Origin of the sequence: Fundidesulfovibrio magnetotacticus (assembly GCF_013019105.1) — a bacterium.
GTDB lineage: Bacteria > Desulfobacterota > Desulfovibrionia > Desulfovibrionales > Desulfovibrionaceae > Fundidesulfovibrio > Fundidesulfovibrio magnetotacticus.
Map to the genome: position 1 here is coordinate 1 of NZ_BLTE01000014.1, position 112,691 is coordinate 112,691.

General features: G+C 68.0%; 96 protein-coding genes and 6 tRNA genes (1 of these 102 running past the window's edge). 52 read left to right on the top strand and 50 right to left on the bottom strand.

Annotation, left to right across the window (positions count from 1 at the left end; all coding sequences use genetic code 11):
* The 6 genes from NNJEOMEG_RS14465 to NNJEOMEG_RS14490 form a co-directional block, all read right to left on the bottom strand.
* Positions 1 to 730, bottom strand: a 730-nt coding sequence (locus tag NNJEOMEG_RS14465; protein WP_173085703.1) for a tetratricopeptide repeat protein, incomplete at its 3' end; no start/stop codon positions are given.
* A 193-nt stretch (positions 731 to 923) separates the two neighbouring features.
* Positions 924 to 1,000: transfer RNA gene (locus tag NNJEOMEG_RS14470), tRNA-Met, on the bottom strand.
* 68 nt (positions 1,001 to 1,068) lie between these two features.
* Positions 1,069 to 1,566: a YchJ family protein gene (locus tag NNJEOMEG_RS14475; protein WP_173085705.1), complete on the bottom strand. Its 498-nt coding sequence runs from the start codon at positions 1,564 to 1,566 to the stop codon at positions 1,069 to 1,071.
* A 4-nt stretch (positions 1,567 to 1,570) separates the two neighbouring features.
* A complete protein-coding gene (locus NNJEOMEG_RS14480) occupies positions 1,571 to 3,040 on the bottom strand; it encodes a fused MFS/spermidine synthase (RefSeq protein ID WP_173085707.1) in 1,470 nt (489 codons plus the stop codon).
* A 15-nt stretch (positions 3,041 to 3,055) separates the two neighbouring features.
* Positions 3,056 to 3,925 carry a peptide chain release factor N(5)-glutamine methyltransferase gene (prmC, locus tag NNJEOMEG_RS14485; protein WP_173085709.1) on the bottom strand — a complete coding sequence of 290 codons (870 nt, stop codon included), beginning with the start codon at positions 3,923 to 3,925 and terminating at the stop codon, positions 3,056 to 3,058.
* 41 nt (positions 3,926 to 3,966) lie between these two features.
* Positions 3,967 to 8,094: a two-component regulator propeller domain-containing protein gene (locus NNJEOMEG_RS14490; protein WP_173085711.1), complete on the bottom strand. Its 4,128-nt coding sequence runs from the start codon at positions 8,092 to 8,094 to the stop codon at positions 3,967 to 3,969.
* A 247-nt stretch (positions 8,095 to 8,341) separates the two neighbouring features.
* On the opposite strand from NNJEOMEG_RS14490, the gene NNJEOMEG_RS14495 reads away from it, so the two are divergent.
* From NNJEOMEG_RS14495 to ldhH, 8 genes are all read left to right on the top strand, one after another.
* Positions 8,342 to 9,421 carry a tetratricopeptide repeat protein gene (locus NNJEOMEG_RS14495; RefSeq protein WP_173085713.1) on the top strand — a complete coding sequence of 360 codons (1,080 nt, stop codon included), beginning with the start codon at positions 8,342 to 8,344 and terminating at the stop codon, positions 9,419 to 9,421.
* Entirely contained in the window at positions 9,421 to 10,200 is a 780-nt protein-coding gene (locus tag NNJEOMEG_RS14500) for a tetratricopeptide repeat protein (RefSeq protein WP_173085715.1), read from the top strand. The genes NNJEOMEG_RS14495 and NNJEOMEG_RS14500 overlap by 1 nt, the downstream gene beginning before the upstream one ends.
* A gap of 42 nt (positions 10,201 to 10,242) precedes the next feature.
* Positions 10,243 to 10,956: a tetratricopeptide repeat protein gene (locus NNJEOMEG_RS14505; protein ID WP_173085717.1), complete on the top strand. Its 714-nt coding sequence runs from the start codon at positions 10,243 to 10,245 to the stop codon at positions 10,954 to 10,956.
* Between the two features lie 110 nt (positions 10,957 to 11,066).
* Positions 11,067 to 13,214 carry a histidine kinase gene (locus NNJEOMEG_RS14510; RefSeq protein ID WP_173085719.1) on the top strand — a complete coding sequence of 716 codons (2,148 nt, stop codon included), beginning with the start codon at positions 11,067 to 11,069 and terminating at the stop codon, positions 13,212 to 13,214.
* A complete protein-coding gene (locus NNJEOMEG_RS14515) occupies positions 13,190 to 13,975 on the top strand; it encodes a LytR/AlgR family response regulator transcription factor (protein WP_217270569.1) in 786 nt (261 codons plus the stop codon). Before NNJEOMEG_RS14510 ends, NNJEOMEG_RS14515 begins: the two co-directional genes overlap by 25 nt.
* Before the next feature lie 24 nt (positions 13,976 to 13,999).
* Positions 14,000 to 14,926 carry a carcinine hydrolase/isopenicillin-N N-acyltransferase family protein gene (locus NNJEOMEG_RS14520; protein WP_173085721.1) on the top strand — a complete coding sequence of 309 codons (927 nt, stop codon included), beginning with the start codon at positions 14,000 to 14,002 and terminating at the stop codon, positions 14,924 to 14,926.
* 437 nt (positions 14,927 to 15,363) lie between these two features.
* Positions 15,364 to 15,915: a LutC/YkgG family protein gene (locus NNJEOMEG_RS14525; RefSeq protein ID WP_173085723.1), complete on the top strand. Its 552-nt coding sequence runs from the start codon at positions 15,364 to 15,366 to the stop codon at positions 15,913 to 15,915.
* On the top strand, positions 15,915 to 18,053 hold the full coding sequence (ldhH, locus tag NNJEOMEG_RS14530; protein ID WP_173085725.1) for an L-lactate dehydrogenase (quinone) large subunit LdhH: 2,139 nt from the start codon (positions 15,915 to 15,917) through the stop codon (positions 18,051 to 18,053). Before NNJEOMEG_RS14525 ends, ldhH begins: the two co-directional genes overlap by 1 nt.
* Positions 18,054 to 18,496: 443 nt before the next feature.
* On the opposite strand, the gene NNJEOMEG_RS14535 is transcribed toward ldhH, so the two are convergent.
* From NNJEOMEG_RS14535 to NNJEOMEG_RS14575, 9 genes are all read right to left on the bottom strand, one after another.
* Entirely contained in the window at positions 18,497 to 18,733 is a 237-nt protein-coding gene (locus NNJEOMEG_RS14535) for a hypothetical protein (protein WP_173085727.1), read from the bottom strand.
* A gap of 98 nt (positions 18,734 to 18,831) precedes the next feature.
* On the bottom strand, positions 18,832 to 20,283 hold the full coding sequence (locus NNJEOMEG_RS14540) for an efflux transporter outer membrane subunit (protein WP_173085729.1): 1,452 nt from the start codon (positions 20,281 to 20,283) through the stop codon (positions 18,832 to 18,834).
* Positions 20,280 to 21,242: an efflux RND transporter periplasmic adaptor subunit gene (locus tag NNJEOMEG_RS14545; protein WP_173085731.1), complete on the bottom strand. Its 963-nt coding sequence runs from the start codon at positions 21,240 to 21,242 to the stop codon at positions 20,280 to 20,282. Before NNJEOMEG_RS14545 ends, NNJEOMEG_RS14540 begins: the two co-directional genes overlap by 4 nt.
* Entirely contained in the window at positions 21,239 to 21,970 is a 732-nt protein-coding gene (locus NNJEOMEG_RS14550) for an ABC transporter ATP-binding protein (RefSeq protein WP_235956982.1), read from the bottom strand. The genes NNJEOMEG_RS14545 and NNJEOMEG_RS14550 overlap by 4 nt, the downstream gene beginning before the upstream one ends.
* Positions 21,967 to 23,124, bottom strand: coding sequence for an ABC transporter permease (locus NNJEOMEG_RS14555; protein WP_173085733.1), 1,158 nt, complete (start codon positions 23,122 to 23,124; stop codon positions 21,967 to 21,969). The genes NNJEOMEG_RS14550 and NNJEOMEG_RS14555 overlap by 4 nt, the downstream gene beginning before the upstream one ends.
* 494 nt (positions 23,125 to 23,618) lie before the next feature.
* On the bottom strand, positions 23,619 to 27,251 hold the full coding sequence (gene nifJ / locus NNJEOMEG_RS14560) for a pyruvate:ferredoxin (flavodoxin) oxidoreductase (RefSeq protein WP_173085735.1): 3,633 nt from the start codon (positions 27,249 to 27,251) through the stop codon (positions 23,619 to 23,621).
* 36 nt (positions 27,252 to 27,287) lie between these two features.
* Positions 27,288 to 28,355, bottom strand: a complete 1,068-nt coding sequence (locus NNJEOMEG_RS14565; RefSeq protein WP_173085737.1) for a DRTGG domain-containing protein — start codon at positions 28,353 to 28,355, stop codon at positions 27,288 to 27,290.
* Positions 28,356 to 28,373: 18 nt separating this feature from the next.
* Positions 28,374 to 30,470: an acetate--CoA ligase family protein gene (locus NNJEOMEG_RS14570; protein WP_235956983.1), complete on the bottom strand. Its 2,097-nt coding sequence runs from the start codon at positions 30,468 to 30,470 to the stop codon at positions 28,374 to 28,376.
* Between the two features lie 465 nt (positions 30,471 to 30,935).
* Positions 30,936 to 31,334, bottom strand: coding sequence for a restriction endonuclease (locus tag NNJEOMEG_RS14575; RefSeq protein WP_173085739.1), 399 nt, complete (start codon positions 31,332 to 31,334; stop codon positions 30,936 to 30,938).
* A gap of 194 nt (positions 31,335 to 31,528) precedes the next feature.
* On the opposite strand from NNJEOMEG_RS14575, the gene NNJEOMEG_RS14580 reads away from it, so the two are divergent.
* Positions 31,529 to 33,316, top strand: coding sequence for a diguanylate cyclase domain-containing protein (locus NNJEOMEG_RS14580; protein ID WP_173085741.1), 1,788 nt, complete (start codon positions 31,529 to 31,531; stop codon positions 33,314 to 33,316).
* Positions 33,317 to 33,345: 29 nt separating this feature from the next.
* On the opposite strand, the gene NNJEOMEG_RS14585 is transcribed toward NNJEOMEG_RS14580, so the two are convergent.
* From NNJEOMEG_RS14585 to NNJEOMEG_RS21015, 7 genes are all read right to left on the bottom strand, one after another.
* Complete coding sequence (locus tag NNJEOMEG_RS14585; protein WP_173085743.1) at positions 33,346 to 35,574, bottom strand: DUF6311 domain-containing protein; 2,229 nt, start codon at positions 35,572 to 35,574, stop codon at positions 33,346 to 33,348.
* A gap of 110 nt (positions 35,575 to 35,684) precedes the next feature.
* The gene (locus NNJEOMEG_RS14590; RefSeq protein ID WP_173085955.1) at positions 35,685 to 36,785 is read right to left on the bottom strand and encodes an ABC transporter permease; all 1,101 of its coding nucleotides are present in this window, start codon (positions 36,783 to 36,785) and stop codon (positions 35,685 to 35,687) included.
* A 29-nt stretch (positions 36,786 to 36,814) separates the two neighbouring features.
* Positions 36,815 to 37,723, bottom strand: a complete 909-nt coding sequence (locus NNJEOMEG_RS14595) for an ABC transporter ATP-binding protein (RefSeq protein WP_173085957.1) — start codon at positions 37,721 to 37,723, stop codon at positions 36,815 to 36,817.
* A gap of 122 nt (positions 37,724 to 37,845) precedes the next feature.
* On the bottom strand, positions 37,846 to 38,892 hold the full coding sequence (locus tag NNJEOMEG_RS14600; RefSeq protein WP_173085745.1) for an HlyD family secretion protein: 1,047 nt from the start codon (positions 38,890 to 38,892) through the stop codon (positions 37,846 to 37,848).
* The gene (locus tag NNJEOMEG_RS14605; RefSeq protein WP_173085747.1) at positions 38,889 to 39,500 is read right to left on the bottom strand and encodes a TetR/AcrR family transcriptional regulator; all 612 of its coding nucleotides are present in this window, start codon (positions 39,498 to 39,500) and stop codon (positions 38,889 to 38,891) included. Before NNJEOMEG_RS14605 ends, NNJEOMEG_RS14600 begins: the two co-directional genes overlap by 4 nt.
* Positions 39,501 to 39,772: 272 nt before the next feature.
* Positions 39,773 to 40,162 carry a tautomerase family protein gene (locus NNJEOMEG_RS14610; RefSeq protein ID WP_173085749.1) on the bottom strand — a complete coding sequence of 130 codons (390 nt, stop codon included), beginning with the start codon at positions 40,160 to 40,162 and terminating at the stop codon, positions 39,773 to 39,775.
* 16 nt (positions 40,163 to 40,178) lie between these two features.
* Positions 40,179 to 40,700 (bottom strand): hypothetical protein, encoded by a 522-nt coding sequence (locus NNJEOMEG_RS21015; RefSeq protein ID WP_173085751.1) that lies wholly within the window; start codon positions 40,698 to 40,700, stop codon positions 40,179 to 40,181.
* 81 nt (positions 40,701 to 40,781) lie between these two features.
* On the opposite strand from NNJEOMEG_RS21015, the gene NNJEOMEG_RS14620 reads away from it, so the two are divergent.
* From NNJEOMEG_RS14620 to NNJEOMEG_RS14640, 5 genes are all read left to right on the top strand, one after another.
* Entirely contained in the window at positions 40,782 to 41,990 is a 1,209-nt protein-coding gene (locus NNJEOMEG_RS14620; RefSeq protein WP_173085753.1) for a class I SAM-dependent rRNA methyltransferase, read from the top strand.
* Between the two features lie 9 nt (positions 41,991 to 41,999).
* Positions 42,000 to 42,809, top strand: a complete 810-nt coding sequence (locus NNJEOMEG_RS14625) for an MlaE family ABC transporter permease (protein ID WP_173085755.1) — start codon at positions 42,000 to 42,002, stop codon at positions 42,807 to 42,809.
* Positions 42,810 to 42,854: 45 nt separating this feature from the next.
* Positions 42,855 to 43,310, top strand: coding sequence for an outer membrane lipid asymmetry maintenance protein MlaD (gene mlaD, locus NNJEOMEG_RS14630; RefSeq protein WP_173085757.1), 456 nt, complete (start codon positions 42,855 to 42,857; stop codon positions 43,308 to 43,310).
* The gene (locus NNJEOMEG_RS14635; RefSeq protein ID WP_173085759.1) at positions 43,310 to 43,888 is read left to right on the top strand and encodes a Tgt2/MlaC family protein; all 579 of its coding nucleotides are present in this window, start codon (positions 43,310 to 43,312) and stop codon (positions 43,886 to 43,888) included. Before mlaD ends, NNJEOMEG_RS14635 begins: the two co-directional genes overlap by 1 nt.
* 113 nt (positions 43,889 to 44,001) lie before the next feature.
* Positions 44,002 to 44,766, top strand: coding sequence for an MlaA family lipoprotein (locus tag NNJEOMEG_RS14640; protein ID WP_173085761.1), 765 nt, complete (start codon positions 44,002 to 44,004; stop codon positions 44,764 to 44,766).
* Positions 44,767 to 44,846: 80 nt separating this feature from the next.
* Here the strand turns inward: NNJEOMEG_RS14640 and NNJEOMEG_RS14645 are convergent, their stop codons facing one another.
* The gene (locus NNJEOMEG_RS14645) at positions 44,847 to 45,779 is read right to left on the bottom strand and encodes a DMT family transporter (RefSeq protein ID WP_268885692.1); all 933 of its coding nucleotides are present in this window, start codon (positions 45,777 to 45,779) and stop codon (positions 44,847 to 44,849) included.
* A gap of 377 nt (positions 45,780 to 46,156) precedes the next feature.
* Between NNJEOMEG_RS14645 and NNJEOMEG_RS14650 the strand changes: the two genes are divergently transcribed.
* Positions 46,157 to 46,645 (top strand): cyclic nucleotide-binding domain-containing protein, encoded by a 489-nt coding sequence (locus tag NNJEOMEG_RS14650; protein ID WP_173085765.1) that lies wholly within the window; start codon positions 46,157 to 46,159, stop codon positions 46,643 to 46,645.
* A gap of 129 nt (positions 46,646 to 46,774) precedes the next feature.
* On the opposite strand, the gene NNJEOMEG_RS14655 is transcribed toward NNJEOMEG_RS14650, so the two are convergent.
* Positions 46,775 to 47,800: a response regulator gene (locus NNJEOMEG_RS14655; RefSeq protein WP_173085767.1), complete on the bottom strand. Its 1,026-nt coding sequence runs from the start codon at positions 47,798 to 47,800 to the stop codon at positions 46,775 to 46,777.
* Between the two features lie 71 nt (positions 47,801 to 47,871).
* On the opposite strand from NNJEOMEG_RS14655, the gene NNJEOMEG_RS14660 reads away from it, so the two are divergent.
* Positions 47,872 to 48,579, top strand: a complete 708-nt coding sequence (locus NNJEOMEG_RS14660; RefSeq protein ID WP_173085769.1) for a TVP38/TMEM64 family protein — start codon at positions 47,872 to 47,874, stop codon at positions 48,577 to 48,579.
* Positions 48,580 to 48,658: 79 nt separating this feature from the next.
* Here NNJEOMEG_RS14660 and NNJEOMEG_RS14665 read toward each other — a convergent pair whose 3' ends face one another.
* The 4 genes from NNJEOMEG_RS14665 to NNJEOMEG_RS14680 form a co-directional block, all read right to left on the bottom strand.
* Positions 48,659 to 48,925 carry a DUF3467 domain-containing protein gene (locus NNJEOMEG_RS14665; RefSeq protein ID WP_173085771.1) on the bottom strand — a complete coding sequence of 89 codons (267 nt, stop codon included), beginning with the start codon at positions 48,923 to 48,925 and terminating at the stop codon, positions 48,659 to 48,661.
* 55 nt (positions 48,926 to 48,980) lie between these two features.
* The gene (locus NNJEOMEG_RS14670; RefSeq protein ID WP_173085773.1) at positions 48,981 to 50,936 is read right to left on the bottom strand and encodes a PAS domain-containing hybrid sensor histidine kinase/response regulator; all 1,956 of its coding nucleotides are present in this window, start codon (positions 50,934 to 50,936) and stop codon (positions 48,981 to 48,983) included.
* 128 nt (positions 50,937 to 51,064) lie between these two features.
* Positions 51,065 to 51,427, bottom strand: a complete 363-nt coding sequence (locus tag NNJEOMEG_RS14675; RefSeq protein ID WP_173085775.1) for a translation initiation factor Sui1 — start codon at positions 51,425 to 51,427, stop codon at positions 51,065 to 51,067.
* Between the two features lie 217 nt (positions 51,428 to 51,644).
* Positions 51,645 to 51,851 carry a hypothetical protein gene (locus NNJEOMEG_RS14680; protein WP_173085777.1) on the bottom strand — a complete coding sequence of 69 codons (207 nt, stop codon included), beginning with the start codon at positions 51,849 to 51,851 and terminating at the stop codon, positions 51,645 to 51,647.
* Between the two features lie 182 nt (positions 51,852 to 52,033).
* On the opposite strand from NNJEOMEG_RS14680, the gene NNJEOMEG_RS14685 reads away from it, so the two are divergent.
* The 5 genes from NNJEOMEG_RS14685 (at position 52,034) to NNJEOMEG_RS14705 (ending at position 54,167) form a co-directional block, all read left to right on the top strand.
* A complete protein-coding gene (locus tag NNJEOMEG_RS14685) occupies positions 52,034 to 52,819 on the top strand; it encodes a YkgJ family cysteine cluster protein (RefSeq protein WP_173085779.1) in 786 nt (261 codons plus the stop codon).
* Between the two features lie 204 nt (positions 52,820 to 53,023).
* A complete protein-coding gene (locus tag NNJEOMEG_RS14690; protein ID WP_235956984.1) occupies positions 53,024 to 53,404 on the top strand; it encodes a site-specific integrase in 381 nt (126 codons plus the stop codon).
* Entirely contained in the window at positions 53,362 to 53,628 is a 267-nt protein-coding gene (locus tag NNJEOMEG_RS14695; protein WP_173085781.1) for a DUF4160 domain-containing protein, read from the top strand. Before NNJEOMEG_RS14690 ends, NNJEOMEG_RS14695 begins: the two co-directional genes overlap by 43 nt.
* Positions 53,629 to 53,638: 10 nt before the next feature.
* A complete protein-coding gene (locus tag NNJEOMEG_RS14700) occupies positions 53,639 to 53,902 on the top strand; it encodes a DUF2442 domain-containing protein (protein ID WP_173085783.1) in 264 nt (87 codons plus the stop codon).
* Positions 53,903 to 53,921: 19 nt separating this feature from the next.
* Positions 53,922 to 54,167, top strand: coding sequence for a helix-turn-helix domain-containing transcriptional regulator (locus NNJEOMEG_RS14705; RefSeq protein WP_173085785.1), 246 nt, complete (start codon positions 53,922 to 53,924; stop codon positions 54,165 to 54,167).
* 163 nt (positions 54,168 to 54,330) lie between these two features.
* Here the strand turns inward: NNJEOMEG_RS14705 and NNJEOMEG_RS14710 are convergent.
* Both NNJEOMEG_RS14710 and NNJEOMEG_RS14715 read right to left on the bottom strand, forming a co-directional pair.
* Positions 54,331 to 54,406 (bottom strand) — tRNA-Ala (locus tag NNJEOMEG_RS14710).
* A 37-nt stretch (positions 54,407 to 54,443) separates the two neighbouring features.
* Positions 54,444 to 55,916 (bottom strand): glycosyltransferase family protein, encoded by a 1,473-nt coding sequence (locus NNJEOMEG_RS14715; RefSeq protein WP_173085787.1) that lies wholly within the window; start codon positions 55,914 to 55,916, stop codon positions 54,444 to 54,446.
* A gap of 39 nt (positions 55,917 to 55,955) precedes the next feature.
* Between NNJEOMEG_RS14715 and NNJEOMEG_RS14720 the strand changes: the two genes are divergently transcribed.
* The 10 genes from NNJEOMEG_RS14720 to NNJEOMEG_RS14765 all read left to right on the top strand — a co-directional run bounded on the left by NNJEOMEG_RS14720 (position 55,956) and on the right by NNJEOMEG_RS14765 (position 63,580).
* A complete protein-coding gene (locus NNJEOMEG_RS14720) occupies positions 55,956 to 56,567 on the top strand; it encodes an RlmE family RNA methyltransferase (RefSeq protein ID WP_173085789.1) in 612 nt (203 codons plus the stop codon).
* Complete coding sequence (locus tag NNJEOMEG_RS14725; RefSeq protein ID WP_173085791.1) at positions 56,568 to 57,314, top strand: YebC/PmpR family DNA-binding transcriptional regulator; 747 nt, start codon at positions 56,568 to 56,570, stop codon at positions 57,312 to 57,314.
* A gap of 7 nt (positions 57,315 to 57,321) precedes the next feature.
* Positions 57,322 to 59,253 carry a glycosyltransferase family 39 protein gene (locus tag NNJEOMEG_RS14730; protein WP_173085793.1) on the top strand — a complete coding sequence of 644 codons (1,932 nt, stop codon included), beginning with the start codon at positions 57,322 to 57,324 and terminating at the stop codon, positions 59,251 to 59,253.
* A 2-nt stretch (positions 59,254 to 59,255) separates the two neighbouring features.
* Positions 59,256 to 59,723 (top strand): hypothetical protein, encoded by a 468-nt coding sequence (locus NNJEOMEG_RS14735; protein WP_173085795.1) that lies wholly within the window; start codon positions 59,256 to 59,258, stop codon positions 59,721 to 59,723.
* A gap of 30 nt (positions 59,724 to 59,753) precedes the next feature.
* Entirely contained in the window at positions 59,754 to 60,257 is a 504-nt protein-coding gene (gene ruvC, locus NNJEOMEG_RS14740; protein WP_173085797.1) for a crossover junction endodeoxyribonuclease RuvC, read from the top strand.
* Positions 60,254 to 60,859: a Holliday junction branch migration protein RuvA gene (gene ruvA, locus NNJEOMEG_RS14745; protein ID WP_173085799.1), complete on the top strand. Its 606-nt coding sequence runs from the start codon at positions 60,254 to 60,256 to the stop codon at positions 60,857 to 60,859. The genes ruvC and ruvA overlap by 4 nt, the downstream gene beginning before the upstream one ends.
* Positions 60,856 to 61,818: a Holliday junction branch migration DNA helicase RuvB gene (gene ruvB, locus NNJEOMEG_RS14750; protein ID WP_173085800.1), complete on the top strand. Its 963-nt coding sequence runs from the start codon at positions 60,856 to 60,858 to the stop codon at positions 61,816 to 61,818. Before ruvA ends, ruvB begins: the two co-directional genes overlap by 4 nt.
* 3 nt (positions 61,819 to 61,821) lie before the next feature.
* Positions 61,822 to 62,550 carry an FAD-dependent thymidylate synthase gene (thyX, locus tag NNJEOMEG_RS14755; protein WP_173085802.1) on the top strand — a complete coding sequence of 243 codons (729 nt, stop codon included), beginning with the start codon at positions 61,822 to 61,824 and terminating at the stop codon, positions 62,548 to 62,550.
* A gap of 250 nt (positions 62,551 to 62,800) precedes the next feature.
* Positions 62,801 to 63,226 carry a nucleotidyltransferase substrate binding protein gene (locus NNJEOMEG_RS14760; protein ID WP_173085804.1) on the top strand — a complete coding sequence of 142 codons (426 nt, stop codon included), beginning with the start codon at positions 62,801 to 62,803 and terminating at the stop codon, positions 63,224 to 63,226.
* Positions 63,227 to 63,580 carry a nucleotidyltransferase domain-containing protein gene (locus NNJEOMEG_RS14765; RefSeq protein ID WP_173085806.1) on the top strand — a complete coding sequence of 118 codons (354 nt, stop codon included), beginning with the start codon at positions 63,227 to 63,229 and terminating at the stop codon, positions 63,578 to 63,580.
* Between the two features lie 228 nt (positions 63,581 to 63,808).
* Here NNJEOMEG_RS14765 and NNJEOMEG_RS14770 read toward each other — a convergent pair whose 3' ends face one another.
* Positions 63,809 to 65,443 carry a bacteriohemerythrin gene (locus tag NNJEOMEG_RS14770; protein WP_235956986.1) on the bottom strand — a complete coding sequence of 545 codons (1,635 nt, stop codon included), beginning with the start codon at positions 65,441 to 65,443 and terminating at the stop codon, positions 63,809 to 63,811.
* Between the two features lie 285 nt (positions 65,444 to 65,728).
* Between NNJEOMEG_RS14770 and NNJEOMEG_RS14775 the strand changes: the two genes are divergently transcribed.
* The 3 genes from NNJEOMEG_RS14775 (at position 65,729) to NNJEOMEG_RS14785 (ending at position 69,327) form a co-directional block, all read left to right on the top strand.
* Positions 65,729 to 66,388, top strand: coding sequence for a ferredoxin-like domain-containing protein (locus NNJEOMEG_RS14775; RefSeq protein WP_173085810.1), 660 nt, complete (start codon positions 65,729 to 65,731; stop codon positions 66,386 to 66,388).
* A gap of 50 nt (positions 66,389 to 66,438) precedes the next feature.
* Complete coding sequence (locus tag NNJEOMEG_RS14780) at positions 66,439 to 67,461, top strand: glycosyltransferase family 2 protein (protein ID WP_173085812.1); 1,023 nt, start codon at positions 66,439 to 66,441, stop codon at positions 67,459 to 67,461.
* A 522-nt stretch (positions 67,462 to 67,983) separates the two neighbouring features.
* Positions 67,984 to 69,327, top strand: a complete 1,344-nt coding sequence (locus NNJEOMEG_RS14785; protein WP_173085814.1) for a DnaA ATPase domain-containing protein — start codon at positions 67,984 to 67,986, stop codon at positions 69,325 to 69,327.
* A 213-nt stretch (positions 69,328 to 69,540) separates the two neighbouring features.
* Here the strand turns inward: NNJEOMEG_RS14785 and NNJEOMEG_RS14790 are convergent, their stop codons facing one another.
* Positions 69,541 to 70,281: a UPF0280 family protein gene (locus NNJEOMEG_RS14790; RefSeq protein WP_173085816.1), complete on the bottom strand. Its 741-nt coding sequence runs from the start codon at positions 70,279 to 70,281 to the stop codon at positions 69,541 to 69,543.
* Between the two features lie 205 nt (positions 70,282 to 70,486).
* On the opposite strand from NNJEOMEG_RS14790, the gene NNJEOMEG_RS14795 reads away from it, so the two are divergent.
* On the top strand, positions 70,487 to 73,201 hold the full coding sequence (locus NNJEOMEG_RS14795) for a tetratricopeptide repeat protein (protein WP_173085818.1): 2,715 nt from the start codon (positions 70,487 to 70,489) through the stop codon (positions 73,199 to 73,201).
* An 84-nt stretch (positions 73,202 to 73,285) separates the two neighbouring features.
* Here the strand turns inward: NNJEOMEG_RS14795 and NNJEOMEG_RS14800 are convergent, their stop codons facing one another.
* From NNJEOMEG_RS14800 to NNJEOMEG_RS14830, 7 genes are all read right to left on the bottom strand, one after another.
* On the bottom strand, positions 73,286 to 73,585 hold the full coding sequence (locus tag NNJEOMEG_RS14800) for a type II toxin-antitoxin system death-on-curing family toxin (protein WP_173085820.1): 300 nt from the start codon (positions 73,583 to 73,585) through the stop codon (positions 73,286 to 73,288).
* A 78-nt stretch (positions 73,586 to 73,663) separates the two neighbouring features.
* On the bottom strand, positions 73,664 to 73,981 hold the full coding sequence (locus tag NNJEOMEG_RS14805) for a TusE/DsrC/DsvC family sulfur relay protein (RefSeq protein WP_173085822.1): 318 nt from the start codon (positions 73,979 to 73,981) through the stop codon (positions 73,664 to 73,666).
* A 231-nt stretch (positions 73,982 to 74,212) separates the two neighbouring features.
* Positions 74,213 to 75,949, bottom strand: coding sequence for a YcaO-like family protein (locus NNJEOMEG_RS14810; RefSeq protein ID WP_173085824.1), 1,737 nt, complete (start codon positions 75,947 to 75,949; stop codon positions 74,213 to 74,215).
* Positions 75,942 to 76,679 (bottom strand): class I SAM-dependent methyltransferase, encoded by a 738-nt coding sequence (locus NNJEOMEG_RS14815; RefSeq protein WP_173085826.1) that lies wholly within the window; start codon positions 76,677 to 76,679, stop codon positions 75,942 to 75,944. Before NNJEOMEG_RS14815 ends, NNJEOMEG_RS14810 begins: the two co-directional genes overlap by 8 nt.
* A gap of 121 nt (positions 76,680 to 76,800) precedes the next feature.
* A tRNA-Gly gene (locus tag NNJEOMEG_RS14820) sits at positions 76,801 to 76,875 on the bottom strand.
* A 4-nt stretch (positions 76,876 to 76,879) separates the two neighbouring features.
* Positions 76,880 to 76,954: transfer RNA gene (locus NNJEOMEG_RS14825), tRNA-Cys, on the bottom strand.
* A gap of 86 nt (positions 76,955 to 77,040) precedes the next feature.
* Positions 77,041 to 77,115, bottom strand: a tRNA-Gly gene (locus NNJEOMEG_RS14830).
* 242 nt (positions 77,116 to 77,357) lie between these two features.
* Between NNJEOMEG_RS14830 and dksA the strand changes: the two genes are divergently transcribed.
* From dksA to ybeY, 6 genes are all read left to right on the top strand, one after another.
* Positions 77,358 to 77,720, top strand: a complete 363-nt coding sequence (gene dksA, locus NNJEOMEG_RS14835) for an RNA polymerase-binding protein DksA (RefSeq protein WP_173085828.1) — start codon at positions 77,358 to 77,360, stop codon at positions 77,718 to 77,720.
* Between the two features lie 10 nt (positions 77,721 to 77,730).
* Entirely contained in the window at positions 77,731 to 79,197 is a 1,467-nt protein-coding gene (locus NNJEOMEG_RS14840; RefSeq protein WP_173085829.1) for an NFACT RNA binding domain-containing protein, read from the top strand.
* Positions 79,198 to 79,263: 66 nt separating this feature from the next.
* The gene (locus NNJEOMEG_RS14845) at positions 79,264 to 80,994 is read left to right on the top strand and encodes a methyl-accepting chemotaxis protein (RefSeq protein ID WP_173085831.1); all 1,731 of its coding nucleotides are present in this window, start codon (positions 79,264 to 79,266) and stop codon (positions 80,992 to 80,994) included.
* Between the two features lie 10 nt (positions 80,995 to 81,004).
* A complete protein-coding gene (locus tag NNJEOMEG_RS14850; protein ID WP_173085833.1) occupies positions 81,005 to 81,988 on the top strand; it encodes a PhoH family protein in 984 nt (327 codons plus the stop codon).
* A complete protein-coding gene (locus NNJEOMEG_RS14855; RefSeq protein WP_173085835.1) occupies positions 81,954 to 84,248 on the top strand; it encodes an HD family phosphohydrolase in 2,295 nt (764 codons plus the stop codon). Before NNJEOMEG_RS14850 ends, NNJEOMEG_RS14855 begins: the two co-directional genes overlap by 35 nt.
* 307 nt (positions 84,249 to 84,555) lie before the next feature.
* Positions 84,556 to 84,975 (top strand): rRNA maturation RNase YbeY, encoded by a 420-nt coding sequence (ybeY, locus tag NNJEOMEG_RS14860; protein ID WP_173085837.1) that lies wholly within the window; start codon positions 84,556 to 84,558, stop codon positions 84,973 to 84,975.
* On the opposite strand, the gene NNJEOMEG_RS14865 is transcribed toward ybeY, so the two are convergent.
* Positions 84,972 to 86,033 (bottom strand): DUF6765 family protein, encoded by a 1,062-nt coding sequence (locus NNJEOMEG_RS14865; RefSeq protein ID WP_173085839.1) that lies wholly within the window; start codon positions 86,031 to 86,033, stop codon positions 84,972 to 84,974. The genes ybeY and NNJEOMEG_RS14865 overlap by 4 nt on opposite strands.
* A gap of 220 nt (positions 86,034 to 86,253) precedes the next feature.
* Here NNJEOMEG_RS14865 and argF point away from each other — a divergent pair, with 220 nt between their 5' ends.
* The 4 genes from argF (at position 86,254) to argH (ending at position 90,385) form a co-directional block, all read left to right on the top strand.
* Positions 86,254 to 87,192 carry an ornithine carbamoyltransferase gene (gene argF, locus NNJEOMEG_RS14870; protein ID WP_173085841.1) on the top strand — a complete coding sequence of 313 codons (939 nt, stop codon included), beginning with the start codon at positions 86,254 to 86,256 and terminating at the stop codon, positions 87,190 to 87,192.
* Positions 87,193 to 88,386 carry an argininosuccinate synthase gene (locus tag NNJEOMEG_RS14875; protein ID WP_173085843.1) on the top strand — a complete coding sequence of 398 codons (1,194 nt, stop codon included), beginning with the start codon at positions 87,193 to 87,195 and terminating at the stop codon, positions 88,384 to 88,386.
* 114 nt (positions 88,387 to 88,500) lie between these two features.
* Positions 88,501 to 88,878, top strand: coding sequence for an OsmC family protein (locus tag NNJEOMEG_RS14880; RefSeq protein WP_173085845.1), 378 nt, complete (start codon positions 88,501 to 88,503; stop codon positions 88,876 to 88,878).
* 106 nt (positions 88,879 to 88,984) lie between these two features.
* The gene (gene argH, locus NNJEOMEG_RS14885; protein WP_173085847.1) at positions 88,985 to 90,385 is read left to right on the top strand and encodes an argininosuccinate lyase; all 1,401 of its coding nucleotides are present in this window, start codon (positions 88,985 to 88,987) and stop codon (positions 90,383 to 90,385) included.
* A gap of 13 nt (positions 90,386 to 90,398) precedes the next feature.
* Here the strand turns inward: argH and NNJEOMEG_RS14890 are convergent.
* Positions 90,399 to 90,491: transfer RNA gene (locus NNJEOMEG_RS14890), tRNA-Sec, on the bottom strand.
* Positions 90,492 to 90,608: 117 nt separating this feature from the next.
* Between NNJEOMEG_RS14890 and ftsH the strand changes: the two genes are divergently transcribed.
* From ftsH to priA, 7 genes are all read left to right on the top strand, one after another.
* Positions 90,609 to 92,543 (top strand): ATP-dependent zinc metalloprotease FtsH, encoded by a 1,935-nt coding sequence (gene ftsH, locus NNJEOMEG_RS14895; RefSeq protein ID WP_173085849.1) that lies wholly within the window; start codon positions 90,609 to 90,611, stop codon positions 92,541 to 92,543.
* Between the two features lie 53 nt (positions 92,544 to 92,596).
* Entirely contained in the window at positions 92,597 to 93,478 is an 882-nt protein-coding gene (gene folP, locus NNJEOMEG_RS14900) for a dihydropteroate synthase (RefSeq protein ID WP_173085850.1), read from the top strand.
* Complete coding sequence (locus tag NNJEOMEG_RS14905; protein ID WP_235956988.1) at positions 93,475 to 94,254, top strand: diadenylate cyclase; 780 nt, start codon at positions 93,475 to 93,477, stop codon at positions 94,252 to 94,254. The genes folP and NNJEOMEG_RS14905 overlap by 4 nt, the downstream gene beginning before the upstream one ends.
* The gene (locus NNJEOMEG_RS14910) at positions 94,251 to 95,150 is read left to right on the top strand and encodes a CdaR family protein (protein WP_173085851.1); all 900 of its coding nucleotides are present in this window, start codon (positions 94,251 to 94,253) and stop codon (positions 95,148 to 95,150) included. Before NNJEOMEG_RS14905 ends, NNJEOMEG_RS14910 begins: the two co-directional genes overlap by 4 nt.
* 13 nt (positions 95,151 to 95,163) lie before the next feature.
* Positions 95,164 to 96,516: a phosphoglucosamine mutase gene (glmM, locus tag NNJEOMEG_RS14915; protein ID WP_173085852.1), complete on the top strand. Its 1,353-nt coding sequence runs from the start codon at positions 95,164 to 95,166 to the stop codon at positions 96,514 to 96,516.
* Positions 96,517 to 96,637: 121 nt separating this feature from the next.
* Positions 96,638 to 97,504, top strand: a complete 867-nt coding sequence (gene galU, locus NNJEOMEG_RS14920; RefSeq protein ID WP_173085853.1) for a UTP--glucose-1-phosphate uridylyltransferase GalU — start codon at positions 96,638 to 96,640, stop codon at positions 97,502 to 97,504.
* A gap of 122 nt (positions 97,505 to 97,626) precedes the next feature.
* On the top strand, positions 97,627 to 99,996 hold the full coding sequence (gene priA / locus NNJEOMEG_RS14925) for a replication restart helicase PriA (RefSeq protein ID WP_173085854.1): 2,370 nt from the start codon (positions 97,627 to 97,629) through the stop codon (positions 99,994 to 99,996).
* A gap of 161 nt (positions 99,997 to 100,157) precedes the next feature.
* On the opposite strand, the gene NNJEOMEG_RS14930 is transcribed toward priA, so the two are convergent.
* From NNJEOMEG_RS14930 to NNJEOMEG_RS14970, 9 genes are all read right to left on the bottom strand, one after another.
* Positions 100,158 to 100,313 (bottom strand): SGNH/GDSL hydrolase family protein, encoded by a 156-nt coding sequence (locus tag NNJEOMEG_RS14930; RefSeq protein WP_173085855.1) that lies wholly within the window; start codon positions 100,311 to 100,313, stop codon positions 100,158 to 100,160.
* A 32-nt stretch (positions 100,314 to 100,345) separates the two neighbouring features.
* On the bottom strand, positions 100,346 to 100,765 hold the full coding sequence (locus tag NNJEOMEG_RS14935; protein WP_173085856.1) for an SGNH/GDSL hydrolase family protein: 420 nt from the start codon (positions 100,763 to 100,765) through the stop codon (positions 100,346 to 100,348).
* Between the two features lie 125 nt (positions 100,766 to 100,890).
* Complete coding sequence (gene pelG, locus NNJEOMEG_RS14940; protein ID WP_173085857.1) at positions 100,891 to 102,261, bottom strand: exopolysaccharide Pel transporter PelG; 1,371 nt, start codon at positions 102,259 to 102,261, stop codon at positions 100,891 to 100,893.
* On the bottom strand, positions 102,249 to 103,790 hold the full coding sequence (gene pelF, locus NNJEOMEG_RS14945; RefSeq protein WP_173085858.1) for a GT4 family glycosyltransferase PelF: 1,542 nt from the start codon (positions 103,788 to 103,790) through the stop codon (positions 102,249 to 102,251). The genes pelG and pelF overlap by 13 nt, the downstream gene beginning before the upstream one ends.
* Entirely contained in the window at positions 103,787 to 104,866 is a 1,080-nt protein-coding gene (locus NNJEOMEG_RS14950; protein ID WP_173085859.1) for a HEAT repeat domain-containing protein, read from the bottom strand. The genes pelF and NNJEOMEG_RS14950 overlap by 4 nt, the downstream gene beginning before the upstream one ends.
* Complete coding sequence (locus NNJEOMEG_RS14955; protein WP_173085860.1) at positions 104,853 to 106,259, bottom strand: sensor domain-containing diguanylate cyclase; 1,407 nt, start codon at positions 106,257 to 106,259, stop codon at positions 104,853 to 104,855. The genes NNJEOMEG_RS14950 and NNJEOMEG_RS14955 overlap by 14 nt, the downstream gene beginning before the upstream one ends.
* An 8-nt stretch (positions 106,260 to 106,267) precedes the next feature.
* The gene (locus NNJEOMEG_RS14960) at positions 106,268 to 108,001 is read right to left on the bottom strand and encodes a tetratricopeptide repeat protein (RefSeq protein WP_173085861.1); all 1,734 of its coding nucleotides are present in this window, start codon (positions 107,999 to 108,001) and stop codon (positions 106,268 to 106,270) included.
* 1 nt (position 108,002) lies between these two features.
* Positions 108,003 to 111,005 (bottom strand): tetratricopeptide repeat protein, encoded by a 3,003-nt coding sequence (locus NNJEOMEG_RS14965; RefSeq protein ID WP_173085862.1) that lies wholly within the window; start codon positions 111,003 to 111,005, stop codon positions 108,003 to 108,005.
* Positions 111,002 to 112,691, bottom strand: the 3' portion of a protein-coding gene (locus NNJEOMEG_RS14970; protein ID WP_173085864.1) for a polysaccharide deacetylase family protein. Its footprint extends 467 nt past the window's final position; only the last 1,690 of its 2,157 coding nucleotides appear in the window; its start codon lies beyond the right edge, outside the window; it ends in the stop codon at positions 111,002 to 111,004. The genes NNJEOMEG_RS14965 and NNJEOMEG_RS14970 overlap by 4 nt, the downstream gene beginning before the upstream one ends.

Sequence of the window (112,691 nt, forward strand, 5' to 3'; positions counted from 1 at the left end):
CCGGAAAGTCTTCCGGGAACAGGGCCTTTGCCTTGCCCGCCACGCCCTCGGCTTCATCCAGCTTGTCTTGCGACAGCAGGACGTTCGTCAGGCCAATCCAGCCATTTGTCTTGTCGGGATATCTATCGATGATGATCCTGAAGATTCTTTCGGCGTAGCAGTGCATTCCTTTGCGGTGCAGCGTGTGCGCGAATCTTTCCAATACAGAATACTCGCCTGGAAACAGTATGATTGCCTCGCCCGCAACCATCTCCGCGTCGCTGATCTTGTCTTGCGACAAAAGAACGTTCGTCAGGCCAACCCAAGCTTGCGCCTTGTCTGGAAACCTGTCGATGATGCTTTCGTAAGACTTTTGGGCTTCACGGTGCATGCCCTTGCGAAACTGCACGTCAGCCACTCTTTCAAGGATGGAGAACTCCTTGTGGAACAAGGTCATAGCATCATTAGCGACGCTCTCGGCGTCCATGATTTTGCCTTGCAACAGCAAAGTATTTATCAGGCCGATCCAGGCATGAATCCTGTCGCGAAATTTTGAGATGATTGCTTTGTAATTTTGTTCGGCATCAAAGTATTTTTCTCTGCGCAATTGTACATGTGCGAGTCTTTCGGCTATCGAGTAATTTTGAGGAAATATCCTGGTTGCTTCCGTTGCAAGCGTCTCTGCTTCGTAAAGCTTGCAATGTAGCAGGAGGTTGTTGATCTGGTCGTAAATTTGCTTCGCATCGTTCATGGCGATCAGTTCTCCAGATGATACACTTCTTAACTGCGTCCATGTTGTGGGGAAAGTCAAGTCGGCATGCCCTGTGGTTTAGCGCCCAGGCCGCCACGGCAGAATGTGACATGGCCAGGGCTTCGGTCCGGGATGTAATGTGGGCGGGTAAAGGAAAAGGGCCGACGGATCACTCCGTCGGCCCTTGGCTCCTTGGTTGCGGGGGTGGGATTTGAACCCACGATCTTCGGGTTATGAGCCCGATGAGCTACCGGTCTGCTCCACCCCGCGTCGGGAAGACAGTATTTATGCTCGTTGCGGCGTGCTGTCAACGATTAATTGAAAGAACGCGAAAAAACTCAGCCGCAGCACTTCTTGTGCTTCTTGCCGCTGCCGCAGGGGCAGGGGTCGTTGCGGCCCACTTTGGGCCCGGCGGCCTTCACGGGCTCCCGGTTGGACTTCACTTTGCCGTCCACGTAGCCCCAGCGGCCCTCGCGGCGGCGGAAGCGCGCGCGCTCGCGCAGTTCCTGCTCCTCGCCGTCCATCAGGAAGCGGGCCACGAACTCCACCTCGCCTTCCTCGTCGCCCTCCTGGCCGCCCTTGGTGGAAAGCACCGTCAGGCCCTGCCAGTCGGCCTTTTCGGACCACTCGCGCGTGCCCTGTTCGTCGAAGGTGGCGTGCCATTTGGGGTCCAGGGAGCGCTTCAGGTGCGCCAGGTCGCCCAGAGCGTAGGCCGTGTAGCGCGAGCGCATGAGCGCCTCGGCCGTGGGCGCGGCCATCTCGCCCGATACGATGGGGCCGCAGCACTCGGCCAGGTCGCGGCCGGAGCCGCAGGGACAGGACTTCTCGTCGGTCATGGGTTCACCATCCGGTCAAATAACGTTCTACGGGTGCGTATTCATCGGTAAGGACCAGCGCGCCGGAGAGGTCCGGCGGCGGGATCCGGCGGTCCAGGCGTCCGGCCATCGCGGGATCGGCGCTGGTCCAATCCCTGGGGGCGTCGGTCTTGAAGCAGACCAGCAGGAGGTTCTGCGGGGCATCCTCCGCGCCGCCGCTCCAGGTTCGGACCGCGTGGACCTGCGGGAAGGCCTGGGAGTATGTGGCCGCGAAGGATTTGTAAAGCCTTGCGCGCGGCCCCTGGAGCGCGCCGATGGTGTTCACGATGAGCACCCCGTCGTCCGCCAGGGCCAGGGCCAGGCGGCGCACGGTCTCCACCGTGGCCAGGTGGAAGGGGATGGAGGCCGCGGAGTTGAACACGTCCACCACGATCACGTCGTAGCGTTGCGTGTTGGCGTTGAGGAAGGTCCGGGCGTCCTCGTGGCGGATGGTCAGGCGCGGGTCATCTGGCAGGAAGAAGTGCGCGCGGGCCAGGGCCGTGATGCCGGGGTCGAGCTCCACCACGTCCACGTCGGCGGCCGGGTGGCTGCGCAGCACGTACTTGGGGAAGGCGTAGGCCCCGCCGCCCAGCACCAGCACGCGGCGCATGCCCGGGGCGAAGTGCGAGGCCAATGGCAGGAACCGCGTGTAGTTGAGGGCCAGGGCCTCGGGCTCGTCGGGGTAGACGCCCCCCTGCACGCCCTCGGGGCCGGTGCTCAGGGCCACGATGGTCCGGCCGGTGGTGTAGTCGCGCGAGGGGTAGACCATGGCGCGCTGGTAGGGGGTGTCCACGTCCACCACGCCCTTTGCGGTCAGGGCGGCGGTCTGGGAGGCGCTGAAGAGGTAGAGCCCCACGCAGGCCAGGGCGGCCAGGGCCTTCAGGGGCCAGCGCCCGGCGTGGCACAGGGCCGAGGCCCCGGCCAGCACGGCGGCCGTCAGGAAGAGGATGGCCGAGCTGCCGAAGTAGGCGATGAGGAAGAAGCCCCCCGCGAAGACCCCCACGATGGAACCCGCCGTGGAGAGGGCGTAAAGCCGTCCCACGGTGCGCCCGGCCGTGGCCGTGTCCGTGAGCCGGATGCGCGCGGCGAAGGGGGCGATCATGCCCAGCAGCGTGGACGCCGGGCCGAAGAGGCAGGCCACCGCCAGGAGCGACGAGGCGTGCAGCCCCGTGCCCGAGGCGCGGATCATCTCCACCACGAAGGTGTTGGAGAAGCCGATGGCCGCCGTGCAGGCGGCGGCGGCCAGGATCACGCCCGAGAGGGCCTTGCGCGAGGGGTTGCGGTCGGCCAGGCGCCCGCCCCACCAGTAGCCCAGGGACAGGGCCGCCAGGATGACCCCGATGACGCTGGTCCAGACCACCGTGGACGTGCCCAGGTAAGGAGCCAGGATGCGCGTGGCGGCCAACTCGATGACCATGACCACCGCGCCGCAGAGGAAGACGACGATCTCCAGCATGGGGGCTCCTTGCGCTCAGCCGGGCTTGCGGCCCAGGACCGCGCGGTCCAGTCCGGCGAGGTCCTTGAGGACGCGCACCTGGGTGAAGCCGTGTTCCGGGGCCTCGAAGAGGTCCTTGACGGCCTGGCCCTGCTTCCAGCCGATCTCGGCCAGCAGCGCGCCCCCGGCGGCCAGGCGGTCCCTGGCGGCGGCGAGCACCGCAGGGTAGGCCTCCAACCCGGTGGGGCCGGGGGTGAGGGCCTGGCGGGGCTCGAAGCGGGCCACCTCGGGCGAGAGCTCCGCGTATTCCTCCCGGCTTACGTAGGGCGGGTTGGAGACCACCAGCTGATACCCGCCGGGCGCTTCCGGGAGCCCGGAGAAGTCGGCCTCCACGAATTCCGTGCGGTCTTCCACGCCGTGGCGCAGGGCGTTGGCGCGGGCCACGGCGAGGGCCTCGGGGCTCGAATCCAGGGCGGTGACGCGCGCCAGGGGCAGATGGAAGGCCAGGCACACGGCCAGGCAGCCCGAGCCGCAGCCCAGGTCCGCCGCATGCAGGGGGGCGTCTTTGGGAAAGAGTCCCAGGGCCGTCTCCACGATCAGCTCGGTCTCGGGCCGGGGCACCAGCACTCCGGGGCCCACCTGGAAGGTCAGGCTGTAGAATTCGCGCTCGCCCAGGATATAGGCCGTGGGCTCTCCCCGGCCGCGCCGGGCCACCAGGGGGCGCAGGGCGTCCAGTTCGGGATGGGACAGGGGCCGGTCCAGGTCGAGGATGAGGGCCATGCGGTCGATGCCCAGGCCCTTGGCCAGCACGAGCTGGGCCGAGAGGCGGGGCGAGTCCACGGCCTTTTCGGAAAAGTAGGCCTCGGTCTTCTGGAGGATTTCCCGGATGGTGGGCTGTCGGGACATGGGACGATGATGCTACCTGCGCCGGGCGGCGATGCCAAGCGCTATTCGCGCGTCCGCGCCGCGCCGGGCTGGCCGACGCGGCCCAGGCAGCGGACAAGGGTGGCGTAGAGGGTCTCGGGAAGCACCGGCTTGGTGAGGTAGCCGTCCATGCCCGCCTCCAGGCAGCGTTCGCGGTCGCCGGCCATGGCGTGGGCGGTGAGGGCCACGAGCACCGGGCGCGTGCCGTCCTGGCGTTGCCGGATGGCCCGGGCCAGCTCGTAGCCGTCCATGACGGGCATCTGCACGTCCAGGAGCACGGCGGCAAAGGATTCGTTTTCCAGCCGTTCCAGGGCCTGGCTGCCGTTCTCCGCGACGGACGGGACCATGCCCGCCATGCGCAGGAGTTCGGAGGTGAGTTCGCGGTTGAGGGCGTTGTCGTCCACCACGAGGATCTTCACGCCGCGCAGGGTGGAGTGGTCGCCGCGCGGCAGGGCGTCGTGCAGGGCGCTGTCGCGGTCCACGCCCAGGGTGGCCCGGAAAGTGAAAGTGCTGCCCCGGTCGGGTTCGGTGTCCACGGCAACGTCACCCCCCATCATGTCGGCCAGGCGGCGCACGATGGAGAGGCCCAGCCCCGTGCCGCCGAAGCGGCGCGAGGTGGAGCTGTCGGCCTGCTCGAAGGGGTTGAAGATGCGCGCGGCCTGCTCGAGGGTCATGCCGATGCCGGTGTCGCGCACGGTGAACACGGCCTCCACGGCGTCGGGGGTGACGCGCCCGGCGCTGACGCTCAAGGACACCTCCCCGTGCTCGGTGAACTTGAGGGCGTTGCCCACCAGATTGATGAGCACCTGCTCCAGGCGCAGGCTGTCTCCCACCAGGGCGCCCGGCATGTCGGGGGCTTTCTGGATGGTGAAGTGCAGACGCTTTTCCTCGGCCTTGTCCGTGAAGATGTCGCGCACGGAGTCCAGCACGGAGGAGAGCCGGAAGGGGGCCGGCACCAGTTCCAGCTTGCCGGCCTCGATCTTGGAGAGGTCGAGCAGGTCGTTGATCAGGCCCTGGAGCATGCGCCCGGCGGTGGTGACCTTTTCGAGGTTGACGCGCAGCTCGGGCGGCGGGTTCTGGTGCAGGGAGATGTCCGTGAGGCCCAGGATGGCGTTGAGGGGCGAGCGGATCTCGTGGCTGACGTTGGCCAGGAAGTCGCTCTTGGCCTGGTTGGAGGCCTCGGCGCGCTCCCTGGCCTCGATGAGTTCGGTTTCCAGGCGCTTGCGTTCGGAGATGTCTGCGAAGATCCACAGAACGCTGGGCTCGTTGAACACCTCGATGAGCGCCGCGGAGCACAGGGCGGGCAGGGGGGCGCCGGGCCCCTGGCGGTGGTGCAGGGCGATTTCGCGGTTGAGCACCACCCGCCGGGCATTCAGATCATCCAGGATGGCCTTGCGATCGGCCAGGTTCGCCCACAGGCCCAGCTCCAGGCCCGGGACGCCCATGACCTCCTGGGCGTCGTGCCCGGTGAGGGCGCAGAAGGCCCGGTTCACCTGGATGACGCGCCCGCCGCGCAGGGAGGAGATGGCCACGGCCACGGGGCTGTACTGGAAGATGGCCTGGAAGCTTTGCTGGCTGTCGCGCAGGTCTTTTTCGGCGCGCACGCGTTCCTCGATCTCGTGGCGCAGCGAGGCCACCTGGCGCGAGACGGTCTCTTCGAGCTCCGCGCGCCGGGCCTTGAGCGCGGCCAGCCGCCACGTGTAGAGGCCCCAGAGCGCGGCTGCGGCCGCCGCCAGGCAGAGGGTCTTGAACCAGACCGTGCGCCACACAGGCGGCGTGACAACAAGCGAAACCGAAAGGACGGGCCCCCAGAGCCCTTCGTCGTTGGCCGAGCGGGCCTGGAAGGTGTAACGGCCGGGATCGAGGTTGGTGTAGGTGGCGTGGTTGGCCGTCTGGCCTTCCACCCAGTCTGTGTCGAAGCCTTCGAGGCGGTAGGCGAAGTGATTTTTCTGGGGGTTGGCGAAGTCCAGCGAGGCAAATTCGAAGGAGACGCTCAGGTCGCCGGGAGAGAGGGTCACCACGGGCTCGGCCGCCGGGACATCCAGCGGGCGGGGGTGGTTGTTCACCTTGAGCCCCGAGAGGGCCGTCCGGGGAGCGTGGGTGTTGGGTTCCACAAGGGAGGGATCGAATTCGTTGACGCCCGAGAAGCCGCCGAAAACCATGTTCGCCCCGGCGCCTTTGTGGAAGGCGTTCATATAGTATTCGAGCCCCGCCAGGCCGTCGCCCCTGGCGTAGTTCCGGATGGCCCCGGTCTCGGGGTCGAGCCGGGAGATGCCCTTGAAGGTGCTCATCCAGACGCGGCCCTGGGCGTCCAGCGCCAGGCCCTGGATGCCGTCGTCGGTGAGTCCGTCGCGCTCAGACCAGCGCCTGCACTCGCCGGTGGCGGGATCGAAGAGGTTGAGCCCGCCGTCGGTGCCCACCCAGAGCTTGCCAGTGGGGGCTTCCACGATGGGGGTGACGCGGTCGTTGGAGAGACTTTTGGGGTCGCGCGGGTCGTTGCGCCAGTGGCGGAAGACGCCTGTGTGCGGGTCGAAGCGGTTGATGCCGCCGTTGGTGCCGATCCAGAGCGCGCCGTCGCGCGTCTGGATGATGTGGCGCACGCGGTCGTGGCTGATGGAGTCGGGGTTGGCGGGGTCGTTCTGGTAGCGGGTCACCTTGCCCGTGTCGGGGTCGATGCGGTTGAGCCCGCCCTTGCTGGTGCCGGCCCAGACGATGCCCGAGTGGTCCTCGAAGAGCCACCAGATCTTGTCCTGCGAGAGGGTGTTCGGGTCGTCGCGGTCGCTTCGCAGGTGGGTGAAGGTGTTGGTGGAGCGGTCGAGGATGCTGATGCCCTTTTCCACCGTGCCCACCCAGATGCGCCCCCGGGAGTCTTCCATGATGCAGTTGATCATGTCGTCTCCAAGGCTGGTGGGGTCGGCCGGGTTGTTGCGCCAGGCCTTGTCCAGACGCCGCGAGGCGTCCAGGCGGACCATGCCCTCGTAGCGCAGGCCGATCCAGAGGCCGCCTTCGCGGTCGAGGCGCACCGCGCCCACCTCCTTGCCGGGGAGGCCTCCGGGCTCGCCCGGGGTCTGGCGGTAGACCGCGAACCAGCGCGACCCGGGGATGAGCTTGCTCACGCCCGCCGAGTAGGTGCCGAACCAGAGGATGCCCGACTCGTCTTCCAGGATGGAGATCACGTCGCTCTGGCTGACGGAGTCCGGCACGTAGGGGTTGTGGGGGAAGAATTCGAAGGACCTGGCCCCGTCCTGCTCCACGAGCCTGCCCACGCCCGCGCTGGTGGCGGCCCAGAGCATGCCGCGGCGGTCGCGCAGGATGCGGAAGACCCCCACGGAGGGGATGTAACGTTCCAGGGTGCGCTCGGCAGTGTCCAGGCGCAGGATGCCCACGCCGTCGGTGGCTATCCAGAGCACGGAACCGCCGTCGGGGTGGAGCGCGTTGATCTGGGCCTCGGAGAGCAGCCTTGTCAGCTCCGGCCATTCGGGAGCCTCCAAAACGCCGCGCTTGCCGTCAAGGAGCAGGAGCGCCTTGCGCGAAGCGGCCCAGACCTGTCCCGAGGCGTCCTGGGCGATGGCCACGATGTCGGCGTCTTTGGACGCCGCCGCCTCGGCCTGCCCGATGCGCCGGAAGCGGCCCGTGGTCCGGTCCATTTCGGCCAGGCCGCCCCCCGTGCCGACGCGCAGGATGCCGGAGGCGTCTTCGTGGATGGCGTGCACCTCGTTGCTGGGGATGCTCGCCGGGTTGTCCGGGTTGTGGGAATGGACTTCGAAACGCCCCGTGGTCCTGTCGCGGTGCAGCAGGCCCGCGCTGCGTGTGCCGGCCCAGAGGTCGCCTTTGGCGTCCACGGCCAGGGAGCGGATGTTGGCGTCGGGCAGAATGTCGGAGGAGAAGATGGTGAAGGAACGGCCGTCGAAGCGGTTCAGGCCGGAGTAGGTGCCGATCCAGAGGAAGCCCTCGCGGTCCTGCGCCATGCACACGGCGGAGGATTGGGAAAGGCCCTCGTCCACGCCGAAGCTCTGGAAGCGCGGCTGGAAACGGGGGGCCGCCAGGGCGGAGCAGGGCGCTTGCGCCGCCATGAAGAACAGGACGAACAACGTCGCCAGGGTCTGTGGGAGGCCCGGTCGGAGCGAGGGCCGTCCGTCGGGGCGGATCATGCTGGACTGCGACAAGAAAATCCCCGTGGTGTTCAGTAAGGAACTGAATCAGAAACATAATCAGGAATTATGCCAGGAGTAAAGGACCTTCCGGGGTGTTCCGGGGGGCGTTTCGTGGGGCGTTCTGTCCAAATCTCGGGACTTCCGACGGTACGACGTGCAATCTGCGGGTCCCCGTTGACATCGGGGCGTGCATGGATCAATTCAGATAATCCAGGCGTTCATCAAGCATTCAAGGCGGCCTTTCATGCGATTTGACCCCAGCAGCCTCTCGGTGGCCATCCTTTCGGGCGACGTGCGCCACGCCGCCCTGGACAAGAACACCCTGCTGCGCATGAGGTTTCAGGATGTCCGGGCCTTCCAGTCGCTCCAGCAGTCGCAGGGCCACCTGGAGTCGGGCAACGCAAGCATCGCGCTCATCGACTCCGCCCTGGCCGACATGGACGGCATCGCCTGCCTGCGCCAACTGGCCAAGGGCAGGCGTACCTCCGTGAAGGCCCTGGTGATGGTCACCAGCGAGAGCCAGCAGGAATACGTGATGGACGCCGTCTCCGCCGGATGCTCGGGCTATGTGATCCGTCCGTATTCCCTGGAGACCATGGAGAAACACATCCGCGCCGCCTGGAACTCGCTCTCGCCCGGAGAGATCGAGGAGGAGATGCTTCAGAGCGCCCAGGACGCGCTGCGTCGCCAGGACTTCGACGCCGCCATCAGCGAATTCGAGGAAATGGTCTCCGAGGAGAACGAGGCCCTCAAGTATTTCAACCTGGGCATGGACTACCTCCGGGAGAAGAAATACGGCAAGGCCATCCTCTCCTTCAACAAGGCCGTGGCCCTCAACGAACTCTACGCCGAGGCCCATCGGGGGCTGGCCTACGCCCACAAGGGCAAAGGCGACGATTCGGCCTACCAGGAGCATCTGCGCCGCGCCGCCGACCTCTTCGCGCTGCAGGACAAGCTCGCGGAACTCAAGGAAGTGTTCGTGGAGATTCTGCGCGACGACCCGGAAGCCGTGAACCCCTACAACACCCTGGGGGTGAAGCTCAGGCGCTCCGGGGACTACCTGGGCGCGCTCCATGCCTACAATCAGGCCCTCTCCGTCACTCCGGAGGACGAAAACCTCCACTACAACATCGCCAAAGCCCACATCTACGCGGGAGACACCGACCGCGCCCTGGATCACCTGCGCCAGGCCCTGGTCCTGAAGCCGGACTTCTCGGAAGCGGGCCAGCTGGCTCGCCGACTCGAACACGGCGAGTCCGCCGGGGCAGACCCCAAAGACGCGACTCCGGCCAGGGCAAGCGCCGGAGGGCTCCTCCTCGACTGATGGAGCACGCCGCCGCCAAACTCCACGGCATCTTCTCCCAGGAGACCGCCGTGACCCTCGGCACGGGCGCCACCCGGCGCAAAACCGTCACCAGGACCTACTGGTTCGCCCGGGAAGTCCAGAACGGCAAGGTGGAGATGCGCAGCCTCGACGTGGATTTCCAGCTCCAGGGCACGCTCCTCCTGCTGGACCGCGAAGATGTGCTCACCGGCTACATGCCCGAGGCCCAAACCACCTACCAGTACCTGAGCCGCCCCCTGATGCAGGGCGACGCCTACCGCGAGGTCGGCAATCACCCCGGGGCCGTGCGCGAATACGAGAAGGTGCGCCGCATCGACGAAGCCAACGTCCGCGCGGCCTTCGGCCTGGGCATCTCGCTGCTGGCCCTGGGGCTCACGGACAAGGCCGTGCACGTCTTCGACAACCTCCTGGAACTCGACGAGGCCTTCGAAGACGAACACAAGCACCTCTTCAACGAACTGGGCATCGCGCTGCGCAAGCGCGGCCTTCTGGACCAGACCCTGCGCTACTACTTCCGCGCCCAGGAGATGACCTTCCTGGACGAAAACCTCCAATTCAACATCGCCAGGGCCTACCTCGAAAAAAACGATCTGGACAACGCCCTGAAACATCTGCTCAATGCCCTGGACATCAACAGCTTCTTCGGAGAGGGGCTTCAGTTCGCCCGGTACATCCTGGACAGAGGGCTCCTGAACGAGGACGACAAGCGCCGCCGCCAGCTTCACCAGACGCTGCGCGCGGCAGGATATCTGGAGTGAGCGCCCCGGAATTACGCATGCCGGAGGGCGCGGGGAGGGTGTATGCCCCTGCAGGATGACGCGCCCAGGGCGCTTGGCGTCTACGCACGCAGCGTGGAGAGCGAGATCGGCACCGGCGCCACCGCCGGAACCCGCGAAACCGTCACCTGGTGGTACGCGCGTCTGGCGTCGCCCGGCCGGGTGGAACTGCAGCCCCTCACCAGCGCGGGGCTGCCCTCGGGCATCGTCTCGCGCATGGCCCTGGCCGAATTCCTGAAAGTCCACCGCCCGGAGCCCTTCTACTACCGGGAGAACCCCTCCCAGGCCCTGGACGCCCTCTGCCAGGCGCTCCTCGATCCGCGGGGCGGCGGGCTCCCCGCCCTGGGCGCGCGGGAGCGCAAGACGCTCGCGGCCTTCGTGGGGGCCGAGCCCCCTGCCGGGGAGGACCCGGAATACATGGCCCAGGCCCGCCAGACCCTGGAGACTCTGCGCTGCACCGCCCCGGACGCCCTGGAGGAACACCGCGCGAGCCTCAACCATTTCGCCGTGAGTCTGCGCAAGGAAGGCCATTTCAACGAGTCCATCGGCTTCTACGAGAAGGCCGTGGAGCTTGAAGGCAACGACGAGAACGTCTTCTTCAACCTGGCCCGGGTGCACTACGACAAGGGCGACCGGGACGCCTGCCGCGAGGCCCTGGAGCGCGCCCTGTCCATCAATCCGGGCTTCATGGAGGCCATCCGCTTCCTGCGCTTCCTCTCCGGGAAGAAGCTCGCCTAGTCCGGGGCCGGGAGCGCCGGGGCGCGCGCCATTCCCTTGCGCCCGCGAACGTGCTAGGAAATCGTCGCCGCCGCGCCCCGCGCGGGCCATCCCGGCGGCCAAGGCCAGACATGATCCAGCTGCTCCCACGCGTCTTCGCCCTCGCGGCGCTCATCACGTGCCTGGCCGTCCAGGCGGCGTGGGCCGCTCCCAGGCAGCGCGTGCTCCTGCTGCACTCCTACCACCAGGGACTCAACTGGACCGACGGCGTGGACGCGGGCATCCGCTCCGTGCTGGCGGGGCTGCCCGGGGTGGAACTCTACACCGAATACCTGGACGCCAAGCGCCTGCACGCCCCCGAGGACGCTCCGGCCCTGGCCGGTCGCCTCCAGGCCAAGTACGCCCGCGTGCCCATGGACGTGGTGGTGGCCTCCGACGACGACGCCTTTCAGTTCCTGCTGGGCTGGCGCGCCAAGGTGTTCCCCGGGGCGCGGGTGGTGTTCTGCGGGGTGAACTTCTTCGACGAGGCCATGCTGGGGGCCGAAAAGGACCACGTGACCGGCGTAGTGGAAGACTTCGACGTGCGCGGCACCCTGCGCGCGGCCCTTTCCATGCTGCCCTCCACCTACCGCGTGGTGGTGGTGAACGACCGCTCCAGCACGGGCCTGGCCAACGCCAAGGCCCTGGCCGAGGTGATGCCCGAGTTCGAGAAGAAGGTGGCCGTGGCCACTCTGGACGACCTGACCATGGACGAACTCCTGGATCGCGTGGAGGCCCTGTCCCAGGGCGACCTGATCCTGCTCATGACCTTCAACCGCGACCGCGCCGGGCGCACCTTCGATTACGACGAATCCATCGCCCTCATCGCCTCCCGGGCCAAGGCCCCCATGTTCGGCGTGTGGGATTTCTACCTGGGCCACGGCATCGTGGGCGGGCTGCTCACCAGCGGGTTCAACCAGGGCGAGGTGGCGGGGCGCATGGCCCAGCGCCTGCTCGCGGGCGAGAGCGTGGCCGACGTGCCCGTGCGCAAGCAAAGCCCCCACCGCTACATGTTCGACTACGCCCAGCTGCGCCGCTTCGCCATTCCCCTCTCGGCCCTGCCCGAGGGCAGCGAGGTGGTCAACCGCCCGGCCTCCTTCTACGACGAGCACCAGGGCAAGGTGCTTTCCGTGGCCGCCGCCTTCCTGGTGCTCCTGGGCATGGTCATGGCCCTGTGGGTGAACATCCAGGGCCGCAAGAAGACCGAAGCCAGCCTGCGGGAATCCGAGGAGAAGTTCGAGCGCATCTTCCGCCACAGCCCGGACTGGATCGCCATCCTGCGCCTGAACGGCGGCATCTACCTGGACGTGAACGAGGCCTTCGAGAAGGTCACGGGCTTTTCCCGGGCGGAAGTGCTGGGGCGCACCTCCATGGACATCGGCATCTACGCCAACCCAGACCAGCGCTACGAGCTCGACGACGAATTCCTGCGCACCGGCAGCACCCAGAACCAGGAGCTGCAATACCGCACCAAGTCCGGCGAGGTGATCACCGTCGAGCGCTCCGGCGAGCTGGTGGAGATCGGCGGGGAGCGCTGCATCGTCTCCATCGTGCGCGACATCACCCAGAAACGACAGGCGGAACAAGCCCTCCTGGAGTCCGAGAGGCAGAAGAAGCTGCGTACCGAGGCCGAGATCAAGATGCTCCAGGCCCAGATCAATCCGCATTTCCTCTTCAATGCCATCACGTCCATCATGCACTACATCCGCACCGACCCGGACACCGCATCCGACCTGCTGGTGAAGCTGGGCGACTTCTTCCGCAAGAACATCAAGCCCGGAGGCTCCAGCATCCCCCTGGCCAAGGAGCTGGAGCACTGCGAAGACTACCTCTCCATCGAGCGCGCCCGCTTCGAGGAGCGCCTGCGCGTCTCCTACGCCGTGGACCCCGCCGTGCTGGAGTGCCCCGTGCCGCCCCTTATCCTCCAGCCCCTGGTGGAGAACGCCCTGCGCCACGGGCTCATGCCCAAGGAGGAGGGCGGGGAGATCCGCATCGAGGCCGCCGCCGTGGAGGGCGGCGTGCGCATCTGCGTGCGCGACGACGGCGTGGGCATGGACCAGGCCGATGCCGAGCCGCTCCTGGCGGGCGACGTGTCCCGCGCCCGGCCCAAGGGCTCGGGCCTGGCCCTGGGCAACGTGCAGGCCCGGCTCGTGGGCATCCATGGCGTGGGCCACGGCCTGTGCATCGAAACGGCCCCGGGCAGGGGCTTCACCGTGTGCTTCACCATCCCGCGCCCATGAGCCTCACCGCGTTCATCATCGACGACGAGGGCCCCGTGCGCCGCGAGCTGCGCCACCAGCTGGGCCGCATCGAGGACGTGGCCGTGGTGGGCGACGCCGCCAGCGCCTCCGCCGCCATGCCCCAACTGCGCGCCCTCCAGCCCGACTTGGTGTTCCTGGACATCCAGATGCCCGGCGTCTCGGGCCTGGAGCTCACCTACCTTTTCGGCTCCATGCCCAAGAAGCCGCTCCTGGCCTTCGTCACGGCCTACGAGGAGCACGCCGTGGCGGCCTTCGAGCTGGAGGCCCTGGACTACATCCTCAAGCCCTTCACCCTGGACCGCCTGAAAAAGACCGTGGACCGCGCCCGGCGCGCCCTGCGCCTGGACGAGCCCCAAGGCGGCGCGTCCGCGCAGGCCCAGGCCCAGCCGCAGGACCCCCAGGCCCCCGAACGGCGCATCCCCCTCTACGACGGCGAGCGCATCGTGCCCACGCTGCCCAGGCATGTCTTCTCCGTCTCCAGCGAGGACGGGCGCATCACCGTGCACACCGTGCACGGCCGCTACACCGCCAAGGCCACCCTCTCCGAACTGGAGGAGCGCCTGGCCCCCCACGGCTTCTTCCGCGCCCACCGCAGCCATCTGGTGAACCTGGCCCACGTGGCCGAGATCATCCCCTGGACCGGCGGCAGCTACAAGCTCGTCCTGAGCGACCGCGAACGCTCCGAGATCGTGGTGAGCCGCTACAACGTCAAGGACCTCAAGGCCCACTTCGACATCTGAAGCGCCCCCGCGAACGACGCCCCCATGCCCTCACGCCTCCTCGCCGTCCTGCTGCCCGCGCTGCTGCTCTGGGCCGGAAACGCCCCGGCCTGCACCCTCTGGGCGCTCCAGGGGGCGGACGTGGCCGGGGGCGGGAGCATCCTGGTGAAAAACCGCGACTTCGCCCCGGACCACCCCACGCGCTTCGCGCTCCTCGCGCCGCGCGGGGGCTACCGCGTGGCGGCCATGCTCTCCGTAACGCCCGAGGGCCGCACCATGGTGGTGGGCGGGGTCAACGAGAAGGGGCTGGCCGTGGTCACGGCCACGGCGGGCACCATCCCCCGCTCCCTGCGGCTGGAGCGCATCCGCGAGGGAGGCCTCGTCGGCGCGGCCCGGACCCTCCTGTCGCGCTGCGCCTCCGTGGACGAGGTCTTCGCGGACAAGGAGACCCTGGCCCGCCTGGCCCCGGCCTTCGCGCTGGTGGCCGACGCGCGCCGTGTGGCCGTGCTGGAGTGCTCGGGCACGGGATATGCCCTGGAGCCCGTGCCTGCCGGGGCGTTCGCCGCGCACACGAACCACCCCGAGCTACCAGGCGGCCCGGAGGACCTGCGCCAACGCCCCGACGCTCCGGGCAGCGTTGCGCGCCTGGAGCGCATCCGCTCGCTGCTGGCCCAGGCCAGTCGGCCTCTGGTTCTGGATTCCGCCGCGTCCTTCTCCCGCGACTCGGTCGCCGGGCCGGACCAGTCCATCTTCCGCACGGGCTCCAAACCCTCCAGCCCGCGCACCCTGGGCATGCTGGCCGTCTGGCTGCCGCCGGGCGGCGCGGCCCCCGTGCTGCTGGCGCGCACCAGCAACCCCGGTGAGCCGGAGGAAGAACGCCGTCTGGTGCTGGACGAAGCCTTCTGGCGTTCCGCACCGGCCCCGGGCGGCTCGCAGCCGTTCCCGGGCTTCGGCGCGGTTCCGGCACACTGAGCGCGACCGCGCCGCCTTGCGCTCCCGGGGATCTCCCGCGCCGGTTGTTCACTTTGCCCGCACGCGCATCTCCCGACCGTCGGCCGTCTGGCCGCTGATGATCAGGCTGCCCGTCCGCCGTCCTCGCCATGCGCCTCTTTCAGGCAGCCATTGAGCCCCCGCGGCGCGCCATTGGGCGGCGTCCGTCCTGCATTCGCGGCGGAGAGCGTCTGGCAACATGCCGAAATAACGGGAACTTGTCTGTCGGCATTGTCCGCAGGCTCCTGCCGTCTCCATTGAGCCCCCGAAAACAGCCATTCAGCCCCGCCAGAGTGTTTTTCAACTTTCTGCTCCCGATTTCTCCTCATCAGGTCTACATGGTCCGCACACGGCCGTGCCAGCGCGGCCAGGGAAACGGGCGGACTGACCGGCCGCCCCCAATCAGGAGGACCTCCCACATGTTCGACCTCTTCAAAGCCAAAGCCGAGGCCGTGAGCGCCGAGGTGCATCGCTTCCCGGCAAAAGGCCCCGCCCTGGACTTCATCAAGGAGACCTTCCGCAAGGAAGGCGTGGCCGACGCCCCCCAGGCCTACGCCGTGTGGGTGGACTGCCCCTTCCTGGAAGGCGTGGACAAGGACGCCCTGGCCGGCGAGTTCCCCGGCCTCACCTTCAACGTCACCCGCGACAAGGCCGAGCAGTCCCGGATTGGCGTCACCCAGATGCACTGGGGCATCGCCAACACCGGCACCGTGGCCCAGAACTCCACCGACCCCAAGGAGCGCCTGGCCTCCATGCTGCCCTGGCTGCACATCGCCATCGTGGGCACGGACGCCATCCTCCCGGACCTTCCGGCCCTGCTGGAAACCGTGCACCCCAAGGACTGCGCCTACCTGGCGCTGATCTCCGGCCCCAGCCGCACCGCCGACATCGAGCGCGTGCTGACCATCGGCGTCCACGGGCCCGAGCGCCTCATCATTGTCTGCATCGACGACCTGGGAGGGCAGAACTAATGGCCACCACCGAATTCAAGGAATCCATCGACAAGGCCCTCCACGACGCCAACCTGAGCGGCGCGCTGGGCCGCTTCTCCGAGGCCTACGCCGTGGCCCGGGCCAAGGCCTACGAGGGCATCGACTTCGAAGCCCTGCGCGGACGCATCGCCGCCATCAAGGGCTACGCCGCCGAGCACATGGACGAGCTGGCCGCCCAGTTCACCAAGTCCGCCGAGGCGCGCGGGGCCAAAGTGTTTCGCGCCAACTCCCCCCAGCAGGTGAAGGAGTACATCGCCAACCTCTGCCGCGAGAAGGGCGTCAAGCGCATCGTCAAATCCAAGTCCATGGCCACCGAGGAAATCCACCTCAACAAGCACCTCCAGGCCCAGGGCGTGCAGGTCAACGAGACCGACCTTGGCGAGTGGATCATCCAGCTGGCCGGACAGACCCCCTCCCACATGGTCATGCCCGCCATCCACATGACCCGCGACGAGGTGGCCGACCTCTTCAGCAAGGAAGTCAACGAGCGCCTCACCAACGACATCCCCAAGCTCGTCAAGGTGGCCCGCAAGGAGCTGCGCGAAAAGTTCCTCCAGGCCGACATGGGCATCTCCGGCGGCAACATGGCCATCGCCGAAACCGGCACCATCGCCCTGGTGACCAACGAGGGCAACGCCCGCCTGACCACCAGCCTGCCCAGGATCCACGTGGCCGTGGTTGGCCTGGAAAAGCTCATCCCCACCTGGGCCGACGCCGCGCCCATCCTGGTGGCCCTGCCCAAGAGCGCCACCAGCCAGCAGCTCACCAGCTACGTGAGCCTGATCACCGGCCCCACCCAGAACGACGACGGCTCCATGAAGGAGATGCACATCATCCTCATGGACAACCGCCGCACCGAGATGGCCCGCGACCCCATCTTCAAGCAGGCTCTCCAGTGCATCCGCTGCGCCTCCTGCCTCAACGTGTGCCCGGTCTACCGCCTGGTGGGCGGCCACGTGTTCGGCAAGGTGTACACCGGCGGCATCGGCACCATCCTCACGGCCTGGTTCGACGAACTCAAGAAGAGCGAGGACATCCAGGGCCTGTGCATCCAGTGCGGCAACTGCAAGCAGGTCTGCCCCGGCCAGATCGACATCCCGGCGCTCATCCTGGAGATTCGCCGCAGGCTGGCCAAGGAGCAGGGCCAGGGTCCGGTGCAGAAGGCCATCTTCACCGTGGTGAACAACCGCAAGCTGTTCCACGCCATGCTGCGCACGGCCTCCAAGACCCAGGGCCTCGTGGGCGCCAAGGACGGCTTCATCCGCCACCTGCCGCTCTTCCTCTCCGGCCTGGCGGACTTCCGCAGCCTCCCGGCCATCGCGGACAAGCCCTTCCGCGACGTGTTCGACACCATCCGCCAGCCCGCCCTGCAGAAGAAGGTGGCCTTCTACTCCGGCTGCCTCATCGACTTCGCCTATCCCGAGATGGGCGAAAAGCTCGTGCGCCTGTTCAACAAGGCCGGCTACAACGTCACCTTCCCCAAGGAGCAGACCTGCTGCGGCGCGCCCGCGCGCTACAACGGTGCCTACGAGGTGGCCGCCGGAAACGCCACGGACAACATCAAGGCCCTGCTCTCCGACGACGTGGAATACGTGATCAGCGCCTGCCCCACCTGCACCGGCGCGCTCAAGCACGAGTTCATCGAAACCTACGAGAGCCTGGGACAGCGCGACATGCTCCCCAAGGCCCGCCGCCTGGCCACCAAGACCGTGGACTTCTCCACCTTCGTCAAGCAGCTGGTGGACGAGGGCAAGCTCTCCTTCAAGGAAGGCCAGACCCTGGGAAGCATCACCTACCACGACTCCTGCCACCTCAAGCGCACGCTCCACGCCGAAAAGGAGCCCCGCGAACTCTTGACCAAGGCCGGTTATGAGATCAAGGAGATGTTCGAGTGCGACATGTGCTGCGGCATGGGCGGCTCGTATTCGCTCAAGTTCCCCGAGATCTCCAAGCCCATGCTCACCCGCAAGCTCGCCAACATCAAGGCCACCGGGACCTCCACCGTGGCCATGGACTGCCCCGGCTGCGTCATGCAGATCAAGGGCGGCTTCGACAAGGACGGAACCCGCGTGACCGTGAAGCACACCGTGGAGCTTCTGGCCGACCAGTTGAAGTAGACAAGATCATGCCCGGACGTCGCGAGCTGGTCGCGGCGTCCCGGGCTGGGAGAGACTTCGGGCGTCGCGCGGGCGTTTCCGCGCGGCGCCTGCCCTCTCCCGGTCGAGGCGGCCCCGGCGGGACATCGGTCACCCCGCCGGGGCCGTCGTTCGTCCGGCCTCCCGGCCTTGGTTCGAGGCGTGCGGTGCGGTGGACCAGGGCGCGGCGCGCGGACGTTCGGCCCGGGGCGCGGGGAGTGCCGCATGGGCGTTCGGCCCAGGGCGCGCGCCGTGAAGCGGGTGATGCGCGCCGTGGGCTGTGGGTCGCCGGGCGCTCGGGATCGTTGCGATCGCCCGTCCCCGTCAAAAAGGAAACCCCGGAAGCGGATGCATCCACTTCCGGGGCTCGATTCCTTCGCGGAGGCATCCGGAGCGCCCCCGCGAATCCGATGGAAAAAACAGGACTACTTCTTGCCTTTCTTGGCCTTGGGGGCGTCCTTGGCGGGTCCGGGGTAGTTCATGACCAGGCCGCCCTTCTTGAGGCATTCGTCGATGGAGGCGGTCATCACTTTGGTGTCGCCCATGGAGCATTCCCACTTCTTGGGGGCTTCTTTTTTGGGGGCTTTAGCCTTGGCGGCGAAAGCGGCGCCAGCGGAAAGGGACATGGCGAAAACCAGGCCGACAACGAGCAGCTTTTTCATGGCAGACGGCTCCTTTAGGAACAATTTTCCGGCATGTTAGCCAAGCGACTGCACTCGGGCAAGTGGTTTCATGAATTAATTTCCATGTTACAAATCGGTCATGGATTCCCACTGTTTCCAGGCATGCCCTCGGCGTCCCAGCCGCCCCCCAGGGCCTTGTAGAGGGCGATAAGGCCCGCAATCTCCGCCGCGCGGCATTTGACGAGGCTCTCGCTGGCCTCCAGTAGGGCCTTCTCCCCCGTGAGCACGTCCAGGAAGCTGGTGAGTCCCTTGCGGTAGCGCTCCCGCGCCAGCTCCAGGGCGTCTGCGGCGGCCGTCCGGGCGCGGAGCAGGTCCGCCTTACGCCTGTTCTCGGCATGCACGGTCGTGAGGGCGTTCTCCACCTCCTCCAGGGCCGTGTGGTAGGCCTGCCGGTAGGCCGCCAGGGACTCCTCCCAGGCCGCGCGCCGGGCGCGCACCTGGGCGCGGGCCTTGCCCCCGTCCAGCACGGGGGCGGCCAGGGCCGGGAGCACGCTCCAATACCAGTTGGCCAGCCCCAGAAAGCGCGAGAGCACGTTGCCCTGCACGCCAAGGCCCATGGTCAGGTCGATGGAAGGGTATTGGGCGGCGGCCGCCACGCCGATGCGCGCGCTGGCGGCCGCCACGCGGCGTTCGGCCCGGCGCAGGTCCGGGCGGCGCTCCAGGAGCTGCGAGGGCAGGCCCGGGGCGTAGGATCCGCCCGGGTCTGGGAGCGGGGCGGCAGGGGACAGGCGCTCCAGCAGCGCCCCCGGCGCCTGGCCGCAAAGCACGGACAGACGGTGCACGCTCTGGCGGGCCTGGGCCTCCAGGGAGGGGATTTCGGCGTCGGCCGAGGCCTGTTGGGTTTCGGCCTGGGACACGTCCAGGTGGCTGGAGAGGCCCACCCGGAAACGCTCCCGGGTGATGTCGGCGTTGTCGCGGCGCGAGCGGGCGGCCTGGCGGGCCACCTCGAGGCGGGCCTGGGCCGAGCGCAGGGAGACGTATCCCGTGGCCACGTCGGCCAGGAGCGCCAGCGTCACGGCGCGGGCGTCCTCCTCGGAGGCCTGGGCGTCCGCCCGGGCGGCTTCCTCGGCGCGGCGCAGGCCGCCGAAGAGGTCCAGCTCCCAGGAGGCCGTGAACCCGGCCGTGTAGACCGTGGAGGCGGCCAGGTCCGGCGTGCCCTGGACGGCCTGGGCGTCGGTGGCGGCCGGGTCCGAGAAGCTGGACGCGGAGGACGTGCCCAGGGAGAGCCCCGGGAGCCTCGCGGCCCGCGCCTGGTCCGTGACGGCCCGGGCCTGGGCCACGCGGGCCTTGGCCTGGGCCGTGTCCGGGCTTTGGGCCAAGGCCTCGGCCATGAGCTGGTCCAGGAGCGGGTCGTTGAAGCGCTTCCACCAGGCGGCCTGCTCCAGCCCGTCCAGGGGGGCGTCCGGCGTCTGGCGCGGCGCGCTGAAACGCTCCGGGGAGTCCAGGCGGGGCCGCACGTGGTCTGGCCCGGCGCTCACGCAGCCCTGCAGGAGCGACGCCGCGAGGAGCAGGGCGAGGGCGCGCCTCACGAGCCATCCCCCCCTGCCTGGGCCGCCGCGCGGTCCTCGATGAACACGTCCACCTGCTGGCCCACGTAGCAGGGCAGCTGGGCCGGGTCCACGCTGTAGACCGCCTGGAGCACGCGGGTGTCAACGCGTTCGGTGCTGCTTCCGGTGAGCGAGGTCTTGGCCGTGAGGCAGGGCTCCAGATACTCGAAGCGCAGCTCGGCCCGGCGGTCGCGGTTGCCGCGCAGGGCGGCCACGCCGCGCGCTCCGGCGGCGAAGCGCCAGGCGTCGTTTTCGTCGAGGTCCACGCGCACGTGCAGGCGCGAGAGGTCGCCCAGGAGCATGAGCGGCGTGGAGAGGCTCCCCGTGGCCGCGAACTCTCCGGGGCGAACGTTCACCTGGAGCACCTCCCCGGTGATGGGGGCGCGCACGGTCAGGCGTTCCAGGGCGGTGGCCGCCGCCGCTACCGCCGCATCGGCGGCCGCGACCGCCGCCTGGGCGCTCTCCAGCCTGGCCTTGGCCAGGGCCAGGGCGTTGCGGCGTTTCTCCACCTCGTCGGAGCTCACGGCCCGGCGGTCGCGCACGCCGGAGACCATGGAGAACTGCGCGCGGTAGTCGTCCAGGGATGCCTTGGCCTCACCCAGGGCGGCCCGGGCCTTTTCCAGGTCGGCCCGCTTCACGGCCAGCTCGGCCCGGGCCTCGCGGGGGTCGATCTCGAAGAGCGTCCGGCCCGCCTCCACTTTGTCGCCCACGCGCACGGCCACCCGGGAGACCACCCCCGGCACGTGCGCGCCCACGGCGATGTTCCGGGATGCGGCCTCCACCAGCCCGGCCCCGCCGATGTAGGCCTCGAAGGGCGCGCGGGGGGGGAGGGCGGCGGGGCGCGCCTCCTGGCGGGGGGCCTGGCCGCGCAGGGCCGTGGTAACGGCCAGCAGCAGGCCCGCCAGGGCCAGGGCCGGGAGCAGCAGGGCGCGGGGTTTCATGGGGTGACTCCTTGTGCGGACGCGGGAACCTCCACGCGCAGGATGCGCCCGTCGTCCATGTGGGCCATGCGGTCGGCGTAGCCGAACACGCGCGGGTCGTGGGTTACGATGACGAGCGAACAACCGCCGCCCGTGGCGAGGTTCTTGAGCAGCTCCATCACGGACTGGCCCGCGGCGTGGTCCAAGGCGCTGGTGGGCTCGTCGCAGACCACCAGCCCGGGGGAGTGGACCAGGGCGCGGGCTATGGCCACGCGCTGCTGCTGCCCGCCCGAGAGGTCTCGGGGGCTTCGGGCGTCGAGCCCGGCCAGGCCCACGGACTCCAGCATGCGGCAGGCCTCCTGCAGGGCACGCACGCGGGGGACACCGGCGATGAGCAGGGGCAGGCCGACGTTCTCGGCCACGCTCAAGGCCGGAAGCAGGTTGAAGGCCTGGAACACGAAGCCGATGTTGCGCCCCCGGAAGGCGGTGCGCTCGCGGGGCGAGAGGGCGGCAAGGTCCTGCCCCAGCAGCTGGCAGGCCCCTTCGTCCTGGTTGAGGATGCCGGCCATCACGGAAATGAGGGTGGTTTTGCCGCATCCGGAAGGCCCCACCAGCATGAAAAGCTCGCCCCGGCGCACGTCCAGGTCCACGCCGCGCAGGGCCTGTGCGCGGGCCGCGCCCTCGCCGTAGGATTTGACCAGCCCCCGGCAGCGCACGGCGGCCTGGGCGTCCGTCATCGCGCCGCTCACGGCTTGAAAACCGCGCCCGGCTCAAGCCTGCGCACCTTGCGGATGCTGACCAGGGCCGCCAGGCACACGATCAGCAGCACCGCCGCGCCGCTGCCCGCCAGGATGTGCCAGGTGATCTTGGGCTGCGGCCCCATGCCCCCGGCGGCCGCCGCCACCTGGAGCACGCTTGCCCCCGCGCCCAGGCCGAAGCCCACGAAGCCCGCCAAGAGCGCCTGGACCAGGATCATGCCCGTCAGTGCCGCATCCGAAGCGCCCATGGCCTTGAGCACGCCGAAGTGGCGCAGGTTGTCCAGGGTGAAGTTGTAGAACACCTGCCCCGTGACGGCCGCGCCTACCGCGAAGCCGATGAGCACCACGAAGCCCAGGTTCATGAGCATGTTGGTGTGCTTGAGGATGTGCTCCAGGGAGACCTCCTTGAATTCCTCGGAGGAATAGGCCTTGAGCCCGGTTTCTCGCTCGATGCGCCGGGCCACGGCCTCGGGCGCTTCGCCCAGGCGGGCCTTGGCCAGCACGAAGGAGAGGAGCTTGCGTTCGCTCACGGCGTAGGTCTTGGCGCGGGTGTAGGTGGTGAAGAGCACGGGCTGGGACATGAAACTCGGCGTGGAGCGGGCCACACCCACCACCACGGCCCGGCGCTCGTTGAGCTCCAGCACGTCGCCCACGCCCAGGGGTCGCGTCCCGCCTTGCGGCAGGCGCACGGCGAGGCGGCCCTTGGCCCCGGCCTCGTCCACCACCACGGCGTCTGGGATGCGCAGGTCTTCCAGGCGGCCCTGGACCATTCCCGGAGGCCCGCCGATGAGCGTGGCGTCGTCGAGTCCTTTGAGCTGCGCCTGGGTGGTCTCGCCGTCTTCCAGGCGCACCTTCTGGCCGCCCCGGAAAAAGGGAACGGCCCAGTCCACGCCGCGCACGCCGCGCACCCGGTGGAGCTGGGTGTCCCGCAGGGCGCGGTTCTCCTCGGCGGAGCGCACGGAGGGGTCCATGACCCAGATGTCGGGCAGGCCGATGTCCGTGATGGCCCCGGTGGTCTGGGCCAGCATGTCGGCCAGCATGGCGGGCTGCTGGATCATGATCACCGAGGACAGGGCGATGGCGGTGACAATGCCCAGGTATTTGGCCTTGTCTCCGAGAAGCATGGTGAGGGCGATGCGCAGCATGGGGAGGTCCGGGTGAGCCTGGTCGGGCGGATGTCCGGCGACGGACGCGGGGGAACGTCCGGTGCGGCACACAGGGTAGAGGCCCCGGGAGGGTGGCGGGTTACGCGGCGCGGAGAAAAAGTTAGGGGACGAAGGATATGGCGGCGAAGCAAAAGGCCGTGAAGGGCAAGGCCAGCCGGGAGAACGGCTGAAGATGGGAACTCCGGCACAAACCGGCAGTGGCGGAGACGGATGCGGATGCGTGGCGCTTCAACCGGAAGCGGGGGGAGATTTCTCTCCCCCCGCACGGTTGGGCCAGCCGGCAGGGTTGGGCAGCGTGGTGAGGCTCGCGGCTCTAGGGCGGGGTGTGGTGGGGCGATGCCGCGAGGGGTGGCTGCCAGCCGGCCCGAGGGCCGTCATTTGGGATGTCTCCCTTATAACAATTATGGGAAACGTTTGTCAATTTGTAAAGCCCCCGGGCGCGAATTTCTTCGGCCCGGGGGCGCGTTTACGGGTTACTTGCCGGCGCGGCCGTCGTCGCAGGGCTCGGCGCTGCCGCCGTTGTGCTCGGCGGTGGCGGTCAGGGTGCAGCCGTCAACGGCGGCTTCGGCCTTGGGCGCGGCCTTCTTGGCATCGCCTTCGGGGGAGACGCCCGCCAGCAGGCAGAGCTGCTTCCAGCGGTCGTTGACTTCCTTCTCGAGTTCGGTGCGCAGGATCTTGGCCACGTCGGGGATCATCTTGTCCAGGGCGGCGTAGCGGTTCTCGCTCATCATGAACTCGACCACGGTGCCGTCGGGGGCCTTGGAGTCCATCACCAGGGGGATCTTGCCCTGGTCGGCCAGGAGCGGGTTGTAGCGGAACAGGGGCCAGTAGCCGGAAGCGGTGGCCAGCTTGGCCTGCTCCTGGGTCTTGCCCATGCCGCGCTTGAGGCCCTGGTTGATGCAGGGCGCGTAGGCGATCACGATGGAGGGGCCGGGGTAGGCCTCGGCCTCGGCGAAGGCCTTCATCAGCTGTTGCTTGTTGTAGCCCATGGACACGGCGGCCACGTAGACGTTGCCGTAGGTCATGGCGATGCGGGCCAGGTCCTTCTTGCGGGTGCGCTTGCCGGCGGCGGCGAACTTGGCGATGGCGCCGGTGGGCGTGGCCTTGGAGGACTGGCCGCCGGTGTTGGAGTACACTTCGGTGTCCATGACCAGGATGTTCACGTCTTCGCCGGAGGCGATCACGTGGTCCAGGCCGCCGAAGCCGATGTCGTAGGCCCAGCCGTCACCGCCGAAGCACCAGATGGACTTCTTGGTGAAGAGGTCGGCGTCGGCCTCCACGGCCTTGAGGGCGTCGGACTTGGCGGACATGCCGGCCAGCAGGGCCTTCATCTTGTCGCCGGCGGCGGCGGACTTGGCGGCGTCCAGGAAGCCTTCGAGCCAGGCGGCCATGGCGTCCTTGAGTTCGCCGGTGGCCTCGGCCATGGCGGCCTCGACCTTGGCCTTGAGCGTCTCGCGGCGCTGGGCCACGGCGAAGCCCATGCCGAAGCCGAACTCGGCGCAGTCTTCAAACAGGGAGTTGCCCCAGGCAGGGCCGTGTCCCTTGGAGTTCACGCAGTAGGGCGTGGTGGGCGCCGAGGCGCCCCAGATGGAGGAGCAGCCGGTGGCGTTGGCGATGATCATGCGCTCGCCGAACATCTGGGTGAGCACGCGCACGTAGGGGGTTTCGCCGCAGCCGGAGCAGGCGCCGGAGAACTCCATCATGGGCTTGTAGAACTGGGAGCCCTTCACGGAGTCGCGCTTGAGCAGGCCTTCCTTCCAGGCCACGGTGTCGGCGAACTGGAAGTTGGCGACCTGGGGATCAAGCTGGGTCTCGATGGGCTTCATGGCCAGGGCCTTGGTCTTGGCGGGGCAGATGTCGGCGCAGTTGCCGCAGCCGAGGCAGTCCTGGGTGTTGATCTGGATGCGGAAGTGCATGCCCTTGAGTTCCTTGCCCTGGGCGGGAAGGGTCTCGAAGGAGGCAGGGGCCTTGGCCTTCTCGGCGTCGTCGGCCAGCACGGCCACGATGGCGGAGTGGGGGCAGACGAAGGCGCACTGGTTGCACTGGATGCAGTTTTCCTTGATCCACTCGGGCACGTTGATGGCCACGGCGCGCTTCTCGTACTGCGAGGTGGAAAGCGGCATGAGGCCCGAGGGGTCGAACAGGGAGACGGGCAGGGCGTCGCCCTTCTGGGCCAGCACCGGCTTGGCGATCTTGGCCACGTAGTCGGGCAGCTTGGAGCAGCAGCCGGCGACCTGGCCGGAGGCGGTGGCCCAGGAGGCGGGGTACTGCACCTCGACCAGGGCGGCGGCGGCCTGGTCCACGGCGGCGATGTTCATGTTGACGATCTTCTCGCCCTTGCGGCCGTAAGCCTTGTGGATGGACTTCTTGAGCAGCTCCACGGCCTTCTCGAAGGGCAGCACGCCCGCCAGCTTGAAGAAGGCGGTCTGCATGATCATGTTGATGCGCCCGCCGAGGCCCACGCTCTGGGCGATCTTCACGGCGTCGATGTTGTAGAACTTGAGCTTCTTGTTGGCGATGGCGGCCTTCATGTCGCCGGGCAGCTCCTTCTCCATCTCCTCCAGGGTCCAGGGGGAGTTGAGCACGAAGGCGCCGCCGTCCTTGATGCCTTCCAGCACGTCGTAGAGCTGGACGTAGTTGGCTTTGTGGCAGGCCACGTAGTCGGCGGCGTTCACCAGGTAGGTGGAGCGGATGGGCTCGTTGCCGAAGCGCAGGTGCGACACGGTGATGCCGCCCGACTTCTTGGAGTCGTAGGCGAAGTAGCCCTGGGCGTACATGTCGGTGTTGTCGCCGATGATCTTGATGGCTTCCTTGTTCGCGCCCACGGTGCCGTCGGCGCCCAGGCCCCAGAACTTGCACTGCACGGTGCCCTTGGGGGTGGTGTCGGCGAAGGCGGGCACTTCGAGGGAGGCGCCGGTCACGTCGTCGTTGATGCCCACGGTGAAGTGGTTCTTCTTGGCGGTGTTCATGTTGTCGAACACGGCCTTGACCATGGCGGGGGTGAACTCCTTGGAGCCCAGGCCGTAGCGGCCGCCCAGGAGCTGGGCGTCGATCTTGGCGTCGCGCAGGGTGGTGGCCACGTCAAGGTAGAGGGGCTCGTAGAGGGAGCCGGCTTCCTTGGTGCGGTCGAGCACGGTGATCTTCTTGGCGGTCTTGGGCAGTGCGGCCAGGAAGGCTTCGGCGAACCAGGGGCGGTAGAGGCGCACGGTGACGAGGCCGACCTTCTCGCCCTTCATGTGGTCGATGACTTCCTTGATGGCCTCGCAGGAGGAGCCCATGGCCACGATCACGCGGGTGGCGTTGGGGGAGCCGTAGTAGTCGAAGAGGTTGTAGGGGCGGCCGGTGGCGGCGGAGACCTTGGCCATCACGTTCTTCACGATGCCGGGCACGGCGTCGTAGTACTTGTTGGCGGCTTCGCGGCCCTGGAAGTAGATGTCGGGGTTCTGGGCGGTGCCGCGGATCTGGGGATGCTCGGGGTTCATGGAGCGGGCGCGGAACTCGGCCACCTTCTCCTGGTTCACCATGCCGGCGATCTCGGAGAAGTCGAGCACTTCGATCTTCTGGACCTCGTGGGAGGTGCGGAAGCCGTCGAAGAAGTGCAGGAAGGGCACGCTGGACTCGATGGCCGAGAGGTGGGCCACCAGGGCCATGTCGTGGGCTTCCTGGACGGAGCAGCCGGCCAGCATGGCGAAGCCGGTCTGGCGGCAGGCCATCACGTCCTGGTGGTCGCCGAAGATGGAGAGGGCGTGGGCGGCCACGGCGCGCGCCGACACGTGGAAGACGCCGGGCAGCAGTTCGCCGGCGATCTTGTACATGTTGGGGATCATGAGCAGCAGGCCCTGGGAGGCGGTGTAGGTGCTCGTGAGGGCGCCGGCGGCCAGGCAGCCGTGCACCGCGCCGGCCGCGCCGGCCTCGCTCTGGAGCTCGCGGACCTTCACGGTCTGGCCGTAGATGTTCTTCATGCCCTGGGAGGCCCACTCGTCAACCATCTCGCCCATGTTGGAGGAGGGCGTGATGGGGTAGATGGCGGCGCATTCGGAGAGGGCGTAGGCCACCCAGGAGGTGGCGGTGTTGCCGTCGACGGTCTTGATCAGTTTCTTTGCCATTGCCTTGGTTCCTTTCATTGGTCCGTATGGGGTTGGTTAGAGCCCGAGACCCTTCTTGACGGCGGCCACGTCCACGTGGGCCGCCACCAGCTGGGATGCCTGTTGGTATTTGCCGGGGTCGCGCAGCTTGTGTCTGGCGATGAGCGACTCCATGCGTTTCGCCACGGAATAGGTGTCGTCCCGAACGACCATGATGGGCACTTCCGCATGTTCGGCGCGCGCCAGGATGATGTCGTTGGGGTAGAGGTTGCCGGTGAGGATCAGGCAGGCGGGGCGTCCCTCGATGGCCACCAGTTGGAGGTCCGAGCGGTCGCCGCCCAGGATCACCGCCGCCTTGGGGTGCTTGCGGAAGTGGGTGAGGAAGTTCTCCACCTGCATGGCTCCGATGATGAAGCTCTCCGCCGAGTCCTGGGCCTTGGCCGCGCCGGAGATGATGGTGGCCCCCAGGCGCTGGGCCAGGGACTCCACCGTGACGGAGTTGAGCAGCCTGTCGTGGGGGATGACGCCCAGCACCTTCACGCCGCGCCTGGCCAAAAACGGGGCCAGCACGGAGCTCACCTCCTCCATGTAATGCCCGGGCACGTCGGAGAGCACGCAGCCGATCATCCTGTCGCCCAGGCGCTCCTTGATGGAGAGCAGGATGTCGTAGTTGAGCTCGAAGGCGCAGCGGTCCACGATGAGCACGGGCAGGTCCAGGGCCTGGGCCACGGTGGGGCCGTCCAGGCAGGCGTAGAGCCCAGAGGTGAGGAAGCCGCCGGAGCCGCCCACCAGGGTGACGTCCTTGCCGGAGGAGACCTTCTTGTAGGCTGCGGCGATGGTTTTGGTCCTGTCCTGGCAGGGGGCCTGGGAGAAGGCCTTGTGCATGAAGTCCTGGGTGACGAGCACGGGCGTGGCCAGCTCGGGGGCGGTGTCCAGGCCCAGGGCCTGGCAGACGGCCCTGGCGTCCAGGTCGCCCCAGGCGTCGCCGATCTTGGCGGCCTGCGCCCCCACGGGCTTGAAGTAGCCCACGGAGTGGCCCTCCCTGCGCAGGGTGAGCCCCAGGCCCAGGCAGAGGGTGTTCTTGCCCGAGTAGGGGGCGGTGGAGCCGATGTAGAGTCCTGGCATGGCGGTCGCTCTCCTTGTCTAGCGCGGCAGCAGCATGAGGCGTGCGTCCGCGATGACGGCGCGCTCGTTGTTCACGAGGACGGGGCTTAGATCGGCCTCGTAGATTTCGGGGAAGTCCAGGGCCAGCTGGGAGAGGCGGATGGCCAGGTCCTCCAGGGCCTCGATGTTGGCGGGGGGCTCGCCGCGCACGCCCGTGAGGAGCATGTAGGCGTCGATCTCGCGCACCAGCTGGCGGGCGTCGCCCATGGAGATGGGGGCCAGGCGGTGGGACACGTCGCCCAGCACGTCCACGTAGACCCCGGCCAGGCCGAAATGCAGAAGGGGGCCGAAGTTGTCGTCGCGCTTGAAGCCCATGACCACTTCCTTCATCCCGGCGGGGGCCTGCTCCTGGATGATGCACCCCGAGACGTGGGCGTCGGGCCTGAGCACCTTCACGTGGCCGGTGATTTCCAGGAAGGCGGCCTTGAGTTCCTCGGGGGTGCGCACGTTCAGGGCCACGGCCCCTGCGTCGGCCTTGTGGGCGATCTGGGGGGAGGCCACCTTGCAGACCACGGGGTAGCCGAGCTTGGCGGCGGCGGCCAGGGCCTCGTCGGAGGTGCGCGCCAGGCGGGCGCGGGCCACGGGGAGGTCGTAAGCCTTGAGGACGGCCTGGGCGCCCTCGGTGGGGATGTCGGTCATGCCCAGGGCGCGGGCCTCCTTGATGGCCTTGCGCACGAGGTCCTTGCGGCCTTCCACGCTGGCCATCACGGGCGAGGGGCGCGAGCGGCGCACGCCGTGGCGGTACATGGCCTCCAGGCAGGTGACGGCCTGCTCTGGGAAGGGGTAGCAGGGGAAGCCCGATTCCTTGAGCAGGCGCGCGCCGTCCTCCATGAGGGCCTTGCCCATGAAGCAGCAGAGCACGGGCTTGTGGGAGCCGGTGGCCGCCCGGACCACGGCCTGGGCCATGGCCCGGGGGTCGGTGAAGGCGGTGGGGGCCACCAGCACCAGCACGGAGTCGGCCATGGGGTCGTCCAGGACCACGGAGAGGGTGCGTTCCAGGCGCTCGGGGTCGGCCGAGGCCATCATGTCCACGGGGTTGTACACGCTGGCGGCGGCTGGGAGGTCCGCCTTCAGGGTGTCCACGGTCTGGGGCGTGAGGGCCGCCATGGACAAGAGCGAACGGCCCACGGCGTCGGCGGCCAGGATGGCCGGGCCGCCGGCGTTGGTGACCACGGCGAGGCGCGGTCCTTGAGGCAACGGCTGGCAGGAAAAGGCCTGGGCCAGGTCGAACATTTCGGAGACGGTGTGGGCGCGCAGGATGCCGGTCTGGCGGAAGGCCGCCTCGTAGGCCGGATCGGAGCCGGTGATGGACCCGGTGTGGGCCGAGGCGGCCTTGGCCCCGGCGGGGGTGGAGCCGCCCTTGAGCATGATCACGGGCTTGTCGCGCGAAATTTTGCGGGCCATGCGCAGGAAGGCCTCGCCGTGCTCCACGTTCTCCACGTAGCCAAGGACGACCTTGGTCTCGGGGTCCTGGGAGAGGGCGTAGAGCATGTGGGTTTCGTCCACCACGGCCTTGTTGCCCAGGCTCACGAACTTGGAGATGCCGATGGATTCCCCGATGGCCCAGTCCAGGATGGCGGCGCACAGCGCGCCGGACTGGGAGAAGAAGGCGATGTTGCCCCTGCGGGGGAAGCCCGGCGCGAAAGAGGCGTTGATGCCGTCGGTGGTGGAGAGCACGCCCAGACAGTTGGGGCCGATGAGAGCGATGTCGTGGTCGCGGCAGATGCGGGCCACCTCGCCTTCCACCTTGAGGCCCTCGCGGCCGGACTCGCGGTAGCCCGCCGAGACCACCACGGCGCAGCGCAGGTGGTGTTTGGCCAGGGCCTTGAGCGAGGCGGGCACCTGGTCGCGGGGGACGGCCAGCACGGCCAGGTCCAGCGGGGTGGGCAGGTCGTCGACGGACTTCACGGCCGCAAGCCCCAGGACGCTCTCGGCGTTGGGGTTCACGGGGAAGAGTTCGCCCGCATAGCCTGCCTCGATCATGTTCTTGAGGATGGTGTGGCCGATCTTGCCCGGGGTCCTGGATGCGCCGATCACGGCCACGTTCTTCGGGCTGAACAGCGCGTCAAGATGCATCTTTTCTCCAATCGCCCCAGGCCTCGTCCGGGGCCGGACCCTGTGAGTGTTAATGGCCTCGGATCTTCCGGAAGACCCGCTTCGTGCCGTCGAAAGTATGCGGATACAACTTTCGTTCCAGTTGGACCAAGGCAAGCAAAACAAGTGGTTAGGCTGAATGAATCTGTCCGGTCCGCCGGATTGGCGGGGATAGTCCGATAAAGCGGACGGCGGGGGGAGGAGAGCGCCGTCCTGGGATTCGGACAGAGGCTGGCAGGCTTTCCCTGCCTATGCCCCATCGGGGGCGGCGCGTCAATGCGGCGTGAAGCAAATGCCCGGCGCATCCCGGAATGTGGGCATGTTGTCACGTTATTTCGGAAGGTTGGCCAATGCGGCGGGGAGGGAAATCGCAAAAATGCCGGACGCGGGGGGGCGAAACAAGGCCCTCCGGCAAATTGGAAAAAAGCCCGCCCCGCGTCCGGCGGATCAGGGGGCCGGATTTTCCTGGTTTTTATCCAGGGTGAGGCCCGGCAGCACCAGCAGGGTGCGCCTGGCCTTGCGCTTGCGGCGCTCGAAGATTTCCGGGCGCGAACCCAGGCGGAAGCGCCACAGGGGGCAGGGCTCGAAGGGGGGCTTGCAGGCGGGGGAGGCCGAACAGGCGCGCACGCGTTCGCGGTCTTCGCAGCAGCAGGCCAGGCACTGGCGGCGCACGGCGCGCACCGGCGGGCGCGAAACGCCCTCCTCGACGCTGCCCATGCGGTAGCCGTGCAGGGGGCAGGCCGTCTCTGGGCACTGGGCCACCATAAGGTAGGAGCCGCCCATGCAGGCCACGCAGAACTTGCGGATGGACTCCAGGGGGTGCTGCTTTCGCGTGTTCTGGCTCATGGCATGGCTCGCGCGTTGTTGGTCGTCGGCCGGTTTCAAGCCTCCCCCTGGCCCAATCGGGCCGAAAAGGCAAGGCCGGAAGCGCACGGGGACGGGAAGATGGAGCAAATGGCCCATGGAACGCCTTTCGCAAGGCCGTCGTGTTGCCCATCACTTCGAACTGTGGCAGGGAGTGAAACCAAGGTGTCCGCAACATGAGTCATCAGAACAATCCGCCCGACCAGGCGCACTCCGTGTGCAGCACGCTGGGGGACATCCTCACTCCCGGGGTGCTGGGGGTCCCGGCCGGGTCCACCATGCGCGCGGCCCTGGAGCGAATGCGCGAAGCCCGCATCAGCTCCGTGGTGGCCCTGCGCAGGGGGCGTCCCGTGGGCATCCTCACCGAGCGAGGGGTCATCGCGGCCATGGTCCGGCACGGCAAGGAGCTCCTGGCGCGCAAGGTGAGCGACGTGATGAGCTCCCCCGTGCTCACCGCGCCCTCGCACATGCCCATCCCCGAGGCCTTTTCCATGCTTCTGGAAAAGGGCATCCGCCACCTCGTGGTGGTGGACGCGGCCGGGCGCGCCCTGGGCATGGTCACCCAGACCAACATGGTGCGCAATCTGGGCGTGGAGTATTTCGTGGAGGTCAAGCGTATCGAAGCCATCATGGTGCGCGAGGTGGCCACCCTGGACACCGGGGAAAGCCTGGCCGCCGCGCTGGAGCTCATGGTGCGCGGGCCCTACAGCTGCGTGCTGGCCCTGCGTGACGGCGAAGCGGCAGGCATCGTCACCGAGCGCGACATGGTGGGCTTTCTGGCCCGGGGCGTGGACCTCTCCGGCGTCATCCTGGAGCGCGTGATGTCCTCCCCCGTGGTCACGGCCCACCGGGACACCCCCGTGCACCAGGCCGCCGCCCTCATGAGCGAGCGCGGCATCCGTCGCCTCGTGGTGGTGGATTCCGATGGCCGCCTGGCCGGGATGCTCACCCAGTCCGACATCGTCAAGGGCATGGAGGCCCGCTACGTGGAGATGCTCAAGGACGTGATCCGCGAGAAGGACCATCTCCTGCGCCAGGCCGTGGCCGAGGCCGCCCGGAAGACCGTCTATCTGGACACCATCCTGAACACCTCCGTGGACCTGGGCATAGCCGCCACCGACGGCGAGACCATCGCCTTCGTGAACCAGGCCGCCCTGTCCCTGCTGGGGCTCGACGAAAACCAGGCCATCGGCCAGGACGTGGAGGTCTTCCACAGATGCCTGGGCGTCCCCCAGAGCAGGATGCGCAAGGCCGTCTCCCAGGTCCGCAAGGGCGGCGTCCACCATTTCCGCGCCACCGTGAGCCCCAACGGCTCCGAACGATTCCTGGACGCCCGGGTGAGCGGCATTCGCGACGCCCAGGGCGGCGTCACGGGCTACGTGGTCATGCTGCGCGACGTCACCGAGCGCCGCCTAGCCGAGGAGACCATCCGGCGCATGGCCTACCACGACGCCCTCACCGGCCTGCCCAACCGTTTTCTCGTGGCCGACCGTCTGGAGCAGGGCCTCAACCAGGCCAAGCGGCGCGGCTGCCTGCTGGCCGTGATGCTCCTGGACCTGGACGGCTTCAAGGTGGTCAACGACAACCTGGGGCATTCCACGGGGGACCTGCTGCTCAAGCAGGTGGCAGGGCGCATCGCGGGGCTTCTGCGCCGTTCGGACACCGTGGGCCGCATGGGCGGCGACGAGTTTCTCGTGGTGCTCCCCGAGGTGAAGACCCCCGAAGGCGTGGCCGCCGTGGCCTCCAAGATGCTCAGGGCCGTGGGGCAGCCCGTGGAGTTGCAGGGCGCGCAGGCCAGGGTGAGCGCCAGCATCGGCCTGGCCCTCTATCCCTGGGACGGGGCCACGGGCGAGGCGCTCATCCAGCGCGCCGACGCCGCCATGTACGAGGCCAAGGCCGCCGGGCGGGGCACCTACCGCTTCGCGGGCAAGGCCGCCCGGGAGCTGGACCTCAACCATCCGTAAAGGGACGCGTCCGCTCCCCGCGGTTTATTTCATCGCGCCGGGCGAACGGCCATGGAGAGGATCTCCATGGAGATGAGACGACCGCTGGCGCTCGTCCCCGTCAGGCTGAGCGGCGCGGGAGCGAGATGCTCCAGGCGCACGGCCGCGAGCCCCCTGCCGCGCTCCAGATGGGCGCGGGGCACGCGCAGGGTCACGGACTGCTCCGCGCCGTCGCGGATCTCGCGGCGCAGCGACGATCTGCCGCCGTCATCCCGCTCGAGGCACGCCTCCAGCACCTGGGCGTCGTGACGCCCGGGCATCACGAAGAAGCGCGCCCTGATCTCCACCTCCAAGTCGCCCTCCGGCAGAGGGTCCATCCGGAAGACCAGGCGCGAGAGCCGTCCGGCCGCCCACACGCCGCCCGGGTGCGGCTCGTGCCAGCCGTCGGCCAGGTGCACGTTGCCGGGCTCGCCGGACCCGAAGGGCGTCGTTTGCCCTTGCGCCACGTCCACGCGCGCCAGGGCCGCGCTCCTGCCCGTCTCGTCCAGGGCGGGCCAGTGGGCGCGCGGTCCCGGCGAGCCGACGCCGTCCGGCGTCCGGCCGGGCGAGCCGGGGCTGTCGGGGGCTTGTTCGCGCCCGGCGGTCGGCCCGGGCACGAAGACGCGCAGACCGTCCACCACCCCCGCGAAGCCGGCCTGCCCGGCGTTCAGGAGCCCCGCCCAGAGCGCCTCGTTGTGGAAGACGTTCACTGAGCCCGCGCGCAGGCTTCCGGCCAGGGCCTGGTCGGCCAGGGTGCGGGCGAAATGGAGGAGTTTCGCTTCGCTCACGCGGGCGAAGACGCCGTAGTTGGTCTTCATGGAGTGGTCCATGGCGAACAGAGAGAAGGCGATCCAGTCGTCCGGAAGGTTCTCGGGCGGGATGCGCAGGAGCCTTCCCCCGGGCCGGGCGGCCTCCTCCCAGAACGGCGAGCGCAGGGGCGTGGCGAAGGCCGGGGGCGTGGCGAAGCGCTCGTCCAGGGAGGCCAGCCCGGGGCGCAGGTCCGCGACCTGGAGGGCCAGCAGCAGCGCCAGGGCGGTGCGCGCCGCCCGGGGGGGCAGGGCCGTGGCGACGCGGGCCAGGGAGAGGGCCAGGAGCGCGTAGAAGGGGACCCAGAAGAAACGCCCCGAACTGCGGAATGTGGCCCCCAGCTTCTCCAGGAGCGCGGGCAGGGGGATGTGCAGCAGTTCCGTGCGGCCCAGGGCCACGCGGTCCGAGAGGGCGAAGAGCGTGAGAAGCGCGCAGAGCGCGGCCAGGGGGACGAGGGGCGGCAGGCCGACCCGGGAGCCGCGCGCCAGGCGCAGCCCCAGGGCCAGGGCCAGGGCGGCCATCCCGCCCAGGCCCAGGTAGTTGAAGCCCTCGAAGTCGCCGTAGCCGTCCGCCAGGCGGGGAAGGTAGGCCGACCAGCGGTCCAGGGGGTTGAAGAGAGCGTTGAGATTCAGCCGGAAGACGCCGAATCCCCCGGCCCCGCTCTCGCCCGCCGCGAAGTAGCCCACCAGGGCCATGAGCGCCGCCGTCAGGCCGAGGGCCGCCGCCAGGGTCCAGGCCAGCCGCCCGGCCCGGGCCTCGCGCCGAAGCGCCCGGCGGGCCAGGTCGGCCAGGAACACGGCGAAGACCATGGCGAAGAGGTAGGCGTGCGTGAGCAGCGCGGCCGCGAGCAGCGCAAGCCAGCGCGCGGGCCGGAAGGCGCGGCCCAGGTGCAGCAGGAGCGCGGCCAGCAGGAGCCACTGCCCGGCCAGGGCCATGTGCCCCTGGAGCCGGAAGAGCAGGGGCGGGGCCAGGGCGAAGAAGCCAGCGCCCAGCACGGCGCAGGGCCTGTCCGCGCCCAGCAGGCGCAGGAGCCTGGCCCCCAGCAGGGCCTGGAGGAGCAGGCAGCCCAGCGTCCAGAGCCCGAAATACTGGAAGTGCCGGGGCAGCCAGCCCGAGACGGCCTTGAAGGCCAGGGCTAGCAGGGGGATGGAGTCGGTGAAGACAACGGTGCTGCCGATCGTAAGGCCCCAGTTGTCGTTGCGGCCCAGGGGCAGTTGCCAGAAGGGCGTTTCGCGGAAGAACTGCCAGCCCAGCCAGTGCTGGGCGAAGTCGCCCTGGAGGAGCCAGCCCGTGCCGGAGGGGTCCAGGATGCGCCAGCCGCCCAGGGCGGCCCAGGCCAGGAGCCCGGCGGCCAGGGCCAGGAGGGTTCCGGCGATGCCCAGGGGGGCGTCCCGGTCCGAGGGGGTGGGAGTGACGGCGTTGGCGTGGGACATGGGGAGCGCATAGCCCCGGCCGGGGCGCGCGTCCAGCGTTCCGGGCGCGCGCCTGGGGGGAGCTGGCCCGGTCAGGCCCGGTCGGGGCCAGCCGGGCAGGCCGGGCCGGATCAGTCCAGGGTCTGGCGGTAGCGCTTCACGGCCACGGTCATCATCACCACCAGGAAGGCGGCCATGGGCCACAGCTCCGGGGCGATGTCCGCCAGGCCCGAGCCCTTGAGCACGATGCCGCGCACGATGCGCAGGTAGTGGGTGAGCGGCAGCACGGAGCCCAGCCACTGCGCCCACTCGGGCATGCCCCGGAAGGGGAACATGAATCCCGAGAGCAGGATGGAGGGCAGGAAGAAGAAGAACGCCATCTGCATGGCCTGGAGCTGGTTCTGGGCCACGGTGGAGAAGGTGATGCCCACGGCCAGGTTGGCCGCGATGAACAGGATGGACACCACCAGCAGCAAGGGCAGGCTGCCCAGCACGGGCACCTGGAAGATCACCCGGGAGGCCAGGATGATCAGGCCCATCTGGATGTAGCCCACCACGATGTAGGGCAGGATCTTGCCCGCCATCACCTCGAAGGGCCGCACGGGGGTGCACAGAAGGTTCTCCATGGTGCCGCGCTCGCGCTCGCGGGTGATGGCCAGGGCGGTGATGATCACCATGGTCATGGTGAGCACCACGCCCATGAGGCCGGGCACGATGTTGTACTTGGTCTCGATCTCCGGGTTGTAGAGCCTGTGGATGCGCAGGTCCACGGGGCCGGGCGACGGGCGCAAGGGGAGCAGCGGCCCGATGAGGTCGCGGTTGAGGGCGTCCCGGAAGAGGGCGTCCAGCGCGCCCAGCGCGAAGCCGGTGGCCGAGGGGTCGGCGGCGTCGGCCTCCACGAGCACGGTGGGCCGGTCGCCCCGGGCCACGAGGCGTCCGAAGTCCTGGGGGATGGTGAGCACGAACTGCACGCGCCCGGTGTCCAGAAGCTGGCGGGCCTCGGCCTCGGTGGAGATCACGTCGGTGACGCGGTAGTAGCGGCTGTTCTGGAGCGCCGCCGTCAGGGTGCGCGAGAACTCGGACTGGTCGTTGGAGAGCACGGCCAGGGGCAGGTTCTGGGGGTTGGCGTTGATGGCGAAGCCGAAGAGGATCAGCTGCATGAGCGGGATGCCGATCATCATGGCGAAGGTCAGGCGGTCGCGCCGCATCTGCACGAATTCCTTGACCACCATGGCCCAGAAGCGCCGGGGGCTGAAGCGGGTCACGGCTTCTTCCCCTTCAGGGACTGGTCCATGAGGCTGATGAACACCTCTTCGAGGCTCGTGGGCACCCTGGCGAAGCTCCAGGCCCCTCCGCGGAGGGGCGCGAGGGAGCGCTCCAGCAGGGCCGGATCCGGGCCGCTGACGTGCAGGGTGTTGCCGAAGTGGGCCACCTGCTCCACGCCCGGCAGGGGGCGCACGTCCCGGGCCAGGGCGTAGAGGTCGCCCCCGGTGGCCTCCCAGGTGGCCAGGCCGCGTCCGGCCACCACCTCCTCCACCGTGCCCTGCACGAGCAGGTCGCCATAGGCGATGTAGGCCAGGCGGTGGCAGCGCTCGGCCTCGTCCATGTAGTGGGTGGAGATGAGCGCCGTGAGGCCCTGTCCGGCCAGTTCGTGCACTTCGTCCCAGAAGTCCCGCCGGGCCTTTGGGTCCACGCCTGCGGTGGGCTCGTCCAGCAGCAGGAGCTCCGGGCCGTGGATCAGGCTCGCGGCCAGGGCCAGGCGCTGCTTCCAGCCTCCCGAGAGGTTCTGGGCCAGCTGCCCGGCGAAACGGCCCAGGCCCATGCGATCGATCATGCGCTCCACGGCCTCGCGGCGCTCCGGCACGCCGTAGACCCTGGCCATGAAATCCAGATTCTCGCGCACCGAGAGGTCGCCGTAGAGGCTGAAGCGCTGGGCCATGTAGCCCACGCGGGTCTTGATGCGCTCGGCGTCGCGCGTCAGGTCCAGGCCCAGGCACGTTCCCGCGCCCGCGTCGGGCCTGAGCAGGCCGCAGAGCATGCGGATGAAGGTGGTCTTGCCCGAGCCGTTGGGACCGAGGAACCCGAAGATCTCGCCCTTTTCCACGCGCAGCGAGAGGTTGTTCACCACCACCTTGCCCGAAAAGGCCTTGGTGACGCCCCGCACGTCGATGGCCGGGGCGGACCCGGGCCGAGCAGCCTGGAGCCCCGCCGCCGAGGCGGCGGAGGCCTGGGCGGTCTGTGCGACAGCGGTCCGCCCCGTCGCGGCGGACGTAGGCCCGGCGGCGCGGGCGCTCACTTCGCCGCTCCCAGGGCCACGCTCACCGGCTGGCCGGGCTTGAGGCCCTTGGATGTCTCGGGGTCGAAGCGCGCCTCCACCATGAACACCAGCTTCTCGCGGAAGCTCTGGCTGAAGATCACCGGGGGGGTGTACTCCACCTGGGGGAACACGAAGCTCACGCGGCCCTCCAGCACGGCGGGGCAGCCGTCGCAGGCCACGCGCACCGCGTCGCCCAGGTTCACCCTGCCCAGCTCGGCCTCGGGCAGGAAGAAGCGCACCTTCACGTTGCCGGGCGGCAGGAGCTTCACCACCGGGCTGCCAGCGGCCACCCACTCGCCCTTGTAGTGGAGCAGGTCGAAGACCAGGGCCTCCAGGGTGGCGGGCACGAGCTTCTGGTCGAGCATCCAAGCGGCCTGGTCCAGTTCGGCCTGGGCGGCGCGGACCTGGGCCTGGGCGGCCAGTATCTGGTCCACGCGCGAGCCGAGCTTTCCCGTGGCCAATTGGGCTTTCACGTCTGAGAGGCGTCCCTGGGCGTTGAGGAAGGCCGTGCGGGCGCGGTCGTAGTCCTCCTTGGCCACGGAGCCCGAGGAGAGCAGCGCGCCCCTGCGGTCCATCTCCAGCTTGGCCAGGGCCAGCTCGGCCTCGGACTGGGCGATGCGCGCCAGGATCTGGTCGATCTCCTCGGGGCGCAGGCCCTTCTTGAGGTCGTTCACGGTGTCCTGGGCGCGCCGGAGGTTGGCCTGGGCCTTGTCCACGCCCTGCTGCTCCAGGGCGTGCTCCAGGGTGAAGAGGCGCTGGCCCGGCCGCACACGGTCGCCCCGGGCCACGGGGAGATCGTCCAGGCGTCCGGCCAACTGGGTGGCCACGTAGACGAACTCGCCCTCCACGTAGCCCTGGTAGGGCATGGCGTCGGAGCGGGAGCAGGCGGCGCAGGCCAGGGCGGCCAGCAGGGCCAGGAACGGCGCGACGGCTCGCGGCGCGCCCCGCCGGGAGGGGCTGTCGGCGACGGAGCGCTCGATCGGCGCGGTCTGGAGGCAGGGGAACGTCGAGCGGCGGTTCATGCGTCCTCCCCTAGGGCTTTGCGGTAAAGTGTTTTCAGGTAGCTGGCCATGTCGGCCACGCCCGCGCTCCCGGCGGAGGGGGGGAAACCCTGGCCGCTGCGGGCCAGGCGCGCGCGCAGGGGCTGGGTGAGCCCCACGAGCACCAGAGGCCCCGCCAGCGAGAAGTAGGCGAGCACCGGGTCCAGCCCGGCGCGTCCGGCCACTCCGGCCACGGCCCCCATGATGCGCCCCAGGAGCGGCGTGACGCACGCGGGCAGGTTGCTCCCGCCCGAGGCCAGCTCCCAGGCCATGATGCGCGGCAGGCGCGGGTCGCGCTGGAAGGCTTCCGTCACGGCGTCGAGCACGGCCTCCAGGCGTTGGGCGTGTGAGCCGGGACGGGCCGTGCCCTGCTCGATGGAGCGGGCCAGGGCCTCGAACTGGGCCTGGAGCGTCAGTTCGTAGAGCCGGGCCTTGTCGCCCACGCGGTAGTAGAGCATGGCCTTGTTGAGCCCGGCGGCCCTGGCGATGGCCTCCACCCTGGCTCCGGCGAAGCCATGGGCCGCGAAGACGGTGGCGGCGGCGTCCAGGATGGCGGCCTCGGGGGCCTGGGGGGCTTCCTGCTGGGTCATGGAGGTTCCTTGGCGTTTAACCGTATCGCTTACCGGACTGTTTAACCAGATGGTTAACTGGTGTCAAGAGCAGATGACAAGGGCCGGAGGAGCGCCCCGGGGGGGGCGTCGGCCTCGGGGCGGGGCCATGCGCGGCGACTCCCCGCAGGCCGCGTTGCAAGGGGCAAGTCCAAGGCCTCGCGCATGGGCCGGCGGCTCCGCGCGTGGCTTGTCCCTGCCCCTGTCGGAGGGATTTGATCAGGCGGCGGGAGGCGACCGTAGCGGCGAGCCGTCTAGACCTTCACCTCGTAGCCCAGGTCCACCTGGTCGGCGCGCTGGCCGCCCCGGATGCCCCAGTTGTGGCGGGGCTCCTCGGCCACGTGCACGAACACGTCCCCGGCGGGCACGCCCAACTTGCCCAGGCGTTCCACCACGGCGGCGTAGAGCCTGCCTTTGGCCTCGGGGCTGCGTCCCTCGAAGGCCTTGACCTCCACCAGCGTGTAGCGCTCGCCCTTGCCGGGCGGCACAAGCCACTCGTCGGGGGCGAAGTGCTGGATGCGGATGTTGTGGTCGTGCGCGGGGATGCCGAAGGCCTCCACAAGGGCCAGATGCACGGCTTCCATGAGGTCCCGCTTTTCCTGGTGCTCGCGGGGGCCGATGACGCTGACGAGGACGAGAGGCATGGGCGCTCCTTATGGATTATTGCACGCGGTCCAGGCGGCGGGCCTCCTGCTCCGGGGTGGGGATGGCCCCCCGGGGCACGTCGGTGGGGCCGCCGGGGCGGGCGGGTTCGGGATCGGCCGCGGGGGGCGCGGCGGGCTGGGGGGCGGCGTCTCTGGGTGGTTGCTGGTCCGAAGGGGCAGGGGGCGCGGTGGCCTGCGCGGCCTGTCTCTCCTGGAGTTCCGTGAGGCGTTTCTGTAAGGTATTCATGTTGGCGGAAAGCTCCTGGAGCAGTGCCTGGCTTTCGCCCCGGCAGGCCTCCAGCTGGGCGCGTTCGGAGGCCAGCAGGGCGTCCAGCCCGGCCTGCACGCGCTCGCGGTCGAGCCGCAGGGCGGTTTTTTCCGCTTCCAGACGTTGGCGCTGGTGCTGGACCTCCTCCATCTGATAGCGTAGCTCCACCAGCTCCTTTTCCAGGGCGAAATAGCGCGTGGCCACCAGGGTGGAGAGCGCGGCGGCGGCCGCCGTGACCACCGCGAAGAGGACGAAAGCGACTGTTTTCATGACCCTCCCATAGCCCGGCGGCGCGCAGGGCTCAAGCGCTTGTTGCAAACCCGGCCCGGAAGGCCTACAGGACCCCCTCTTATGGACCTACCTATCCTGCATCTCAAGAAACACGAGGAACGCCGCCTCCTTTCGGGACACCTTTGGGTGTTCTCCAACGAGGCGGACACGGCCCTAAGCCCCCTGAACTCCTTCCAGCCCGGCGACCACGCCCTGGTGATGAGCGCGCGCGGCAAGCCCATGGGCGTGGCCTACGTCAACCCCGCCTCGCTCATCCTGGCGCGCCTCTGCGACCGCGACCCCAAGGCCGTGCTCGGGCGCGACTGGCTACGCGCGCGGCTCACCGAAGCCCTGGCCCTGCGCGAGCGCTTCTTCGACCAGCCCTATTACCGCCTCTGCCACGGCGAGGGCGACCATCTGCCCGGCCTGGTGGTGGACCGCTACGGCGCGACCCTCTGCGTGCAGCTGCTCACGGCGGGCATGGAGCGTCTGCGCCAGGAGGTGCTGGACGTGCTCGACGAGTTGGTGCGCCCCGACGCCGTGCTCCTCAAGGGAGACGTGTCCGCGCGCTCCGTCGAGGGCCTGCCCCGCGTCAACGAGACCGTCCTGGGCGTCGCGCCCGACACCGTGGAGGTGCCCGAGGGCGAAGGCGTCTACCGCGCCAGCCTGGAGGCCGGGCAGAAGACCGGCTGGTTCTACGACCAGCGCCCCAACCGCCTGGGCCTCCTGCCCCTGTGCCGCGAAGCGAGCGTGCTGGACGTGTTCAGCTACGTGGGCGCGCTGGGCGTTGGCGCGGCCCTGGCCGGGGCCTCCGAGGCCGTCTGCGTGGACTCCTCCCAGGCCGCCGTGGACCGCGTGCTGGAGAACGCCCGCGTCAACGGCGTGGAGCCCCGCGTGAGCGCCCTCAAGGGCGACGCCGCCGAGGTCATGGAGTCCCTGATCCAGGAGGGCCGCCGCTTCGACGTGGTCAGCCTGGACCCGCCCGCCCTGGTCAAGCGCAAGAAGGACCTGGAGGGGGCCATCGGCGGCTACCACAAGCTCAACAAGCTGGCCTCGCGCCTGGTGGCGCCCGGCGGCTTCCTGCTCACGGCCTCGTGCTCGCAGCACATGGAGGCCTGGCAGTTCACCCGCGTGACGGGGCAGGCCGTCTCCGGGCGGCGCAAGGCGCAGCTGGTGCGCCGGGGCGGCCAGGGGCCGGACCACCCGGTGCACCCGGCCATGCCCGAGACCGACTACCTGAAATCGCTGCTTTACAGGCTGACCGCTTCACAATTCCGGGAAAAGGATTAAAAGACCGCCATGGTCACGGACCCAGAGGCTCCCCCAGCCAATCCCGTCACGCGCCTGGGCGCGGCAAGCCTGGACGCCGTGGCGTCGCTGGGTTCCTACGCCGTGTTCACGGCGCGGGGGCTGTGGCACATGGTCAGCCTGCCGTGGCAATGGTCCAAGGTGGTGCGCCAGGTCTACTTCGTCGGGGTGAAGTCCGTGCTGGTCATCGCGCTCATCGGTCTGTTCACGGGCATGGTGCTGGGGCTCCAGGGCTACTACACCCTGGTGAAGTTCGGGGCCGAGGGGCTTCTGGGCGCGGCGGTGTCGCTTTCGGTGATCCGCGAACTGGGGCCGGTGCTCACGGCCATCATGGTGGCGGGCCGCGCGGGCTCCTCCATGGCGGCGGAGCTCGGCATCATGCGCATCTCGGAGCAGATCGACGCCCTGGACGCCATGGACGTGGACCCCGTGCGCTACCTGGCCGGGCCGCGCTTCGCGGCCGCGCTGGTCAGCTTCCCGCTGCTCACGGCCATGTTCGACGTGATCGCCATGATCGGCGGCCACCTGACGGGCGTGACGCTCCTGGGCGTGGGCCCCGGCGTCTACTGGGGCCGCATCCACGACAGCGTGGTGCTGGAGGATGTGACGGGCGGTTTCGTGAAAGCGCTGGTGTTCGCGCTCCTGGTGGCCTCGGTCTCCTGCTGGCAGGGCTTCTACGCCCACCGCAGGCCCGGTGGCTTCGGGGCGCGCGGGGTGGGGCTGGCCACCACGTCCGCCGTCGTGGCGTCGTGCGTGGCCATCCTGGCCGGGGATTACGTCCTGACCAGCTTCCTGATGTGAGCCCGGGTTGATTTGCCCGGCGATGAGGCATAGTGGGTGGGGAACATGCGGAATCGGGGCGTGGAATTTGCAGTCGGACTCTTCGTGCTGGCCGGGCTTTTGTGCACGGCGTGGCTGGCGGTCCGGCTGGGCAAGATGGAAGCCGTGGGCGGCGAAGGCTACCCCGTGCAGGCGCGCTTTCTCGACGTGACGGGCCTCAAGGCAGGCTCCGCCGTCGAGATGGCGGGCGTGCGCGTGGGCCGCGTGGAGTCCATCGGGCTCTCTCCGGAGAAGCGCGCCGTGGTGACCATGCGCATCGACAAGGGCGTGACGCTCACCGACGACGCCATCGTCTCGGTGCGTTCGTCGGGGCTCATAGGCGACAAGTTTTTGAAGATCACCCCCGGAGGGGGTGACCCGGTCAAACCGGGCGCGCTGCTGACGGAGACCGAATCCTCCGTGGACATCCAGGAGCTGATGGGCAAATACGTCTTCGGCGGCGTGAAGGAGGAAAAGAAGTGATGGCATCCAGAATCGCGGCGTTCGCGCTGGCGTGGACTTTGGCGCTTTCGGGGATGGCCCTGGCCGGACAGGCGCAGGACACCCTGAAAACCAGCGTGGACGAGGTGCTCCGCGTGCTTTCGGCCTCCAAGCCGGGCTCTCCCGGCCGCGCCGAGGCTCTCTACAAGGCCGTGAGCAGCGTGTTCGACCCGGAAGAGCTGGCCCGGCGCACCCTGGCCACCAACTGGGACGCCTTCAAGCCCGAGGAGCGCGAGCGCTTCACCAAAGCCTTTCTCAAACTTCTGGAGCGCACCTATCTGCGCCGCATCGAGGCCTATACCGACGAGAAGGTGCTCTTCCTGGGCGAGGCCCCACTGGCTGACGGACGTGTGGAGGTCTCCACCAAGATCGTCACGTCCACCAAGGAAGTGCCCATCGTCTACCGCCTCATCCACAAGGCGGACTGGAAGGTCTACGACGTCGTCATCGAGGGCGTGAGCCTGGTGCAGAACTACCGCAACCAGTTCAGCCAGATTCTCGCCAAGGAAACCCCCGCCCAGCTCATCGCCCGGGTGGAAACCATGGGGAACGCCAGCTAGTTCAGGTGGCGCATCTGGGGCGGTTCTACCGCCGGACGCCGTCCGGCGCGGCCATGCGCGAACAGGATAGGTGAGCTTTGAAAGCAGATCGCACTCGCAGGTTGTTCCAGGCCATGATGCTCGTGCTTGCCCTGGCGCTTGCCGCCCAGGGCTGCGCCCGCAAGCAGGCCGCGGCCCCGCTCGACCCCGAGGACGCCCCGTCGGCCCAGATCGCGGACCCCGCGGAGCCCTGGAACCGCTTCTGGTTCGGCTTCAACGACGTGTTCTTCACCTACCTGGGGCAGCCCTTCAGCAAGGGCTACAAGGCCGTGCTGCCCCAGTATGCGCGCGACCGCATCGAGAACATCTACTCCAACGCCCTCTTCCCGGTCAGGTTCCTCAACGCCGTGTTCCAGCTTCGTCCGGACAAGGCCTCGCGGGAGCTGGGACGCTTCATCGTCAACTCGTCCTTCGGCCTGGGCGGCTTCCTGGACCTGGCGGCCTCCGACAAAAAGCTCCAACCCCAGTCGCTGGACTTCGGCCAGACCCTGGGCGTCTGGGGCGCGGACCACGGCTTCTATCTGGTGCTGCCCATCCTGGGACCCTCCTCCCTGCGCGACGGCTTCGGCATGGCCGTGGACGCCACGCTTCAGCCCACCACCTACGTGGACGTGCCCTACCTGCTCACGGCCGGACTCTACGGAGCGGGCCGGGTGAACCGCCTGCCCGAGATGATCGACCTCTACATGGAAATCAAGCGCTCCGCCGTGGAGCCCTACACCGCCGTGCGCGACGCCTACGCCCAGCTGCGCGAGCGCCAGGTGCGCCAGGCCCTGGCGGGCGCGTGGTACGCTCCCCAGGCGGGCGAGCAGGCCCCGGCCGCCCCCGCCGCTCCCTGAGGCAAGGCCCTTTCCGGACAGCAACGAAGAGCCCCGGCGCGCATGTGCGCGCCGGGGCTCTTCGACGTTCCCGGGATGGGTCAGGCCGTCTGGCCCCTCCCGCGCCGGTTCAGGTAGGGCCACGTCTCGGAGAGGAGCATCCCCCCCAGCATGAGCCCGCACCCGAGCATGCCGCGCGGCGAGAGCACCTCGCCGATGAGCGCCCACCCGGCAAGAGCGGCGAACACCGACTCCAGGCTCAGGATGATGGCCGCGTGGGAGGGGTCTGCGTCGCGCTGGGCCACCAGTTGGAGCGTGTAGGCCACGCCCACCGAGAGCAGGCCGCTGTAAAGGATGGGCACGGCGGCGTCCCACAGCCCGGCCGGGGCGAAGGATTCGCCGAGGAACAGCGCCACGCAGAGGCTCAAGGCCGAGCAGACCACATACTGCCCCACCGCCAGGTGGATGGGATTCATGCGCGGGGCGAACCACGCGGCCACCAGAACGTGTCCGGCCCAGAAGGCCGCGCCGACGAGTTCCAGGAGGTCTCCCCGGTTCACGGAGAAATCCTCCCCGATGGAGAGCAGGTACATGCCCCACACCGCCAGGAGCGCGCCCAGCCACGTGCCCAGCGGCGTGCGCCCGCCCAGGAAGGCCGCGAAGATGGGCACCAGGATCACGTAGAGGCAGGTGATGAACCCGGCCTTGCCAGCCGTGGTGTAAACGAGCCCGATCTGCTGGAGGCTGGCCCCCAGGGTGAGCACCGCGCCCGCGCAGAGGCAGCCCAGCCATGCCGGGGCCTGCATGCCCGGCGCGGGGCGCATGGACCGGCCGGAGCGCAGGGCCAGGGGCAGCAGGGCGGCCGCGCCGATGGCGAAGCGCACGCCGTTGAAGGTGAACGGCCCCACGTGCTCCATGCCCACGCGCTGGGCCACGAAGGCCATGCCCCAGATGAGCGCCGTGACGAGGAGCAGCACGTCGGCCTTCAGTTTGTGAAGATCGCCTTTTCCGGAATTCTGGAGCGGTTGGGTCACGGGTGCGCCTTTCTGAAGGTGTGGCTTCGGCACGCTGGCCGGGAGGGAGGGCATAACCTCGCGGCGGGGTCGTGGCAACTGTTCGGCGCGTCAGGAGAAACGGCCCGGGCTTTGCAGCATGGCCCTCGTGGGGGGGCAGGCGGGGCACATCCCTCGCCGGGCAGGGCCCCCGGAAGGGCTCCCCCCAAGGATCTTCAGGAAGCGCGCGACCGCGAGGCGCGCGGGAGGCGACCATGGACACCACGACGCCAAACGCCCGGAGAGGGCATGCAGAATCAGGACGTGTCGGGCCGGAGGGCGTCGCGCCTGCCGCCGTCGAGCGGCGGCCGTACCAGCCCGGGCGAAAGGCCTCCGGGCGCGCCGCGCCGGAGCGCACCGTGCCCGACCGCACGGCCCGGGCGGCGCTCCTGGAGCAGACCCGGCTGGCCCGGGGCATGGACTGGCGGTCCCTGCTGGTTCTCGGGCAAAGCATGACATATCGTGAAGTGTCTGCCGGAAGTTTCCTCTACCAGGAGGGCGAGCCCGGCGAGGAGCTGGCGGTGCTCCTGAGCGGGGTGCTCACGGTGGTGAAACGGGACTCCGAGGGCCAGGACGCGCGCGTGGGCGAGATCCACGCCCGGGCCGTGGTGGGGGAAATGTCGCTGCTGGACGGGGGGCCGCGTTCGGCATCGGTCTACGCGCAGACCCCGGCGGCGCTCCTGGCCTTGAACCGGCGGGCGCTGGAACGCCTCCTCGAGGCGCATCCCCGCGTGGGGACGCGGCTTCTGGCTGCCCTGGCCGCCGAGGTGAGCCAGCGCCTGCGCCTGGCGACGGGACGCCTGGCCAGACGGGGCGGCGGCGACGCCTTCGCCCTGGAGGACGTCTGAGCGTCCGGCGGGAGGAGAGCCGGGCGCGTCCGGGTCGGGATTCCGCCGATCCGGCGGGAAACGGCCCGCGGCCGGGGCGGACCGCCTACCGGAAGCGGGGAACGTCAGGCCCTGCGCGGGGGCGGCCTGTCAGGCCTGGGTCTTTCCCTCATGGGGCAGGGTGGCCAGCAACGCGCCCGCCTCATGGAAGTCCGGGCGTATCTCCAGGGCGCGGCGCAGGTGCGAGGCCGCGCTGTCCAGGCGGGAGGCGTGCTGGTAGGCCTTGGCGATGTTGTAGTGGAGGTTCTCGTCGTCGGGGGTCAGGTCCAGGGCACGGGTGTAGGCGTGCAGGGCCCCGGAGAGGTCTCCCGAGCGGCGAAGGCGCACGCCCAGGGTGTTGTAGGGGTTCACGGCCTTGGGATCGTGGGTGAGAATCTCCACGAAAAGTTCCTTCAGTTCCTGGAGCTTGTCCTGCATGGCCAGGATGTCGGCCGAACGTTTCAGGCAGTCCAGGTGCTTCTCCAGGTCCCCCTGGCCCTTGTGGGCGTAGGCCAGGCCCCTGTAAGCCTCCGCGAAAAGCGTGTTGGCGGCCAGGGCCTTGTTGAAGCAGACGATGGCCTGGCCGAATTCCTGGATCCGCAGGTGCTCCAGGCCCTTGTTGAACCATTCCACGGCTTCGTTCTCGCCGGTTGCCACCTGGGAGAGCACGCGCACGGCCTCCCCGAAGTGCCCGGTGAAGGCCAGGCGCTTGCCCTCGTCCAGCAGGGCCTGGCTCTCCTCGTCCGGCCGGGAGCTCTCCCAGGCGGCCTTGAGGTGCCTGGCGAAGGTCTCCAACTGGTAGGGCCTGAGCACGTAGCCCCCGCAACCCGCCGCGATGGCGCGCATCACGCGTTCGCGCCGCCCGTCGGAGGAGACCATCACCACGGCTTTGTCCTTGAGTTCCGGGTCCCGTTTGAGCATTCTCGCGCACTCGAACCCGGTGAGGCCTCCCGTCTGGTCGGCCACCAGCACCAGATGGATCGAGGGCTCGGGCAGATAGCGCCTGGCCTCCTGGTAGTCCGGGAAGGCGTGGACCGAGGCGAAACCCAGGCGGGCCAGGCTCTGGCGGTCCCTAGCGGCCTGGGCCGGTTCGGCGTTGATCAGGGCCACGCCGATCTGGGCTGGTTCGAAGCGCATCGGCATCGTATAGGGAGGCCCGCGGCGGCTGGCAAGGCCCGGGCGGGCCGGAGCGGAAAGGAGAAACAAGCATGGCGGGCAGGACGGCGAAGCGGACGGCGGTGTTGCTGGCGGTGGCGGCGGGCATCGGAGCGTTCTTCTGGCTGGACGGGCCCAAGCACCTGAACCTGGAGGCCCTGAAGGCCTCGCGCCAGGGCTTGGCGGACCTCTACGCCGCGCGTCCGGTCCTGATGCTCGGGGGGTACTTTCTGCTCTACGTGGCGGTGGCCGGGCTGGCCCTGCCGGGAGCGGCGGTGCTCACCCTGGCGGGGAGCGCGGTGTTCGGTTTCTGGGCGGGGCTGGCGGTGGTGTCGCTGGCATCAACGGCCGGGGCCTCGCTGGCCTGCCTGCTGGCCCGCTACGTGCTGCGCGAGTGGGTGGCCGCGCGCTTTCCCCAGGCCCTGGACCGGGTGGACCGGGGCATGGCCGGGACCGGGGCGGGGGTCTGGTACCTCTTTTCGCTGCGCCTCGTGCCGGTGGTCCCGTTCTTCCTGATCAACCTGGCCATGGGGCTCACGGCCATGCCGCTGCGCACGTTCTGGTGGGTGTCGCAGCTGGGGATGCTTCCGGGCACGGCGGTGTACGTGTTCGCCGGGGTGGAGCTTGGGCGCGTGAACACCCTGGGCGACGTGGTGTCGCCCGGGATGCTCGCCGCCTTGTGCCTGCTGGGGGTGTTCCCCCTGGTGGCCCGGTGGGCGCTTTCGCGGCTGGGGCGCGCGCGCGGCCGGGGCGCGGCCTGATTCCACGCGCCAGTCTGTCGCCGGACGGCTCCCGCGCCCTGTCCAGGGTTTTCGGCCGGCCCCCCCCCGGGGGCGCGGGTTATTGGCCCGCGCCCGCCTGTTGCAGGCGGCGTTGCATCTCCAGGATGGTGCGGTCGAGAATTTCGCGCAGGCGCAGGGCGTTGGCCGGGGTGAGCACGATGCGGTTGCTCACGCGCACCTGGCCCTGGGTGGAGCGGTTCACGTTGCCGAATTCCAGCACCACGTCGTCGGGTCCGGCGAAGACGGTGAAGAAGTCGCGGTAGTGGTATTCCAGGTCGGCCGGGGTCTGTATCTGCACCTGCTGGCTGGGATCGGCTGGGTTCATGGCTTGGGCCTTTCCGGGCGAGCCCGGGCTTTTGGCGCGCGGTGGCTGCCTGGTTTCAGTGCGTCCTGGCCGAGAGGGCCTTCTCGATGGCCAGGGCCAGGTCTTCGGCCTCGAAGGGTTTGGGGAGCAGGGCGTCCATGCCTTCGCGCAGCAGGCGGATGCGGTCGCGGTCGCTGGCGTAGGACGTGAAGGCGATGATGGGGATGTGGCGGTCCACGCCGGGCAGTTCGCCGTTGCGGACCATGCGCGTGGCGGTGATGCCGTCCATGACGGGCATCTGGATGTCCATGAGCACCACGTCGCAGGCGTGGTCGCGCAGGGCCTTGAGGGCCTCTTGTCCGTCGGAGGCCTCCACCACGTGGTAGCCCATGCGGGCCAGCATGAGCCCGGCCATCACGCGGGTGACCTGCTCGTCCTCGGCCAGGAGCACGCGGGCGCCCGAGCAGCCCGGCGCGGGCGCGCGGGGGGCCGGGGATGTCTCGGCGTGTTCGGACTGGGTCCAGAAGGATGCGGTGAAGTGGAAACGGCTGCCCTGTCCCGGCGCGCTGGTGACCCAGATGCGTCCCCCCAGCAGTTCCACCAGGCTGCGCGCGATGGCCAGCCCCATGCCCGCGCCGCTGCGGGTTTTCGTGCGGGTGTCCTCGGCCAGGGTGAAGCTCTCGAAGATGTGCGGGAGCTTGTCGGGGGTGATGCCCACGCCCGTGTCCTCCACCATGAAGAGCAGGCTCAGGCCGCCAGCGCAGGTGATGGCCCCCGGCTTGCGCAGGTGTTCCTCGTCCACGAGGCTCACGCTCAAGAGCACGCTGCCGCGTTCGGTGCAGGCAAGGGCGTTGGCCAGGAGGTTGGCCAGGATTTTGCGCAAGCGGAACTCGTCTCCGGTGACCATGCCGGGAATGCTCTCCTCGAATTCAACCAGCAGGTCCAGGTTCTTGAGGCGTGCCTGCACCTCGAAGCTGCGCGCCACGGAAGCCGCAGCCCGGCGCAGGTCGAAGGGCCGCATGACCGGCTGGAGCGCGTGGGAGCTGATGTCGGCCAGGTCCAGGAGCGAGTTCACGGACCTGAGCAGGCGTTCGCCCGATTCGCGCACGATGCCCCAGAGTTCGCGCTGCTCCTCGTCGAGAGCGTCGTCCTGGGAGAGCTGGACCGCGCCGAGGATGCCGTTGAGGGGAGTGCGCAGTTCGTGGCTCATGTTGGCCAGGAACTGGGTCTTGGCCTCGAAGGAGGCCTCGGCCCGCTGCCTGGCCTGGAGCAGGGCCTGCTCCATGTGCTTGCGGTCGGTGATGTCCTTGGAGAACGAGGCCAGGTGGGTCACGCGTCCTTCCTGGTCCAGTACGGGGTAGATGCTCACCCAGTAGGTGCGTCTCTGGCTGTTCTCCTCGTATTCCACCGGGGTGCGCGAGGCCAGGGCCTTTTCGGCCATGGCGCGCCGGAAGCGTGCGGCGTCGGGGTCCATGTGCCGGTAGAGGGACTTGCCGGTCAGCTCCTGGACGCTTTTGCCGCGCCGCCGCGCGGCCTCTTCGTTCATGAGCACGAAGCGGCCGTCTGGATCCAGGAGCACCACGGAGTCCTGCGTGGCGTTGAGCAGGGCCAGGGTGCGCTGCTGATCGTCGCGGCGGCTCTGCTCCAGTTCCACCCAGCGGGTCACGTCCTCGCGGATGACCACCACGCCGCCGGCCAGTCTGCCGCTCTTGATGCCGGAGGCCCGGATGGTCTGGTAGCCGGACTGGCCGCCGCTGAACTCGGCCGTGAAGAGCTTTTCGATGAAAACGTCCTTGCCCTCCAGGGCCGGACGCAGCACCTCGACGGCCCCGCTGCTGGCGATGCCCGGCAGGGAGAGCAGATGCCGGCCCAGGAAGAAGGTCCGGTCGTGCTGGCCGCGCGCGAAGTGCTGGAGGTGCCAGTCGTTGACGAAGCAGACGATGCCTTCGCGGTCCGCGTACATGATGGAGACAGGCGCTTTCTGCGCCAGCTCTTCGAATTCGCAGGGGATGTCAGAGAGAGGAGATGCCACGGACCACTCCAGACGCCGGATGGTGATACTGCTTGGAACCCGGCGAAGCCGGAAACGTTTTCAAGCAATACGGCAAGGCCGGATGCGAGTCCAGTCCGGCGCTCGTTGTTGTTGTCCCGTGTGACCGGTCAGCCTCCCGAGAGCTTGGCGGTGTGCCCCAGGGCCTTGAGCTCCTGGAGCAGGGCCTCGCGGTGGTCGCCCTGGATCTCGATCACGCCGTCCTTGACCGAGCCGCCCGTGCCCAGGCGCTGCTTGAGCTTCTTGGCCAGGGATTCCAGCCCGGCCTGATCCAGCGGCAGCCCTGTGACCAAGCACACGCCCTTGCCCTTGCGGCCCTTGGTCTGGCGCTGGATGCGCACTCCGGGGCCTGCCGGAGCCTTGGCCGGACGCGCGGCGGAGCAGGCGCAGGACTCGACGGGGCGGCGGCACTCCGGGCAGAGGCGGCCCTGTTCGGTGGAATAGACGGGGCGGGAATCCTTTGCGTTACCCATGGGGGAAACTCCTTGGCGGGACGGGCGTCCGGGGGCGGGTCTACTCCAAAGGCCCGGCGCGGTAAACCGTCGCGCGGCAGGGGGGCGTTTGCCGTCGAAATTCCGGATGTCTTGCCAGGCAGGAGCCAATCCGTGTAGCCAGACGGTCGTCCCCGGGCGAAGAGCTTTGCGGACGTCCCGCAACGGCCGGAGCGACGCGCGCGCAGGGGGGAGGGCGTCAGGCCGCGCCGTGCCCGGTCGTGTCCGGCCCGGGGTCGAACTTGGCCTCGAACTCGTCGCGGTCGCGGGTGCAGACGAAGTCCGGCCGGTCCTGGGGGCAGTAGACCACCACGGGGCGTCCGTCGCGGGCGTTGGTGCAGTCCACGGCCAGATGGAGCACGCGGTAGAGCTTGCCGTTTTTTCTGTTGCGGTACAGGGAGTGCATGACGCCAGGATGCGCCGGACCGGGGCGGGCGTCAAGGGCGTGGTGGCTGGAGCGGACCCCCCGCGAGCAAATGATGGCTGACCCCTTGCGGTCGGAGCATGACGTGCAACGAGGCAGGCAGGTAATCCAATCAACGCGCCGTCTGCTGTCATGACCGGCCAATCCATCGCCACGGAGCATTCATGACCGAATCAGGCCAGGCAGGGTCCCGCCTTGCCACCAAGCGACGCTTCTCCTTCGCATCCGGCGTCAGCTTTGAGGCGCGCATTGATCCGCCGGACGGATTGGTGACGTTTGTCGATGTGCTGCCGGATATCTATTCGATATCGGACGAGCTGGTCTCCATGTCGGTCAAAGACCAGGCCGCCAGGGGGCAGCATGTTTCCTGCGCGAGAGGGTGCACGCTCTGCTGTAGACATCTGGTCGCCGTTTCCGACCACGAAGCAATTCTTCTCGCACACATCATCAACAACATGCTTGAAGGGGACGAGAAGCAGAGCCTGCTCAGGCGACTCGGCAAAATCGTCTCCATCCTGGAACGCACGGGCCTGCTGTCGGAGATGATCGACAGTCATGCGAACGCATTCGCGGACAGGGGGCGGATCATCAATGCTCAGCGAAGATACTGGGAGATGCAGATTCCGTGTCCATTTCTTGTGTCGGATTCCTGCAGCATCTATCCCTACCGTCCCTTTCTCTGCAGGCAGTATCTTGTGAGCTCCCCGCCTGTCTCTTGCGAAGGAAGCTTCAAGGCGGACCATCTCGTCCGGAAAGTAACCGTAAAATACGACCTGGCGAGCGCAGCAGCCTCGTTCGACGGCTGTGAGGCCAAATCCACCATGGCGATCCCGTTGCCTGCGATCAATATCGTCAATGGCTTGCTGAGCAATTTCCGCAGGCCAAAAGCTCCCGCTGACGTCATGATCGCTGCTTTTCTCAGGCATGCCGAAACGCACTTTTCGGGATGACACCCTGAGACGGCATGCAGCCTTCCTGCGCTCCAAGACGAGGAACAGCCTACGTCCCCAAAGTCGGTTTGGTTGCTCCCTGCGCGCGCTGGCCGTTCAGCTGGCGCAACCGCCCATTAAACCGGGGGCAGGATAGGAATCGCCCGGGCAATCCTGGAGGAACAACTGGCCTGGGCGGCGGCGGCCTTTTCCGACAGCCCTTATGTGTTCCCCGGCAGAGGCGGCGTACTAAGCATCGACTCCAGCGCCGTGGACCGAATCAAGGCGACCGCGCGGCTTCCCAAATCCTTCCGCATTCTTCACGGCCTGCGCCATCATTTCGCTGTGACCCTGGCCAACTCCGGAGAATTCACACTGGACATGATCGGTGAACTTCTTACACACAAATCAACGGCCATGACCCGGCGCTACGGGCATTTCTCCCTGACGCCAAGACGCGAGCCAGCGACAAGGCTGCGGGATTGCTGGCCAGCCACGCAGGGCTTGACGCGAAGCCTGCCAGGGGCAAGAAGGTGGTCAAGACCGGGGGAGGGGAGTAACCAATGCCCGTCATTTGCCGGTTCTATGGAGTCATTATCCGCATGAATTACAACGAGAGCGGGCACCACACGCCTCATTTTCATGCGTACTACGGCAAGCACGTCGCCTCGATAGCTATTGACTCAGCCGCTGTCCTTGCTGGACAACTTCCGTTGCATGCGGAAAGATTTGTCCTGGAATGGGCCGCACTGCATCGGACGGAGCTTACGGACAACTGGCGACGGGCATCCATGCATGAATCCCTTTTGGCCATCGAGCCGTTGGAATAGGAGAAAAGCCATGGTGGATCATCTCATTCAGGCGCGCGGCGTGCTGCATCTTGGCGGTTTCCGGCTTCGTGTGCTCTTCAGTGACGGCGCGGTTCGTGACGTGGACCTGGAAAAGGAACTCTGGGGGCCGGTGTTTGAGCCCCTGAAGGACGTGGCCTTTTTCGCCCAGGCCTATGTTGACTCCGAGACCTGGACGGTATGCTGGCCCAACGGGGCGGACATCGCCACGGACACCCTGTATGAAATCGGCGTCCCGGTGGCGGCAGCGGCGTAAGCCTACAAGAGAGAAACGCATGGGCCCTGTTCGTGACTATGACGACACTCTGAAAAAGCTGCTGCACGACCCGGAACAGGCGGCGCACTACTTGCGGGCCGCCTTGGAGGAAGAGGACCCCCACGCCCTGGCCTTGGCGATCCAGGATGTGCTTCACGCCGTCCGGCCCGAGCCCGTGGAGGACGCCGAGACGGAGGCTCTGTGCCGTGCCCTGACCGGACTGAAACGCGCCGGGGTGTCCGTGGATTTCCTGGCCGGACGGTAGACCGTGAGGAGTGCCAGCGGATTTGGTTGCCGCTCGCGTTTTGTGGGCGGAATACCGGAGGCGGCTCGATGAACCTTCTTCCATATGTGCTGTCTAGGTTTGGGTATCACTAGGGTGTCACAAGAAAAAAAGGCCGCAGTGCTTGCACTGCGGCCCTTGTTTTTGGTGGAGGCGATGAGGATCGAACTCACGACCTCAGCGTTGCGAACGCTGCGCTCTCCCAGCTGAGCTACGCCCCCGTGGAAACGTCGCCTTTATGCCTTTCGCGCGGCGCGGTCAAGGGATTATCCGCTCCAGCATGGCCGCAACCCGGCGGCGGTAGGTGTGCTCCCGGGCGATCAGCTCCCGCCAGGCCGGGGTCAATTCGTCCCGGCGGCGCGTCAGGGCTCCGATCCGGTCCGGAATTTCGCCCGGCGACGCGAAGCGCATGGGCTCAGTCAGTTCCCGGGGGAAGATCGAGAGGCCGGGCGTGGCGTCCGAGAGCAGGAGCCCCCCGGCCGCCCACACGTCGAAGTGCCGCTGCGTGAGCCCGTGGGGCAATAGCGGGCTCGTGGGGCCCAGCACGCAGCGCGCCGAGGCGTACATCCCGGCCAGGGGGCCGTAGTAGTCCACGGGCGGGCGCAGCTCGAAGGGCGCGTCCACCAGGGTTTTCCAGTCCGCGTCGCCGTACGCCACGAGGCGTCCGGCCCGGGCGGCGTGCGCGAGCACCGTGGCCCGCCAGGCGCGCCCGCACTCCTCGGCCCCAAGGCCGGGACGCCGTGCCGCCCGGCCCGGCCAGAGCGTCTCCACGCCCAGTTCTCGCGCCCACCATGCGAAATCCGGCCGCTCCCCGGCGGCGAACATCTCCCGCGCGCGCTCCAGAAGCTCCGGCGGCACGCTCACGCCCGAAAAGAAGAGCCCCTTGTCCGGGAAGGCGCTGCGCCCCACGAAGAGCAGGGCGTCGGAGAGTTCCGGCGCGTCGGGCGCGGCCCGGAAGAAGTCCGGGTTGGCTGCCAGGGGCAGGTGGTGCACGCTCAATGCCCCGTGGGCCTTCAGAGGCTCCACGAACCAGGAATCCGTGACAAAAAGGTGCAGGGAACGCCACTGCACGGTTTTGAGCCCCGACAGGGCGTGGAAGGGGTTGTCCACCAGCCAGGCCGCCACGGGAACCCCGGCGCGCGCCAGCAGGGCGTGCTCCAGGCCGTAGGCCCCCTTGCCCCGGAAATTCACCGAGACGAACACGTCGGGCCTGCCCTGTGCCAGCAGCGCCGCCACGCCGCCCTCCGGCACGTCCAGCACCTCGTAGCCCTCCTGGGCCAGGGCCTGGGAGAGTTCGCGCGCGATAAGGCCGTCTCGCGAGCCGGGCACCACGGCCGTTCGGCCGGAGCGACGGGGCAGGGCGTCCGGCCTGGGCAGGGCCAGGGCTGCCAGCACCGGGCTCCAGAAGGAGGGGAAAAGCCGGGCCGAGCCCTCGTGCACCAGCACACCGGAGGCCGTCGCGGGGTCGAAGGCCTCCAGCCGCGTCCAGCCCCGGGGCACGTGGGATGCCAGCCAGTCGCGCCCGGTCTGTTGGAGGAAGGCCGGGCATTCCAGCCAGGCCACGCGCGCCCCCGGGGGGAGCTTGGCGGCCAGGGATGCCGGGTCCGGCCCCAGGCCCAGCACGGTCCAGTCGTTTCTGACGGCGGGGCGCGCCAGGGCGTGGCCGGGCTGGAGGGTCTTGGCCTGGCCCAACTCGTCGGTCAGGCGCAGGCGCGGGGGAGGGCTTGGCATGGACGCGTGGCCTTTGGTAGAGGTACGGGCGGGGGGGCCATGAAAAAACTGCACGATCACTACTTCCACCGGGCCAAGCAGGAGAACTATCCCGCGCGCTCGGTCTACAAGCTCCAGGAGATGGACGCCTCCTTCAAGTTGCTGCGCCCGGGCCTGAAGGTGCTGGACCTGGGCGCGGCCCCGGGCTCCTGGACGCTCTACGCGGCCAAGAAGGTGGGCCCCTCGGGCAGGGTGCTCGGGGTGGACCTGCAGGCCACCGACACGGCCTTCCCGGAGAACGCCACGTTCCTCCAGGCCGACGCCTTCGACCCGGGGCCGGAGTTCGCGGCGCACCTGGAGCGCCTTGCGCCCGTCGACCTGGTGATCAGCGACATGGCCCCGCGCACCACGGGCCAGCGCGTGACCGACCAGGCCCGCTCCCTGGAGCTGGTGGAGCAGGCGCTTGCCCTGGCCGGGTCTTGCCTGATACACGGCGGCCACTTCGTGGCCAAGGTGTTCATGGGGCCAGACGTCAAGGCGTTCACGGACTCCATGCGCGGGGCCTTTGAAAAGGTCAAGACCGCCAAACCCAAAAGCTCCCGCCCGGAGAGCTTCGAACAGTTCATCATAGGCCTTGGATTCAAAGGCCTTCCACATCACGCGGAGGAGTAGATGGCCGGACATTCGAAATGGAAGAACATCCAGGTGCGCAAAGGCGCGCAGGATGCGAAGAAAGGCAAGGTTTTCACCAAGGTGACCAAGGAGCTCATGCTGGCCGCCAAGGCCGGCGGGGGCGACCCCGGCACCAACGCGCGCCTGCGCTCCGCCATCGCGGCGGCCAAGGCCGTGAACCTGCCCAAGGACAAGATCGAGACCGCCATCAAGAAGGGCACGGGCGAACTGGCGGGCGGCAACTTCGACGAGATCACCTACGAGGGCTACGGCCCCGGCGGCGTGGCCATCCTCATTGAGGCCGCCACGGACAACCGCAACCGCACCGTGGCCGACGTGCGCGCCATCATGAGCAAGAACGGCGGCCAGTTGGGCGAGGCCGGGTGCGTGGGCTGGATGTTCGACAAAAAGGGCGTTCTCGAGCTGGACAAGGCCAAGTACACCGAGGACCAGGTGATGGAGGCCGCCCTGGAGGCCGGCGCGGGCGACGTGCTGGGCGAAGCAGACGTGTGGGAGGTGCACACCGCTCCCGAAGACTTCGAGGCCGTGCGCCAGGCCCTGGAAGAAGCGGGCATGGAGCTTCTCTCCGCCGAGATCTCCATGCTGCCCAAGACCACCGTGGACGTGGACGCCGAGACAGGACGCAAGCTCATGAAGCTCATGGACCTCCTGGACGACTACGACGACGTCCAGAAGACCCACTCCAACTTCGAGCTGCCCGAGGAACTGCTGGCGGAGCTGGGCTAGCACCGAGATGACGGCGGACAGAGACGGCCGCGACCGCGCGGCGGAACTCGTCGCGCTGGGGGGCGCGATCCTCGTGGGGGGATGGCTCAGGTTCCATCACCTGGGCGTCCCCTCCTTGTGGTGGGACGAGATCATCGTCCCGCTGATGTCGCGCTTCCCGACGCTCACCATCCTGGAGTGGTCGGCCACCCGGGAGATCCATCCTCCGCTGTATCATCTCTTCACCAAACTTCTGGTCTGGCTGGGCGGTTCGGAAGCGCTCATCCGGGGGCCTTCGGCCCTGTTCGGGACGGCCAGCATCGCGCTGACGCATCTGTTCTGCGCACGTTTCTTCTCCTGGCGCGCGGGGGTGCTGTGCGCGGCCCTTCTGGCCGTGAACCCCCTGCACATTCTCATCTCCCGCCAGGGCAGGCCCTACGCGGTGGTGCTGTTCCTGCTGGTGTGCGCCGCATGGAAGCTCCTGGACTACGCCCGAGGCGGCCGTCGCGGGCAGCTGTTGGCCCTGGCCGGGTGCAACGCCCTGGCCGTGGCCCTGCACTACAACGCCATACTCTTCATGGCGGCCCAGGCCTGCTGGATGTGGGGCCGCGCCCTGCTGCCCCCCGGGCGCGACCGGGCGGTCCGGGCGCTGGTGCACACGCTGTCCTTGGGCGCGTCCTTCGCGCCGGTGGCCTGGTTCTTTCTGCTGGGCACCTTCACGCGGCGCGACGTGGTGGGCAGCAACGTCTCCTTCCTGGACGTGCTGTGCAGGCTGCCGCGCCTCTACCAGGACATGATCCTATATTTCGACGGCTACGTCCCCGGCCTGGAAGCGCCCCTGCTGGGCCTTGCGGTCGCGCTTGGGCTCGTCGGGCTGTGGCGGGGGCTGCGGGAGAACCGGGCGGCCGCGACGCTGCTGCTTGCGATGGCCGTGGTTCCGGTGGTCGTGGTCGTGGCAGGGCGTGCCACGTTTCTGTTCGCCCGCTACATCTTCCTGGTGCACGTCTGCCTGCTGATGCTCCAGGGCGTGGGGACGGCTTGGCTGCTACGGGGCAGGGCGCTGCCCGCCGCCGCGCTCGCCCTGGCCGTGTCCGTTGGCGGCGGGGCCTACTGCCTGGAACGCTACGGCAGGCATTTCTACGAGCCCGACAGCTACAACTGGTTCGGCCCGGGCGGCAACTACGCCCAGGTGGCCGACGTCCTGGATCCGTGGATGGTTCCCGGACGCGTTTTCTTCTTTGAAAGCGAGGGATTGCGCCAGAGCCTGCGGTGGGGTCACACGCGGTCGCTGGCGGCCTCGCGCTGGGACGCACAGTCCATCGTCCCCGAGGATTCACGCGTGGAGTTGGGCTTCGTCACCTCCGGAACCCCGGCCCACCTGGCCCAGGATGAGGCGGGGCTCGTGCGCCGCTTCGGGGAGCCCTCCCGCATCGACAGGCCCTTCGGCATGACTGTCTATACCTGGACAGTGGCGCGCAACCCCGTGCACCGAACGGACGGACGCCCCGTGAGCTTCCTCTTCGAGCCCGAGCCCATCCATTTCGTCCGGGACGTCTACCGGGCCGACCATGTGCAGCTCGATCCCCTCTGGCGCGGGGCCGTCATTCCCACGGCCAACGACCAGCCCGGCATCATCGAGTTCGTGGTCGAGAATCCTGACAACGTATGGTACTACCACGTCTACGTGGAACTGCTCCTGGCCAACATCGGGCAAGGCAACACCTTCGACGCCTGGGCCGTGTTCGACGATGCCGAGGTCCATCTGCTGGCCAGCAGGGGGCCGGATTCCCGGGGACTTGCGAAGTTCTCGGTTTTCAGGGAGAAGCCATTCAAACGCTTCACGCTGCGTCTGCGAATGACTTGCACCACGCGGACGCCCAACTACCCCGGGTCCAATCTGGAATACGTCAAGTTCAAGAAGTGCCTCCTGGAGTTTCGCTGCCCCATGCGCAAGGATTGACCATGCTCCGCAAGGTGCTGCCCGCCCTCCTGCTGATGCTCGCCGCCTGCAAACCGGACGGCCCCCCATTCACCAACGTGGACCTGATGGCCATGCTGCAGCAGGAGGATATCTACCTCCAGGAAGGGCTCGCCCCCCTGGAACAGCAGGACCTCTCCCCCGCCATCCTGCGCAGGGGACTCTGGCCCATCACGCTGGTGATGTTTTTCGCGGCCGATGAGTTCCCCGTGCAGCTGAACCTGGAAATCGACGGCACGAGGCCGGGCGTGCGCGTGCAGCTGGACGTGAACGGACAGCGCGTGCTGGAAAACCTGCCCGTCGCGGGCCGGGTGGAAACGCCTTTCAGAACCCAGAAGGGCCTCAACGTGCTGGCCGTGCGCTATGCGACGCCCCAGGACGCCCCCAGGCCGGGGCACGGGGAGCCGGTGACGGGCTTCAAGGTGTTCGAGGTGGTCCGGCGTGGAGGATGAGCGCGCGTCCGCCGCGGAGCGGGACAGCCCGTGAGCGGCTCCTGCTGCGTGCTGGGGCTGGACCCGGGTTCGCGCAACACGGGCTTCGGAATCGTGCGCGAGGAGTCGGGCGTGCTCTCCCTGGTGGATGCGGGCGTGATCCGCGTGGAGCGCCTGGGCGACATGGACGTGCGCCTGGGGGCCATCTACGAGGCCCTGGCGGAGCTTCTGAGTCGGCACAAGCCCGGCGAGGCCGCCCTGGAGGACGTGTTCGTCTCCAGGAATCCGGCCTCCGCCCTCAAGCTGGGCCAGGCCCGGGGCGCGGCCATGGCCGCTTGCGCCGTGGCCGGGGTGCGCGTGCACGCCTACGAGCCCTCGCTGGTCAAGAAGAGCCTGGTGGGCACGGGCCGGGCCGAAAAGACGCAGGTGGCCTTCATGGTCGCCCAGGTGCTGGGATGCCGAAAACCTTTGGCCGTGGACGCCACGGACGCGCTCGCCGTGGCCGTGTGCCATCTCAACCAGAGACGCTTCAGGCGTCTGGCGGGGGAGCCGTGATCGCCTACCTGCGCGGAGAAATCCTCGAAAAGACCGACAAGAGCTGCGTGGTCCTCACGGCCTCGGGCGTGGGCTACGAGCTGTCCGTGGGCGCGCCCACGGCTGCCGGGCTGCCCGCGCGCGGCCAGGAGGCCGGGCTGTGGGTGCACGCCCAGACAGGCGAGGACGGCACGCGCCTCTTCGGCTTCCCCGACGCCGAGGCCCGCCGCGCCTTCCGCGCGCTCATCGAAATCCCCAAGCTCGGCCCCAAGACCGCCCTGGCCATGCTCTCCTGCTACCAGGTGGCGGAACTGGCGGGCATCGCCGCCCGCGAGGACGTGGCCGCGCTTTCCCAGGTGCCGGGCATCGGCAAGAAGAGCGCCCAACGCCTGATCCTGGAGATCAAGTACGCCCTGGCCCATGTGGCCGCCGGACCCTCCGCCGTCCCCGTCGGGCGCGCGGGCTCCGTGCTCTCCGACGCCCTAGCCGCCCTGACCAACCTGGGCTACGCCGAGGCCCAGGCCGGACCCGTGCTGCGACAGGTCCTTGACGACGAGCCCGACCTCGACGTGGCCCAGGCCATCCGCGCCGGGCTCAAACGCATCGCCGCCGCCAAGTCATGACCCACCAGCCCGACGACACCATCCGCCCCAGACGCCTGGCCGACTTCATCGGCCAGGACGAGATGCGCGCCAACCTCAAGGTCTACCTGGGCTCGGCCCTGGAGCGCGGCAAGGCCCTGGACCACACCCTCTTCTACGGCCCGCCGGGCCTGGGCAAGACCACCCTGGCCCAGATCATGGCCGCGGAGCTCGGCGTGAACCTGGTGACCACCTCCGGCCCCGTGCTGGAGCGCGGCGGCGACCTGGCCGCCATCCTCACCAACCTGGGCCGCCACGACATCCTCTTCATCGACGAGATCCACAGGATGCCTCCGGCCGTGGAGGAGATCCTCTATCCGGCCCTGGAGGACTTCAAGCTGGACCTGATCATCGGCCAGGGCCCCGGGGCGCGCACCGTGAAGATCGACCTGGAGCCCTTCACGCTGGTGGGGGCCACCACGCGCATCGGGCTGCTCACCTCGCCCCTGCGCGACCGCTTCGGCGTGATCTTCCGCCTGGACTTCTACTCTTCGCCCCAGCTGGCCGACATCGTCACGCGCGGGGCGCGCATCCTGGGGGTGAACCTGACGCCCCAGGCCGCCCTGGAGATCGGCAAGCGCTCCCGGGGCACGCCGCGCATCGCGGGCAGGCTCCTGCGCCGCGTGCGCGACTTCGCCGTGGTCTCCGGCAGGGAGATCATCGACGAGGAGCTGGCCCGCGAGGCCCTCTCGCGCATGGACGTGGACCCCCACGGCCTGGACCAGATGGACCGCAAGATCCTCTCCTGCCTCATCGAGCAGTTCGGCGGCGGCCCCGTGGGCGTGAAGACGCTGGCCGTGGCCTGCTCCGAGGAGGTGCGCACCCTTGAGGACATCTACGAACCCTTCCTGATCCAGTGCGGGCTCATCAAGCGCACGCCGCGCGGCCGCGTGGCCACGGCCAAGGCCCACCTGCACCTGAAATCCCAACCCCTGAGCTGAACCATGCCCGCAACGCGCCTCGACGTGGCCCTTCTGGCCTACACCCCGGAGCCCCTGGCCCTGGTCTACGCGGCCTTTCGTCAATGCTATCACGCGGGCTTCGTGGCCGACATGTGGCCCCGGCTCCTGGCCGGGGAGATCAGCCGCGAGAAGCAGGCAGAGTTCGTGGCCGGGGTCATCTCCTCGGGCCACGTGAGCCCCATCGAGCACGTGAGCTTCACCTTCGCCGTGGAGGGGGTCTCCCGGGCGCTGACGCACCAGCTGGTGCGCCACCGCATCGCCAGCTACTCCCAGCAGTCCCAGCGCTACGTGGACGCATCGAGCTTCGACTACGTGCTGCCCCCGGCCATCGCCCGAATCCCCGAGGCCAAGGCGCGCTACGAACACTTCATGGCCCAGGTTGCCGACGCCTACCGCGACCTGAAGGACATCCTGGAGACCAACGGACGCGGCACCAAGGCCAAGGAGGACGCGCGCTTCGTGCTGCCCCAGGCCGCCGAGACGCGCATCGTCGTCACCATGAACTGCCGCGCCCTCTTCAACTTCTTCGAGCACCGCTGCTGCGCCCGCGCCCAATGGGAGATCCGCGCCCTGGCGGACAAGATGCTCGCCCTGTGCCGCATGACCCTGCCCGAGGTCTTCACCACGGCCGGGGCCAAGTGCGAGCGTCTGGGCCACTGCCCCGAGGGAGCGAAATTCACCTGCGGGAAATACCCCCCGGCCAAGAGCTGAACGGCAGGCTTTCCGCCTCCCGGAATCTTGTCATCGGTACGCCGTGCGGGTAATCGTGCGGTTCTGCGCGCGTCGGCCGTGGGTCTCTCGATCGCGCCGAAGGGCGACGGCCTCTTTGCGGTGTCGGTGGCGGCAGTCCCTCTGCAACGGGGAAGGGCGTGCCGCTGGCCTCCTCGCCGGGAGCCAACGGGTGCAAGGCCTGTTCGGCTCTCTTCGCGCCCTGCTCGGGCCAGGACAAGGAGTGTGGGGAATGCAGGAAGACATCCGCTGGAAGCAGCGCTTCGACAATTACCTCAGGGCATTGCGAACATTGCGTCGAGGCGTGGAACTGGCTGAGACGCGCGACCTGACCGAACTGGAACAGCAAGGATTGGTGCAGGGTTTCGAGTTCACCCATGAGCTGGCCTGGAATGTTCTGAAGGACTATCTGGAGGATGCGGGCGTGTCAGGCGTCATCGGCTCGAAAGGGGCCACCCGGGAGGCGTTCAGCAACGGCCTGATCGAAGACGGCGAGGCGTGGATGGACATGATCAGGGCCCGCAACCTCAGTTCCCATACCTACAACACGGAAACGGCCGAGGAGATCGTCGCGGACGTGCTGGCGCGTTTTTTTCCGGCATTCGAGCAGCTTGCCAGGAGGTTTGCGGCCCTGGCCGAGCAAAGCGGAACGCATTGAATGCGCTACGGCCTGAGCCAACAAACCATTGACCGGATCTGCGGAGTGTTCGCCGCGCATCCTTCCGTTGAGAGGGCCGTGTTGTACGGCTCGCGGGCCAAGGGCAATCACAGGCCAGGGTCGGACATCGATCTCACCCTCCACGGCGAGACCCTGACCTCTCGGGAGTTGGGCGATCTTGCCGAAGAGTTGGACGATCTGCTTCTGCCTTACCGGATAGACCTCTCGGCGTTCAACCGGATCGGCCATGCGGAACTGAGGGCACATATCGAGCGGGTTGGGGTGGATTTCTATCGGCGACAGCCCGGGAACAACCCCGCGCCGTCCGGCGGGAGCGACGGGCGAGGCCCCTGATCGGCTGCCCGTAGCCGCGGACGTGCACGGGGGCCGCCGCCCGCGAGCGCCTCATCCGTCGGGGGGGCTGCAGGTTGCTCTGCAAGACCCACCCGAAAAATATCCGCCGACCCGGCCGGGGCGGCGACGACGCGGAGCTTGCGCTCCCCGCAAGGGGAGGGACAAGACGAAACGGCCGCACCCGGGAAGGGCGCGGCCGTCTTTTTTGCGGAAGAGCGGGGCGGGCCTTCAGCGCGGCAGCGCCTTGGCGGCGACGCGCACGCCCGGGGTGGGCGCCAAGCCGTTGTCCAGGAAGAACCTGGCGTAGCGCTTGTCGGTCTTGACGATGTGTGTCTCCAACCATTCCTTGAGGAACTCCATGAGGTCCATGGAGATGGCCGCCTGCCCGGACTTGTACTTGCCGATGAAGTCCACCACCTTGGCCTTGAGGTCCTCGTGGAGCTTCTTGTGGGCCCCGGTCTCGGGATAGCGGAACTGGTCGAAGTACTGTTCTTCGGTGCCGAAGTGCTTCACGGTGTATTCGGCCAGGCCGTCCAGGAGCTTCTCCATCACGTCCTTGCCCTTGCCGCCCTTCATGGCCGCGTAGAGCTTGTTGATCATGTCCACGAGGACGCGGTGCTGCTCGTCGATGATCTTCACGCCCGTGGCCAGCTCGCTGGTCCAGGGCATGAGCACCCCGGCCTCCATGCCGCTCTTCAGGTCCGCGATGAGCACGGCCAGTTCGCCGGAAAGCTCCGAAAGCTCCAGCACGGCCTGGGCCGAGTCGTGGATGCCGTCGGCGATCTCGGTGGCCACCTGCTCCACCTCGCCGATGGCCTTGGAGATGTGGCCGGAGCTGGCCGACTGCTCCTCGGAGGCCGTGGCGATGGAGTGGATCTTGGACGTGTTGTCCTCGGCGTGGCGCAGGATCAGCTCCGCCGATTCGCCGGAGCGCCGCGACATGGCCGAGGCCTCGTCGGCGCGGTTCACAGCCATGTCCATCTGCTCCACGTTGGAGTGGATGGCGTCCTGGATGGACTTGATGGAGTCTCCCACTTCCTTGGTGGCGTGCATGGTCTTCTCGGCGAGCTTGCGCACCTCGTCGGCGACCACGGCGAAGCCTCTGCCGGCCTCGCCCGCGCGGGCGGCCTCGATGGCGGCGTTGAGCGCCAGGAGGTTGGTCTGGTCGGCGATGTCGTTGATCACGTTGATGATGCGGTCGATGCTGCGGGCCTGCTCGCCCAGGCTGCCCATGTTCTGCTTGAGCAGCCCCGTGGCCTCGTTCACCTTGGAAATGGCGGCAACGGCCTCGGAGGCGATGCGCGCGCTGGAAGCGGCCTGCTCCTTGGCGCTCTCCACGCTCACGGAGGCGTCGGAGGAGCTGTGCGAGATGTCGGCGATGGCCATGTTCATCTCGTCCATGGCCGTGGCGGTCTCGATCATGCGCTGTTTCTGGAGGTCCGCGCCCTCGGAGATACGCTCCATCTGGTTGGAGAGCGAGCCCGCCGAATGCATGATGCGCTCCACCACGCTCTCAAGCTTGCGCGAGGCCCCCAGGAGGTTCTTGGCCTTGGATTCCTCGGCCAGGCGCGAAGCTTCCTGGGCCTGGAGAAGGGAGTCGTCGCAACTCTTGACGGTGGACTCCACCACGGCCTTGTGGGCGGCGGCCTGGTCCCTGGCGGCGCACACGCACTGTGAGTAGTCGAGCAGGGCCTTGCCCAGTTCGCCAGCCTCGCCGCCCTGGGGGATGTCCCCGGGACCGAGCGTCCCCTGGGCGGCCAGGCGGGACGCCTCCAGGAGCCTGGACAGGGGCGCGCCCACCAGCAACGCGAAGGCGGCCAGGGCCGTCAGGCCGAGCAGGGCGGAGGACACGGCCAGCCACACGGGTGGAGCTGATCCGAACGCGGTTGCGGCCGTGCCGAGGGAAGCGAGGAAGGAAGCGCCGAGGACGAGATACATCGCGAGGCGAAGAGACATAGTGTACTCCAGGTCGATTGCATGAATCTTATATTTAGCCCTCCCGAACCCGGATGGCAACTCCCACGGAGGGGTTTCGAAAAGCGTTTCCTTCCGAAGGGGGGGCGCTTCTTTTCATTGCTTATGGGTCGGGCGGCTGCTATGGAACGCCCGACTCGGAATCATTCCGATTAAACCATTCTGGAGAACGTCATGTCGAAAAGTGAAACGCCGCGCGGAGCCATTCTCCAGCGCGACGGCGAGACCTGGGCCATCGTCCCCCGCACCCCCGTGGGCATCATCACCCCCCAGGTGCTGGACGCCCTGAACACCGTGGTGGGCAAGTATTCCATTCCCATCGTGAAGATCACCTCCGGCCAGCGCATCGCCCTGGTGGGCGTTAAGGCCGAAGAGGTGGAGTCCATCTGGAAGGACCTGGGCACCATGGCCGGACAGGCCGTGGAGCTGTGCGTGCATTTCGTGCAGGCCTGCCCGGGCACCAGCGTGTGCAAGTTCGGCGTCCAGGACTCCCTGGGCCTGGGCCTGGAGCTGGAAAAGCTCTACGTGGGCATGGAACTGCCCGCCAAGGTGAAGATGGGCGTCTCGGGCTGCCCCCTCTGCTGCGCCAGCTCTCTGGTGCGCGACCTGGGCGTCATCGGCAAGAAGTCCGGCTTCACGGTGTCCTTCGGCGGACACCCCGGCGGCAAACCGCGCATCGCCGACGTGGTGGCCGAGGACCTGGACGCCCCCCAGGTGGTGGCCCTGGTGAAGAAGCTCCTGGAACACTACCGCGACAACGCCAAGAAGAAGGAACGCTGCGCGCGCTTCGTGGAGCGCGTGGGCATCGAGGCCATCAAGGCCGCCGTGCTCTGAGGCCATGCGGCCGCTCCCCGCGGGGGGGGCGGCCGCTTCCTTTTGAAGCCATGGAACCCCTCGTCTCCGTCCTTCTGCCCGCGCGCAACGCCTCGGACCATCTGGCCGGGGCCCTGGAGAGCCTTTCGGCCCAGACCCTGGCCGACATCGAAATCCTGGCCGTGGACGACCACAGCGACGACGGGGGCCTCACCCGGGCGCTCCTGGAGGCCCACGCCAGTCGCGATCAGCGCCTGCGCGCGCTGCAAAGCCCCCGACGGGGCATCGCCCATGCCCTGAACCACGCCGCCGCCCACGCCCGGGGCCGCTACCTGGCCCGCATGGACGCCGACGACACCTGCCACCCCAGGCGGCTGGAACTCCAGGCCGCACTCCTGGAGCTACACCCTAGCGTGGACGCCTGCGGCTGCCGCGTGGCCTTCGGGGGCGACGCCGACCTCTGCCCGGGCTACGCCCGCCATGTGCAGTGGGTGAACTCCCTGTTGACCCACGAGGCCATGTCCCTGGAGCGCTTCCGCGACGCGCCCCTGGCCCATCCCTCGGCCGTGTTCCGGGCCGCCTCCTTCGCGCGCCTGGGTGGCTACCGCCAGGGGCCGTTTCCAGAAGACCACGAACTCTGGCTGCGCTGGCTGGAGGCCGACGCCGTGCTGGCCAAACGCCCGGAGACGCTGCTCACCTGGAACGACCCGCCCGGGCGGCTCTCGCGCACGGACCCGCGCTACGCCCCCGAGGCCTTCCACGCCATGAAGGCGGACTACCTGGCCCGCTGGCTTGCGGCCTGCAACCCGCATCATCCCGAGGTCTGGATCGTGGGGGCGGGGCGGGTCACGCGCAGACGCGCGGCGCATTTGGCCGCGCGGGGCGTGCGCTTCCGGGCCTACCTGGACATCGATCCGGCCAAGATCGGCAACCGCCCGGGCGGCGTGCCCGTGCTGCACCACCGGGACGCGCCGCGCCCCGGAGAGGGGTTCGTGGTGTCCTATGTGTCGCAGCCCGGGGCGGGAGAGGCCGTGGCCCGGATGCTCCAGTCCCTGGGCCACGCTCCCGGCCGGGACTATCTCCTTGCGGGCTGAGGGGTTGCCGGGGATGTCCCCCGAAAACCGCCCGTAGTTACTCCATACGAGGCGGATCAGGTAGGGATTGCCTACCTTTTCTCTTGACGGACATTTTGCCTCGAAACGGTGTCAAAAATGATGCTTAGATATTAAGAGGTGTTGTCTCCGTATGGAACGGCGGCGCACTTGCGGCATTGCCTAAAAAAGCCTGGAGCATGGCTTGAAAGCTTGAAAAGAGGCTTCATCAAGAGAGTTGTCAAAACAGAAAATCACAAAAAACGCAGCAAAATGGAGTAAAATGGATCATGGCATGTGGACAAAAAAATCAACACTTGTTGGTGTCTTGATGCCCCACCCTGCGGAATCCCTTGGAGCCAGAAGGTTTCCGCCACCCGGAGCATGAGCGCGAGGGCAGAGGCCTTTCCGAGTCTTTGCCATGATATCAAGTGGTTGGCTTTTGGATAACCGCCTGCCCCGTCGTCTCGTGCGCCCCGCTCCTCCGGGTTGAGAAAAAAAACGATGCCTTGCATCACTCCCCCCATGACAAACCCGACCTGGACCCAAATCCAAAGCGTTTTGGAACGCAGTCTCAATCCCGGTCTTTACCAGGTATGGATCAAGCCTCTGGCGGCCGCCTTCGAGGAGGGCGGCCTGGTTCTCAAAGCCCCCAACGAGTTCGTGGCCGCCTGGGTGCGGGACCGCCTGGCCGATTCCGTGGCCCAGGCCGCCGCCCAGGTGATGGGCGCCACCCCGCGCATCGAGGTGCGTTCCGCCTCCGGACCGGTCGCCGTGTCCCTGGCCCAGCCCCAGGCCGACGGCGAGGCCCCGGCCTGCGAGCGCCCGGCTGCGGCGCGTGAAGCGCACGACCTCGCGGCGGCCTTCCGCTTCTCCTTCGACCAGTTCGTGGTGGGGCCTTCCAACGCCCTGGCCTACGAGGCCTCCCTGGGCCTGTGCCGCGAGACCCTTTCCGCCAGCCAGCTCTTCATCAGCGCCGGTCCCGGCCTGGGCAAGACCCACCTGAGCCAGGCCATGGGCCGCCTGCTCGTGGACCGCGAGCGCAGGCGCAAGCCCCGCGTGGTCTACCTAACGGCCGAGGAATTCTCCTCCCGGCTCATCCTTTCCATCAAGATGCGCGAGGTGGAGCGCTTCAAGGCCCAGTTCCGCGAGAACGTGGACATCCTCATCCTGGAGGACATCCACTTCTTCCAGGGCAAGCCCAAGCTCCAGGACGAGCTGCTCAACACGCTCTCGGCCCTCCAGTCCCGGGGCTGCCGCGTGGTGTTCACCAGCTCCTTCCTTCCCAAGGAACTCACCGGCCTGGACAGCCAGCTGGCCTCCAGGCTCTGCGCCGGGTTCGTGGCCACCATCGAGCAGCCGGACCATCAGACCCGGCTGAACATCCTGCTCAGCAAGGCCAGGATCCACCAGGTGCTCCTGCCCGGCGACGTGGCCGGGCTGCTGGCCGACCGCATCCGCGCCGACATCCGCCAGCTGGAGTCCTGCCTGCAGAATCTGGCCCTCAAGGCCCGGGTGCTGGGACAGGCCATCTCCATGGAGATGGCCTGGGACGTGCTGCGCAACTACGATCTGGAGCAGCCCGCCGTGGGCATCGAGCAGATCGTGGAGCACGTCTGCCAGATGTACGACATCATTCCCGAGCACCTGCACTCCAAGAGCCGCAAGCGCCAGCACGTGATGGCCCGCAACACCGCCTTCTTTCTGGCGCGCAAGCACACCTGCCTCTCGCTCCACGACATCGGGCAGCGCTTCAACCGCCGTCACTCCACGGTGGTCAAGGGCATCACCAGCGTGGAGCGCCAGCTCACCCTGCAGACGCCCCTGGGACGTCAGCTGGAGGCCGCCATCGACCGTCTGGCCCAGTAGCGCCGTTCCCCGCGCCGGAGCGGGCCGGATTTCGAGCCCGGCGGGACGCCTCCCGCCGGGCTCGCCTTTTCACGGGGGGGGCGGCCCTGGAGCGCCGCCGACCAGCCCCTGTCCGGGCGCGGACGGGGCGGGAGGCAGGAAACGGTCCAGGGAGCCCGACGGGGCGGGAGACGGGATGGTGGCCTGAGCGGACGGTGCGGGACTGGTCGGGGGCTACTCGAGGGCGGCCAGCTCCATGTCGCCCCAGACGCCGATCTTCTCCCCCACCTGGACGAACACCCCGAGCACCCCCACGCGCGCCAGTTCCCTGGCGCGTTCCAGAACCAAGGGCAGGTGGGCCTCGCCGCGCGCCAGGTTGCCCAGGGTGGTGGCCGCCGCATCCGCCACCGCGCCGGAGCGGGCCTTCACCGTGACCATGTCCGCCGCGCCGAAGGAGAGCGAGTGCCCCACCGTGGCCGAAGAGGTGCACAGGCACACCGGAAACTCCCGGGGGGCCAGGCGCAGGGCCAGCCGAGCCCCCTGCACGGGCCTGGCCAGCAGGGCCACCAGGCGCTCCCGGGTGGAACGCAGGGCCACGTCGCCGCCGTTTTCCACCAGCAGGTCCGGCGAGAGGGGGGCCAGGGCGTCGGCCACGTGCTGGGCGATGGTTCCGGCCACGGCGGCCATGGGGCCCACCTGGCAGGCCCGGGCCGCGCGGAGCATGTCGCCCACCAGGGGCGGCGCGGAGGGGTCGTCTGGCAAGGGCGTGAGGGAAGGGCGAAACTCCGGGTGCAGCAGAATGTGGTTCTTGAGTTGCCCGCGAAGGCGGTTGAGCACCTGGGCCGTTTCGGCGGAGAGGTCCCGCCGGGCGGTGACGAGGAGGTCCGACTCTTCCACGGTCACGGCGAAGCGGACCTCGCCTTGGGCTGGTTCCGAGAGGCCGCGGTAGGTGCGCTGGGTGTCGCGGTGGATCATGGGGCGCTCCTTGTCCGGAAACGGTGGCTTTCCATGGCCCCCATGATGCCATGGCCGCAAGTCCGGGACAAGCCGCGCGCCTCGGGCGCTTCCCCTGGCGGCCCGGACGCGCTAGGAGATGGCTGGCGCGTCCCTAAGGGGATCGCGCGTCCGGCCGAAGAATCCATGGGGCTTTCCCGGCCCACAAACGTTCGCGAGGCATCGCATGTACAGGCTTTCCCATCTGGTGGACAAGGCGACGCCCGTCGCACAGCCCAAGCTGGTGTCCTCGGGCGTCTGCGTCTGGCTGGTGTGGGAGGGCCAGATCACGCCCGTTCTCAACCAGATCTTCACGGAATTCGGCGGGTTCCTCATGGGCCAGGAGGGCAGCCAGGCCCTGTGGTACTTCTTCGGGGAGGAGGCCTTCAAGGCCCTGGGGCGTCTGGCGGGCTACTCCCGGGTGAACCGCCTGCCCCTGTTCGTCCAGGCCCTGCCGGGATCGCTTCTGGTGGGCTACAAGTACGAGATGTCCCTGGCCGTGCAGTCCGAATACCTGGAGCAGGAGGTGGCCGCCTCCCAGGATCTGGAGATGTACGTGCATCCCGGCTTCGCCAAGACCCTGGAGGCCCTGCCGGGCCTGGGCTTCAAGCCCGCACCGGACGCTCCCGGCCTGTCGCGCGCCGGTTTCGGGCTGCTCGCAGTGGACACCACCCTGGGCCAGGAGTCGCCCCTGGGCTGGTACTACATGCTAAGGCCCCTGGGCGACCCTCTGGACAAGAACGCCGCCGAGGGCTGGCGCGCCATCTTCTCCGAGCTTCAGACCCTGCTGGAGCGCATGGCGGTCAAGTATCTCTCCCACGAAGGCTATCTGATTTTCGGCCTGGACAACCTGCGCTCCTTCCGCAACATCACGCGCGAGCTCCTTCGCCTGGAACGGGATATCAAGAACCCCGAGAGCGGCAAGAAATACTGGCCCAGCGTCATGGCCTGCGTGTTCCGCAAGGGCCAGCACCTGCACAAGGATCTGCCCAAGCGCATCGGTCTGGATTGGAAGGAGCTGGCCCCGGACTTCCCCCACATGAGCTTCAAGGCCGCCTTTTTCCTGGGGCCGGGCTTCCGCATCAACGACGTGCGGCGCGCCTCCAGCACGCTCACCGTGGACGACTGGTGCCACATCTCCCTGGCCTCCGAGGAGGAGGCCGAGGACGAACAGGGCGAAATCCCCTTCAAGCTGCCCACCAACCTCATGGCCGGGGCAAACATCCCCTGCTTCTACTGCGGCCTGGCCAGCCACGCGCCCGCGAGTTGCCCCACCAAGGCCATCACCGAACTCCACCCGGACGTCTGGGAAGACATCGGCATGCAGGACATGGTCAAACTGGAAGAGGCCTCCATGCGCCTCAACCAGGACCTGGCTGGATCGGCGGGCGACGCCCTGGCCGAGACCGCCGAGGCCAAGGACCTGCGCGGCCTGATCCTGCGGGGCATTTTCGAGATCAACCACCACGGGCAGCTGCGCTGCCTTGCCGCCGTGTGGCGCAGCAAGGGCAAGGAGATGCCGGCGGGGCTCTCCCCCACGGGGGCGCGCGACGACTCGGAGCTGCTTTGGAACGCCCTGGACAGGCTGCGGGGCTCCGACGCCGAGGGGTTCGACCTGGTGATCACCCAGGCCTTGACCCAGTACGGCCGCGGATTCCAGCCCCGTTCGGTGCAAGGCTTCATGGCAATGGAGTCCGGCGACTGGAACCGGACGGGCTATTTCTGGCAGGAGGCCGCGCGCGGGGCCTACACCGCCCTGCAACGCGGCTGGCTGGCCTACCTGGAAGGCCGCGGCTGGGAGGTGCAGGGCGACTATCAAAAAGCCCTGAGCCTGTACCGGCAGGCTCGCGGCGAATGCCCCCGCTGGGTGGAACCCGTCTATCGCCAGGGCGTGTGCATGGTGAAGCTCGGCTTCACCGACCAGGGCCTGCACGAATTCCTTGTGCTCCTGCGTGACGACCTGCATCTCTTCAACCGCATCCTCCTGGACCCGGAACTCGAGCGCGGACGCATCCACATCCAGAGCTCCCTCTGGCGGCCCTGGAGCGAGGCGCGCGCCGCGCGAGACGAGAAGGCGGCCAGCCTCACCGGCCTGGACACCTACCTCAAAAGCTGGTTCCGGGAGGACCACCCTTTTCTCCAGGAAGCCCTGGAACGCGCGCGGGTCTTGATCGAGATGGCCAAGATCAATAACTACGTCTGCTTCAACCGCGTTGTCAGCGAATACGACTCGCTGCAGAATGACCTGCACCAGACCGTGGAAGAGGCCATCACGGCCATCAACGGACGCCTCAAGGTGATCCACGAGGAACTCAAGGAGATCCACCACGAAGCGGCCTGGTTCCCCTTCGGCAAGCTGCTCAAGGAGTTCAACAAGGATTTCAACTCCTGCGCCACCAAGCTCAACTGGATGCGCACCACCTCGCTCCAGGTGGCGGCGAACTTTCGCAAATGCCAGGACTACCTGGACGAGATCGACGCCAGCGTCACCCTGCTCAAGGCCCGGCTCGTGACGCTGCGCATCGTGCGCGACGCCACCCTCTTCGTGCTGCTCCTGGGCAAGAGCTTCATGTGGCTGGAGCTGGTGGGGCTCGCCCTCTCCCTTGTGGCCGTGCCCGGCATGATCTTCCTGGCCCAGAAAACCGGTCAGATCTGGTTCGCCGACCTCATGAGCGACCAGAAATGGCAGGTGCAGAAAGGGCTCGTGATCATCGTGAGCATCGTGGCCATGGCCCTGGCCGCCATCAAGACGGCCGTGAGCTTCGAGAAGAAGCGCGCGGAACTCTTCAAGGAAGAGGAGGACAAGGCCGCCAAGGAAAAAGGCAAGGTTCAGGCCCGGTCGGCCAAGGCGCAGAAGGCCCTGCCTCCGGCGGGAGGGCCGTCCGCCAAGGGCGGGAAGTAGGGCTCGGCATCGGAGCAAGGCCGCGCGGCGCGGTCTTTATCGCGCGCTTCCTGGAGAGGCCGTCCCGGTTCGCGCCAAGGGGTGTCATTTCTCGCTCCCGGCGCGCAGCCGGGCTGCCAGGGCGTCCTGTCCCAGTTCCCCCTTGCCCAGCCTTTCGAAGAGGACCACCCGCGCGGCGGCGGAAATCCTGACCCAGGCTCCATGGAGCCTGAGAAACAGCATGCACGCCACGTAGGCCGTGCGCTTGTTTCCGTCCATGAAGGGATGGTCGCGGGCGATGCCGAAGGCATAAGCGGCCGCCAGGTCGAACACGTCCGGCTCTCCGTGGGCCGCCAGCTGCATCGGGCGGGCAAGCGGCTCTTTCGAGGCCCGTCCTGGGGACATCGCGCCGGGGCGCCAGGAGGAGCCCGCAAAAAAAAGCGGGGCTCCCGGAGGAGCCCCGCTGGACGAGCAGTCTGGCGACTACACGCAGCCGGTGGGCTTGGGCAGGCCGGCCATCTTACAAGCTCCCTTGCCGGGGCCGGAGGGGAACAGCTCGTAGATGTGCTTCAGCTTGAAGCCGGTCACCTTCGAGAGGATGCGCACCATGGGGGCGATGCCGTTCTTCTTGTAGTAGTCCTGCAGGAACTCGATCACCTTGTTGTGCTCTTCGGAGAGTTCCTTGATGCCCTCGGACTCCTTCACGTAGTCCACCCAGTCGGGGTTCCAGTCCTCGAAGCGCTGCAGGAAGCCGTCTTCGTCGACCTCGAAGGTTTTGCCCTTGAATTCAATCGTGGCCATTCTCCATCCTCCTTGGCGTTACTTGAGCTCAATCGGTTGCCCGAATGCCGGCACCCTCACGAGAGGGCTCCAAAACCAATGAACAGCGATCCGCTGTTTTGGTACCACAGGTAAGAACGCGATTTTCTTACACCATGCCAGAGCGCTTTGCAAGCGCTTGGCGTTCCACCCAAGGTCCCCACCCGAATTCGTGCCGTCTTAAGGGCCAATTCAGATTGTTGTCAAATGATTTTAGTCGTGGTCCGGGGAGGAGCCGAGTTCCGTGAGGCTCGCGCGGGCGAAATCGAGCCCCGGGTCCATCTCAAGGGCCTTGCCCAGGAACTCGCGCGCGGCGTCGTCGTTGCCCAGGCGCATGTGGCACAGACCCAGGTTGGCCAGGTCCATGGCGGAGCCGGAATCGAGGGCCAGGGCGGCTTCGAAGTCGCAGGCGGCCAGGTCGTAGGCCTTGGCTTTGAAACGAGTGACGCCGCGCAGGTTGTGGTACTCCTTCACGTCCGGGGAAAGGGCGATGGCCTTGTCCAGAAGGGGCGCGGCCAGGTCCCAGCGGTCCATGCGGGTGTGGGCGTAGGCCTCGTAGAACACGGCCATGCCCTGGTCCTCGGAGTCTTCCTGGAGGGGGGCGGCTTCCCGGAAGAGGGCGGCGGCCTCCTCGGGGTCGTCCAGGCGCAGGGCCAGCAGGCCCTTGTGCAGGGGCAGCCAGGGGCGTCCGGGGCAAAGTTCTTCCAGGCGCTTGAGGCCCGGCACGGCTTCGTGCTCGTCGGCCTGTTCGGCCAAGTAGCGGCCCACGAACATGCCCAGGCTGGCCCGGGGGGTGCGCTCGCGGAAGAGGAAGCCAGGCACGAAGCTGTAGTTGGCGGCCACGTCCAGCGCCGGATGGGTAGTCTCCACGGTGTAGAGCGTGAGGCCCTTGGCGGCCAGCCCCTGGGCCAGGGCCAAGAGCTCGTGGAGGATGTCGTCCTTTTCCAGGTCGGGCAGGCGCTTCAGCTCGGTGGAGGGGCCTTCGGCCACCCAGGAGATCTCGCCCAGGTCCTGGAATTTGCGCAGGCCCGAGGCCTCGTAGTTGCTGCCGGTCTCGAAGTCTCCGGCCAGCTGGGCGATCTCGGTGACGGCGCGGATGGCGGCCTTCACGGGCGAGGAGGAGGTGCCCGCGGTGAAGACGATTTCGCTGCGCATGCCCAGGGTGGCGGGGTCGTAGGCCAGCGCGCCCACGGTGGGCACGGGCATGCCCAGGCTGAAGTCCTTGAGCCAGAGCTTCACGCCGTTGCGCCCGAAGGCGTCGATCAGGCCCTTCAGCACGGGGTCGCCCACGGGGTGGACGGCGATGGTGGGGAGCCTGGGCTCCTCGGCGTCCACAACGGCGCTGACGTGGCGCTCCACCAGTTCGCAGGCGCCCTGCAGGATGGACTCCTCCAGGCAGTTGCCCGCCGAGGAACCGTTGAATTCGTTGAGGGTCTTGAACCAGTCCAGCGGAACCATCACTTCCTGGCCGTCGGCCACGCGCACGGCGGGGTGGAAGCGCCAGGGCACCAGGTCCAGGAGGCTTTCCGCGTCCTCTTCTGAGAGGTCGTCGTGCACGGAGCGGATCACCTCGGCCACGGGCATCACGCGGCCCGGCCAGAGGGCCTGGGCCTGTCGCCAGGTGGCGCGGCTGAAGCGCTCCTCGTCGGCCCAGAAGCTGAAGTAGCTGAAGCGCTCGACCAGTTCCATGAGAGCCGAGGCCTCGGCCTGGGCCGGGGACGCGCCCTTGCCCATCTGCTTGCGCGTGGGCATCACGGCGCGGGCCTGGGGGCCGCAGAGGGAGAGGTAGACAGGGATGCCGAGCCTGCCGGTGTCGGTGCGCCGCAATTCGCCCAGAACGCCGCCCAGGCGCTCGAAGCGCGCCTTGACGCGGGCCACGGTGTCTTCGGGGGCGCAGAGCTTGTCGGAGTCGGCGGTGTAGCCCTTGGGGGTGTTTTGCAGTTTACGCATGGGCCTTTTTCTGCATGCGGAAGAGCACGCTCGTCTGGGTCTCCTCGCCGGAGCGGCAGGAGGCCTGTGTGCGCTGGATGGAAAAGGCCTTGCTGGCCTGGGCGAAGAAGGGGGCGGCCTCGCGGCAGCGGTCGCAGGAGATGAGGGCCTGCGCGCCGGGGGCTTCGCTCAGGTGTCCGGCCAGGAAGGCGGCCAGGGGCTCGTGGAGGGCTGGAAGGTAGAGGGCTTCGGACATGGCGATGACCTCGAACTGCTCGTCGCAACGAGCGTCGGCGATGTTCAAATACCCGACCTTCGCGGTATGGTCTAGCCCGTTTTTCAGGATGGCCGCGCGGATGAAGAGCAGGGCCTCGGGTTCGATGTCGGTGATGAGCGCCCGGTAGCCCCGTTTGGCCCCCGTGAGCCCGCACAGGCCCAGGCCCGCGCCCAGCTCCACGAGCCGGTCCCCCGGCCCGGGTCTGAGCCGGGAAATGAGCATCGCCAGGGGCAGCGAGGCGGGCCAGAGCTTGGCCCAGAAGGGCAGGACGAGCCTTTCGCCTGGCCGGGCGGTTTCCACGAGGCGGTCGATATAGGCGGAGAGGTCTGCGATCTGGAGCAGGTCCAGGGTCATGTCCCCCAGACAGACGCTTTCGAAACGGACGGGGTGCCTGGAGCCGGCCAGGGCCAGCAGGTCGTCGAGGGAGGCCTCGGGGGCCAGGGCCAGTTCCAGGATGCGCGGGTCGGCGTGCATGGGCAAGGCTCCCTGCCCCGGACGCCGCCGGCCATGGCGAGGGGCGCGGTTTGAGGCTCTACGGCCGGTCAGCCAGCGAAAAGGGCCGGTCTCGCATGGAGGCCGGCCCTTTGGCGTTCGGTGGAGCGGGAGACGGGATTTGAACCCGCGACTTCAACCTTGGCAAGGTTGCACTCTACCACTGAGTTACTCCCGCGAACTGGAGGCGGCATCCGGATTTGAACCGGAGAATGGAGGTTTTGCAGACCTCTGCCTTACCACTTGGCTATGCCGCCCCTCAAGGGGAAGCCATTCCTAGTGGAGTTGTTCTCCGCTGTCAACGACTTCCGCCGCGCCGAAAAAAAATCCCCGGAGGTGGGGATGGAGCGGGAGACGGGATTTGAACCCGCGACTTCAACCTTGGCAAGGTTGCACTCTACCACTGAGTTACTCCCGCTCGTGGCGAGAGGCGTGTCTAGCCGACAGGGGGGTGGGTGTCAAGCGCCAAAATGCCGGGTGCTGATTTTTTCGCGAAACAGGGGCGCGAACACGTCATGATCCCGGCAGGTTGTCCGCCCCAAGGGAGGGATTCCCGCAAAGTGCGGTCCCTGGCCCTGCGGGGCTTTACCTCCACCGGCAAATCCATTAAGTGGACTCACTTCTTGACCCGAGGGCGCTTGCCCTCCCGGAGGCTTCCCCATGGACCAGAAGGATCTTGACTTCTTCCGCCACTATCTGAACGACTCCCTGCAGGACATCCTCAAGAAGGGCGAAGAGACCATCGAGGACATGACCGACACCGTGGAGGTCTACGCCGACCCCGCGGACCGCGCAACGGCCGAGTCCGACCGCGCCTTCACCCTGCGCCTGCGCGACCGCGAACGCAAACTCATCCGCAAGATCCAGGAAGCCATCGAGCGCATCGAGGACGGCACCTACGGCATCTGCGAAGAGTGCGGCGAGGACATCAGCGTGCCCCGGCTCAAGGCCCGCCCCGTCACCACCCTGTGCATCAAGTGCAAGGCCCGCCAGGAGGCCGACGAGGACCTGAGGGGCGAATAGACCCTCCCCGATGGACGCCGCCTTCTTCCGGTTTCTGGGGCCCGAACTCGCGGGGCTCCTGCAGGGCGTCCGCTTCGATACCGTCTACGGCCCCGCCCCGGGGTTCTGGACTCTCGCTTTCACGCCTCCCGTCCTTCCCGGGCCGGACCCGTCGCCCGCCTGCCGTTTCCTGCTCCTGCGCGTCCACACCCGCCTGGGCCTGCTCTTCCCCTGCGACGCCAAGCCCCCCAACCCCGCCACGCCGGACGCCCGGGTGATGTGGCTGCGCAAGCGCCTCAAGGGCCGCAAGGTCCTGGGCGGTCAGGGCGACTGGCCCCGCAGGCGGCTCGCCCTGGAACTCTCCCCCGGCGAGGGCCGCTTCCTCCTCCTCTCCATGGAGGACGACCCCGTGGTGCTGGAACGCCTGCCCGAGGGTTTCGGCGAGGCCCCGCGCTGGGACGGACCCGACCGGGCCCTGGCCGACCCCGCCTGTCCGCGCAGCCTGCGCCGCGCCCTGCTGCGCGAGGAGGCCCTGGACCGCGCCGAACTGCTGGAAGACTTCCTGGCCGGCCGCGCGAGAGGCTTCCATCTGGCGGAGGAATCCCCTTCCAGCGAGGGGCCGCTGCCCTGGCCCGCCTCGCGCCAGTCCCTGCGCCTGCCCACGGCCCTGGCCGCCGCCGTGGCCCACGGCCGCCCCGTGTTCTTCGCGGCCCTGGCCCCGGCCGACGACGAGCCGACCCGCCTGGAGCAGCGGAAGAAGAAGCGGCTGGAACACCTGGAGCGCGACCGCAAGCGCCTGGATTCCCTCACTGGTCGCCAGGCGTTCGGCGAGGCCGTGGCCGCCAACCTTTCCCGGCTCGACCCCCGCGCCCGGACAGGCCCCCTGACCCTGGAACATCCCGCGCTCGGCCCTCTGGAAGTGCCCATGGACCCGGGGCTCACGGTGATCGAGAACATGGAGGCCTTCTTCCGCAAGGCCGCCAAGGGGCGGCGCGGCCTGGCCCACGTGGAGCGCATGGAGGGCGAGACCCTGCGCGGCGAGCTGCCCCCCCAGCGCCCGCGCGCCCAAGGCCCGGCCCGGCCCGCGTCGGCCACGATCCCCCCGAAGGACCCGGACCTGCACCGCTTTCGATCCTCCGACGGGTTCCTCATTTTGCGCGGGCGCAACGCCAAGGCCAACCACCGGCTCCTGACTTCCCTGGCAAGCCCCTTCGACTACTGGCTCCACGCCGAGGGCGGGCCCGGCGCGCACGTGATCCTCAAACGCGACTCGCCCCACCAGGAGCCCCCCGAGGCCACGCTGCGCGAGGCGGCGGCCCTGGCGGCCCGCGCCTCCTGGCGCTCCGGCGAGGCCCACGCCGCCGTGCTGCTGGCCCGCGTGGCCGACGTGCGCGCCATCAAGGGAGCGGCGGCGGGCCGCGTGCGCGTGGACGTGGCCCGCACCCTCTTCGTGGACCCCTCGGCGTGCCGGGAGGAGACGCTGGCCGAGGGCGCTTGACAAATTTGTTCGCGGCCCACACAACGGGGTGCCTGCCTGCAATTCACAAATGAGGTAAATCGTATCATGTCGCTCAAGCGGAAGCTGCAGGTTCTCTCGTTGTTCACGGTCCTGCTGGTGTCGGGGCTCTGGATTCCCGCCTGGATGGGGCTTGACGATGCGCTGCTCCTCGCCTCGGGCTCGCCACAGCTCGCGGCCAAGCTGGCCGCGTTCAAGTCGTGCGCGTTGTGGTCGGGCGTCGCGGCCACGCTCCTGGCCCTCGCGGCGGGCGCGTTCACCGGGCTCGGTCTCACCGGGCGGGTGGGGCGCGTGCTCGCCGTGATGGAACAGGCCGAAAAGGGCGACCTGAACGCCCGCTACGAGGCCCACGGAGCGGACGAGATCGACCGCATCGGCCAGGAGGTGAACACCCTCCTCGGGCGCGTGCGCGAACTCTTCGCCCAGGCCCGCGAGCACGAGGACCAGGCCGCCGAAAACGCCCGCCAGTGCCAGCTGGCCATGGACCACGCCGCCCAGGCCCGCCAGCGCGCCGAGGCCGCACGCCGCCAGGGCATGGGCGGGGCCGCCGGCACGCTCAAGAGCGTGGTGGGCGAAATCCAGCACGTGGCCGGCAACCTCTCCCAGGAAGTGGACAAGACCTCCGAAGGCGCGCACCGCCAGGCCGAGATGGTCTCCCAGGCCGCCCAGGCCGTGGAACAGATGGATCAGGCCGTGCTGGAATCGGCCCGCAACGCCTCCGGGGCCGCCGAGCTGGCGGGCAAGGCGCGCGAGTGCGCCGAGCGCGGCGCGCGCGTGGTGGACGGCGTGGTGGGTTCCATCACCGGGGCCTACGAGCGCACCCTGGAGCTCAAGGGCGTGGTGGAAGACCTGGGCGGGCGCGCCAGCGCCATCGGGGCCATCATGACCGTGATCTCCGACATCGCGGACCAGACCAACCTGCTGGCCCTCAACGCCGCCATCGAGGCCGCCCGCGCGGGCGAGGCGGGCAGGGGCTTCGCGGTGGTGGCCGACGAGGTGCGCAAGCTCGCCGAAAAGACCATGGGCGCCACCCGCGAGGTGGGCCAGGTGATCGAGGCCATCCAGTCGGGCGCGCGCGAGGCGGTGTCGGGCATGGAGAGCGCGGCCTCCGAGGTGGAGAAGGCCACCGGCCAGGCCCGCCAGTCCGGCGAGGCGCTCAAAGAGATAGTATCCTTCGTGGACGCCACGGCGGGCCAGGTCAGCTCCATCGCGGCGGCGGCCGAACAGCAGTCCGCCGCCAGCAACCAGATCGGGCGCTCCGTGGGCGCGGTGCGCGACATTTCCGCCGACACCCTGCGCGGCATGGAGCTCTGCGAGAAGGGCCTGGACACCCTGATCGAACAGGTGGGGGAGCTTGCCAACCTCAACAGCGTGTTTACCCTGCTTGGGCAGGGAACCGTCCAAGAACTGGTGGAACGGATCGCCACCTCCGACGAACTGGCCTCCATGGACCGGGGCCGCATGGAGCAGGCCCTGCGCCAGGCTCTGGCCGCCAACCCCTTCGTGGAGCTGGCCTACATCACGGACGCCCGTGGCGTGCAGGTGGTGAACAACATCCCCCAGGCGGGTTTCGACGCCCAGTACGACGGCACGGGGTTCGGCAAGAACTGGAGCACGCGCCCCTGGTTCAAGGGGGCCATGGCCCAGAAAGACATCTACATTTCCGAGGTCTACGTCTCCTCGGCCTCCCAGCAGCCCTGCATCACCGTGAGCCGCCCGGTGGAAAACCGGGAAGGAGCGGTGCTGGGCGTGCTGGGCCTGGACGTGAAGCTCGGCTGACAAGGACGCGATGCCAAGACAGAGCGGCTTCGCCCGCAAGCTCGAATTCGACGACCCGGAGCTGGCCAGGGATCTCTTCGGCCCCCACAACGCCAACCTGGCCTTCGTCTCGGAAAAGACCGGCGTGCACGCCAACTCGCGCGGGGCCGTGCTTACCCTGCGCGGAGAGACCGTCGAACTCATCGACCAGGTGGCCGAGGCCATGGTGCGGCTCTACGGCATGCTCAAGAAGGGCGTGCCCGTCTACCCCCGCGACATCGAGCCCGTGCTCGGGCGCATCAGCCGCGACCCCGACGCCCCCCTGGCCAAGGTCTTCGAGGAAGACGCCTTCCTGGTGGCCCCCAAGAAGACCATCACCCCGCGAACCTTCGTCCAGCGCGAATACCTGGGCGCGATCCGCTCCAGCGACCTCACCTTCGGCATTGGCCCCGCGGGCACCGGCAAGACGTATCTGGCCGTGGCCGCCGCCGTGGGCGACCTCCTGGCGCGGCGCGTCAAACGCCTGATCCTCACCCGTCCGGCCGTGGAGGCGGGCGAGAAGCTGGGCTTCCTCCCGGGCGACCTGGCCGAAAAGGTCAACCCCTACCTGCGCCCCCTCTACGACGCCCTCCACGACATGCTCGACTACCAGCGCGTGGCCGCCATGCTGGCCGAAGGCGTCATCGAGGTGGCCCCCCTGGCCTTCATGCGCGGGCGTACGCTCAACGACGCCTTCATCATCCTCGACGAGGCCCAGAACACCACCCCCGAACAGATGAAGATGTTCTTGACGCGGATCGGCTTCGGGTCCAAAGCGGTGGTTACCGGGGACGTGACCCAGGTCGACCTGCCGCGCGGCGCGCCCTCGGGCCTCATCGAAGCCCGCCGCGTCCTCGCGGGCGTGCAGGGCCTTACGTTCGTCACCTTCACGGAGGAGGACGTGATCCGCCACCCCCTGGTGGGCCGGATCGTTCAAGCCTATGAACGGCATACTCAGCCGCCTGAAGAAGCCTAGCTGCCAGGCCGCTTCCAAGGGCTGCGCCCCCTGCCTGCCCGGAAAACCCTGCGAGAGCCTCTCCTGGGGGTTCTATGTATTCCTGGCGGTCATCCTGGGCGCGAGCGTCCTTTCCTCCGTGCGCTTCTCCTCCCCGGTCAAGGTCTTCCTGGCCGGGGAGGTGGCCTCGCAGGACGTCACCGCCGAGCAGACCCTGCGCTACGAGGACCGCGAAGCCACCAAGCGCAAGCGCGAGCAGGTCTCCAACAACCAGCCGCCCGTCTTCGACCTGAGTCTCGATCCCTTCGAGCTGCTTTCCAAGAACGTCCTGGGCATCCTCGCCCTGGTCAAACGCAACGAGGAAGACCAGGAGAAGTTGCGTGCCTCCATCTCCGAGGACCTCAACGTCGAGATCTCCCGCGACACGTTCTCCACTTGGCGATCGCAGGAATTCCAGGACGTCGTGACCCTCCAGGTCCTTCCCTGGCTCAGGGAGGCCTACGCCAGGGGCGTGGCGGCCAACCCCATCATGTTCGCCCCCTACAAGCAGGGGGTGCTGCTGCGCGAGCTGCCCTCCGGCATGGAGACCCTCCACCTGGAAGGCCCCGCCGTGCTCGACATGGAACGCCTCAAGGAAGAACTCGACCAGCTCCTGCGGCGGGATCTCAAGAAGAACATCCGCGTGCGCAAGGCCGTCTTCGCCCTGACCGGGCCCTATCTCGTGCCCAGCATCGTCTACAACCAGGGCCTCACCCAGGAGCGCAAACGCGAGATCGTCGAGTCCATGGAGCCCGTCTACGCCAGCATCCACCGAGGCGAGATGATCGTACGCCAGGGCGAACGCGTCACCGCCGACCAGCAGAGCAAGCTCCAGGCCCTCTACGCCCACAGGGGCAGCTTCCTCAAACCCCTGGCCATCCCCGGCACCTTCCTGCTCTCCTGCCTCTTCTTTGTGCTCCTGCACCTCTCCCACGGCAAAAAATCCGGCATCCGCGCCGTCTCCAACCGCGACTGGCTCACCCTGGCCGCCGTCACCGCCTTTTTCGTGCTTCTGGCCAAGTTCGTGGAACTGGCGCGCATCTCCGAGGCGCACCTCCCCGTCTTCCTCAAGACCGGACAGGTGGCCTTCGGCCTGCCCGTGGCCGGAGCCGCAGGCGTGCTCGCCATGTTCCTCCCGCAGGCCCTGTGCTCCTTCGCCGTGCTCCTGCTCTCCTATCTGGTCACCAACGAGGTGGGCGGGAATCTCTATCTTTTCAGCTATTACATGCTGGGCGGGCTGGTCTACGCGAGCATCATCCGCGACTGCGAAACCCGCCAGGACGTGTTGCGCTCCATCCTGCCCCTGGCCGCCCTCTGCGTGGTCTCCTGGCTGGGCATCGCCCTCGTCCAGGACAACGCCGGAGAGCTCACCCTGGCCGGCGGCGTCCACGCCGCCTTCAACGCCGTCTTCTCCCTGCTCCTGGTGCTGGGGTTGAGCCCCATCCTGGAGCTTGTCTTCGGCTACACCTCGCGCTTCAGGCTCATGGAACTCATGAACCTGGAACAGCCGCTGCTCCAGGAACTCATGGTCTCGGCCCCGGGCACCTACCACCACTCCGTCATCGTGGCCAACATGGCCGAGGCCGCAGCGCGCGCCGTGGGGGCCAATGCGCTGCTGGCCAAGGTGGCCGCCCTCTATCACGACATCGGAAAACTCAAGAATCCCCAGTATTTCATCGAGAATCTCTACGGCAAGGAAAACAAGCACAACAAGCTCTCGCCCTCCATGAGCGCCCTCATCCTCATCTCCCACGTCAAGAAGGGCGTGGAACTGGCGCGCGAGCACAAGCTGGGCGACGAGATCGCAAGCCTCATCGGACAGCACCACGGCATGACCCTCATCGCCTACTTCTACCACAAGGCCCAGGAACAGGCCGAAGCCAAAGGCGAAGAACCCGTGCGCGAGGAAGAGTTCCGCTACCCGGGACCCAAGCCCCAGTCCAAAGAGGCGGGCATCATCATGCTTGCCGACGCCATCGAGGCCTCCAGCCGCACCCTCGTGGACCCCACCCCCAGCCGCATCCGGGGGCATATCCAGTCCATCATGCGCAAGCTCTACAACGAGGGCGAACTCGACGGCTCCGAACTGACCCTCAAGGACCTCACCCAGGCCTCCGAAACCTTCCACAAGATCCTCACCGGCATCTTCCACCACCGCATCGAATACCCCAACCTCGACAAGTCCAAAAACAAGGACAAAGAGAACGGCGACAAGAACGCCGCGCCCGAAAAAGCGGCGTAGTGCCGGGTTGACGCGGCAAGGGCGGGGCAGGGCGGTCAGGCCGTAGGGAAAGATGCCTCCGGCGGCCAAAGGGCTACGCCCTTTGGAATCCCACCTTGCTTCGCGACGGCGGGAGATTCGACAGACGTGGAGCGGGTGCGCGGTCGGGGAATATGCCTCCGGCGGGCAAAGGGCTACGCCCTCTGCACTCCCTCTCCGCGTCGCGGGCTTCACCGGGAAGGACCGTGTTGCCTTTGCCGGGCCTCTGCGCAGAGGCCCGGCAACAGCCGTGGCGAGTGTGTTTCTCGCTGTGCAAAGGAGACGATTCATGCGTTCGACGATCTGGGTGGAGCAGGGCGCGTTCCTTGATCCAACCCTGCCGCTCTCCCGGTCTGAGTTGACGCCGCTCATGGAGCGCCTGATGGAGGCGCTGGGTCTTTCCGGCGCTTCGGTGGAGTTGCGCTGCGTGGACGACGCTGAGATGGCGCGGCTGAACGGGGAGTTCCTGGGGCTGCCGGGGCCCACGAACATCCTGTCGTTTCCCGCGGAGGACGCGGAGCGTCCCGACTACCTGGGCGAGCTGGCCCTGGGCGTGGACACCCTCTCGCGCGAGGCGGCGCTCTACGGGCAGGAGCCGCGCGAACACCTGGCGCGGCTCCTGGCGCACGGCCTGCTGCACCTGGCCGGGCACGAGCACGGCCAGGTGATGGACGAACTGACGGACCTGGGGGTGGCGGCCCTGCGCTAGGCCGCGCAGATGCCGTATGACGGTAAGAGTTCGTTGAGCACGTACAGTCTGTGGAACTGGAGCGCGTCGTGGAATAGCTTCCAGTTGGATGCCATGAATGCCGGATCGAAGCCGAGCAAGTTAGAAATGATTGTCTGTTCGTTATTGGTGCCGAGGGCAAGGAACTTCCAGGAGTTCTGGCCATCCTTTGCGTAGTTGAGGGGCACGCCGCTGATGCCGGGTACGGTTCCGAGCTTGATCATTTCCAGCCACGCTGCATGTCTTTTGTCGGCGTCTTTGTGCTGGATCTCTTTGAATTTGTTGATCAGGAACTGGCGTTCTTGCGTGGTCAGCCCCTGTGTGGCCGGTTGTTGGCCGCTGCTCCTCCATTGTTTCATGAAGCTCAGCATCTTGTCGGCCGCATCGGCAAGACGCGATGCATTGTCTATAGGGGGCTGTTTGTCCCCTTGCCAGTTGCTGTACTCCCATTCGATGTAAGGGAGGTCCGGACATGAACTGACCTGAGCGTGTCCGAGTTTTGTCGGGAGCTTGGTGGCAAGCTCATCCATCAGGTCAATGTATCCCGACGGTTTCAATACTTCCAGATCCGATGCGTCATTCACCTCGGCGTCCAGTCCGGCGAAGTTCTGGTGAGCCCAGGTGTCCGCGTAAACGTGCATGGTGATGCCGAGGCGATGGAGTGCGTGCGGTGAATCCTTGCGACGCAGACATTCGGCCAGCATGTCTTGGGCCACGGGGCTGTTCGCCAGGCAAATCAGGCGCTCTTTGAAACTCTTCCCGCAATGCTGGTCGCGCGGGACGCCGCAGTTCCCAGGCAGAAAGTGAAACGGAACCCAGGTCCTCACGTCCTTGGCCTTGTCGGCGTTGCGCAAGTCGAGGATATCGTGGGCGGAAGCCGTTCTCAGGTACATCTGCCCTTCATCGAACCGGACGGTCCCCATGTACGTCGAGTCGTCGACGTATTGGGCCGCATAGGCGATGATTTCGGCGTCCTGATGGCCGAACCCGGCCCAGCGGGACAGGATGTAGGTGATGGCGTGGTGGAAGTCTTTTTGCATCGCGTTGCCCTCCCTTTGTTTGTGTAATTATAAGCTTGTTCTGTGAATGTTGGAAACGTTGTTTGAATTGATTCGATATCCAGATATCTGTCAGTCTTGGGGGCGAGCCTGCTGCGTGAGCGTCGACGCCAGGCTTGAGGGGACATCGCCTCCCTCTTTACATTGCCCGTTCCTGGGGCTAATCGGTCGCTTTTGGTCAAGCGAATCCGTGGAGGCCTCCATGCCCAGAAAGTTCCTAGAAATCCACGACATGACCCGCGCCGAAGCGCACGCCGCCGTCGCCCGGGCCATCTGGATGAAACAGGCCAAGTACCGCTCCGATCTGCTGGAGGGGCGCACCGTCGCGCTCATCTTCGAGAAGGCGTCCACGCGCACCCGCGTCTCGTTCGAGATGGCGGTGCGTCACCTGGGCGGCTCCACCATCTACATGACGCAGCACGACTCCCAGCTGGGCCGCTCCGAGCCCGTGGAAGACACCATCCGCGTGCTTTCGCGCTACGTGGACGGCCTGGTGATGCGCACGTTCGAGCACTCCAAGCTCACCCGCATGTGGGCCAAGTCTTCCATACCCATCGTCAACGCGCTCTCGGACGACTTCCACCCCTGCCAGGTGCTGGGCGACGTGATGACCATGACCGAGCGCGGCGCCAACCTGGAGAAGACCAAGGTGGCCTGGGTGGGCGACGGCAACAACATGGCCAATTCCTGGATCAACGCCGCGGCCGTGTTCGGCTTCGAACTGGCCCTGGCCTGCCCCGAAGGCTACGACCCCATGCAGGGCGTGCTGGACGCCGCCCTGGCCCAGGGCGCGCGGGTCTCGCTCGTGCGCGACACGGCCCAGGCCGTGAAGGGCGCGCATTTCGTCAATACCGACGTGTGGGCCTCCATGGGCCAGGAGTCCGAGGCGGCCGAACGCATGAAGGTCTTCGAGTCCTACCGCGTGGACGCGGCGGCCATGGCCCTGGCCGCGCCCGGCGCGAAGTTCATGCACTGTCTGCCCGCCCACCAGGGCGAGGAAGTCACGGCGGAGGTCTTCGAATCCCCGGCGTCCATCGTCTGGGATCAGGCCGAGAACCGCCTGCACATCCAGAAGGCCATCCTGGAGTGGGTCTATTCCGGGCAGGAATCCAACGTTCCCTACACTCTCGCGGAGATCTAAATGAGCAGCATCAAGAAGGTGGTCCTGGCCTATTCCGGTGGCCTGGACACGTCGGTCATCCTCAAGTGGATCAAGAAGACCTACCAGTGCGAGGTCATCACCATGACCGCCGACCTGGGACAGGAAGAAGAGCTGGACGGCCTGGAGGAAAAGGCCCTGCGCACCGGGGCCACCAAGGCCTACATCGACGACCTGCGCGAGGAGTTCGCCAGGGACTTCGTGTTCCCCATCCTGCGCGCCAGCGCGGTCTACGAGGGCCGCTACCTGCTGGGCACCTCCATCGCGCGGCCGCTCATCGCCAAGCGCATGGTGGAAATCGCCCTGGCGGAGGGCGCGCAGGCCGTGTCCCACGGGGCCACCGGAAAGGGCAACGACCAGGTGCGCTTCGAGCTCACCGCCATGGCCCTGGCCCCCCAGCTCAAGACCATCGCCCCCTGGCGCGAGTGGGACTTCAAGGGCCGCGCCGACCTCATGGCCTTCGCCCAGGAGAACGGCATCCCCGTGCCCGTCACCAAGGAGAAGCCCTACAGCTGCGACCGCAACCTCATGCACCTCTCCTTCGAGGGCGGCGAGCTGGAAGACCCCTGGAACGAGCCCGGTCCCCACAGCTACCTGCTCTGCGCCCGGCCCGAGGACGCCCCCAACGAGCCCGAATACATCGAGCTGGAATTCGACAAGGGCAATCCCGTGGCCCTCAACGGCATCAACATGACCCCGGCCTCCCTGATCCGCGAGCTCAACAGGATCGGCGGCAAGCACGGCGTGGGACGCCTGGACATGGTGGAGAACCGCTTCGTGGGCATGAAATCCCACGGCGTCTACGAGACCCCGGGCTGCACCATCATCCACACCGCCCACCGCGACCTGGAGGGCATCACCATGGACCGCGAAGTGATGCACATCCGCGACTCGCTCATCCCGCGCTACGCCGAGATGGTCTACTACGGCTTCTGGTACGCCCCCGAGCGCGAGGCCGTGCAGGCCCTCATCGACAAGAGCCAGGAGCGCGTGAGCGGCGTGGTGCGTCTGAAGCTCTACAAGGGGCAGGCCACCCCCGTGGGCCGCAAGTCCCCCAACAGCCTCTACAACATGGAGCTGGTGACCTTCGAGGAGGATTCGGTCTACGACCAGTCCGACGCCACGGGCTTCATCAGGCTGCAGGGGCTGAGGCTGAGGGGCTACAAGAAGATGTAAGCGGCGGGGCGCTGCCCCGGACCCCGGCAGGGCGGCGCCCTGCACCCGCCGGGGGGAGAGCCTCCCCCCGGACCCCGGCGGTTGCTTCGCTGGGACGCTGCCCAAGGAGTAAGCATGATCGTCAGCCAGAGCCTGGAACAGGACTACCTCGCGCGCTTCAGCGACGGCACGCACGAAGCCCTCTCCGACACCACCCCGGAGCACGGCGGCGCGGCCGCGGGCTTCTCCCCGCACGACCTGCTGGAAGCCGCCCTTGCCAACTGCATCGTGATCATTAGCCGGATGTACGCGAAAAAGCACGACATCCCCCTGGAAGGGGTGAAGGCCACGGTCACGCTGCGGCGCGACGATCCGGCCAAGGCCGTGTTCGAATACAGCGTGGAACACCAGGGCGACATCACGCCCGAGCAGCGCGAGCGCCTGCTCAAGGCCATCTCGGCCTGCCCCGTGCACAAGACGCTCAAGCGGGAAATGGTCTTCACGCGGGTTTGAGGCCGCAAGCGGCTTCTTGTGCTCCCGTCTTCGGGAATCGAACGAGTACCCGGGCGGCCTTGCCGCCCTTTTCTTTGAACGCATCGCAAGGCCCACGGAGGCCCACATGTCCACTTCGTCCAAGCCCTGGGGCGGCCGCTTCGCCGAGCCCACCTCCAAGATCGTCGAGCGCTACACGGGCTCCGTGCGCTACGACAAGGCCCTCTACGCCCAGGACATCGCCGGGTCCAAGGCCCACGCGCGCATGCTGTCCCGCCAGGGCATCATCGGCCAGGAGGACGCCAATAAGATCGTGGCCGGGCTGGACCTGGTGCTGGGCGAAATCCACGCGGGAACTTTCCAATGGAAGGAAAGCCTGGAAGACGTGCACATGAACATCGAGGCCCGGCTCACCGAGCTGATCGGAGAGCCCGGTAAGAAGCTGCACACCGGCCGCTCGCGCAACGATCAGGTCTGTCTGGACTTCCGCCTCTTCGTGAGCGCGCGCCTGGAAGTGTGGAGCGAACTGCTGGCCGCCCTGGTGAAGGTGCTGGCCGGCCGCGCGGGCGAGCACGCCGAGACCCTGCTGCCCGGGACCACGCACCTCCAGCCCGCCCAGCCCGTGAGCCTGGGCCACCACCTGCTGGCCTACGCCTGGATGTTCCGGCGCGACCATGAGCGCTGCCGCGACGCCCTGAAGCGCGCGGCCGTTTCGCCCCTGGGCGCGGCGGCCCTGGCGGGCACCACCTTCCCCCTGGACCCGGCCTCCGTGGCGGAGGAGCTGCAGCTCAACGGGACCTTCCGGAACAGCCTGGACGCCGTGTCCGACCGCGACTTCGCCCTGGAGGCCCTCTTCGTGGGGACCACGGTGATGATGCACCTCTCGCGCCTCTGCGAGGAGCTGATCCTCTGGGCCAACCCCAACTTCGGCTACGTGGCCCTGCCCGACGCCTACGCCACTGGCAGCTCCATCATGCCCCAGAAGAAGAACCCCGACGTGGCCGAACTGATGCGCGGCAAGACGGGGAGGGTTTACGGGGCGCTCTTCACGCTCATGACCATCATGAAGGGCCTGCCCCTGGCCTACAACCGGGACATGCAGGAGGACAAGGAGCCCTTCTTCGACGCCGACCGCACGGTGAGCGATTCGCTGGCCATCATGGCCGAGATGATGCAGGCCATGGGCTTTAGGCCCGAGAAGATGCGCCAGGCCCTGAAGCTGGGCTTCCTGAACGCCACGGAACTGGCGGACTACCTGGCGGCGCGGGGCGTGCCCTTCCGCGAGGCGCACCACGTGGCGGGCTCCGCCGTGGCCCTGGCGGAGAAGTCCGGCCGGGGGCTCGAAGACCTCTCGCTGGAGGAGCTGCGCGGTCTGTGCGACAAGATCGGCCCGGACGTGGCCGAGGTGCTCCAGTACGAGACGGCCGTGAAGCGCCGCGACACGCCCGGCGGCACGGCCCCGGAACGGGTCGAGGAGCAGATCGCGGCGCTGGAGAAGTGGCTGCTGGAACTGGAAAAGGGGGCGTAGGCCGGGAGAAGGGTGGCGGAAGCGTATAGGGGTCGAACCTACCGAAGGGGATGAGCCTTCCACTGGATTTGAAGTCCAGGCGCCACACCGGTGACGATACGCTTCCGTCCGGGGAACACCCCTCATAACCTTAAATCCTCATGAATACAACCTCGGGCGCATGGACAGCCCAAGGCCGAAGTGTTACCTGTGCTGGAGCGGGAAACTCCGCGGAGGAGCAGACTTGAACAATTTCACCAAGAACCTGGGCATCTGGGCGGTCATCTGCCTTGTCATGATCGTCCTGTTCAACCTGTTGAACCAACAGCCCCCCCAGGCGTCCAAACTCGCCTATTCCGACTTCCTCAAGAAGGCCACCTCCGGCGAGATCACGGCCGTGAAGATGCAGGGCAACCGCATCGAGGGCGTCACCAGCGACAACCACCGCTTCGGCACTTACGCCCCCTACGACCCCAACCTCGTCAAAACCCTCCTGGACAACAAAATCCAGGTGCGCGTGGAGCCCGAGGAAGAGTCGCCCTGGTACGTGAGCATCTTCGTCTCCTGGTTCCCCATGCTTCTGCTCATCGCCGTGTGGATCTTCTTCATGCGCCAGATGCAGGGCGGAGGCGGCAAGGCCATGAGCTTCGGCCGCTCGCGTGCCCGGCTCATCAACCAGGACACCCAGCGCGTCACCTTCCAGGACGTGGCGGGCGTGGACGAGGCCAAGGAGGAACTTTCAGAGATCGTTCAGTTCCTCTCCGACCCCAAGAAGTTCACCCGTCTGGGCGGGCGCATCCCCAAGGGCGTGCTCCTGGTGGGCTCCCCCGGCACGGGCAAGACCCTCCTGGCGCGCGCCGTGGCCGGCGAGGCGGGCGTGCCCTTCTTCTCCATCTCCGGCTCCGACTTCGTGGAGATGTTCGTGGGCGTGGGCGCGGCCCGCGTGCGCGACCTCTTCGTCCAGGGCAAGAAGAACGCCCCCTGCCTGATCTTCATCGACGAAATCGACGCGGTGGGCCGTCAGCGCGGCGCGGGCCTGGGCGGCGGACACGACGAGCGCGAGCAGACCCTCAACCAGCTGCTCGTGGAGATGGACGGCTTCGAGTCCAACGAGGGCGTCATCCTCATCGCCGCCACCAACCGCCCCGACGTGCTCGACCCCGCGCTCCTGCGCCCCGGCCGCTTCGACCGCCAGGTGGTGGTGCCCACGCCCGACCTGCGCGGCCGCAAGCGCATCCTGGAAGTGCACACCCGCCGCACCCCCGTGGACGGCTCCGTGAACCTGGACGTGCTCGCCAAGGGCACCCCGGGCTTCTCCGGAGCGGACCTGGAGAACCTCGTCAACGAGGCCGCCCTCTCCGCCGCCAAGCTCGGCCGCGACAAGGTGGTCATGGCCGACTTCGAGATGGCCAAGGACAAGGTGCTCATGGGCAAGGAGCGGCGCAGCCTCATCCTCTCCGACGAGGAGAAGCGCACCACCGCCTACCACGAGGCCGGACACGCCCTGGTGGCCAAGCTCATCGAAGGCTCCGACCCCATCCACAAGGTCTCCATCATCCCGCGCGGCCGCGCCCTGGGCGTGACCATGCAGCTGCCCGAGGACGACCGCCACACCTATTCCAAAACCTACCTGATCAACTCCATCGTCATGCTCATGGGCGGACGCGTGGCCGAAGAAGTGGTGCTGGACCAGCTCACCACCGGCGCGGGCAACGACATCGAGCGCGCCACCAACATGGCCCGCAAGATGGTCTGCAAGTGGGGCATGAGCGAAAAGCTCGGCCCCCTGAGCTACGGCGAGAAGGACGAGGAGATCTTCCTGGGACGCGACATGGTGGCCCACAAGAACTTCTCCGAGGACACCTCCCGCCAGATCGACATGGAGGTCCGCTCCATCGTGGAGGGCTGCCACGCCCGCGCCAAAGAACTCCTCACCGGGAGCATCGAGCACCTCCATGCCATCGCCAAAGCCCTCCTGGAGCGCGAAACCATCTCCGGGGCCGACATCGACCTGCTCATGAAGGGCGAGGAGCTGCCCCCCGTAGAGATCAAGGCCGACGTGCCGCCCCCGGCCGCGCCCAAGGCCTCCGAGACCCCGGCCGCCGGGGACATCCCCGCCGACGCCCCGCCTCCGGCAGACGCCCCCGGCGAGCCCGGCGACAAGGACTCCGGCCGTTAGACAGGCCCCATGCTGAACACCGCGCCGACCCTTCTCCGGCGGCGCTCCCGCCCATGAGCGAATCGCGTCATCATACCGGCCGCGAGGCGAAAGCCTCGCGGCCTTCCAGCTGGACCGTCCTGAACGGACGGGTTCTTGGGCCGTCGCCGCATCTGGTGATGGGCATCGTCAACGCCACGCCCGACTCCTTTTCCGACGGCGGGCGCTTTCCGGGCCCCGAGGCCGCCGTGGACCACGCCCTGGACATGCTGGACCACGGCGCCGACGTGGCGGACGTGGGCGGGGAGTCCACCCGGCCCTTCGCCCAGCCCGTGGACGCCGACGAGGAGGAGCGCCGCGTGCTCCCGGTGGTGCGGGGCATCCTGGCGCGCAGGCCCGGCGCGGCGGTCTCCGTGGACACCACCAAGGCCCACGTGGCCGCCCTGGCCCTGGAGGCCGGGGCCGTCATCGTCAACGACGTGTCGGCCTGCACGGCCGATCCGGGCCTCCTGGACGTGCTGGCCCAGCACAGGCCCGGCTACGTGCTCATGCACTCCCAGGGCGACCCGCGCACCATGCAGGTGCGCCCCGGCTACGGCAGCGTGCTGGCCGAGGTGGCCCGCTTCTTCGAGGTGGGCCTGGCCATGCTGGTGAACGCCGGGCTCCCGGAGGAGCGCATCGTGCTGGACCCGGGCATCGGCTTCGGCAAGACCCTGGAGCACAACCTGACGCTTCTGCGCGGGCTTCCGCTCTTCGCCGGCTTCGGCAGGCCGTTGCTCATGGGGCTTTCCAACAAGTCGTTCCTCGGGGGGCTTCTGGGGCTTCAGGTGGACGGGCGCGGCCCGGCCACCCAGGTGGCCACGGCCCTGGCCTGGCGCAACGGGGCCTGGGCGCACCGCGTGCACGACGCGGCCGGGGCGGCGCAGGCCCTGAAGCTGGTGGAGGCCATGACGTGAACCACTGGTTGGACGTCCTTCCGGCCTTCCTGCCCGTGGGCTGGCGCGAGCTCCTGGACATCTTCCTGGTGGCCGTGGTGTTCCACCGGGTGATGCTCCTGGTGCGCGGAACGCGGGCCGTATCGGTGATCCACGGGGTCATCGTGGTGCTTTTGGCCTACTATCTTTCCGGCGAGTTCGGCCTCTTCACCCTGCACTGGCTCCTGGCCAACTTCCTGGGTTCGTTCTTTCTGGTGATGGTCATCCTCTTCCAGGCCGACATCCGCAAGGCGCTCTCCCAGGTGGGGCTGCGCTGGTTCGGCGGGGCCAGGCCCCGGCGCGGCGGGCTGGAGGCGGAGGTGGAGCTCCTTGCGGACGCGCTGCTGGAGCTGGCGCGCCGCAGGGTGGGCGCGCTGGTGGTGCTGGAGCGGGGCGTGCCTCTGGGCGACGTGGCCGCGCGCGGCGTGGAGCTCTCCACGCGGCTCACGCGCGACGTGCTCCTGGCGGTGTTCCACCACGAGAGCCCCCTGCACGACGGCGCGGTGGTGGCGCGCGGGGGCGACGTGGCCGCCGTGGGCTGCATCCTGCCCCTTGCCGCCTCCCGGACGTTGCCTTCCCAGTTCGGCACGCGCCACCGCGCGGCGGCGGGCGTCACCGAGGACACCGACGCCCTGGCGCTGGTGGTCTCCGAAGAGCGCGGCGAGGTCCGCGCGGCCCAGGGCGGCGCCGTGTCCGAGCCCCTTGACCGGGAGGCCCTGGTCTCCCTGCTGGAACGCGAATGGGCGGGCCGGGCATGAACGTGCGGCGCGTGGGGTACGACTGGCTGTTGGCTCTTCTGTTGGCGGTGCTTTCGTGGTATCTGGTCACGGGACGCGAGCGGGTGGACACCTGGGTGCGCGTGCGCATCGAAACCGCCGGGCTTGCCGAGGGCCTGGTGCTGCGCGGAGCGCCCCGCGACTACCTGGACGTGCTGGTGCGTGGCCCCAAGGGCCTCGTGCGCAAGCTCGACCCCAGCGAGCTGGTCTACACCCTGGACGCGCGCAAGCTCGCGCCCGGGGCCAACACGGTGGTCATCGCGCCCGAGAGCATCCCGGTCTCCAAGCTGTTCGAGGTGGTGGAGGTGCGCCCCTCGCGCCTGGAACTGGAGGTGGAGCGCCGCCTCGCCAGGGCCGTGCCCGTGCGTCTGGCCTTCCGCGACGGCGCGCAACGCGACTACAAGCTTTCCGGGTCCGTGGAGCCGTCCCAGGTGACGGTCTCGGGACCCGAGTCGGTGGTGAAGGGCATCGATTTCGTGCCGGTGCAGCCCATCACGCTGCCGGAGGACGGCACGGGCCGCCTCGAGACCCCCGTGAATCTCGTGCTGCCCGAGCAGGTGGAGGCCCAGCCCCGCTCGGTGCGCGCCCAGGTGAACTATCAGCTGCTCACGCGCGAGGCCGCCGTGGAGGTCCCGGTGCGGGTGGCTGGCGCATCGGGGCATGTGGCGCACGTGTCGCCCGAGAGCGTGATGCTGCGCCTGCGCGCGCCCCTGCCGCTGCTTCGCGAAGGGGCCTGGCGCGGCCTTGTGGACGCCTTCGTCGAGATGCCGCCCGGGTTGGCCCCGGGCCGCCACGAGACAACCTACCGCGTGACCCTGCCCCAGGGCTGCGAACTCATCCAGGCCAGACCCGAAAAGGTGACGGTGCTGGTGAAATGATACGGGAGACCCCATGAAAAAGCGCCTCTTCGGAACCGACGGCTTGCGCGGCCAGGTGAACATCCACCCCATGACCCCCGAGGTGGCCCTGCGCCTTGGGCTGGCCGCCGGAGCGCATTTCCGCAACGGCAAGGGCCGTCACCGCGTGGTCATCGGCAAGGACACGCGGCTTTCGGGCTACATTTTCGAGTACGCCCTGGCCTCGGGTTTCTGCGCCTCGGGCATGGACGTGTTCCTGGTGGGGCCTCTGCCCACGCCGGCCATCGCCTTCCTCACGCGCTCCATGCGCGCCGACGTGGGCGTGGTGATCTCCGCCTCGCACAATCCCTACATGGACAACGGCATCAAGTTCTTCGACCGCCGCGGCTTCAAGCTGCCCGACGAGGCCGAGGACCGCATCGCCGATCGCGTCCTGGCCGAAGAGGACAGCTGGGAGTTCCCAGCTCCCGAGGACGTGGGCCGCGCCTTCAAAATCGAGGACTCTCCCGGCCGCTACAACGTCTATCTCAAATCCACCATCCGCTCGGAGCTCAAGCTCGACGGGCTCAAGGTGGTCATGGACTGCGCCAACGGCGCGGCCTACCGCGTCTCGCCCCTGGTGTTCGAGGAGCTGGGCGCCAAGGTGATCAAGCTGGGCGTGGACCCCGACGGCATGAACATCAACCGCAAGGTGGGCTCGCTCTATCCCGAGGTGACCGCGCGCATGGTGCGCGAAACCGGCGCGGACGTGGGCATCGCCCTGGACGGCGACGCCGACCGCGTGATCATGGTGGACGAAAAAGGGGCCATCCTGGACGGCGACCAGATCATGGCCATCTGCGCCCAGGACATGATGGAAAAGAACCACCTGCCCGGCAACCTTCTGGTGGCCACGGTGATGAGCAACATGGCCCTGGAGGTGTTCATGCGCGAGCGCGGCGGCAGACTCCTGCGCACCGCCGTGGGCGACCGCTACGTCTTCGAGGCCATGGAGCGCGAGGGCGCGATCCTGGGGGGCGAGCAGTCCGGCCACATCATCTTCCGCCACCACGCCACCACGGGCGACGGTACCCTGGCGGCCCTGCAGCTCATCCGCATCATGCTGGAGCGGGGCAAGCCCCTCTCGGAGCTGGCCCACCAGCTGGAGCCCTATCCCCAGGTGCTGCTCAACGTCCACGTGGAGCGCAAGATCCCCTTCGAGACCGTGCCGGCCGTCGCCGACGCCGTGCGCGAGGCCGAGGCGGCGCTCCAGGGCAAGGGCCGCGTGCTCCTGCGCTACTCGGGCACCGAGTCCGTGGCGCGCGTGATGGTGGAGGGCACCGATGCCTCCCAGGTGCAGTCCCTGGCCGAATCCCTGGCCCAGACGCTCAAGGAGCATCTTCGCTAGCCACGGGGAATTCGCTGGACATTACGGGCGATTCTCCTAAAATCCTGCTTTGGAGCAAAACGGCCCGGAAGCCGCCCGGGGCATTGGTGCGGGCAGACCCGGACCTTGAAGGAGAGAGTCGATGGAAATCTCGAAAGTCGTCGTTCCCGTGGCGGGGTGGGGCACCCGTTCGCTGCCCGCCACCAAGAACGTGCCCAAGGAAATGCTGCCCATCTTCAAGAAGCCGGTGGTGCAGTATGTGGTGGAAGAGGCCCAGGCAGCCGGTCTCAAGGACGTGGTGTTCGTCACCAACCGCAACAAGACCATCATCGAGGACCACTTCGACTACAACCTCGCCCTGGAGCAGCTCCTGGAGAGTTCCGGCAAGACCGAACTGCTCAAAACCGTGCGCCAGACCGCCGAGATGGCCAACATCATCACCGTGCGCCAGAAGAAGCAGCTTGGCCTGGGCCACGCCGTGCTCTGCGCCAAGGAAGTGGTGAAGAACGAGCCCTTCGCCGTCATGGTGGGCGACGACCTGATGTTCAGCATGGAGCCGGGCATCAAGCAGCTCATCAACGTGGCCCAGTCCGAGCACATGGCCGTGGTGGGCGTCATGGAGGTGCCGGCGGACAAGGTGTCCAGCTACGGCATCATCGAGGCCGACGAGTTCTCCTCCGGGCTCTACCGCGTGCGCGACCTGGTGGAGAAGCCCAAACCCAGCGAAGCCCCTTCCAAGCTGGCCATCGTGGGCCGCTACGTGCTCTTCCCGGACATCTTCGATCACCTGGAAACCCTCCAGCCCGGCCCCGACGGCGAATACCAGCTCACCGACGCCCTCAAGGGCCTGGCCAAGTCCGGCAGGCTCATCGCCGCCAAGCTGCGCGGACAGCGCTTCGACGCCGGCGACTGGGTGGACTACCTGGCCGCCAACATCTACTTCGCCCTCCAGGACGAAGACCTGCGCTATCCCCTGATCGCCAAGCTGCGCGACTTCATGCCCATCTAGCCGCGCCCGGGCGCAAACCTTCCTTCGCGCCGCGTCCGCTTGCCGGATCGCGGCGCGAAGCCGTATGGAGCCCCAGGCGCACCGTCCCAAGAACCTGACGCCGCCCCACGGAGGGCGACCCCATGGCCGACCACTACCCCCTCGTGCGCGTGGCCCTGCTCACGCCGCCCTTCGCCAGCTACACCTACCGGATGCCGCCGCGCTTCGCGGGGGGCGGGCTCCCGGCCGGGCTGCGCGTGGCCGTGCCCGTGGGAGGCTCGCTGCGCGCGGGGGTGGTCCTGGGGCCGGAAGAGGCCCTGCCCGAGGGCGTGGAGGCCCGCGACGTGCTCTGGCCCCTGGAACTCTCGGCGCTGCTGTCCCCCGGCTACGTGGCCATGGCCGAGACCCTGGCCGCCCGGCAGATGGAGCCCGCGGGCCGGGTGCTGGCCACGCTCCTGCCCGCCGGACTGCGCACGGCCAGGGCCTTCCTGCGCTTCCGGCACGACGGCAGGATGCGCAAGCTCGCCCTGGGCAAGCTGTCGGAATCCCCCGTGCCCCTGGACGAACTCGCCGTGGCCTGGCGCGGCGGCGAGGCCCGCCTGGACGTGGCCCCCGCCGAGCCCGATCCGGCCTATCGCCTCCTGGTGGACCCGCCCTGGCCCGTGCGCCCGGCGGCGTCCATGCAGCTGGCCGTGTTGGAGATGCTCTTCACCCGCCATCAGGCCACGGCCGCCCAGCTGCGCGAGGCCCTGGGGACGGGCGTGTCCCAGGCCCTCAAGACCCTGGAGGGCAAGGGGCACATCGTGCTGGGGCCGCCCCCCGAGGAGCCGGAGGAGCTGGCCTGCCAGACCGAACCCGACGCCCGCGCTCCCCTCACCGAGGACCAGCGCGCCGCCTTCGAGGCCCTCTCGCCCCTGCTGCCGCCGGGACCAGGCGGTGAGCGCGTCGTGCACGGCGTCACCGGAAGCGGCAAGACGCGGCTCTATTTCGAACTTGCGGCCCAGACCCTTGCCGCCGGGCGCGACGTGCTGCTCCTGGCTCCCGAGGTGGCACTGGCCGCCGCCCTGCGCGACAGGGCCTGCGCCTTCTTCGGCCACGAGCCCCTCTTTTCCCACGGCTACCAGACCCCGGCACGCCGGGAGCGCGTCTTCCGCGAAGCCGCCCAGGCCCGGGGACCGCACCTCGTGGTGGGCACGCGCTCGGCCCTCTTCCTGCCGCTGCGCGGCCTGGGGCTGGTGATCCTGGACGAGGAGCACGACCAATCCTTCAAACAGGACGAGCGCATGGCCTACCAGGCCAAAGAGGTGGCCTTCTTCCGCGCGCGCCAGGAGGGGGCGCTCCTGCTGCTGGGCTCGGCCACCCCCGACGTGAAGACCTTCCATGCCGCCCGCGAGGGCGCCACCCCCCTGGTGGCCATGACCCGCCGGGCCGGAGGCGGACGCCTGCCCTCGGTGGAGCTGGTGGACCTGAACCCCTCGGACCGGGCCGTGCAGCTGGCCTCGCGCCTGGACGGAGAGCGCGGTGTGGGGCTCCTGGCCGAGCAGAGCGCCGCGCTCCTGCGCGAGACCCTGGACGCGGGCGATCAGGCGATGATCCTCCTGAACCGGCGGGGCTACGCGCCCCTGGTGTTCTGTCTGGACTGCCATCAGGCGGCGCGCTGCCCGGGGTGCGAGGTGTCGCTCACCTACCACAAGGGGCGCTCGAGGCTGGTGTGCCACTACTGCGGGCAGAGCTTCGGTTTTCCCCGTCCCTGCGCGTCGTGCGGGGGCTGCAACTTCCTGCCCATGGGCGAGGGCACCGAGCTTCTGGAGGAGCAGCTGGCCGCCGTGCTGCCCCCGGAGATCCCCGTGGCGCGCTTGGACCGCGACGTGGCCCGCCGGGCCGGGCGCGCCGAGGCCATCCTGGCGGACTTCGCACGGGGCCGCTCCCGGGTGCTGGTGGGCACGCAGATGCTCACCAAAGGGCACGATTTTCCCGATGTCACCCTTGTGGTGGCCGCCGACGGAGACATGGGCCTGAACCTGCCCGACTACCGCGCCCGGGAGCGCGCCTTCCAGATGCTCGTGCAGGTGGCGGGGCGCGCGGGGCGAGGAGAGAAGCCGGGGCGGGTGCTCATCCAGACGCGCATCCCGAACGATCCCTTCTGGGAGCTGGTGAAAAACGCCGACTACGAGGGCTTCTTCGCCCAGGAGATCGAAAAGCGGCTCAAGTACGGCTACCCGCCCTTCGTGAAGCTGGGGCTCGCGCGGCTGAGCGTGCCGCGCTCCTTCGAGGAGCCCCAGGCCCTGCTGGCCGAGTTGGGCCGGGCGTTGCGCCAGGCCCCCGGGGTGCGGGTGCTCGGCCCCGCGCCGGCGCCCATCGCCATGGTGCGCGAGCGCCGACGCTTCAACTGCCTGCTCAAGGCCCCGGACTGGCCTTCCATCCGGGGGGCCTTCGCCCTGGCGCGCGCGGCCCTGCGCGGCGTGGACGACGCCCGCCTGAGCCTGGACCTGGACCCCGTGGACATGATGTAGCGCCTCCGCCGACCCCGCGCCCAAGCGGTTCCCCCGCCCCCGCTCCATGCCGTCGCGCCCCTGCCGCCCTGGCAGGACCTGCCCGGCGTATCGAGGCCGGACGGCACCCGGTAGTTGGTGGAACCGATGGACGCCGCCGTCCTTTCTTCCGGGACGCGGCGCTAGTGGTAGGGGCGCGGGGTGTCCGCCCAGAGGGCGTAGCCGCTCGGGTTCAGATGCATCCCGTCGAAACTCAGAAGCGCGGCGAGGTTGCCGGCGTCGTTGACGAACCGGGCGGTGGGATCGAGGAACACCGCGTGGCTGTGTCTCGCGGTCACGGCTCGGAGCGTGGTGTTGAACGTGTTGATCGTCAGGTTGTCCGTCTGGAGGGGGAGGGGAAGTAGGCGAAGTTCACCGGTAAGGTGGCGTGCACGTAGATGCGCGTTGCCGAGGACCCTGCCTCGATCGTGCCCAGCGCGGAGTCGATGTTGGCCGCGAGGAAGGCCTGATCCTTGTTGGATGAGATGTCGTTGATGCCGGTCGCGATGAAGATGGAGCCGGGCTTGAGGGAGGCCGCTTCCCCCGCGCGCGAGGCGACGTAGCTCGAAAGCGTCGAGGACGCTCCCAGGTTGACGAGTTCCTTCGGCCTCAGGTCGGGGTAGTTGTCGAAGCCGTAGAGCATGGAGTCGCCGAGGAAGACGACGGGCTCGCCCCAGGATGCCTGGGGGGTCAAGACGATCAGGAGGACGGCCAGACGACAGAACGCGAAAAACCGGATCGGATTGCGCATGGGGCGCTCCTTCGATCGGCATACGACGCCTGTTGTCCGCGACCGCTGGGGATTGTCCTACGGGAGTAAACACGCACATCCGTGCCCGATCCACGGGAGCGATCCCCGACGATCGCGGCGCAAGCTCAGAGAATGGGCTGTTTGGCGAAGGTGTTGTATTCCAGGTTGCGCAGGTTGCGCTCCAGGAGCTGGAAGGACACCGCCAGCGTGATCAGGTTGGCGATGGCGTAGCCGTAGCCGTAGTACTGGTAGCCCAGGCGCACGGTCAGCCAGGACAGGCCGATCATGCCGGCCAGGAACACCAGCACCGTGGCGAGGACGCTCTTGCGGCGGTCGAAGTAGAAGAGAATCACGATCACCACGGAGACCAGGGCCTGGAGGAAGGCCCCCATGAGCACCACCCGGAACACCGTGACCTGCACCGGGAACAGCCCCAGCTTGCTCACCAGGGTGGGCGCGAAGGCCAGGCAGATGCCGGTGACGGTGGCCTGGACGATGAAGAGATAGCGCAGGTTCACGCGCAGGTCTTCCACCAGGAGGGCTTTCTGGGCCAGGATTTCGCTCATGTTGGCCTTGGCGGTGATGAGCGAATAGTAGTTGTGGTAGCGCTCGTGGAAGCTGGTCTCCACGCGCAGCAGGAAGATGGCCATGCTGGGCACCACGGTGAGGTAGGCGAAGAAGGTGGGGCTGTCGTAGAAATCGTTGACGCGCAGCCAGTCCAGGATGGCGCGCGAGTCGGGGGCCTGCCAGAACACGGCCTTGTCCGCCCAGATGCCCGCGTTGTAGCACAACCCGATGACGGCCAGATCCCAGAGCTTGGGGAAATAGGCCAGAGCGGCTTTGTCCCAGAGCCCCACCTGATCGAACTCCGTGAGCATGCGCGCGGTGAGCACCAGGAAGATGGTGAACTGGCCCATGCCGAAGCCCGCCATGTAGCCCGCCCCGCCGAAGTGCGAGCCCAAGAGGATGGACCCGCCAAGCGACACCGCCAGCCCGGCCAGGAAGGCGTAGAGGATGGTTTTGTAGTCCCGGATGACGCCGATGAAGACCATGCTCACCCAGATCATGCACACTGAGAGGAACATCACCACGCCCCAGAAGGCGTAGGCCGGGCTCACGCCCAGGGTGGCGTATGCCGCCGTGCCGGTCAGGGTTCCCAGGGCCAGCACGAGAAGCGAGAACGTGAGAAAACAGGACATGGTCACGTCGTGGCGTTCCAGGTAGTGCTGGTCCGCCAGGTAGCGGGTGATCACCAGCTGCCCCGTGCCCACCAGCACCAGGCTGGCCCCGTAGGAGTAGACCGCCAGGGTGCGGAAAAGCTCCGCCTCCGCCTTGTTGAGCTGCATGGAGGCGTAGATGGAGAGCAGCGACAGGCACAGGATGGACGTGAGCCAAGGCCCCGACGAGATGAGCGCCGCGTAGAACAGCGCCCCCAGCTCCCCCAGGAAGGAGCGGGACCCCATCATCTTGCGCAGCTCGAAGCCTATGCCTGCCATGGGTCCTCCGTCAGTTCCGGGCAGTCGGCGGCCTCCCGGTAGATGGCGCGGTAACGTTCGTTGAGGTCGTCCTCGCGGTAGAAGCGGTCGATGCGGGCGCGCCCGGCCTCGATCATCCGGGAGCGCCGCTGGAAGTCCGTGAGGCAGGCGACCATGGCCTCGGCGGTCTCCGCGGGGTTGGCCACCTTGGTGACCATGCCGGAGTGGCCAAGAGCGCGGTCCTCGGCCACGCGGCCCTCCAGGAGCTCCCGGCAGGAACCCACGTCGGAGGCCACCACCGGGATGCCCGCGCAGTTGGCCTCCATGAGCACCAGGGGCTGGGCCTCGGAGATGGACGTGAGCACCACAAGGTCCAGTTCCTTGTAGTATTCGCGCACGTTCACGCGGCCCAGGAACTTCAGTTCCTGTTCAAGGCCCAGCATGTGCACCAGTTCAAGGCATTCCTTGTAGTATTCCTCGTCTTCCGTGCGCGGCCCCAGCACCAGGAACTCCACCTGCCCCGGCAGGCGCATGGAGACGATCTTGCAGGCGCGCACGAAGGTGTGCACGTCCTTGATGGGCACAACGCGGCCCACGAAGCCAACCTTGAAGCGCTTCTGGGCGGGGTCGGGATAGCCCTCGGGCTTGAGGTTCTGGAAGTGCTCCAGATTGATGCCGTTGGGGATCACCTCGGTGCGGGCGGGGTCCGCTCCTTCCTCGATCTCCAGCTGGCGGTTGCCCTCGTAGAGGCTGATGATGCGCGCGCAGCAATCGTAGGTGAGCCGCCCCAGGGACTCGAAAATGCGGATCCAGAATTTGTGGAAGATGCCCAGGTCGCGCTCCAGGCGCATACGGCGCTTGGCGTCGGCGTAAATCCATTCGGCCTGGGCGATCTCGATCTTGCGCTCCTTCACGTAGATGCCGTGCTCGGTGAGCAGCAGCGGCCGCCTGCGCGTGAGCCTGGCCATCATGCCCAGGAACCCCGCGTAGCCGGTGCAGACGGTGTGGTAGGCCTTGGCCTCCGGCAGCCGGTACTCCAGAAGCTTGAACAGCGGCAGGTGGGTGAAGCGGTAGGTCCAGAAATAGTCCAGGAAGGATGCCTCGGGGGCGAACTCCTGGTAGCGCTCCACCACGAGCTTCCAGGCGGCCCTGCCGTGGATGTATTCGTGCACGCTGGGATTCCTGCCCTGGGCGGTGGAGCGCATGAGCCGCAGAAAGAGATCGCGGACCTGCTCGGGATGCCTGTCGTGGACGCTCTGGTGGAACGCGCGCAGGCGGGCGTCCATCTCGCCGCGGATGCGCGGCATCAGGTAGGAGCGTTTGATGGACGTGCGATCGTGCAGGTAGATCACGTCGTGGCCGATGAAGTTCTCGGGCGGGTCGTATTTGAGCGGCCATTCCTTGGTGGAGTCGGGGAGGATGCACACGGCCGAGAAGGTGAAGTCCGGCAGGGCCTTGATGAGGTTGTGCACCCAGCCGGAGACGCCTCCGGCCACATAGGGGTAGGTGCCCTCCAGAAGGAGGCACACATCCGCCGGTGGGACGCTCATGCCATGTCTCCGGTCTGGGTCCAGAACTGGAACATGACCAGTTTGCGGGGGTCGGTGCTCTTGAAGTCCACCGAGGCCAGGTCAAGGCGCAGGGAGTGGAGGGCCTTGTAGTCGCGGGTTTCGAAGGCGATTTCGCACAGGCCCAGCAGGGCCTCCACGCGCGAGGGGCCTTCGGGCGCCGCCAGGAACACGGCGCGGGCCTTGGCCGCAAGCCCTCGGGAAAGCAGGAGGTAGCCCAGGGTCACGTGGAGCCTGCCGTCGCCCGGGTCGGCGGTGAGGGCCTTCTCGTAGGCGTCGGTGGCGCGTTCAAGGAGCTGGCGTCGCACCACGTCCTCCACAAGGCCGGATTCGGCGTAGCGCACGAAGGCGTCGCCCAGAACGGCCAGGGCCTGGGCCTCGCCCGAGGCGGCTTCGCGTTCGTCGGCCTTGATGGCCTGGGTGTAGGAGTCGTCGAGCTTGGCCAGGGTGGCGTGGGCGTAGAAGCGCACCTCGGGGCTCTGGTCCGAGAGCGACTCCTTGAGCAGCGCCACGGCCTCCCGGCCGCCGATCTTGCCCAGCAGGCTCACCGCGCCGCGCTTGAGGCCCACGTCGCCGCCCTTGAGAATCTCCAGGATGGGCTCCACGCTGGACTCTTCCAAAAGGAAGGAGTTCACGTCCTCCACGCGCTCCACGCCGAGAACCTTGGCTGCCCGCTTCATTTCGGACCCGAGCACTTCCACCAGCCCCTGGCGGTGCGAGGCCTGCTGGGCGGCCAGCACGTAGCCCATGCCCGCGAGCCCCAGCACGGGGAAGAAGAACACCACAACCGCCGTGAGGGCGTGGATGTGGCGGTCTGCCTCGATGCGGGCCTTCTGGTGCGGGTTGGCGTCCTCGCGGCGCTTGGGAGTGAACGACCAGACGGCGGCCGGGGCGAACAGGTGGGTGATGAGCGCCCCGACGGCCGTGAGTTCCGAACTCCCGGTGAGCCAGAGGGTCCCCAGCGCGGCCGTGGCCAGTTCGAAGGGGAGCGCGGGCAGGAGGATGCGCAGGGCGGCGATGTGGCCGCGCTTGATGTGGCGGGATTCAGCCGCGTCCATCGAGTTCACTCTGGGTCTGGCGCAGCATGGAGATGCCGGAGTCGTGGGCGTCGCCGGCCTGGGTCAAGGCGATGGCCACGCGCAGTGTTTCGGGGGAGCCGGGAACGATCTCGTAATGGAAGGCGGCAAGTTGCTCCGAGAACTTGCGTGCCACCACGGTGGCCCCTTCCCCGGGCGTGCAGGGGAGCAGCAGGATGAGCTGGTCCGGGCGTTCGTGACGGAAGAGCAGGTCGATCTTGCGGATGATGCCTCGGACCACCTGGCAGACCAGGGCCAGGCATTCCAGGCGGCGCGAGTCGGGGATGAGCGCCCAGTCCTCGATGCGCAGGAGCAGCATGGACAGCGGCAGTTTGTAACGCCGTGCGCGGGAGTATTCCTCCTCAACGCGTTCCAGGAAGAACTGGAAGGTGTAGGCCTTGGTCACGTCGTCGGCGATGAGCTGGTTCTTGGTGTCCAGGTAGGTCCTGGCGTTGAGCACGCTGGAGGAGCACCAGTCGGCCAAAAGCGAGAGCACGCGGATGGCCTGGGGCGTGAGCTTGTGGAAGGGGATGCTCTCGATGGCCAGGATGCCCATGGCCTGGTTGGACCCGGTGAGCAACGGCGCGGCGGCCAGCAGGTGGCCGCAGGCCTGCTCGGGCGCGGTGCAGGCGTTGAGGGTGACGGCGCGTTTGCGGTCCAGGACCATTTCGGCCAGCCCCTTGTCGGGCGGGAGCGTTTCGGGGCGGTTTTCCACCTCGCCCAGGGCCGATTTGAGGCGGAGTTCGCCGTCGTCCAGGAGATAGATGGACCCCGCGTCGGCGCCGGCGTAGCGCGCCAGCAGTTCGAGCACTGCGGGGTAGACCTCCCCCTCGGCGAGGGTGCGCAGCCCCTGGGAGGATTCGTAGAGCAGCGAGAGGGTCTGCTCCTGGGTGATCACGGAGAGGTCCATGGCCTCCTTGGCCATGCTCAGGGCCTGGTATTGCTTGGTGAGGTGGGTGAGTTCGCGGCTCAGATCGTCGCGTTCCAGGCGCAGGAGGTTGGTCTCGCGGTTGGCGCTCTCGCGGATTTCGCCAAGGACCACGCCCGCCGCCATGAAGAGCAGGGGGGGGCCCCAGTATTCCCAGGAGCGCAGGTCGATGGGGGAGATGTCCGGCCGGGTGGGCAGCAGGAAGGCCAGGTAGAAGGCCGTTGCCAGCATGGCCGAGAACACCCCCGCCCGGAAGCCGTAACGCGTTGCGATGGGCAGCACCACGATGAAATAGGGGTGTGGCGAGAAGGTGCAGAAGGCGGGGGCTTCCCGGAACCAGAAGACGTTGACGGCGGCCAGCAGGCCCAGGCCCAGGAAGGTTTCCAGGACGAAGGACTGCTTGAAGGCGGATTCAAAAGCCCGCGTGGGCGCAATGCTGGCTTTCATGGATGGTCTCAGAGCCTCGCCCGCAGCGCGGAATAGATGAGCAGACTCTCGCCGCCGTCGTGGACGAAGCGCGTTTCATTGCGGTATTCGGCGCGCGATTCCCACTCCAGGAAGTCCCAGGGTTTCACCAGGATGGATGGCGAGGCGAACACGAACGGATAGGTGCGGTAGAGGTCGATGCCGCCGCCGCCGTAGAAGCCCAGCTGCAGCCAGCGGGAGGCCTGCCAGGAGGCGTTGAGGGCCAGCTGGTGGATGGCCTCGTTGGTGGCCAGGGAGATGGGCCGCCCGGAGGTGACGGCGGTGAAGTCCGTGGTTGTGTAGGTGCGCACGGCGGGCTGGAGGTATTGGAGCACGGCCGGGGAGAACGAGTAGGAGAGCCAGAGTTCCGGCACGTTGAGGAGCTTGCGCGAGAGCGCCGCCGTGAAGCCGAAACGCCTGGCATAGGGGGCGCCGTTGTCGATGGTGTAGTGGTTGGCCTGGGCGTCCAGGGTTATGCCGGTCTTTTCCTGGTGGATGTAGTTGAAGGTGAAGCGCGCCAGGTCGTACGCGCCGGAGCGGGCGGCGGCCTCGGCGGGGTCGTACCAGGGGTTGTTGTGGGCGATCTCGAAGGCCAGGCGCGCGCCCCGGAAGGGGTTGATCCGGAAGGCCCCGAACTGGCCCACCATGCCGGACGCGCCCTGGAAGGCGCTGACGCCGGCCTCGATCTCCATCTCGTAGGGTCCCAGCCAGATGAGCGAGGTGCGCACCGCGTCGATGCCCTGGTTGATGGCCCGGCGACCGCCTTGAATCGTCACCCCCGTCAGCACGTCGCTCTGGGTGGTTATGGTTTCGGTGGTGGTGATGTTTTCGCCGGTGTCGGGATCCACCGAGGTGGTGGTGATGTCCTGGGTGTTGGTCTGGGCGCCGAAGATGGGCTGGATGGAGCTGCCCTGGCCGAGCTTGGAGACGTAAATGTGCTCGGCGCGCACCCCCAGGTTGAGCCTGCCGAAAAGGGGCGTTCTGCCGGAGAGCCCGGCGGTGTTGATGGTGGTCTGCCCGGCCTGATTGTAATACTGGTAGAAGGTTTCGGCGCGCGGCGCCACGCGGGCTCGCAGTTCGTCGGCGAAGCGCCGGTAGCTTTCGTTGTTGGGGTCGATGCTCAAAGCCACGCCCGCCGCCGAGGCGGCCATGACGGGGTCGCCCATGTCGGCGTGGGCGCTGGCAAGATCGACCTGGATGGAGGCGTCCTTGGGGTTTTCCTGGGCCAGCTTGTTGAGCAGGAACACGGCCTTCGCGGGCTGGCCGCCCTGGGTATAGGCCCTGGCCTGGAGGCGCTGGATGCGCAGATCCGGCGATTTGGCGCGCTCCAGCCAGCTCATGGCCGTGGAGGGGTCGTTGTTGTCCAGGAGCAGTTCGGCGAAGTCGGCGATGATTTCCCTGTCGCCGGGAAACTGCCTGGCCAGATCCATATAGAGCTTCTGGGCCTCGCCGTTTCGTCCCAGGCGGCTGAGGATGCGCGCCTTGGTGAGCACGTGCTGCCTCTCGGGGGCGTCTGGCGGAACGTCGAGGGGGCCTTCCTGGGGTTTGGGCTTGGCGTACTGGGGCAGCGTGGGCACGAAGGCCGAGGGGACGCGATCCCCCGGGTCCTTGATGCCCGCGCCCACCTGGGCAAGGACGGGGTGCGCCGTGCCGACCGAGAGGCAGGCGGCCAAGAGGCACGCTGCAAGGGCCATGACGCCGTGGGTCGCGGTGCGTGTGTTCATGTCAGTTGAGCTTCCCTGTTGGCTGGTTCAAAAGCCGCAGAGCCTTCTTGTATTCCTTGCGGGCCTTGGCTTCGTTGCCGAGCGAGGCCTGGAGTTCCCCCGCCTGCATGCGGGAGTCCGAATCGTTGGGGTTGATGGTGTTGTGGGCCGTGAGCATCTGGAGCGCCTTCTGGCGGCTTCCCCTCTCGGAGAGCACCGTGGCCATGCCGCGCATGGCCACGGGATTCTGAGGCTGGGCGGCCAGGGCCTGCTGGTAGATGGCTTCGGCGGTTTCCAGGCGCGCCCCCGCCAGGGCGATTTCGCCCACGCGCACGAGCATGGGGGCGTTGCCCGCGTATTTGCGCGCAAGGCGGTCGATGAGCTTTCCGGCCTCGGGCTTGGCCCCGGTCTTGTCCAGGGCCTGGGCCAGGATCAGCTCGCCCTCGTCGTCCAGGGTGCGGGCCTGCACCAGTGGATCGAGCTTTTCAAGGACCGTGCGCCATTGGCCGAGCCCGGCATAGGCCGTGGCCACGGCGAGGGTCTCCTCGGGGCTGAGCGCGCCTTGCGCTTCCAGATCCCGCGCCAGGACGAGCACTTCCCTGTGCTTGCCCAGGCCGAGGTATGCCTGGAGCAGGAGGCGCTTCACGGCCGGGGCGGCCGGATTGCGTTCGCGGGCCTTGAGAATCCAGGGCAGGGCCTTGGCGGGTTCCCCCGCGCCCAGCCAGCAGTCGCCGGTCTGGGCGAGGAATTTTTCGCCGCCGGGCAGAGCCGTCTGGCGTTGGGAGAGCTCGGCGGCCAGGCGGGGCTTGCCGTGCCAGAGGGCGTACTGCACGCCCAGTCGCAACAGTTCGGGGTCGGAGGGGCTTTTGGCCAGGAGTTCCTGGACGATCTCCAGGGCGGCGAGCCCCTGGCCAGCCGATTCCCTGGCCTCGGCCAGGCGCAGAAGTTCCTGCCGGGAGGCCGTGCCCTTGGCCCGGAGCGCTTCGAGCACCTCCACGGCCTGGCTGGGTTTGTTGGTCCAGGAGTAGATGTCGGCCAGCTGGCGCTGGAGCTGGGGGTTGCGCGGGTCCAGGCGGATGAGTTGTTTGAGGGATGCCTCGGCCTGAGCTGGCCTGTTGGTCCAGGAGTAGACGTCCACGAGGCGCTTGAGCGCGTCCTGGTCGGCCGGGTCGTGGCGCAGGAGCTCCTGGTAGGCGACTTCGGCCATGTCGAGGTCGGAGTCGGCCATGGCCAGTTCGGCCAGTTGGCGCACGATGCCCGGGTCGTCCGGCCGGATGGACTTGGCCAGCCCCAGGGCCTCGCGCTGGTCCTGCGTGCGGCCGGTATACTGCGCCAGTTCCAGCATGCGGGCCACGTCGGCGGCGTCGGCGCTGGCCAGGGCGAGGTCGCGCTGGACGGCGTAAGCCTCCACGGGTTTGTCCATTTCCAGGAAGAGGTCGGCCACGAGGCGTTGGGTAACGGGGTCCGCGCCCAGGAGGGTCTGCCCGAGGCGGGCGACCTCTTCCATGGATTCGAAGGGTTTCTCCGTTTCGCGGGCGATGGCGGCCAGTCGCTCGAAGTCCTGGCGCTCCTGGGTGAGCAACAGGCAGCGCTTGGCCATGGCATAGGCGGTGTCGGTGCGGCCGCGGGCTGCGTCGTTGGTCACCGAGGCGCGCAGCAACTCCACGTCCTTGGGGGAGATGTCCAGGGCCAGGGCCAGGGCCTGCCCCATGGCTTCGGGGTCGTAGTCCTTGCCGCTTTCCAGGATGGCCTTGAGTGCGGCGGTGGATTCGGCCGGGGGCATGTCCTTGAGGATCTGCGTCAGTTCGGCGGCTTTGCGGAAATCCTTGAGGGCCAGGGAGAGGCGGGTCTTGGCGGTGAGCAGGTCGGCGTCGCGGATGTTCACCTTGTCGGATTCGCTGGCCACGAGGGCCATGAAGGGTTCGTCGCCGCTGACGAAGGCCGCGGAAACCACCTGTTTGACGTAGCGCAGGCCTTCGCCGGTGAACCAGGCCAGGCGGTCCATGAGTTCGGCGATGCGGTCGTAGTTGCCCGAGTCCACGTACTGGGCGATGAGCATGGCCCGGTAGCGTTCCTCGCGGGGGTTGATGGCGGTGAGGCGTTCCAGAGCTGCGGTCTTGGCCTGGCTCAGGCCCTGCTCCGCGCCCATGTTCAGGAGCGCCACGAGGTTCTGTTCATGACCGGGCGCTGTCTGGACCATGCGCACCATGGCCTCGTCCGCGTGGTCGGACATGCCTGCCAGGGCGAGCATGTCGAAGATGTCCTTGCGGTAGCCGAAGCCCTCGCCCTTGGCGTCCAGAGCCACGGCAAGGTCCACGGCCTGGGTGATCTTGCCCGCGCGGAGCAGGGAGCTCAGCATCCTGGTCGCGAAAGGCGAGAGGTCCTGCACGTCGTCGGCCAGGGCGCCTCGGGCCTGGGCGAAGCCGGAGGCCAGTTCGTAGGTCACGGCGTTGTCGAGGTCGGAGGGTTCGCCCTCCAGAATGGAGTCCGCCAGCTTGACGAGCTGGGGCTGAACGGCGGCGAAGAAGGGGTTGGCCTCCAGTTCCCTTGGCATTTTTTGTTGCGATTTGAGCCATTTGGCGGAGTAGTGCCCGGCCTGGTCGGTCCGGTCCATGATGGCGGCCAGGCCTGCCAGCTTGAGGAGCACGTCCTCGCGCTTCGGGTCGCGCTCCACCACGCGTTCCCAGGCGTCGAAGGCCTTGTCCATGTGCTGGGCCCACTCCAGGTAGGTGGCGTAGAGCAGGAGCGCGCGGAGGTTGCGCGGCTTGATGACCAGGGCGCGGCGCAGGTCCTCCAGGGCGGGCTCCACCTGGTCGTGCGCCCAGTGGAGTTCGGACGAGAGCACAAGCAGGTCGAAGTCTCCCGGGTTCTGCTCCAGGGTGGCCTCGAGGTAGCGCTTGCCCTTGATGGGGTCGTCGCTTTCGAGGTTGAGAAGCACCATTTCCGTGTTGGTTGGGAACAGGAAATAGAGCATTCCCGCAAGGCCCGCGAGGTAGAGCAGACGTTTCCAGGGACTGAGGATCATGGCAGGCGCACCTCCAGGGAGCCGGAGGCGAGGCCTTCCAGGGAGATGACGCCCTCGTTGTCGGCAACGCGGCCCACGGTGCGCCCGTTCAGGGCCGCGCCGGAGACCCAGTGCATGGCGCCGGGCTTGAGCCCGGCCAGCGAGAGCTTGCCGTTGCGGGTGAAGAATTCGGTGGTGCAGGACAGCAGGCGCTCTGAGACGGCGAAGTTGCGCACGAAGCCCGAGGCGGTGCGCAGGTGCGGGGGCTGGGCGGGCTTCGCGTCCGGGGGGGCCAGGGCCAGCACGGCGCGGGCCTTGCCCGGGGCGAGGTGCACGTAGAGCCCCTCGGGCTGGTTGTCGAAGCCCAGGACGTTCTCGCAGCGGGCGAGCAGCGGCAGGGGGCCGTCCTTGGGCAGGCGCAAGGTGAGGCTCTGGCCGTAGTTTTCCACGGCGAAGGCGTCGGGCCCGAGCTGGGTCATGCGGGTGGCGATCCAATCGTGCATGGACTGGATATAAGCACTGGTGAACACGGGGGCCACTGGCTGCGCGGCGACCCAGGCGTAGACGTCCTTGAGCGCGTTCAGGCCAGCCAGTTTCTCGGCCGAGAAGGTGTGGTAGTAGATGTCGATGGGCTTGAGTCTGTGTGGCGAGCCGGTGCGCTTGAAGGTCTCGATGATGTTGCGGTAGCCGTTGAAGGGGCCGCGCCAGAGGTTGGTGAGGATGTTGTCGTTGGCCTGCCCGATGTGGATCTGGTGGAGGTTGCCCCCCATGTGGCGGTGCAGGGGGCTTACGCCGAAGAGCGAGTCGTGGGCGGGGTCCCAGAGGGTGTCGCCGCCGTTGATGGCCAGCAGCCCGTTTTCCTGGACGATGGCCTGGTGCTCGGGGAGCGGGTCGCAGGCGCCGCTCCAGAAGAGGAGGCGGCAGCGTTTGCCCTCGGGCACGAGGTTGTCGTTGACGAAATCGATGGAGCCCTGGATTTCGCGTTCGGCCTCGAAGGTGTAGCCGGGGATGTCGAAGGCGAAACGGTCGTCGTAGCGGCTCTTGTCCTTGTTGGCGGAGTTCCAGAAGAAGGGGTGGGAGAAGGTGTGGGAGGCGGGCTCCACGTTGGGCAGGGCCATGATGTCGCGGGCCGTGTCCATGAGCTTCTCGTTGCCGAAGTAGTCTGGCGAGATCTCGGCCTCGATGACGGAATAGGAGACGGGGAAATCAACCTTGGAGAGCACGTGCTCGTAGAGGATGTCCGCGCAGGTCCGGGTGCGGTCCAGCTGGTTGGTCCCCGAGAAGCCGTCGGCGTCCACGTGGGAGAAGGCCACGCGCCTGCCGTTGAGGGTGGTGGGGTCCGGCGCGGGGAGAAGCGGCAGGTCCAGGGCCTTGGAGAGGAAAAGGAAAGGGTTGATGTGCCACTTCTGCTGGTAGGAAAGGGGGTCTATCCAGTAGGCGAAGTCGTCGCCCAGGATGAGGCCGCCTGCGGCGGAGGTGAACACCACGGGGCTGGGATTCGGCTCCGGGCCGTTCACCTTGACGGACACGTGGACCTTCACGTCGGGGCGCAGCGGCACGAGGCGCTCGTAGTGCGGGGGATTGGGCGGATAGCGGCGTTCGTAGCCGGTCATCTCGGGGTCGAGGTGGTCGAAGCGCAGGCGGCTGGCGTCGCGCAGGCGTCCCGCCTGGTGGGAGACGCCCAGGCGCTCGAAAAGGGCCATGTAG

Coding starts and splice junctions, on each gene's coding strand:
- NNJEOMEG_RS14475 (WP_173085705.1), bottom strand. CDS start 1,566: ATGACCGACGAGAAGTCCTGTCCCTGCGGCTCCGGCCGCGACCTGGCC.
- NNJEOMEG_RS14480 (WP_173085707.1), bottom strand. CDS start 3,040: ATGCTGGAGATCGTCGTCTTCCTCTGCGGCGCGGTGGTCATGGTCATC.
- prmC (WP_173085709.1), bottom strand. CDS start 3,925: ATGTCCCGACAGCCCACCATCCGGGAAATCCTCCAGAAGACCGAGGCC.
- NNJEOMEG_RS14490 (WP_173085711.1), bottom strand. CDS start 8,094: ATGATCCGCCCCGACGGACGGCCCTCGCTCCGACCGGGCCTCCCACAG.
- NNJEOMEG_RS14495 (WP_173085713.1), top strand. CDS start 8,342: ATGCGATTTGACCCCAGCAGCCTCTCGGTGGCCATCCTTTCGGGCGAC.
- NNJEOMEG_RS14500 (WP_173085715.1), top strand. CDS start 9,421: ATGGAGCACGCCGCCGCCAAACTCCACGGCATCTTCTCCCAGGAGACC.
- NNJEOMEG_RS14505 (WP_173085717.1), top strand. CDS start 10,243: ATGCCCCTGCAGGATGACGCGCCCAGGGCGCTTGGCGTCTACGCACGC.
- NNJEOMEG_RS14510 (WP_173085719.1), top strand. CDS start 11,067: ATGATCCAGCTGCTCCCACGCGTCTTCGCCCTCGCGGCGCTCATCACG.
- NNJEOMEG_RS14520 (WP_173085721.1), top strand. CDS start 14,000: ATGCCCTCACGCCTCCTCGCCGTCCTGCTGCCCGCGCTGCTGCTCTGG.
- NNJEOMEG_RS14525 (WP_173085723.1), top strand. CDS start 15,364: ATGTTCGACCTCTTCAAAGCCAAAGCCGAGGCCGTGAGCGCCGAGGTG.
- ldhH (WP_173085725.1), top strand. CDS start 15,915: ATGGCCACCACCGAATTCAAGGAATCCATCGACAAGGCCCTCCACGAC.
- NNJEOMEG_RS14535 (WP_173085727.1), bottom strand. CDS start 18,733: ATGAAAAAGCTGCTCGTTGTCGGCCTGGTTTTCGCCATGTCCCTTTCC.
- NNJEOMEG_RS14545 (WP_173085731.1), bottom strand. CDS start 21,242: ATGAAACCCCGCGCCCTGCTGCTCCCGGCCCTGGCCCTGGCGGGCCTG.
- NNJEOMEG_RS14555 (WP_173085733.1), bottom strand. CDS start 23,124: ATGCTGCGCATCGCCCTCACCATGCTTCTCGGAGACAAGGCCAAATAC.
- nifJ (WP_173085735.1), bottom strand. CDS start 27,251: ATGGCAAAGAAACTGATCAAGACCGTCGACGGCAACACCGCCACCTCC.
- NNJEOMEG_RS14565 (WP_173085737.1), bottom strand. CDS start 28,355: ATGCCAGGACTCTACATCGGCTCCACCGCCCCCTACTCGGGCAAGAAC.
- NNJEOMEG_RS14570 (WP_235956983.1), bottom strand. CDS start 30,470: ATGCATCTTGACGCGCTGTTCAGCCCGAAGAACGTGGCCGTGATCGGC.
- NNJEOMEG_RS14575 (WP_173085739.1), bottom strand. CDS start 31,334: ATGAGCCAGAACACGCGAAAGCAGCACCCCCTGGAGTCCATCCGCAAG.
- NNJEOMEG_RS14580 (WP_173085741.1), top strand. CDS start 31,529: ATGAGTCATCAGAACAATCCGCCCGACCAGGCGCACTCCGTGTGCAGC.
- NNJEOMEG_RS14585 (WP_173085743.1), bottom strand. CDS start 35,574: ATGTCCCACGCCAACGCCGTCACTCCCACCCCCTCGGACCGGGACGCC.
- NNJEOMEG_RS14590 (WP_173085955.1), bottom strand. CDS start 36,785: ATGGTGGTCAAGGAATTCGTGCAGATGCGGCGCGACCGCCTGACCTTC.
- NNJEOMEG_RS14600 (WP_173085745.1), bottom strand. CDS start 38,892: ATGAACCGCCGCTCGACGTTCCCCTGCCTCCAGACCGCGCCGATCGAG.
- NNJEOMEG_RS14605 (WP_173085747.1), bottom strand. CDS start 39,500: ATGACCCAGCAGGAAGCCCCCCAGGCCCCCGAGGCCGCCATCCTGGAC.
- NNJEOMEG_RS14610 (WP_173085749.1), bottom strand. CDS start 40,162: ATGCCTCTCGTCCTCGTCAGCGTCATCGGCCCCCGCGAGCACCAGGAA.
- NNJEOMEG_RS21015 (WP_173085751.1), bottom strand. CDS start 40,700: ATGAAAACAGTCGCTTTCGTCCTCTTCGCGGTGGTCACGGCGGCCGCC.
- NNJEOMEG_RS14620 (WP_173085753.1), top strand. CDS start 40,782: ATGGACCTACCTATCCTGCATCTCAAGAAACACGAGGAACGCCGCCTC.
- NNJEOMEG_RS14625 (WP_173085755.1), top strand. CDS start 42,000: ATGGTCACGGACCCAGAGGCTCCCCCAGCCAATCCCGTCACGCGCCTG.
- mlaD (WP_173085757.1), top strand. CDS start 42,855: ATGCGGAATCGGGGCGTGGAATTTGCAGTCGGACTCTTCGTGCTGGCC.
- NNJEOMEG_RS14635 (WP_173085759.1), top strand. CDS start 43,310: ATGGCATCCAGAATCGCGGCGTTCGCGCTGGCGTGGACTTTGGCGCTT.
- NNJEOMEG_RS14640 (WP_173085761.1), top strand. CDS start 44,002: ATGATGCTCGTGCTTGCCCTGGCGCTTGCCGCCCAGGGCTGCGCCCGC.
- NNJEOMEG_RS14655 (WP_173085767.1), bottom strand. CDS start 47,800: ATGCGCTTCGAACCAGCCCAGATCGGCGTGGCCCTGATCAACGCCGAA.
- NNJEOMEG_RS14660 (WP_173085769.1), top strand. CDS start 47,872: ATGGCGGGCAGGACGGCGAAGCGGACGGCGGTGTTGCTGGCGGTGGCG.
- NNJEOMEG_RS14665 (WP_173085771.1), bottom strand. CDS start 48,925: ATGAACCCAGCCGATCCCAGCCAGCAGGTGCAGATACAGACCCCGGCC.
- NNJEOMEG_RS14675 (WP_173085775.1), bottom strand. CDS start 51,427: ATGGGTAACGCAAAGGATTCCCGCCCCGTCTATTCCACCGAACAGGGC.
- NNJEOMEG_RS14680 (WP_173085777.1), bottom strand. CDS start 51,851: ATGCACTCCCTGTACCGCAACAGAAAAAACGGCAAGCTCTACCGCGTG.
- NNJEOMEG_RS14685 (WP_173085779.1), top strand. CDS start 52,034: ATGACCGAATCAGGCCAGGCAGGGTCCCGCCTTGCCACCAAGCGACGC.
- NNJEOMEG_RS14695 (WP_173085781.1), top strand. CDS start 53,362: ATGCCCGTCATTTGCCGGTTCTATGGAGTCATTATCCGCATGAATTAC.
- NNJEOMEG_RS14700 (WP_173085783.1), top strand. CDS start 53,639: ATGGTGGATCATCTCATTCAGGCGCGCGGCGTGCTGCATCTTGGCGGT.
- NNJEOMEG_RS14705 (WP_173085785.1), top strand. CDS start 53,922: ATGGGCCCTGTTCGTGACTATGACGACACTCTGAAAAAGCTGCTGCAC.
- NNJEOMEG_RS14715 (WP_173085787.1), bottom strand. CDS start 55,916: ATGCCAAGCCCTCCCCCGCGCCTGCGCCTGACCGACGAGTTGGGCCAG.
- NNJEOMEG_RS14720 (WP_173085789.1), top strand. CDS start 55,956: ATGAAAAAACTGCACGATCACTACTTCCACCGGGCCAAGCAGGAGAAC.
- NNJEOMEG_RS14725 (WP_173085791.1), top strand. CDS start 56,568: ATGGCCGGACATTCGAAATGGAAGAACATCCAGGTGCGCAAAGGCGCG.
- NNJEOMEG_RS14730 (WP_173085793.1), top strand. CDS start 57,322: ATGACGGCGGACAGAGACGGCCGCGACCGCGCGGCGGAACTCGTCGCG.
- NNJEOMEG_RS14735 (WP_173085795.1), top strand. CDS start 59,256: ATGCTCCGCAAGGTGCTGCCCGCCCTCCTGCTGATGCTCGCCGCCTGC.
- ruvB (WP_173085800.1), top strand. CDS start 60,856: ATGACCCACCAGCCCGACGACACCATCCGCCCCAGACGCCTGGCCGAC.
- thyX (WP_173085802.1), top strand. CDS start 61,822: ATGCCCGCAACGCGCCTCGACGTGGCCCTTCTGGCCTACACCCCGGAG.
- NNJEOMEG_RS14760 (WP_173085804.1), top strand. CDS start 62,801: ATGCAGGAAGACATCCGCTGGAAGCAGCGCTTCGACAATTACCTCAGG.
- NNJEOMEG_RS14765 (WP_173085806.1), top strand. CDS start 63,227: ATGCGCTACGGCCTGAGCCAACAAACCATTGACCGGATCTGCGGAGTG.
- NNJEOMEG_RS14775 (WP_173085810.1), top strand. CDS start 65,729: ATGTCGAAAAGTGAAACGCCGCGCGGAGCCATTCTCCAGCGCGACGGC.
- NNJEOMEG_RS14780 (WP_173085812.1), top strand. CDS start 66,439: ATGGAACCCCTCGTCTCCGTCCTTCTGCCCGCGCGCAACGCCTCGGAC.
- NNJEOMEG_RS14785 (WP_173085814.1), top strand. CDS start 67,984: ATGACAAACCCGACCTGGACCCAAATCCAAAGCGTTTTGGAACGCAGT.
- NNJEOMEG_RS14790 (WP_173085816.1), bottom strand. CDS start 70,281: ATGATCCACCGCGACACCCAGCGCACCTACCGCGGCCTCTCGGAACCA.
- NNJEOMEG_RS14795 (WP_173085818.1), top strand. CDS start 70,487: ATGTACAGGCTTTCCCATCTGGTGGACAAGGCGACGCCCGTCGCACAG.
- NNJEOMEG_RS14800 (WP_173085820.1), bottom strand. CDS start 73,585: ATGTCCCCAGGACGGGCCTCGAAAGAGCCGCTTGCCCGCCCGATGCAG.
- NNJEOMEG_RS14805 (WP_173085822.1), bottom strand. CDS start 73,981: ATGGCCACGATTGAATTCAAGGGCAAAACCTTCGAGGTCGACGAAGAC.
- NNJEOMEG_RS14810 (WP_173085824.1), bottom strand. CDS start 75,949: ATGCGTAAACTGCAAAACACCCCCAAGGGCTACACCGCCGACTCCGAC.
- NNJEOMEG_RS14815 (WP_173085826.1), bottom strand. CDS start 76,679: ATGCACGCCGACCCGCGCATCCTGGAACTGGCCCTGGCCCCCGAGGCC.
- dksA (WP_173085828.1), top strand. CDS start 77,358: ATGGACCAGAAGGATCTTGACTTCTTCCGCCACTATCTGAACGACTCC.
- NNJEOMEG_RS14840 (WP_173085829.1), top strand. CDS start 77,731: ATGGACGCCGCCTTCTTCCGGTTTCTGGGGCCCGAACTCGCGGGGCTC.
- NNJEOMEG_RS14845 (WP_173085831.1), top strand. CDS start 79,264: ATGTCGCTCAAGCGGAAGCTGCAGGTTCTCTCGTTGTTCACGGTCCTG.
- NNJEOMEG_RS14850 (WP_173085833.1), top strand. CDS start 81,005: ATGCCAAGACAGAGCGGCTTCGCCCGCAAGCTCGAATTCGACGACCCG.
- NNJEOMEG_RS14855 (WP_173085835.1), top strand. CDS start 81,954: ATGAACGGCATACTCAGCCGCCTGAAGAAGCCTAGCTGCCAGGCCGCT.
- ybeY (WP_173085837.1), top strand. CDS start 84,556: ATGCGTTCGACGATCTGGGTGGAGCAGGGCGCGTTCCTTGATCCAACC.
- NNJEOMEG_RS14865 (WP_173085839.1), bottom strand. CDS start 86,033: ATGCAAAAAGACTTCCACCACGCCATCACCTACATCCTGTCCCGCTGG.
- argF (WP_173085841.1), top strand. CDS start 86,254: ATGCCCAGAAAGTTCCTAGAAATCCACGACATGACCCGCGCCGAAGCG.
- NNJEOMEG_RS14875 (WP_173085843.1), top strand. CDS start 87,193: ATGAGCAGCATCAAGAAGGTGGTCCTGGCCTATTCCGGTGGCCTGGAC.
- NNJEOMEG_RS14880 (WP_173085845.1), top strand. CDS start 88,501: ATGATCGTCAGCCAGAGCCTGGAACAGGACTACCTCGCGCGCTTCAGC.
- argH (WP_173085847.1), top strand. CDS start 88,985: ATGTCCACTTCGTCCAAGCCCTGGGGCGGCCGCTTCGCCGAGCCCACC.
- folP (WP_173085850.1), top strand. CDS start 92,597: ATGAGCGAATCGCGTCATCATACCGGCCGCGAGGCGAAAGCCTCGCGG.
- NNJEOMEG_RS14910 (WP_173085851.1), top strand. CDS start 94,251: ATGAACGTGCGGCGCGTGGGGTACGACTGGCTGTTGGCTCTTCTGTTG.
- glmM (WP_173085852.1), top strand. CDS start 95,164: ATGAAAAAGCGCCTCTTCGGAACCGACGGCTTGCGCGGCCAGGTGAAC.
- galU (WP_173085853.1), top strand. CDS start 96,638: ATGGAAATCTCGAAAGTCGTCGTTCCCGTGGCGGGGTGGGGCACCCGT.
- priA (WP_173085854.1), top strand. CDS start 97,627: ATGGCCGACCACTACCCCCTCGTGCGCGTGGCCCTGCTCACGCCGCCC.
- NNJEOMEG_RS14935 (WP_173085856.1), bottom strand. CDS start 100,765: ATGCGCAATCCGATCCGGTTTTTCGCGTTCTGTCGTCTGGCCGTCCTC.
- pelG (WP_173085857.1), bottom strand. CDS start 102,261: ATGGCAGGCATAGGCTTCGAGCTGCGCAAGATGATGGGGTCCCGCTCC.
- pelF (WP_173085858.1), bottom strand. CDS start 103,790: ATGAGCGTCCCACCGGCGGATGTGTGCCTCCTTCTGGAGGGCACCTAC.
- NNJEOMEG_RS14950 (WP_173085859.1), bottom strand. CDS start 104,866: ATGGACGCGGCTGAATCCCGCCACATCAAGCGCGGCCACATCGCCGCC.
- NNJEOMEG_RS14955 (WP_173085860.1), bottom strand. CDS start 106,259: ATGAAAGCCAGCATTGCGCCCACGCGGGCTTTTGAATCCGCCTTCAAG.
- NNJEOMEG_RS14960 (WP_173085861.1), bottom strand. CDS start 108,001: ATGAACACACGCACCGCGACCCACGGCGTCATGGCCCTTGCAGCGTGC.
- NNJEOMEG_RS14965 (WP_173085862.1), bottom strand. CDS start 111,005: ATGATCCTCAGTCCCTGGAAACGTCTGCTCTACCTCGCGGGCCTTGCG.